The sequence below is a fragment of the Paenibacillus dendritiformis genome, from assembly GCF_945605565.1.
GTDB lineage: Bacteria > Bacillota > Bacilli > Paenibacillales > Paenibacillaceae > Paenibacillus_B > Paenibacillus_B dendritiformis_A.
On record NZ_OX216966.1, the window covers coordinates 1,720,515 to 1,835,857 of the forward strand.

102 protein-coding genes and 2 pseudogenes (2 of these 104 cut by a window edge) are annotated in these 115,343 nt (G+C 55.6%); 87 read left to right on the forward strand and 17 right to left on the reverse strand.

Annotated features, from left to right (window positions below; all coding sequences use genetic code 11):
* From NNL35_RS07415 to NNL35_RS07470, 12 genes are all read left to right on the forward strand, one after another.
* Positions 1 to 4,771: the end of a non-ribosomal peptide synthetase gene (locus NNL35_RS07415; RefSeq protein WP_276540125.1), read on the forward strand. Its footprint begins 5,813 nt before the window's first position; the window shows 4,771 of its 10,584 coding nt (coding positions 5,814-10,584); the start codon falls outside the window, past its left edge; the stop codon is at positions 4,769 to 4,771.
* Between the two features lie 86 nt (positions 4,772 to 4,857).
* Positions 4,858 to 6,693, forward strand: a complete 1,836-nt coding sequence (gene abc-f / locus NNL35_RS07420; RefSeq protein ID WP_006679503.1) for a ribosomal protection-like ABC-F family protein — start codon at positions 4,858 to 4,860, stop codon at positions 6,691 to 6,693.
* Between the two features lie 242 nt (positions 6,694 to 6,935).
* Positions 6,936 to 7,601: a deoxyribose-phosphate aldolase gene (gene deoC / locus NNL35_RS07425; RefSeq protein WP_006679502.1), complete on the forward strand. Its 666-nt coding sequence runs from the start codon at positions 6,936 to 6,938 to the stop codon at positions 7,599 to 7,601.
* A gap of 58 nt (positions 7,602 to 7,659) precedes the next feature.
* Complete coding sequence (locus tag NNL35_RS07430; RefSeq protein ID WP_040734179.1) at positions 7,660 to 8,061, forward strand: cytidine deaminase; 402 nt, start codon at positions 7,660 to 7,662, stop codon at positions 8,059 to 8,061.
* 80 nt (positions 8,062 to 8,141) lie between these two features.
* A complete protein-coding gene (locus NNL35_RS07435; protein WP_006679500.1) occupies positions 8,142 to 9,332 on the forward strand; it encodes a NupC/NupG family nucleoside CNT transporter in 1,191 nt (396 codons plus the stop codon).
* Positions 9,333 to 9,410: 78 nt separating this feature from the next.
* Positions 9,411 to 10,118, forward strand: a complete 708-nt coding sequence (gene deoD / locus NNL35_RS07440) for a purine-nucleoside phosphorylase (protein ID WP_006679499.1) — start codon at positions 9,411 to 9,413, stop codon at positions 10,116 to 10,118.
* A gap of 81 nt (positions 10,119 to 10,199) precedes the next feature.
* A complete protein-coding gene (locus tag NNL35_RS07445; protein WP_006679498.1) occupies positions 10,200 to 11,501 on the forward strand; it encodes a pyrimidine-nucleoside phosphorylase in 1,302 nt (433 codons plus the stop codon).
* Positions 11,502 to 11,644: 143 nt separating this feature from the next.
* Complete coding sequence (locus NNL35_RS07450; protein WP_006679497.1) at positions 11,645 to 12,358, forward strand: response regulator transcription factor; 714 nt, start codon at positions 11,645 to 11,647, stop codon at positions 12,356 to 12,358.
* A gap of 20 nt (positions 12,359 to 12,378) precedes the next feature.
* Positions 12,379 to 13,227: a sensor histidine kinase gene (locus NNL35_RS07455; RefSeq protein WP_254553112.1), complete on the forward strand. Its 849-nt coding sequence runs from the start codon at positions 12,379 to 12,381 to the stop codon at positions 13,225 to 13,227.
* 242 nt (positions 13,228 to 13,469) lie between these two features.
* On the forward strand, positions 13,470 to 14,411 hold the full coding sequence (locus NNL35_RS07460; protein ID WP_006679496.1) for an ABC transporter ATP-binding protein: 942 nt from the start codon (positions 13,470 to 13,472) through the stop codon (positions 14,409 to 14,411).
* A gap of 13 nt (positions 14,412 to 14,424) precedes the next feature.
* Positions 14,425 to 15,549 (forward strand): ABC transporter permease, encoded by a 1,125-nt coding sequence (locus tag NNL35_RS07465; protein ID WP_006679495.1) that lies wholly within the window; start codon positions 14,425 to 14,427, stop codon positions 15,547 to 15,549.
* A gap of 1 nt (position 15,550) precedes the next feature.
* Positions 15,551 to 16,699 (forward strand): ABC transporter permease, encoded by a 1,149-nt coding sequence (locus NNL35_RS07470; protein ID WP_006679494.1) that lies wholly within the window; start codon positions 15,551 to 15,553, stop codon positions 16,697 to 16,699.
* A gap of 34 nt (positions 16,700 to 16,733) precedes the next feature.
* Here the strand turns inward: NNL35_RS07470 and NNL35_RS30625 are convergent.
* Positions 16,734 to 17,091, reverse strand: a pseudogene (locus NNL35_RS30625) (DUF3885 domain-containing protein).
* A gap of 100 nt (positions 17,092 to 17,191) precedes the next feature.
* Here NNL35_RS30625 and NNL35_RS07480 point away from each other — a divergent pair.
* Entirely contained in the window at positions 17,192 to 17,695 is a 504-nt protein-coding gene (locus NNL35_RS07480; protein ID WP_006679492.1) for a hypothetical protein, read from the forward strand.
* On the opposite strand, the gene NNL35_RS07485 is transcribed toward NNL35_RS07480, so the two are convergent.
* Entirely contained in the window at positions 17,692 to 18,093 is a 402-nt protein-coding gene (locus tag NNL35_RS07485; protein ID WP_083835633.1) for a CHRD domain-containing protein, read from the reverse strand. The two genes, NNL35_RS07480 and NNL35_RS07485, sit on opposite strands and share 4 nt — an antisense overlap.
* A gap of 148 nt (positions 18,094 to 18,241) precedes the next feature.
* Here NNL35_RS07485 and NNL35_RS07490 point away from each other — a divergent pair, with 148 nt between their 5' ends.
* Positions 18,242 to 18,922: a YdeI/OmpD-associated family protein gene (locus tag NNL35_RS07490; RefSeq protein ID WP_006679491.1), complete on the forward strand. Its 681-nt coding sequence runs from the start codon at positions 18,242 to 18,244 to the stop codon at positions 18,920 to 18,922.
* A 169-nt stretch (positions 18,923 to 19,091) separates the two neighbouring features.
* Entirely contained in the window at positions 19,092 to 20,111 is a 1,020-nt protein-coding gene (locus tag NNL35_RS07495; RefSeq protein ID WP_006679490.1) for an AraC family transcriptional regulator, read from the forward strand.
* A gap of 76 nt (positions 20,112 to 20,187) precedes the next feature.
* Here the strand turns inward: NNL35_RS07495 and NNL35_RS07500 are convergent, their stop codons facing one another.
* Entirely contained in the window at positions 20,188 to 21,117 is a 930-nt protein-coding gene (locus tag NNL35_RS07500; RefSeq protein WP_006679489.1) for an Rpn family recombination-promoting nuclease/putative transposase, read from the reverse strand.
* 464 nt (positions 21,118 to 21,581) lie between these two features.
* On the opposite strand from NNL35_RS07500, the gene NNL35_RS07505 reads away from it, so the two are divergent.
* The 4 genes from NNL35_RS07505 to NNL35_RS07520 all read left to right on the forward strand — a co-directional run bounded on the left by NNL35_RS07505 (position 21,582) and on the right by NNL35_RS07520 (position 25,260).
* Positions 21,582 to 22,190 carry a hypothetical protein gene (locus NNL35_RS07505; RefSeq protein ID WP_006679488.1) on the forward strand — a complete coding sequence of 203 codons (609 nt, stop codon included), beginning with the start codon at positions 21,582 to 21,584 and terminating at the stop codon, positions 22,188 to 22,190.
* Positions 22,191 to 22,213: 23 nt separating this feature from the next.
* Entirely contained in the window at positions 22,214 to 22,870 is a 657-nt protein-coding gene (locus NNL35_RS07510; RefSeq protein WP_006679487.1) for a hypothetical protein, read from the forward strand.
* Positions 22,867 to 23,427: a hypothetical protein gene (locus NNL35_RS07515; protein WP_006679486.1), complete on the forward strand. Its 561-nt coding sequence runs from the start codon at positions 22,867 to 22,869 to the stop codon at positions 23,425 to 23,427. The genes NNL35_RS07510 and NNL35_RS07515 overlap by 4 nt, the downstream gene beginning before the upstream one ends.
* 363 nt (positions 23,428 to 23,790) lie before the next feature.
* Positions 23,791 to 25,260 carry an MFS transporter gene (locus tag NNL35_RS07520; RefSeq protein WP_006679485.1) on the forward strand — a complete coding sequence of 490 codons (1,470 nt, stop codon included), beginning with the start codon at positions 23,791 to 23,793 and terminating at the stop codon, positions 25,258 to 25,260.
* A 119-nt stretch (positions 25,261 to 25,379) separates the two neighbouring features.
* Here the strand turns inward: NNL35_RS07520 and NNL35_RS07525 are convergent, their stop codons facing one another.
* On the reverse strand, positions 25,380 to 26,465 hold the full coding sequence (locus NNL35_RS07525; protein ID WP_006679484.1) for a suppressor of fused domain protein: 1,086 nt from the start codon (positions 26,463 to 26,465) through the stop codon (positions 25,380 to 25,382).
* A 307-nt stretch (positions 26,466 to 26,772) separates the two neighbouring features.
* Here NNL35_RS07525 and NNL35_RS07530 point away from each other — a divergent pair, with 307 nt between their 5' ends.
* From NNL35_RS07530 to NNL35_RS07590, 13 genes are all read left to right on the forward strand, one after another.
* Positions 26,773 to 27,990, forward strand: coding sequence for an ABC transporter substrate-binding protein (locus NNL35_RS07530; protein WP_006679483.1), 1,218 nt, complete (start codon positions 26,773 to 26,775; stop codon positions 27,988 to 27,990).
* A 50-nt stretch (positions 27,991 to 28,040) separates the two neighbouring features.
* Complete coding sequence (locus NNL35_RS07535) at positions 28,041 to 29,069, forward strand: ABC transporter substrate-binding protein (protein ID WP_006679482.1); 1,029 nt, start codon at positions 28,041 to 28,043, stop codon at positions 29,067 to 29,069.
* Between the two features lie 16 nt (positions 29,070 to 29,085).
* Positions 29,086 to 29,934 carry an alpha/beta hydrolase gene (locus NNL35_RS07540; protein WP_006679481.1) on the forward strand — a complete coding sequence of 283 codons (849 nt, stop codon included), beginning with the start codon at positions 29,086 to 29,088 and terminating at the stop codon, positions 29,932 to 29,934.
* A 13-nt stretch (positions 29,935 to 29,947) separates the two neighbouring features.
* Entirely contained in the window at positions 29,948 to 30,736 is a 789-nt protein-coding gene (locus NNL35_RS07545) for a 2,3-dihydro-2,3-dihydroxybenzoate dehydrogenase (protein ID WP_006679480.1), read from the forward strand.
* Positions 30,737 to 30,761: 25 nt separating this feature from the next.
* Positions 30,762 to 32,015, forward strand: a complete 1,254-nt coding sequence (gene dhbC, locus NNL35_RS07550; RefSeq protein ID WP_006679479.1) for an isochorismate synthase DhbC — start codon at positions 30,762 to 30,764, stop codon at positions 32,013 to 32,015.
* Positions 32,012 to 33,646: a (2,3-dihydroxybenzoyl)adenylate synthase gene (locus NNL35_RS07555; protein WP_006679478.1), complete on the forward strand. Its 1,635-nt coding sequence runs from the start codon at positions 32,012 to 32,014 to the stop codon at positions 33,644 to 33,646. The genes dhbC and NNL35_RS07555 overlap by 4 nt, the downstream gene beginning before the upstream one ends.
* A 26-nt stretch (positions 33,647 to 33,672) precedes the next feature.
* Entirely contained in the window at positions 33,673 to 34,653 is a 981-nt protein-coding gene (locus NNL35_RS07560; RefSeq protein ID WP_006679477.1) for an isochorismatase, read from the forward strand.
* Positions 34,654 to 34,668: 15 nt separating this feature from the next.
* Positions 34,669 to 41,877, forward strand: a complete 7,209-nt coding sequence (locus tag NNL35_RS07565) for an amino acid adenylation domain-containing protein (protein ID WP_006679476.1) — start codon at positions 34,669 to 34,671, stop codon at positions 41,875 to 41,877.
* Positions 41,870 to 42,097, forward strand: a complete 228-nt coding sequence (locus tag NNL35_RS07570; protein WP_006679475.1) for an MbtH family protein — start codon at positions 41,870 to 41,872, stop codon at positions 42,095 to 42,097. Before NNL35_RS07565 ends, NNL35_RS07570 begins: the two co-directional genes overlap by 8 nt.
* Positions 42,094 to 43,539, forward strand: coding sequence for a DHA2 family efflux MFS transporter permease subunit (locus NNL35_RS07575; RefSeq protein WP_006679474.1), 1,446 nt, complete (start codon positions 42,094 to 42,096; stop codon positions 43,537 to 43,539). The genes NNL35_RS07570 and NNL35_RS07575 overlap by 4 nt, the downstream gene beginning before the upstream one ends.
* Positions 43,540 to 43,578: 39 nt before the next feature.
* Positions 43,579 to 43,890: a hypothetical protein gene (locus NNL35_RS07580; RefSeq protein ID WP_006679473.1), complete on the forward strand. Its 312-nt coding sequence runs from the start codon at positions 43,579 to 43,581 to the stop codon at positions 43,888 to 43,890.
* Positions 43,891 to 43,902: 12 nt separating this feature from the next.
* Positions 43,903 to 44,991 carry a hypothetical protein gene (locus NNL35_RS07585; protein WP_006679472.1) on the forward strand — a complete coding sequence of 363 codons (1,089 nt, stop codon included), beginning with the start codon at positions 43,903 to 43,905 and terminating at the stop codon, positions 44,989 to 44,991.
* Between the two features lie 105 nt (positions 44,992 to 45,096).
* Positions 45,097 to 45,522, forward strand: a complete 426-nt coding sequence (locus NNL35_RS07590) for a hypothetical protein (protein WP_006679471.1) — start codon at positions 45,097 to 45,099, stop codon at positions 45,520 to 45,522.
* A 30-nt stretch (positions 45,523 to 45,552) separates the two neighbouring features.
* Here NNL35_RS07590 and NNL35_RS07595 read toward each other — a convergent pair whose 3' ends face one another.
* Positions 45,553 to 45,993, reverse strand: coding sequence for an NUDIX domain-containing protein (locus NNL35_RS07595; RefSeq protein WP_006679470.1), 441 nt, complete (start codon positions 45,991 to 45,993; stop codon positions 45,553 to 45,555).
* Positions 45,994 to 46,260: 267 nt separating this feature from the next.
* On the opposite strand from NNL35_RS07595, the gene htpG reads away from it, so the two are divergent.
* Positions 46,261 to 48,141, forward strand: a complete 1,881-nt coding sequence (htpG, locus tag NNL35_RS07600) for a molecular chaperone HtpG (protein WP_254553115.1) — start codon at positions 46,261 to 46,263, stop codon at positions 48,139 to 48,141.
* Positions 48,142 to 48,328: 187 nt separating this feature from the next.
* On the opposite strand, the gene putP is transcribed toward htpG, so the two are convergent.
* A complete protein-coding gene (putP, locus tag NNL35_RS07605; protein WP_006679695.1) occupies positions 48,329 to 49,825 on the reverse strand; it encodes a sodium/proline symporter PutP in 1,497 nt (498 codons plus the stop codon).
* A 72-nt stretch (positions 49,826 to 49,897) separates the two neighbouring features.
* On the opposite strand from putP, the pseudogene NNL35_RS07610 reads away from it, so the two are divergent.
* Positions 49,898 to 50,104: pseudogene (locus tag NNL35_RS07610) on the forward strand (molecular chaperone HtpG); the annotation flags it as partial.
* A gap of 85 nt (positions 50,105 to 50,189) precedes the next feature.
* Here the strand turns inward: NNL35_RS07610 and NNL35_RS07615 are convergent.
* Positions 50,190 to 50,597, reverse strand: a complete 408-nt coding sequence (locus NNL35_RS07615) for a phage holin family protein (RefSeq protein ID WP_006679686.1) — start codon at positions 50,595 to 50,597, stop codon at positions 50,190 to 50,192.
* Between the two features lie 163 nt (positions 50,598 to 50,760).
* On the opposite strand from NNL35_RS07615, the gene NNL35_RS07620 reads away from it, so the two are divergent.
* The 3 genes from NNL35_RS07620 (at position 50,761) to NNL35_RS07630 (ending at position 52,126) form a co-directional block, all read left to right on the forward strand.
* Complete coding sequence (locus NNL35_RS07620) at positions 50,761 to 51,096, forward strand: sigma factor-like helix-turn-helix DNA-binding protein (protein ID WP_006679687.1); 336 nt, start codon at positions 50,761 to 50,763, stop codon at positions 51,094 to 51,096.
* On the forward strand, positions 51,042 to 51,266 hold the full coding sequence (locus NNL35_RS07625) for a helix-turn-helix domain-containing protein (protein ID WP_006679688.1): 225 nt from the start codon (positions 51,042 to 51,044) through the stop codon (positions 51,264 to 51,266). Before NNL35_RS07620 ends, NNL35_RS07625 begins: the two co-directional genes overlap by 55 nt.
* A gap of 386 nt (positions 51,267 to 51,652) precedes the next feature.
* Complete coding sequence (locus NNL35_RS07630) at positions 51,653 to 52,126, forward strand: hypothetical protein (RefSeq protein ID WP_006679689.1); 474 nt, start codon at positions 51,653 to 51,655, stop codon at positions 52,124 to 52,126.
* A gap of 31 nt (positions 52,127 to 52,157) precedes the next feature.
* On the opposite strand, the gene NNL35_RS07635 is transcribed toward NNL35_RS07630, so the two are convergent.
* Positions 52,158 to 52,643: a hypothetical protein gene (locus NNL35_RS07635; protein WP_254553117.1), complete on the reverse strand. Its 486-nt coding sequence runs from the start codon at positions 52,641 to 52,643 to the stop codon at positions 52,158 to 52,160.
* A gap of 85 nt (positions 52,644 to 52,728) precedes the next feature.
* Between NNL35_RS07635 and NNL35_RS07640 the strand changes: the two genes are divergently transcribed.
* Positions 52,729 to 52,908, forward strand: a complete 180-nt coding sequence (locus tag NNL35_RS07640) for a hypothetical protein (protein WP_254553120.1) — start codon at positions 52,729 to 52,731, stop codon at positions 52,906 to 52,908.
* 170 nt (positions 52,909 to 53,078) lie between these two features.
* Here the strand turns inward: NNL35_RS07640 and NNL35_RS07645 are convergent, their stop codons facing one another.
* Positions 53,079 to 53,603 (reverse strand): hypothetical protein, encoded by a 525-nt coding sequence (locus tag NNL35_RS07645; RefSeq protein WP_254553122.1) that lies wholly within the window; start codon positions 53,601 to 53,603, stop codon positions 53,079 to 53,081.
* An 87-nt stretch (positions 53,604 to 53,690) separates the two neighbouring features.
* On the opposite strand from NNL35_RS07645, the gene NNL35_RS07650 reads away from it, so the two are divergent.
* On the forward strand, positions 53,691 to 54,479 hold the full coding sequence (locus NNL35_RS07650; protein ID WP_050979479.1) for a transposase: 789 nt from the start codon (positions 53,691 to 53,693) through the stop codon (positions 54,477 to 54,479).
* A 360-nt stretch (positions 54,480 to 54,839) separates the two neighbouring features.
* On the forward strand, positions 54,840 to 55,310 hold the full coding sequence (locus NNL35_RS07655; protein ID WP_006678808.1) for a hypothetical protein: 471 nt from the start codon (positions 54,840 to 54,842) through the stop codon (positions 55,308 to 55,310).
* A 62-nt stretch (positions 55,311 to 55,372) separates the two neighbouring features.
* On the opposite strand, the gene NNL35_RS07660 is transcribed toward NNL35_RS07655, so the two are convergent.
* A complete protein-coding gene (locus tag NNL35_RS07660; RefSeq protein ID WP_006678807.1) occupies positions 55,373 to 55,831 on the reverse strand; it encodes a hypothetical protein in 459 nt (152 codons plus the stop codon).
* 135 nt (positions 55,832 to 55,966) lie between these two features.
* On the opposite strand from NNL35_RS07660, the gene NNL35_RS07665 reads away from it, so the two are divergent.
* From NNL35_RS07665 to mntR, 5 genes are all read left to right on the forward strand, one after another.
* Complete coding sequence (locus NNL35_RS07665) at positions 55,967 to 56,143, forward strand: hypothetical protein (RefSeq protein ID WP_254553125.1); 177 nt, start codon at positions 55,967 to 55,969, stop codon at positions 56,141 to 56,143.
* Between the two features lie 68 nt (positions 56,144 to 56,211).
* The gene (locus NNL35_RS07670) at positions 56,212 to 56,955 is read left to right on the forward strand and encodes a metal ABC transporter ATP-binding protein (protein ID WP_006678806.1); all 744 of its coding nucleotides are present in this window, start codon (positions 56,212 to 56,214) and stop codon (positions 56,953 to 56,955) included.
* A complete protein-coding gene (locus NNL35_RS07675; RefSeq protein WP_006678805.1) occupies positions 56,955 to 57,815 on the forward strand; it encodes a metal ABC transporter permease in 861 nt (286 codons plus the stop codon). The genes NNL35_RS07670 and NNL35_RS07675 overlap by 1 nt, the downstream gene beginning before the upstream one ends.
* A gap of 45 nt (positions 57,816 to 57,860) precedes the next feature.
* Positions 57,861 to 58,844, forward strand: a complete 984-nt coding sequence (locus NNL35_RS07680) for a metal ABC transporter solute-binding protein, Zn/Mn family (protein ID WP_006678804.1) — start codon at positions 57,861 to 57,863, stop codon at positions 58,842 to 58,844.
* Positions 58,845 to 58,954: 110 nt separating this feature from the next.
* Positions 58,955 to 59,365 (forward strand): transcriptional regulator MntR, encoded by a 411-nt coding sequence (gene mntR / locus NNL35_RS07685; protein WP_040733461.1) that lies wholly within the window; start codon positions 58,955 to 58,957, stop codon positions 59,363 to 59,365.
* 70 nt (positions 59,366 to 59,435) lie between these two features.
* Here the strand turns inward: mntR and NNL35_RS07690 are convergent, their stop codons facing one another.
* On the reverse strand, positions 59,436 to 59,999 hold the full coding sequence (locus tag NNL35_RS07690; RefSeq protein ID WP_006678802.1) for an SLOG family protein: 564 nt from the start codon (positions 59,997 to 59,999) through the stop codon (positions 59,436 to 59,438).
* Positions 60,000 to 60,305: 306 nt separating this feature from the next.
* Here NNL35_RS07690 and NNL35_RS07695 point away from each other — a divergent pair, with 306 nt between their 5' ends.
* The 9 genes from NNL35_RS07695 (at position 60,306) to NNL35_RS07735 (ending at position 75,034) form a co-directional block, all read left to right on the forward strand.
* On the forward strand, positions 60,306 to 60,956 hold the full coding sequence (locus tag NNL35_RS07695; RefSeq protein WP_006678801.1) for a hypothetical protein: 651 nt from the start codon (positions 60,306 to 60,308) through the stop codon (positions 60,954 to 60,956).
* Positions 60,953 to 62,449, forward strand: a complete 1,497-nt coding sequence (locus NNL35_RS07700) for a contractile injection system protein, VgrG/Pvc8 family (protein ID WP_006678800.1) — start codon at positions 60,953 to 60,955, stop codon at positions 62,447 to 62,449. Before NNL35_RS07695 ends, NNL35_RS07700 begins: the two co-directional genes overlap by 4 nt.
* A gap of 40 nt (positions 62,450 to 62,489) precedes the next feature.
* Positions 62,490 to 63,635 carry a pentapeptide repeat-containing protein gene (locus tag NNL35_RS07705; protein WP_006678799.1) on the forward strand — a complete coding sequence of 382 codons (1,146 nt, stop codon included), beginning with the start codon at positions 62,490 to 62,492 and terminating at the stop codon, positions 63,633 to 63,635.
* Between the two features lie 68 nt (positions 63,636 to 63,703).
* The gene (locus tag NNL35_RS07710) at positions 63,704 to 64,273 is read left to right on the forward strand and encodes a hypothetical protein (protein WP_006678798.1); all 570 of its coding nucleotides are present in this window, start codon (positions 63,704 to 63,706) and stop codon (positions 64,271 to 64,273) included.
* A 47-nt stretch (positions 64,274 to 64,320) separates the two neighbouring features.
* Positions 64,321 to 64,830, forward strand: a complete 510-nt coding sequence (locus NNL35_RS07715; protein WP_006678797.1) for a DUF4280 domain-containing protein — start codon at positions 64,321 to 64,323, stop codon at positions 64,828 to 64,830.
* Between the two features lie 22 nt (positions 64,831 to 64,852).
* Positions 64,853 to 72,448 (forward strand): RHS repeat-associated core domain-containing protein, encoded by a 7,596-nt coding sequence (locus tag NNL35_RS07720; RefSeq protein WP_254553127.1) that lies wholly within the window; start codon positions 64,853 to 64,855, stop codon positions 72,446 to 72,448.
* A gap of 6 nt (positions 72,449 to 72,454) precedes the next feature.
* Positions 72,455 to 73,000, forward strand: a complete 546-nt coding sequence (locus NNL35_RS07725) for an SUKH-4 family immunity protein (protein WP_006679693.1) — start codon at positions 72,455 to 72,457, stop codon at positions 72,998 to 73,000.
* Between the two features lie 734 nt (positions 73,001 to 73,734).
* On the forward strand, positions 73,735 to 74,478 hold the full coding sequence (locus tag NNL35_RS07730; protein WP_254553128.1) for an RHS repeat-associated core domain-containing protein: 744 nt from the start codon (positions 73,735 to 73,737) through the stop codon (positions 74,476 to 74,478).
* Between the two features lie 25 nt (positions 74,479 to 74,503).
* Positions 74,504 to 75,034: a hypothetical protein gene (locus tag NNL35_RS07735; RefSeq protein ID WP_254553130.1), complete on the forward strand. Its 531-nt coding sequence runs from the start codon at positions 74,504 to 74,506 to the stop codon at positions 75,032 to 75,034.
* A gap of 434 nt (positions 75,035 to 75,468) precedes the next feature.
* Here the strand turns inward: NNL35_RS07735 and NNL35_RS07740 are convergent, their stop codons facing one another.
* Both NNL35_RS07740 and nfi read right to left on the reverse strand, forming a co-directional pair.
* The gene (locus NNL35_RS07740) at positions 75,469 to 75,669 is read right to left on the reverse strand and encodes a hypothetical protein (RefSeq protein ID WP_254553132.1); all 201 of its coding nucleotides are present in this window, start codon (positions 75,667 to 75,669) and stop codon (positions 75,469 to 75,471) included.
* 170 nt (positions 75,670 to 75,839) lie between these two features.
* The gene (nfi, locus tag NNL35_RS07745) at positions 75,840 to 76,547 is read right to left on the reverse strand and encodes a deoxyribonuclease V (protein ID WP_254553134.1); all 708 of its coding nucleotides are present in this window, start codon (positions 76,545 to 76,547) and stop codon (positions 75,840 to 75,842) included.
* Between the two features lie 159 nt (positions 76,548 to 76,706).
* Between nfi and NNL35_RS07750 the strand changes: the two genes are divergently transcribed.
* The gene (locus NNL35_RS07750) at positions 76,707 to 77,114 is read left to right on the forward strand and encodes a hypothetical protein (RefSeq protein WP_254553136.1); all 408 of its coding nucleotides are present in this window, start codon (positions 76,707 to 76,709) and stop codon (positions 77,112 to 77,114) included.
* Between the two features lie 308 nt (positions 77,115 to 77,422).
* Here the strand turns inward: NNL35_RS07750 and NNL35_RS07755 are convergent, their stop codons facing one another.
* On the reverse strand, positions 77,423 to 78,313 hold the full coding sequence (locus NNL35_RS07755; protein WP_254553138.1) for a helix-turn-helix domain-containing protein: 891 nt from the start codon (positions 78,311 to 78,313) through the stop codon (positions 77,423 to 77,425).
* 297 nt (positions 78,314 to 78,610) lie between these two features.
* Here NNL35_RS07755 and NNL35_RS07760 point away from each other — a divergent pair, with 297 nt between their 5' ends.
* The 27 genes from NNL35_RS07760 (at position 78,611) to paaX (ending at position 104,442) form a co-directional block, all read left to right on the forward strand.
* Positions 78,611 to 78,751, forward strand: a complete 141-nt coding sequence (locus tag NNL35_RS07760) for a hypothetical protein (RefSeq protein ID WP_181454570.1) — start codon at positions 78,611 to 78,613, stop codon at positions 78,749 to 78,751.
* Between the two features lie 355 nt (positions 78,752 to 79,106).
* Entirely contained in the window at positions 79,107 to 79,910 is an 804-nt protein-coding gene (locus NNL35_RS07765) for a CPBP family intramembrane glutamic endopeptidase (RefSeq protein WP_181454571.1), read from the forward strand.
* A 35-nt stretch (positions 79,911 to 79,945) separates the two neighbouring features.
* Positions 79,946 to 82,264: an ATP-binding protein gene (locus tag NNL35_RS07770; RefSeq protein ID WP_254553140.1), complete on the forward strand. Its 2,319-nt coding sequence runs from the start codon at positions 79,946 to 79,948 to the stop codon at positions 82,262 to 82,264.
* On the forward strand, positions 82,264 to 82,899 hold the full coding sequence (locus NNL35_RS07775) for a response regulator transcription factor (protein ID WP_254553142.1): 636 nt from the start codon (positions 82,264 to 82,266) through the stop codon (positions 82,897 to 82,899). Before NNL35_RS07770 ends, NNL35_RS07775 begins: the two co-directional genes overlap by 1 nt.
* 585 nt (positions 82,900 to 83,484) lie before the next feature.
* Positions 83,485 to 84,489, forward strand: coding sequence for an ABC transporter substrate-binding protein (locus NNL35_RS07780; protein ID WP_254553144.1), 1,005 nt, complete (start codon positions 83,485 to 83,487; stop codon positions 84,487 to 84,489).
* A gap of 27 nt (positions 84,490 to 84,516) precedes the next feature.
* Entirely contained in the window at positions 84,517 to 85,473 is a 957-nt protein-coding gene (locus tag NNL35_RS07785) for an ABC transporter permease (RefSeq protein ID WP_254553146.1), read from the forward strand.
* Entirely contained in the window at positions 85,460 to 86,248 is a 789-nt protein-coding gene (locus NNL35_RS07790) for an ABC transporter ATP-binding protein (protein ID WP_111153974.1), read from the forward strand. The genes NNL35_RS07785 and NNL35_RS07790 overlap by 14 nt, the downstream gene beginning before the upstream one ends.
* 105 nt (positions 86,249 to 86,353) lie before the next feature.
* Positions 86,354 to 87,427: a pyruvate dehydrogenase (acetyl-transferring) E1 component subunit alpha gene (gene pdhA / locus NNL35_RS07795; RefSeq protein ID WP_254553977.1), complete on the forward strand. Its 1,074-nt coding sequence runs from the start codon at positions 86,354 to 86,356 to the stop codon at positions 87,425 to 87,427.
* On the forward strand, positions 87,424 to 88,407 hold the full coding sequence (locus tag NNL35_RS07800; RefSeq protein ID WP_254553148.1) for an alpha-ketoacid dehydrogenase subunit beta: 984 nt from the start codon (positions 87,424 to 87,426) through the stop codon (positions 88,405 to 88,407). The genes pdhA and NNL35_RS07800 overlap by 4 nt, the downstream gene beginning before the upstream one ends.
* A gap of 22 nt (positions 88,408 to 88,429) precedes the next feature.
* On the forward strand, positions 88,430 to 89,728 hold the full coding sequence (locus NNL35_RS07805) for a dihydrolipoamide acetyltransferase family protein (RefSeq protein WP_254553150.1): 1,299 nt from the start codon (positions 88,430 to 88,432) through the stop codon (positions 89,726 to 89,728).
* Positions 89,729 to 91,171: a dihydrolipoyl dehydrogenase gene (lpdA, locus tag NNL35_RS07810; protein WP_254553152.1), complete on the forward strand. Its 1,443-nt coding sequence runs from the start codon at positions 89,729 to 89,731 to the stop codon at positions 91,169 to 91,171.
* A complete protein-coding gene (gene paaA, locus NNL35_RS07815; protein ID WP_254553154.1) occupies positions 91,164 to 92,147 on the forward strand; it encodes a 1,2-phenylacetyl-CoA epoxidase subunit PaaA in 984 nt (327 codons plus the stop codon). Before lpdA ends, paaA begins: the two co-directional genes overlap by 8 nt.
* Positions 92,144 to 92,485 (forward strand): 1,2-phenylacetyl-CoA epoxidase subunit PaaB, encoded by a 342-nt coding sequence (gene paaB / locus NNL35_RS07820; protein ID WP_254553156.1) that lies wholly within the window; start codon positions 92,144 to 92,146, stop codon positions 92,483 to 92,485. Before paaA ends, paaB begins: the two co-directional genes overlap by 4 nt.
* 1 nt (position 92,486) lies before the next feature.
* On the forward strand, positions 92,487 to 93,320 hold the full coding sequence (paaC, locus tag NNL35_RS07825; RefSeq protein ID WP_254553158.1) for a 1,2-phenylacetyl-CoA epoxidase subunit PaaC: 834 nt from the start codon (positions 92,487 to 92,489) through the stop codon (positions 93,318 to 93,320).
* Positions 93,321 to 93,335: 15 nt separating this feature from the next.
* A complete protein-coding gene (gene paaD / locus NNL35_RS07830) occupies positions 93,336 to 93,836 on the forward strand; it encodes a 1,2-phenylacetyl-CoA epoxidase subunit PaaD (RefSeq protein WP_254553160.1) in 501 nt (166 codons plus the stop codon).
* Between the two features lie 121 nt (positions 93,837 to 93,957).
* Positions 93,958 to 95,418: an NAD-dependent succinate-semialdehyde dehydrogenase gene (locus NNL35_RS07835; protein WP_254553162.1), complete on the forward strand. Its 1,461-nt coding sequence runs from the start codon at positions 93,958 to 93,960 to the stop codon at positions 95,416 to 95,418.
* A gap of 65 nt (positions 95,419 to 95,483) precedes the next feature.
* The gene (locus NNL35_RS07840) at positions 95,484 to 95,786 is read left to right on the forward strand and encodes an EthD family reductase (RefSeq protein WP_087443198.1); all 303 of its coding nucleotides are present in this window, start codon (positions 95,484 to 95,486) and stop codon (positions 95,784 to 95,786) included.
* Entirely contained in the window at positions 95,783 to 96,244 is a 462-nt protein-coding gene (locus NNL35_RS07845) for a PaaI family thioesterase (protein WP_254553164.1), read from the forward strand. Before NNL35_RS07840 ends, NNL35_RS07845 begins: the two co-directional genes overlap by 4 nt.
* A 174-nt stretch (positions 96,245 to 96,418) precedes the next feature.
* On the forward strand, positions 96,419 to 97,186 hold the full coding sequence (locus NNL35_RS07850; RefSeq protein ID WP_254553978.1) for an enoyl-CoA hydratase-related protein: 768 nt from the start codon (positions 96,419 to 96,421) through the stop codon (positions 97,184 to 97,186).
* An 11-nt stretch (positions 97,187 to 97,197) separates the two neighbouring features.
* Positions 97,198 to 98,553, forward strand: coding sequence for a phenylacetate--CoA ligase family protein (locus tag NNL35_RS07855; protein WP_254553166.1), 1,356 nt, complete (start codon positions 97,198 to 97,200; stop codon positions 98,551 to 98,553).
* Complete coding sequence (locus NNL35_RS07860; protein ID WP_254553168.1) at positions 98,550 to 99,329, forward strand: enoyl-CoA hydratase-related protein; 780 nt, start codon at positions 98,550 to 98,552, stop codon at positions 99,327 to 99,329. The genes NNL35_RS07855 and NNL35_RS07860 overlap by 4 nt, the downstream gene beginning before the upstream one ends.
* 14 nt (positions 99,330 to 99,343) lie before the next feature.
* Complete coding sequence (locus NNL35_RS07865) at positions 99,344 to 100,150, forward strand: enoyl-CoA hydratase-related protein (protein ID WP_111153996.1); 807 nt, start codon at positions 99,344 to 99,346, stop codon at positions 100,148 to 100,150.
* A gap of 3 nt (positions 100,151 to 100,153) precedes the next feature.
* Positions 100,154 to 101,032 carry a 3-hydroxyacyl-CoA dehydrogenase family protein gene (locus NNL35_RS07870; protein ID WP_254553170.1) on the forward strand — a complete coding sequence of 293 codons (879 nt, stop codon included), beginning with the start codon at positions 100,154 to 100,156 and terminating at the stop codon, positions 101,030 to 101,032.
* The gene (locus tag NNL35_RS07875) at positions 101,022 to 101,792 is read left to right on the forward strand and encodes a 3-hydroxyacyl-CoA dehydrogenase family protein (protein WP_254553172.1); all 771 of its coding nucleotides are present in this window, start codon (positions 101,022 to 101,024) and stop codon (positions 101,790 to 101,792) included. The genes NNL35_RS07870 and NNL35_RS07875 overlap by 11 nt, the downstream gene beginning before the upstream one ends.
* Positions 101,770 to 102,969: a thiolase family protein gene (locus NNL35_RS07880; protein WP_254553174.1), complete on the forward strand. Its 1,200-nt coding sequence runs from the start codon at positions 101,770 to 101,772 to the stop codon at positions 102,967 to 102,969. Before NNL35_RS07875 ends, NNL35_RS07880 begins: the two co-directional genes overlap by 23 nt.
* 67 nt (positions 102,970 to 103,036) lie before the next feature.
* Positions 103,037 to 103,459: a thioesterase family protein gene (locus tag NNL35_RS07885; RefSeq protein ID WP_111153990.1), complete on the forward strand. Its 423-nt coding sequence runs from the start codon at positions 103,037 to 103,039 to the stop codon at positions 103,457 to 103,459.
* A gap of 128 nt (positions 103,460 to 103,587) precedes the next feature.
* Positions 103,588 to 104,442: a phenylacetic acid degradation operon negative regulatory protein PaaX gene (paaX, locus tag NNL35_RS07890; protein ID WP_254553175.1), complete on the forward strand. Its 855-nt coding sequence runs from the start codon at positions 103,588 to 103,590 to the stop codon at positions 104,440 to 104,442.
* Between the two features lie 207 nt (positions 104,443 to 104,649).
* On the opposite strand, the gene NNL35_RS07895 is transcribed toward paaX, so the two are convergent.
* Together NNL35_RS07895 and NNL35_RS07900 are read right to left on the reverse strand one after the other, a co-directional pair.
* Positions 104,650 to 105,630, reverse strand: a complete 981-nt coding sequence (locus NNL35_RS07895; RefSeq protein ID WP_254553177.1) for an electron transfer flavoprotein subunit alpha/FixB family protein — start codon at positions 105,628 to 105,630, stop codon at positions 104,650 to 104,652.
* Positions 105,631 to 105,719: 89 nt separating this feature from the next.
* Positions 105,720 to 106,478, reverse strand: a complete 759-nt coding sequence (locus tag NNL35_RS07900; protein ID WP_254553179.1) for an electron transfer flavoprotein subunit beta/FixA family protein — start codon at positions 106,476 to 106,478, stop codon at positions 105,720 to 105,722.
* A gap of 57 nt (positions 106,479 to 106,535) precedes the next feature.
* Here NNL35_RS07900 and NNL35_RS07905 point away from each other — a divergent pair, with 57 nt between their 5' ends.
* Positions 106,536 to 106,676 (forward strand): hypothetical protein, encoded by a 141-nt coding sequence (locus NNL35_RS07905; RefSeq protein ID WP_254553181.1) that lies wholly within the window; start codon positions 106,536 to 106,538, stop codon positions 106,674 to 106,676.
* Here the strand turns inward: NNL35_RS07905 and NNL35_RS07910 are convergent.
* Positions 106,673 to 107,257, reverse strand: coding sequence for a fatty acid metabolism transcriptional regulator FadR (locus NNL35_RS07910; protein ID WP_111153158.1), 585 nt, complete (start codon positions 107,255 to 107,257; stop codon positions 106,673 to 106,675). The genes NNL35_RS07905 and NNL35_RS07910 overlap by 4 nt on opposite strands.
* Positions 107,258 to 107,465: 208 nt before the next feature.
* On the opposite strand from NNL35_RS07910, the gene NNL35_RS07915 reads away from it, so the two are divergent.
* From NNL35_RS07915 to NNL35_RS07930, 4 genes are all read left to right on the forward strand, one after another.
* Complete coding sequence (locus tag NNL35_RS07915) at positions 107,466 to 109,640, forward strand: (Fe-S)-binding protein (protein WP_254553979.1); 2,175 nt, start codon at positions 107,466 to 107,468, stop codon at positions 109,638 to 109,640.
* A gap of 294 nt (positions 109,641 to 109,934) precedes the next feature.
* On the forward strand, positions 109,935 to 112,331 hold the full coding sequence (locus NNL35_RS07920; protein WP_254553183.1) for a 3-hydroxyacyl-CoA dehydrogenase/enoyl-CoA hydratase family protein: 2,397 nt from the start codon (positions 109,935 to 109,937) through the stop codon (positions 112,329 to 112,331).
* 35 nt (positions 112,332 to 112,366) lie between these two features.
* On the forward strand, positions 112,367 to 113,548 hold the full coding sequence (locus tag NNL35_RS07925) for an acetyl-CoA C-acyltransferase (protein WP_254553185.1): 1,182 nt from the start codon (positions 112,367 to 112,369) through the stop codon (positions 113,546 to 113,548).
* A gap of 107 nt (positions 113,549 to 113,655) precedes the next feature.
* Positions 113,656 to 115,343: the 5' portion of an acyl-CoA dehydrogenase family protein gene (locus NNL35_RS07930; protein ID WP_254553187.1), read on the forward strand. Its footprint extends 97 nt past the window's final position; the window shows 1,688 of its 1,785 coding nt (coding positions 1-1,688); it begins with the start codon at positions 113,656 to 113,658; its stop codon lies off the right edge, out of view.

Here is a 115,343-nt window from a genome sequence, read left to right on the forward strand (position 1 = left end):
AGAGGCGCTGGTGACGGCGGATCGCGAGGAGGGAGGGCATGCCTATTTATGCGCCTACCTTGTGACGGAGCGGGAGTGCGCCGTGTCCGACCTAAGGGCCCATTTATCCCGCAGCATGCCGGAATATATGATCCCGTCGTATTTCGTGAAGGTGGAGCAGTTCCCGCTCCTGCCGAACGGGAAGATCGACGTCAAGGCGCTGCCGGCCCCGGATCTCGCGGACGCGGGAGCCGAATATGTGGCGCCCCGCAGCTTCATCGAGGAGACCTTGGCGGCAATATGGCAGGAGGTGCTCGGAGCGGAAAGAGTCGGTGTATACGACCATTTCTTTGAGCTGGGAGGGCACTCGCTGAAGGTAAGGCTGCTTACCGCCCGCATCGAAAAGGAACTGCAGGTCGACATCCCGCTCAAAGAAGTATTCGCCCGCCCGGTTCTGGAGCATTTGGCGGCATACGTTCAAGAAGCGCAGCGGCACAAGCGCCTCGAGATTACGCCGGCCGGACCGCGGGAGCATTACCCGGCTTCCTCGGCCCAACAACGCATGTACGCCGTCAGTCATCTCCGGGAAGCGCGTCTCAGCTACAACATGCCGATGGCCTTTCGGATGAAGGAGCGGCTGGAGCTTTCCAAGGTGGAAAGCGCGGTGCAGCTGCTGGCTGACCGGCATGAGAGCCTCCGGACGTCTTTCCATATGATCGGCGAGGAACTGGTCCAGCGTATTGCGCCGCATGTCCGGATTCCGGTGCATTACTGGGAATGCCAGGACGAGTCGGAGGCGGAGCAGCTGCTTGCGAGTTGGATCCAGCCTTTTGATTTAGGGCAGGCCCCTCTGTTCCGGGCTGGATTGATCCATATGCGAAGCGGCGGCGATCTTCTGCTGCTGGATATGCATCATATGATTTCGGACGGGAGGTCGATCGACACTCTGCTTGAAGAATTCGCCTTGATTTGCGCCGATCAGCAGGAGCAGCTCCTTCCGCTGCCGGTGCAGTACAAAGATTTTGCCGTATGGCAGCATGAGCGGATGAATCCGGAGCAGATGGCGGAGCATGAGCGGTTCTGGCTGGACTCGTTCGCGGGGGATATTCCGGTCCTGCAGCTTCCGGCCGATCGGCCAAGACCGCCCCTGCAGCAATTCGAAGGGGAGGTCGTCACGGCGGAGCTGCCTCCCGAGCTGACGGCAAGCATCAAGCGGCTCTCCGCGGCATGCGGAGCGACGGTCTTTATGACGCTGCTTGCCGCCTACAACGTCCTGCTGTCCAAATATAGCGGGCAGGAGGATATCGTCATTGGAACGCCGGTATCGGGAAGGCCGCAAGCGGAGCTGGAGCAGGTGGTCGGAATGTTCGTGGATATGCTGCCGATCCGCAGCCGCCCGCAAGCCGATCTGACCTTCCGAAGCTATGTGGAAGACGTGAAAGACCGCGTTCTTCTCGCCCTCGAGCATCAAGAGTATCCTTTGCACGAGTGGTTCGACAAGCTGGCCTTGCGGCGGGACGGAAGCCGCAATCCGCTGTTCGATACGGTCTTTTCCTTTGCGGCCGGGGGCGGAGCTTCTTCCTTCGCGGGAACTCCCGCAGCCTTGGAGTGGAAGGTGTCCAAGTTCGATTTGACACTGGAAGCCGTGGAAGAGAAGGATGGGATTCACCTGCATTTTGAATACAGCGCGAGCCTGTTCGATCACGGGACGATCGAGCGCATGGCCCGGCACTTTATCCAGCTGGTCTCCGTCATGACTGAGTTCCCTGACCGGAAGCTGGCGGACGCGGAGATGATAAGCGAGGAAGAACGGGCGGAGCTGGATTCGTTCAATCGGACCTGGACCGAATACCCTGCCGGGCGGACGGTCCAGGAGCTGTTCGAGGAACAGGCGGAAAGAGCGCCTGAGCAGACGGCGGCGGTATTTGGGGACCGCTTCCTGACTTACCGCGAATTGAACAACAAAGCCAACCGCCTCGCCCGGGTGCTGCGCTCCAAAGGCGTCGTTCCCGATCAGCCCGTCGGCCTGAAGGCCGGACCTTCTCTGGAAATGCTGATCGGCATTCTCGGCATTATGAAGGCGGGCGGAGCCTATGTTCCGATCGATCCAGGTTACCCGGCGGAGCGGATCCGGCACATGCTGAACGACAGCGGCGCCCGCATTCTTTTGACCGAAGCGGGGGAAGACGGCGGAGGCTCATGCGAGACGATCGGCTTGACGCCTTTCCTGCAGCATGAAGGGGAGAGCTCCAACCCCGAAGCCGCGAGCGGCCCGGAGCATCTGGCCTATATCGTGTACACCTCCGGATCGACCGGCGTTCCGAAGGGCGTCATGATCGAGCAGCGATCGCTCGTCAATCTCGTATATTGGCATAACCGGACTTTCCGGATTACTAGCGGCGATAGAAGCGCCAAATTTGCCGGCGTCGGGTTTGACGCTTCGGTATGGGAGATATTCCCTTACCTGATCGCGGGCTCCGCGATCCATCTGATCGATGAAGCGACTCGGAAAAATATTTACCTGCTCAATGAGCACCTGGAGACCCATAGCATCAGCGTGTGCTTTTTGCCGACCGCCCTATGCGAGCAGTTCATCCGGATCGAGAACCGGTCTTTGCGCCTGCTTCTCACCGGGGGAGAAAAGATGCATAGCGCTCCCGAGCATACGGCGTATACATTGGTCAACAATTACGGGCCTACCGAGAACACCGTCGTCACGACGAGCGTCGAGATTCGGGACAAGTCGGAGCGGATACCGATCGGCAGACCGATTCATAACTGCCAGATCTACATTATGGATCGGCATATGCGCCCGCAGCCGATCGGAATTCCCGGCGAAATCTGCATTGCCGGAGCCGGATTGGCCAGAGGCTATATGAACCTGCCGGAGCTTAACGCGGAGAGGTTTGTCGCTCATCCTTCCGTACCTGGAGCAAAGATGTACAGAAGCGGAGACATCGGGCGCTGGCTGCCGGATGGTACGGTGGAATTCCTGGGAAGGCAGGACAATCAGGTCAAAGTCAGGGGGCACCGCATCGAGCCAGGGGAGATCACGCGCCAACTGATGCGGATACCTGCCATCCGGGAGGCGACCGTCGTTGCCCGAGAAGACGGGCAGCGGCAAACCTACTTGTGCGCTTATTTTAGCGCCGTGCAGCCAATGGATATCCCTAAGCTGCGCTCCACGTTGGCGGATGTACTGCCGGAATATTGCATTCCCGCTTTCCTCGTGCAGGTGAAGGAGATTCCGGTTACCGCGAATGGCAAGATCGATCATCAGGCCTTGCCGGAGCCATACGAGTTTCTGTCCGGATCGGCACCGTTCGCCGCCCCGCACAATGCAGTCGAGCGGGAGCTCCGGGACATCTGGTCCGCGGTATTGGACATTCCGGCGGATTCGATCAGCGTGAGAGACAGCTTTTTAGAGCTGGGCGGGAACTCAATTAATATATTGAAGCTGTTGTCGATGTCGGTCTCCAAGCAATGGAACGTGTCCATCCAGGATTATTTTGAGCTGAAAACGATTGAAAATATTGCCCGGAAAATAATGGAGCCATCGCGATCGATAAGCCTCGACGCACCGGAGTTCCGGATCGACTTGAAGCAAATGGCGAAGAAGAGACGGCCTCTTCCGCTGACTGAAGGAAGCCGCGTCTTGTTGACGGGCGCTACCGGGTTCCTCGGCATTCATCTGTTGGACGACATGCTGGAGCAGACGGAGAGCGTCATCTGCTGCCTTGTCCGCGGCAGCGATCAAGCGGCGGCGGAGGCGAGGCTGCTGGAAGCCGTCGGCTATTACCATCCCGATAAATTCTCCCGCTATGCAGCGGCATTGGGAGAGCGAATCCTCGTCATCAACGGGGATATTACGCTCGAACGGATGGGACTGACTCCTTCGGAATACGCCGATTTGGAGCGCGGCATTGACCAGATCGTCCATGCGGCCGCCATGACCAAGCATTTCGGAGACTACCGGGAATTCGAACAATTTAATATCGGCGGCACCGAAGCGGTTCTTCGACTGGCGGCTGCCGGGAAGCGGCTGCACTATATTTCAACGATGAGTGTGAGCGGCCATGTGGCGCAAGGGGAAGGGGAAGTCAGTTTCCGCGAGGATGATTACTTTATCGGGCAAGAGTTTACGGACAATGTGTATGTGAAAAGCAAGTTCCTGGCGGAAGGGCTTGTCTTGAATGCGATTCGGGAGGAACGGGTCGATGCGAGTGTCTACCGCGTGGGGCTGATTACGGGAAGACAAGCTGATGGGCTGGTCCAAAGCAATATTGCCGACAATGCCTTCACGAATACGCTGGAAACGATCTTTAGGCTGGGAGCGGTGTCGGAAGACATCCATAAGGAGCAGATCGATTTTTCGCCGGTCGATAGGTGCAGTGCCGCTATTCTGGCTCTGATTCAATCGGCTTCGGAACAGCCGGGCATTCCGGTATACCATATCTATAACCCTCACAAAATGACGATTCCGCAGTTTTTCCGATTGGCCGGAATCGAGATTGGGGTCATGGCCAACGAGCGGTATGACGAATGGATCGCTTCCGTATCCGATGACCGGGAACGCTTTGAGGATTTGATGGGCTTTATGTACTATAACGTGGAGATTCGGGAGGAGTACCAGGCTCTGGTGCGCACGGACTCCGCTTATACCCAGGCTTGCCTGGAAGAAGGCGGCTTTACGTGGGCGCCTCCTGCCGAGGCGTATGCCCGCAAGCTGATGCAGCAGTTGAGGAATAAAGGTTATTTTATGCCCCGGCAGAAGGAGGGGGCCATTTCCTAAAGGTTCTTCAAAAAGAACCGAATTTTTTGAACACATACTTCTAATGCAGGCCGAAGACAGAACCAGTCAAAGGGTGGAAGGCATAGATGATTGCGTTACATGTAGAGAATGCGGCCAAGTCGTGGGACGGCCGGACGCTGTTTGAAGATGTCCAGCTGGAAATCGCCGAAGGCGAGCATGTCGCTTTGCTTGGAAATAACGGTGTCGGCAAAACGACGCTGCTGCAAGCGATCATGGGAAAAATCAGGCTGACCCGGGGAACGATTTATAGGAAGTATCCGGCAGATCAGTGGGGATGGATCGAACAGCATGTGAGCGCAGGCGAACAGATGACGCTGCTTGAATTTGTTCAATCCGGTGCGGCCCGGGTGTTCGAGTTGAAGCACGAGCTGGAGCGGCTGCAGGCTCTGCTTGAAGAGGCGGATGCCGGCGAGCAGCAGCTTCTGGACAAATACGCCGCGGTGTTTGACGAGTATTTGGGACGGGGAGGGTACGAATGGGACACGAAGGTGGAAAAGAGCTTGCACGCGATGCAGCTTCCTCCCGAAATGTGGAGCATGCCGTACTCGAAGCTGAGCGGAGGCCAAAAGACGAGGGCCCAGCTGGCCAAGGTGCTGCTGCAGGATCCGCCGTTCCTGGTGCTGGACGAGCCAACCAACCATTTGGATAAAGCCTCCATCGATTGGCTCAAGGCGTGGCTTCACCAATGCCCGCTGACCGTCCTGTTTGTATCCCATGACCGTGATTTCATCGATCATGTCGCCGATGTGACCTACGAGCTGACCGCCTCGGGAACGATGAAGTTCAGAGGCGGCTACTCCGAATTCAAGCGGCAGCGTTCGCTTCAGATCGTTACGCAGCAAAATTTGCATGAGAAGCAGGAGCGGGAGCGCCAGGAATTGCTGGAAGCCATTAACCGGTATAAGCAGTGGTTCGCGCAATCGCATGCTTCCGCTAAGCGGGTGGAGGCGAAATCCCAGAAGGGCTATTTCTCCTCCCGCTCTACCAAAAGCGCCTCCCGCTTCAAGGCGCTGGAAAAGAAGCTGGAACGGCTCGACAACAATCGAGTCGATGCGTACAAAGAGGATCCGCAGGTGAAGCTGGAATTCAGCGAATCCAGGTTCGAGGCCCGTTATGTATTGCGAATGGATCGCGTTTCTTTTGCATACGGGCAGCGCAGCGTGCTCCGGAATGTTACCTTCCATGTGGAGCGGGGGGATCGTCTGGCGATTATCGGCCCGAACGGATCGGGCAAGACAACGCTCGTCCAATTACTTATCGGCCAGCTCGCTGCCGTGGAAGGAACCGTCTGGCGCCATCCTGCCTGCCGCATCGGGTATTTCTCCCAGGAGCTGCAAGGATTGAATACCGACAAGACGATTCTGGACAGTATTCTCAGTTTGCCGGATATGACGGAAACATATGCCCGCACGATTCTAGGCTGTTTTTTGTTCCGGCGGGACGCCGTGCACCGTAACATATCGGCTTTGAGCATGGGAGAAAAATGCAGGGTCGCTTTCGTGAAGCTCTATTTTTCAAAAGCCGATCTTCTCGTGCTGGATGAGCCTAACAACTACCTCGATATTCAGACGAGAGAGCGGATAGAGGAAGCGCTCTGCGCCTTTCCGGGCTCGATCATTGTCGTCTCCCATGACGAATATTTTTTAAAGCGGATCGCCAACCGCATCCTCGATGTAAGCGGAAATGAAGCGGCCCTGTTCAATGGAACCTACAGCGAATACATCGATCATGCGAGCGAGGCAAAGCAAGCGAAAGATACGGGCACGATCAACCGGATTCAACAGTTGGAACATCAATTGGCGCAATTCATGGGCCAGTCGGCGCCGGATGATCCGGAGCAGCAAGCGGCCATGCTGGCCAAAATCAAAGAAATCAAGCAAAAGATCGAACAATTAAGCTGATCTGTAACCCCTTGGAACAAGCAAGCGGAGACTCGTCTTCCCGCTGTTCCAGGGGGCTTTTTTTGTCAGAACGATGTCCGAAAATGGGCAGTCCTCTTCTTCAAGCGGCAAGTTCACGAATTTGCTATGAACATAATTTCTGTGAAGTGTTTACATCGGTTCAGACGCGTGTTATGATACCTGTGAAATCAATATGGTTAATCTATAAGTATGATGAATAAATTATTCAAGGGGTGTTCAGCATGAGCATTGCGCAAATGATTGACCACACGCTGCTGCGGGCAGACGCAGTGAAAGACGAGCTTAAGAAGCTGACAGAAGAAGCGACACGATATCAATTTGCCTCGGTATGCGTTAATCCCGCATGGGTGGCGTACTGCGCCGAGCAGCTTGCCGGCACCCCGGTCAAGGTGTGCACGGTCATCGGGTTCCCGCTTGGCGCTTCGACAACGGCTGTCAAAGTCTACGAGACGTCGGACGCGATTGCGAACGGGGCCGATGAGATCGATATGGTCATCAATGTCGGGCAATTGAAGGCAAGGAACGATGACTTTGTGGAGCGGGACATCGCGGCCGTCGTGGCAACCGCTTCCGGGAAAGCGCTTGTCAAGGTCATTATTGAGACATGCCTGCTTACGGAGGAAGAGAAGATTCGCGCATGCGAGCTGGCGGTGAAGGCCGGCGCGGACTTCGTGAAGACATCGACTGGCTTCTCTACGGGCGGAGCTACGCGGGAAGACGTGGCGCTCATGCGCAGAACGGTTGGAGAGCGAGCAGGCGTGAAAGCATCCGGTGGAGTACGCAGCCTGGAAGATGTCAACACTATGATTGAAGCGGGAGCTACGCGAATCGGAGCGAGTTCCGGAGTAAGCATTATGAATGGCATGGAGTCGTCATCTTCATACTAGAGTGCTGTGGAAGAAAGCAAACGTTGGCGGAGAAGCGCCGATGAAGGAGGAGCAGATCATGAAGGAGCAATTGATTCAAGAGGCACTGGAAGCGCGCAAGCAGGCTTATGCGCCGTATTCCCGGTTTCAGGTGGGGGCCGCCGTGCTCGCGGGGGGGAAAATATTTCGCGGGTGCAACGTGGAAAATGCGTCCTATGGTTTAACGAACTGCGCGGAGCGAACCGCCGTGTTCAAAGCGGTGTCCGAGGGCGAGAAGAAGATCGAAGCCATTGCCGTCGTCGCGGATACCGAAGGTCCGGTCGCTCCATGCGGCGCGTGCCGTCAGGTGCTGGCTGAATTTTGCGACAGCGGCACGAGAATCTATTTGTCGAATCTTCATGGCAATACCGAGGAGTGGACGATTTCCCGTTTGCTGCCGGGCGCTTTTTCCGCCGAAGACATGGAACAGGACAGCGAATAGCTTTCCTGTCCTGGGCCTTTTGTAAGCGGTAACAGGAATCCGGACTTGTTTTGCATGCTTGAGCTTGGGAGGAACTTGAGATGAAATATGTGATTGCTATTGCCGGATTGCTGGCCGTATTCGGACTGACCTATATGGCGAGCAAGGACCGGGGCCGCATTCGCTATCGGCCGCTGGCGCAAATGATTGTGCTGCAGATTGTCCTGGCGTTCGTATTGTTGAACACGACGGTGGGCGAGAAGCTGATTCGGGGGTTTGCCTCCGTTTTCGAAGCGCTGCTGGCTTATGCGGCGGAAGGCGTTAATTTCGTGTTCGGCGGAATCATGAACGAAGGGCAGGGCACGCAATTTTTCCTGATGGTTCTGCTGCCGATTGTGTTCATTTCCGCACTGATTGGCATTTTGCAATATACGAAGATTTTACCGTTCATTATCAAATATATCGGCCTTGCGCTCAGCAAGGTGAACGGCATGGGCAAGCTGGAATCGTATAATGCGGTTGCGTCCGCCATACTGGGGCAATCAGAAGTGTTTATTTCGGTCAAGAAGCAAATCGGCATGCTGCCGGAGCGCCGCCTGTATACGCTGTGCGCTTCCGCCATGTCGACGGTCTCCATGTCCATCGTCGGGGCATACATGACGATGATCGAGCCGAAATATGTCGTCACGGCGCTCGTGCTGAACCTGTTCGGCGGCTTCATTATCGCATCGATTCTGAATCCGTATACGGTGTCGAAGGAAGAGGACATTCTGGAAGTTCAGGACGAGCATAAGCAATCCTTTTTCGAAATGCTGGGCGAATATATTATGGACGGGTTCAAGGTGGCCATTACCGTAGCAGCGATGCTGATCGGCTTCGTCGCCCTGATTGCGTTGATTAATGGCCTGTTCGGAACATTGTTCGGCATTACGTTCCAGCAAATTTTGGGTTATATTTTTGCGCCGATCGCGTTCCTTATGGGCGTGCCTTGGGCGGAAACGGTCGATGCGGGCAGCATCATGGCCACGAAAATGGTGGCTAATGAATTCGTCGCGATGCTCGATCTGTCCGCCATGACGAAGGATAGCGTTATGTCTCCACGGACGATTGGCATCGTATCCGTCTTCCTGGTCTCGTTCGCGAACTTTTCGTCCATCGGCATTATTTCCGGGGCCGTGAAGGGGCTGCATGAGAAGCAGGGCAACACGGTCGCCCGCTTCGGCCTGCGCTTGCTGTACGGCGCCACGATGGTCAGTGTGCTGTCGGCGACGGTTGCCGGTCTGTTCCTGTAAAGAAGCGAAGAAAAAATAGAATCGCGATGCCAAGTTCCCCTGCGGAACGGGCTCGCTGGCTAACGGAGGAGGAACGGGATGAGCGTTCACATTGGAGCAAAGCAAGGCGAGATTGCAGAGACGATATTGCTTCCGGGCGATCCGCTGCGAGCGAAGCATATTGCGGAGACGTATATGGAGGACATCGTGTGCTATAACGAGGTGCGGGGCATGCTCGGCTTCACCGGCACCTATCGCGGGAAGCGGGTGTCGGTTCAAGGCACGGGCATGGGCATACCGACGACGAGCATCTACGTCAATGAGTTAATTGCGGATTACGGCGTCAAAAATTTAATCCGGGTCGGCACCTGCGGCGCGATGCAGGAGCATGTGCATGTGCGCGACGTTGTTCTTGCCCAGGCATCGTGCACCGATTCCAGCATGAACCGCCACGAATTCAGCGGGTATGATTATTCGCCGATCGCCAGCTTCCCCTTGCTGCAAGCAGCCTATGAACGGGGCATGGCCAAGGGATTGAAGCTGCATGTCGGCAACGTATTCAGCTCGGATATGTTCTATCGCGGCGACAAATCCGTCGTGAAGAAGCTGATGGATTACGGCGTGCTTGGCGTCGAAATGGAAACGACGGCGCTGTACACGCTTGCGGCAAAATACGGCGCCAAGGCCTTGACGATTTTGACGGTAAGCGATCATTTGCTGACCGGGGAGGAAACGACGGCCGCCGATCGCCAGACGACCTTCCATGACATGATGGAGGTCGCGCTGGAGACGGCGATCTCGATCTAGCGGTCCGAGTTGTTAGGCAAGCAAGCCCGCCTCAGACGGGGCAGCGCATCAATCAACGGGAGACAGGGAGGAGCATCAACGATGAGAATGGTGGATTTGATTGCGAAGAAGCGGGATGGCAAGGAATTGACGACGGAGGAGATCAACTTCGTCATTGAAGGATATACGAAGGGGGACATCCCCGATTATCAGGTGAGCGCCTGGGCGATGGCCATTTATTTTCAGGATATGTCGGAGCGGGAACGGGCCGATCTGACGATGGCGATGGTGAACTCCGGGGACACGATCGATCTGTCGGCTATCGAAGGCATCAAGGTGGATAAGCATTCGACCGGGGGCGTCGGGGATACGACGACGCTCGTGCTGGCGCCGCTGGTCGCGGCACTGGATATTCCGGTGGCGAAGATGTCGGGGCGCGGACTCGGCCATACGGGCGGTACGATTGACAAGCTGGAATCGATCGAAGGCTTCCATGTCGAGATTAGCAAGGACGAGTTCGTGAATCTCGTTAATACGCATAAGATTGCCGTCATCGGACAGACGGGCAACCTGACGCCGGCGGACAAGAAGCTATATGCGCTGCGCGATGTCACCGGCACGGTGAACTCGATTCCGCTCATCGCCAGCTCGATTATGAGCAAGAAGATCGCGGCAGGCTCCGATGCGATTGTGCTTGATGTAAAGACAGGAGCCGGCGCCTTCATGAAGACGGCAGAGGATGCGAAGGAGCTCGCACACGCGATGGTCAGCATCGGCAACAACGTCGGCCGCAAGACGATGGCCGTCATTTCGGACATGAGCCAGCCGCTTGGGCGCGCGATCGGCAACTCCCTGGAGGTGCAGGAAGCGATCGATACGCTGCGCGGGCACGGGCCGGCCGATCTGGAGGAGCTGTGCCTGGCGCTGGGCCGGCAGATGGTCTACCTTGCGGGCAAGGCCGCATCCTTGGAAGAAGCGGAGGAGCAGTTGAAGGAAGTCATCCGCAACGGCAAGGCCTTGGAGAAGTTCAAGGAATTCATCGCGAATCAGGGCGGCAATCCAGCCGTGGCGGATGATCCGAGTCTGCTTCCGCAAGCGTCGTACCAGATCGAAGTCCCGGCACGTCAGGACGGCATCGTCGCCGAGATCGTCGCGGACGAGATTGGAACGGCGGCCATGCTGCTCGGCGCGGGACGCGCGACGAAGGATTCCGAGATTGATCTTGCGGTCGGCCTGATGCTGAACAAGAAGATCGGGGACCGGGTTCAGGCAGGCGAGTCCCTCGTTACGATTTATGCGAATCGCGAGAACGTCGACGATGTCATCGAGAAGATTTACGCGAACATCCGCATCGGCGACCATGCGGAAGCGCCGGTGCTCGTGCATGATATTGTAATGGAATAAGCCAACCATTCGTGCAGCCCTCGTCTTGCTCTAAGACGGGGGCTGTTTGACGTCTGCAAGGGGCTTGAAAAAAACTTGCGCAACGGCGGGATTATCGGTCATACTACAGAAATGAAGATCGCGCGACAGGAGGCAGACCGCAGTTGACTATCAAAGTGCTGATCGCAGACGACAATTCGTTTATTCGGGAAGGCATGAAAATTATATTATCCAGCTTCGAGGAATTCGAAGTGGCCGGCACGGTCGAGGATGGGGCCGAGGCGGTCGCATTCTGCAAGAGCCACGACGTGGATGTCGCGCTGCTGGATGTGCGGATGCCGAATATGAACGGCGTCGAGGCGGCCCGCCTGTTGACGGAGCAGACCAAGGTCAAGCCGCTCATTCTGACGACGTTCGACGACGACGAGTTCGTGCTGGAAGCCATCCGGGCGGGAGCGCGCGGATATCTGCTCAAGAACAATGACCCTGAACGGATTCGCGACGCCATCAAGAGCGTCTGCAACGACCATCACGTGCTGCAGGATGTCGTGCTGGACAAGATCAAAGCGAACCTTCCCGCAGGCCATCCTCCTTCCCCGCCCGCGGCCATGTCCGAGTCCGGAGGAACCCCGGCGCCGCCTGCGGCCGATTCGAACGGATGCAAAATCGACCGCAGCCCGTTCACCGAACGGGAGCTGGGCGTGATGGACCATATCGCCCGCGGCTTATCCAACAAGGAAATCGCCAAGAAGCTGTTCATTTCCGAAGGAACCGTCGCCAATTACATTACCTCGATATTGAATAAAACGGGACTCGAGCATCGCACGCAGATTGCGATCTATTATTTGACGGGCGAAGCGAGAACGTCGGATGAATAGGAGTTAGGAGATTATCGCCTATGGAATTATGGACGATCGGCAATAAAGCGGTGGTGCTCGGCTATATTGTGATGGCCTCATTTCTGATGAATTTCGCTTCCGCGGCAAGCCCGTGGCATATTCTCTCCTACTTGCTGTATCTCGCCGTGAACATCGCGGTTCCCATTTTCAAAAAAATCCGGCTCAAGCAGCTCCTGATCGCCTGCTCCGCCGTATTCGTCATCGTATGCGCGCTCCGGCTGGACCCGCTGTTCCTGCTGCTGCTTCCGATCAATGTGTACGAATTTATTTCTTCCTGCTCGGATCGGAGGCTGCTCGCCTTCGTATGCATGCTGCCGCCGCTGCTCTTCATTCCTCCCGATCTGATTCCGCTATACTTGCTTAGCGCCCTGCTCAGCTACTTGCTGTACGCCTGCGGCAGCGGGCTAAGCGGCAAGCTGGCCAGGCTGGAGAGCGAGCGGGAAAAGATGCGGGCAGATCTGCAGCGCCTGGCCCGCACCTTGAGCGAGAACAACGAATATATCCGCCAGTCCGAATATACGATCAAGCTGGAGGAGCGGAACCGGCTCTCCCAGCAGATTCATGACGACGTCGGCCATGCTATGGCGGGCGCGCTGATTCAAATGGAGGCGGCCCGGCGCCTGCTGGCCGCCGACCGGGACAAGGCGTCCGAGCTGCTGGGCAATGCCATCGCGATCTCCAAGGACGGGCTGGAGCGCATCCGCTTGACGCTCAAGGACATGAAGCCGCGGCCCCAGGAGATGGGGATCAATCGGCTCCGCCTGTTCGTCGACGAGTTGGCATCCCGGGAAGGCGTGGCCGCGACGCTGGCCTATCGGACAATGGCGTCGGGGCAGCGAAGGTCGTGAAAGGGCTTGGGATGGTAGGCATGGAGGAGCGGGCCGCTTCCGCAGGAGGCACGGTTATCGTCGACGGGATGAATGGCTTTACCGTAACGACCCTTCTGCCTTGCGGAGGCCGATGAGGCCGGTGAACATTCTCATGCCGAACAACGTGAATATTCTCATGGACAGAGGATGAACTTATGCACTGACATAAGCGCATCCTTTTTTATTACAATACGGACAGAACCATGGAGGGAGTGAGCCGGATGAGCAACGTACTGGAAATCCGCAATTTGACCAAAAAATTCGGTGATTTTATCGCCGTCGACAATATATCGCTGAACGTGCGCGAAGGGGAGATCTTCGGCTTCCTGGGCGCCAACGGCGCGGGCAAGAGCACGACGATCAATATGATCGCGTCCCTGCTGCGGAGCACCAAGGGGGAGATCAGCCTGCTCGGCAAAAATATCGCGAAGGACAGCCGCTTCGCCAAAATGAACACCGGCATCGTGCCGCAGGACCTCGCAATTTACGAGGATATGACGGCCTATGAGAATGTGCATTTTTTTGCCGGCCTGTACGGCCTGAGGGGGGAACTGCTGAAGAAGCGCACCGAAGAAGCGCTGGACTTCGTAGGCTTGGGCGACAAGCATGCCAGCTTCCCCAAAAACTTCTCGGGCGGCATGAAGCGCCGGCTGAACATCGCCTGCGCCATCGCTCATCGGCCGAAGCTAATCATTATGGATGAACCGACGGTCGGGATCGACCCGCATTCCCGCAATTATATATTGGGCTCGGTGCGCAAGCTGAACGAGATGGGCTGCACCATCATCTACACAACCCATTACATGGAAGAAGTCGAAGAAATCTGCACCCGCATCGCGATCGTCGATCACGGCAAAATTATCGCGGAAGGCACGAAGGAGCAGCTGACCGCGACGATTACCGAATCGAAGGAAATCTGGATCGGCATCAAGTCATCGGACCCGGCGCTCGAAGTGGATGCGATCCGGCAGATACCGGGCATCACCTCAGTGCGGCTGGAGGAGCAGATGCTCAAAGTTATATCCAAAGCGGAAATCAATAATCTGAACCTGATTATCCAACAACTGATCAAGGATCAGGTGGAAATCCGATCGGTCGAAGAGCAAGCGCCGAATCTGGAGACGGTGTTCCTGACCTTAACCGGCCGGAACTTGCGGGATTAAGGAGGAAGCCGCTATGAACATTTGGAATATCGCGCTCAAAGAAATCAAATCCAATCTTCGCAATACCCGAACCTTTGTGTTTATGCTCGCCCTGCCGATCGTATTGATGCTGATTCTTGGGGCCGCGCTCACGAACGCGTTCACGGACGGCGTAGAGATCGACGGTCTGCGGCTGCTCGTCCGCAATGAATGGACCGATTCGCAAGGAACGGCAGCCTGGAACCAGTTCGTGCAGGCGATTGAGCAGGAAGGCGTCGAGGTCGTGCAGGCCACCGCCGGCATGAACGGCCAGGAGGAGGTCCGCACGAACCGCTTTACCGCTTATGCGGAGGTTGATGGCGACGGCATCCAGTTCTATGGAAGCAGTAAAAACACGATCGAAAGCAACATTATACAGGGCATGCTGACCGCGTTCGCCGATCGCTACTCGCTGATGGCCGCGGCTTTCCATACCGATCCGGCGGCAGCCCGGGCGATCGTCGGCGGGGCCGGGGAGAGCGGCGATTTCATCCGTGACACTGCGCTGAATCCGGACAAGCGCCCGGACTCCTTCGGTTATTACGCGATCGCGATGACGACGATGATCGCGCTCTACTCGGTCTTCTCGGCCGGTTATCTGTTCCGCGGCGAGCGCAGCCGCCATACGTCGATCCGCTTAATGGCGGCTCCTATCGGCAAAGGCGAGATATTCATCGGAAAAGTGATCGGGAGCACGTTCATCAATCTGCTGTGCGTCCTGCTGGTCGTCTTGTTCAGCAAATTCGCCTTCCATGCCGATTGGGGCACGCATTACGGCATGATCTTTCTTGTACTGCTGACGGAGGTGCTGCTCGCAGTGAGCTTGGGACTCGCGATAAGCTTCCTGTTTCAGGGCGAGGGCTCTCAAGGCCTGATCATGATGTTTACGCAGGTGGCTTCGTTTCTCGGCGGGGCGTATTTTCCGATTAGCGAGATGGAGGGCTACATGGATTGGCTCAGCAATCTGTCGCCGCTGCGTTGGGCCAATACCGCTTTGACAGAGATCATCTACGCCGGCGATGCGGCCGCAGGGTGGCCGGTAATCGGCTTGAATACCGGCATTGCGGCTCTCTTTCTTTTCATTGCGATCATCTTTATGCACAGACGGGAGGCGTTCTAATATGAGCGAAGTGATATGGCTTATCCGCAAAACAATGACCGAGACATTCCGCAATAAAAAGAACTGGCTTATCTACTTCGGCCTGCCCGTCGCCGGTGTGCTGTTGTCCATGATGATATATGCGAACCATAGCAGCGGGACGCTCCGCGTCGGCATGCTGAACCTGGACGGCGATCAGGCGATTACACAGGATGCGATCCGCTTCCTGGAAGGCTTGAATCAGATCAAAATCACGGTCCTGGATGAAGCGGCGATGAAGCGCGATCTCGCGGCAGGCAACCTGGACAGCGGCATCGTGTTCGGCGAAGGGTTCGCCGCAAGCGTGCGTGCCGGCAAGCCGGAACATCTGGATATCATCTCCGTGAAAGGGACGCAGGTCACCGCCTACGTCAAGGCGATGCTTCAGAACTTTGTCGGCAACGTGGCCGCGATTGGCCGCAGTGCTGAAGGCGATGATGCCCGGTTCGACACCATCTATGCCGCATACAGCCAGCAGCGGTTCAAGGTGACGGCCGAGACGCTGGAGGATACGTCGAACATGAAGTCCATGACCTATCAATCGATTGGCTTCCTCGTCGCGTTCATGATGTACTCCGCGGTGAGCATGTCGGAGATGATTCTGAAGGAGAAAGAGAACCGCACGTTCCTGCGGCTGCTGTCCGCACCCGTCTCCGCAAGGTCGTATGTGCTCTCGAACGTGGCCGTCAATGTCGTGGTTATGCTGCTGCAGATTACGGTCACGCTGATCGTGATGAAGAACATCCTCCATATTGACTCGGGCATCCCGTATGGCAATATAATCGCGGCGCTGATCCTGTTCGCCTTTACGGCCATCAGCCTCTCGCTCTTGATCGTCGCCTTCTCGAAGAGCAGCGCGGGCGCAGGCGCCCTGCAAAATCTGATCATTACGCCGTCCTGTCTGCTCGCCGGCTGCTTCTTCCCGATGGACATCATGCCAGACACGATGCGCAAAATCTCGCACTTCATGCCGCAGCATTGGCTGTTGGACATGATCAGTAAGCTGCAGCAAGGCGTTACGTTCGGCAGCCTGGCTCTGAATATGGCGATTCTGATCGCCTTCGCCGCGGTCTTCGCGCTCATCGCGATCTTCCGCTTCGGCCGCAACAACGACATCCGGCAGTTCGTGTAAGCCGGAAGCCAGGGGGGACAGACCATCGCTGCGTTCACGTCATAACATCGCAAGAGTGGCGGAAAAGCCCCTCTATTTTTTCCCGGTCATATTCCAATATCCAATCGTTGAACTCTTCATAGAGCGGCCGCAGCGGATCCAAGGCAGCGCAGATGACATCGCACCCCCGATCATCATAGAGATGGTAAATCATTTGCTTCGTCTTATTGATCAGATAGATGTCGATGCCGCAACGTTCGAATCCGCTTTTTGCTCTTTACATATTTGGGATAGATTCTGGCCGGTCTGCGCTGCAGCCGAGTGTCGCTCGCATCGCAATGAATGTCGGTGACGAGGAATATATCGTCGGATTCATCAAATACGCGCTCAAAAATTCGAATGCTTCTATATATAAAAGATAAAGGTGAAAGCCGCGAAGCGGTAGCAAGTCAGGATAACCGGCATACGATATAACAGGATATCCGCCTATCAATTGCCGGGAAGGTGTTATGATTGAGACAAAATGAGATGTGGCAGTCTGTATTAACTGAATTATACAACAGTCTGTATGGCGAACAGATGGTCTGTTCCATGAGCACGGAGTTGTTTCATATACCTGAAACGCAAAATTTACAAGGAAATTCAGAAATGCATGCCAGTCTTGTCCCTGCGTCTTATCATCGGGTGACTGCGGCCGGTTCAGCCCAAAGATTGGTGAACGGAGAGAGCGCCCCGACCATTATTGCGACACTGGTTGCCTGCATACAGAACGCCGAGCGGCTGGATCGCGACGTACATTCCGGTTTATTGGTCATGAGAGATGCCGCACCAGCTGCCTACAAGCCCGTAATCGAAAACATCATACGCTGGCAGGAACACGCTGAAGTGCATCTGCAGAACGCAAAACAATTGACGAATCAAAACATTGGCGCATCCCCTCGGCTTGGGTATTATACCGCCCTTAGACATGAAAATAGCCCATGTCAGCGACATAGGCTTGCCAACTGCATTTATTAACAGGTGATTTGACCGCGAATTTCTCCGTCTGGAAATTGTATGGTATGGACGTTGACATAGGCGTTCCCTCTTTCGATCTCACGAATGAGGTCGCGGATCGTTTTGCCTTTCAGAGGTCCGATTAGATCTCGGCTCGTCAGGACACCGCGGATGACTCCTCGTCTAACGGAGATGCCAAATTTGGACGGACCGAACAGGAAGGCTACGATGGGACCATTCTGCCCTCTTCTGCCAAGATGAATATGGGCCTGGGTCACCCGGTTAATATTTCGGATCACCAGCCGGAATCGTAACTGAGTGCGATTGCTGCTCAGCTGAAAAATAGCATCTCCTGAAGCTATCGTTCTTACAGGAGGCACTTCATTTCGCCCCGATAGGATTGCCCTGAATGTTCTAATAAGTCCTCGCTCCTTTCATATCGCTCTTATAACGTATTCTTTAAAACATGAATGGTTTGTACGTTTGCCCAGAAAATATGATTTCGGAGTCAGCAGTGGTACAATAGTCGACAGACATGCTTCCGGCATATTAAAGGGGGATACAGCCATGAACAACTCCGCGAAAACCATTATTGAAAAATTGAATCTCCGCAAATATTCGACGAAGCTGATTTTGGGCAAGCCGGACGATATCGCCGATTTCGATGAGCTGGAGTACGACACATCGGCGGTCGAAGAGAAATACAGTCTCATTTTTACGTTCATCTTCAACTTGGAGGAGTTCGTGAGCCAGCTGAATCAGGTGATTGAACAGCAGCTGCTCGAAGAGGGCGGGTATCTGTTCTTCGCCTATCCGAAGAAAAATAATCCGAAGTACGCGGAATATATTGAGCGGGACAGCTTCTTCGCCGAAGTCCCTATGGACGAGGATGGATATGTGAAGGGCAGCCCGATTAAGTTCGCCCGCATGGTGAGCCTGAACGACGTGTTTACCGTCATCGGGCTGAAATCCCAGGCGAAGAAGGCGGCGAGCTCAGCCACAACGAAAGCGAGCCAATGCGTGGATGATTATGTCGACCGTGTGGAAGACATCAAGTCCTATTTGCAGAACGACGAGGAAATAGCACAGCGGTACAATCAATTGACTCCCGGCTACCAGAAAGACTGGGCGCGGTATGTATACAGCGCGAAGAAAAAGGAAACGCAGGACAAGAGACTGGCCGAAATGAAAACCGTGCTGGCCGAGGGCTATAAATCGATTGATCTATATAGAAGAAACAAGAAATAAGAGCGCGGTCACAGCATCGCAGGCATAGGCAACGGTGGAGCTCGAACGGTGGTCCAAGCCGTAACGTATGGAAGGCGAACTCGAGGCAGGTTGAAAAACATCGCCAAACCCCGTACAATGACATCGAATGAGTGATAATCATTCTCATCCCGTGGAGAGGAGGTCCATGATGGCTCAGGATGTATTGATTACGGAGGTTCATGATTATTTCGACCGGCTTGCCGAAGTGGTCGACGGCCGGGTTCAGCATACAGGCGGCGAGCAGCAGCTTGTTCTCCCTTCTCATATTGGCATCGGCTCGATTACGCGGCTGCGGATTCGTCCGGGCATGGAGATCATAATGACGGACGTGACGTACGAGCAAAATATGATGCTTCGCATTCAGGAGGCTTGCCGGCTGTTCGAGCTAAGCTATTGCGTAAGCGGGGAGATCTACTGCGAGTGGGGCGGCAAGGACAGCCTCACGGAGAAGCAGACGGGCAACGTCCTGTACCTGGAGGACATTGAAGTATACGAGGAGAAGAAGGCCGGTCATCGCCATCAATTGCTGGAGATCCGCCTTTCTCCAGATGAGTTGTTCCGGTATGCAGGGGATACGGCGGAGAAGCAGAAAATGGAGACCTGGCTCCGGCGCCATCGGGGAAGAATCGACCGCTATCCGGATTCCCCGGCCATCCGCAAATGCGTGCTGGATCTGCTTCAGTGCACATATCAAGGCACGATGAAGCGCCTATATATGGAGAGCAAGGCAATGGAGTTCATCGCCTTGTTCGGCGAGGCGGACGGGCTCGATGTGACGGGCGGACCGCGGCAGCGCTCGTTGAGCCGCGACGATATCATCAAGCTGCGCGAAGCGAGGCAGCTTGTCCTCGACCATTGCGAGCAGCCTCTCTCCATCCGGCAGCTGGCGAGACAGTCCGGGCTGAATGAATTCAAGCTGAAGACCGGCTTCCGCGAGCTGTTCGGCATGACGGTATTCGAGCTGGTGCGCAAGGAGCGGATGGAGAAGGCCTTGCGGTATATGGAAGCCGATCGGATGAATGTGAGCGAGGCCGCGGTCGCTGTCGGCTACAGCAATGCGAGCAATTTTACAGCCGCGTTCCGCAAGCATTACGGCTGCAATCCGAGCGAATACAGGAAGCGGCTGGAGCAGTTGGGCGCAGAGCGAGAGCAGCGCGATGCAGAATAACGGGTGAGGCTTCAAGCAAGCCGATGTAACCTTCCCACGAAAAAGAAGCAGGCTGCCGCGGCAACCTGCTTAACGCTTATGTGATCTCCGCCTGTCCGTTCGTTTCCGGCTTGCACATCCTATTTTCCTTCAACCGTTCAATCTGGGCAGCATCAAGCCCTGTTATGCGGCAGATAAGGGCGGCATCCAGTCCTTCTTTCAACATATTTATTGCCGTGTTGTTAATCCCTTCTTTAATTCCTTCTTTAATTCCTTCTTTAAGTCCGGCTGTACGCGCATCGTTCAGCAGGCTGGCGCGATCATGCAACGCCTTTTCCCGCAGGGCATAACGCCGCCTTGTCTCCTCATCGCTCGCCAAATACGAGAGACGGGCCTCGGCTTCCTTAAATAGCTCATCCACCGTCATCAACTCCTCCAATTGTTCGGTTGTTGTCTGTTGATCCAAAAACCTCAGCCAGCGATGCAACGGATCGCGGATATCAAAGGGCAGGCGCCGGAATTTCGGGCATTCGATAAAATGGAGCTCCAATATGTCGGTCAGCATATAGCTGCGCTCTTCATCCTCATATAAATGAAAGGTACTATGAAACTTCTCCAGCGGAAGATAATGATGGTCGAGAATATTTACCCCTATGGACCGCTGCAAACGGTCATAAGGATCCCCATGATGAAGCGATTCGGTCAGCAGCTTGCCTACATAGAATAAACTTCGATAGTCCATTCGAACAAAGCGGCGCACTTGCATTTCGACATTTACTTTTTCACGGCCATCGACTTCACATAAAATATCCAGCACCGCTTCCTTATCTTCCACTAACTCACGGGCGAGCTTTGTATCTTCTATAATAGACACATCGGTGATCATCTGTGCGCCCTCGCGCCGGAGTATGGCATTTAACAAGCCAATCAGCAAGCGCTTGCCTTCCTTTTCGCCAAACAAGCGCTTGAACAGAAAATCGTTTTTCGGGTTAAGTCTGTGTAATTGCTGCACATCAGCTGTTTTCACCTTATCTCCTCCTCATTGTAACATATTTGGCTGCCATTCAATTCCGAAAGTATCCTGAAAAAAGCACGCGCCATCCGCTTCTCCTAATTACCAAGGAGACTCGGACAGCGCGTGCTTCGCGGCTGGCGATTTTGTTTCTGCGTATTCCATACGTTGGCAGCTAAATTAGTTCGCTTCCATAATATCACATATTAGGCATTAGGGCGATGTAATACGGTTCAGGAGCTTTATCAAATCGATCTATTAGTTATAAACAAACAAAGCTAAACCAACATCAAGCGGAAGATAAGCTTTTGTAAAACAACAGGCGCCTAATGCAAACATTTCGCGGGAAAGGCCGCTTTCCATCGTAAAAAAGCCGATTGTATTCTGGTACGGCAGGTCTATTGTGTTAGGGACGGCGGGTGTCATATACTTTTGCTGTATATACGGTCGGCTACCGTTCGCAAGGAGGGAGGCCAGCAATGGAACGTTTCCGGGATGAACCGGGATACAAATACGCTTTCGGCGCCGTGCTTCATCGCGGTGAGCAAGTGGCGGTGAAATGTCCGCAATGCGGAGGTCTCGCCTTCATCTATCAGGGAGAGGAGCGGAGAGAGGTAAGGTGCACGGCATGCTTCCATCATGAGAAAGAGCCTGAAGCATACCGGTATGCGGCCAGCGGAGTATGCGAATCGTGCGAGAGATGGTTCAACGAGGAAGTGAAGGACAGGAAGCAGCTTGCGCAGCGCATGATTCATATCCGATGTCCTCACTGCTCTGCCATGAATCAGGTGCCGCTGCGCAGGACGCTGACGTGCAGAGGGTATGATTTCGATATCCGGCAGGGGCGCGATCCGGTATTCCATTTGGACCTGTATTACCTCGACATGTTCCGCGGCAAGCCGGTATGGGCGCTGAACCGGGACCACCTACACTATCTCATCGACTACATATCGGCCGATCTGCGGGAGAAGCCGGGCACCGGCATGATGCGGACGGCTTCGCATACGCTGCCTGCCTATATGAAAGAGGCGAAAAATAGAGCGGCCATGGTCAAGACGCTGCGCGGACTGCTGCATAAGGATACTTGAAAGACAGCAATGGAGGAATCGAGATGAAAAAAGGCGCCAAACTTGGGATTGTGCTGGGCATCATCGCAGTGCTGCTTATTCCCGCTTATTTCATTGGACGCACCTTCGGCTTGTTCCAGGGGGAGGTTGTGTTGACACGGTACGCGCTTGCGATAGAGGTCGATGGGCGGAAATACGATGTCTGGCCTCTTATCAGCAGCTTCGCCGCCATGGATAAGCGGGGGGAGGATCGGCAGTTCTATTATCAAGCGGAGAGAAGCGACATCAACTATTTGTTCCAGCTTGCCTATAAAGAGTTCGAGCCGGAGCCATCCGATGACAATCCGTATCTTGCCGGAAAGATTCAATATGGAGGGGAACGGGACAAGTATGTAACGGAGGTCCGCCAGTACGAGAATGCGCGGGATTCGAAGCAGATCTATCAATTCCATGACGGCAAGGGCCGTCTTATCTATACCTATGATCCGGAAGCGCCCATCGATCGCGATTATATGAAGGAGATTATTGCCGCAGGCATGACCCGGCATACCGGAGGCGGTCAAAGCGAGGTCATAGATCCGTATATCAATATTACGAAGCTGTTCAAGGATAAGCTGGGCATCCTCGTGAAGCTGGATGTGGATGCGGAAGCCAAGCTGGTCACCCTATCCATGGAACAAGGAAAGGATGTGAACCCATGACGGTTCAGCATCAATACAGACCGGGACCGGCCTATCTCGAAGGAATTACCGTGCCAGTGAATCCGGGAGCTTGGAGAGAGGAGGAATGGACGAGCAAGCTCCAGACTCCGGAGGGCCATACCCAATTTTATTTATTCTACTATGGGGAACTGATGGAGGAGTTGATTACGGCAACCGAGTTCGCGCCTCAACTGATCGTCGCCGAGGATGTCGTTACCGGCCAACGGTACGTCCTGTTTGACGGCTGCAGACACGGGTATGATGCGATGCTGTGCGACACGTATTCGGACGAGCAGCGGAACGGCCGGACGCAGCTCCTTCCGTATATCGATCCCGATGGGGAGGATACGTTCGAGATTCGCATCACCGTTTTTTATAATGTCGATTGGGATGAGGAATTTGCGGAAGATGTGGATGAGGAAGGGCAACTGGGGCTGATTAGCGGGGAACGCTGCAGCTTCGCGGAAGCGAAGCGCAATGGATTCGATGCGCTGAGCATCACTGTCGTGAACACCTCGGGACTGGAGACGGAGGTCGCCCAGGAAGAGCTGGCTTGACGGAGATGCGGCATATGATTCTCGCAGGGATCGAGCTGGGCTTTGCCTTCGTTGGGTCAGAACCGTAACTAGGGATAAGCTGAAATCAACCCCTTCAAGCCGTGACGGTTTGAAGGGGTTTTTGGTCTGTCCGGCTCCTTCCGCAGGGGAAAAAACTACCGCTGCAGGTAGCGCCAATACTGATTGTGAATGATAATCATTATTAGTTCTGCTGTCGCAAGGTATTCCGCCAGATCCATGTTGTCAAGGAGGGGCACGATCGGGGAAAACGGAGTATGCCGATTGCCTGTAACCCACAGGAAATGGCAGTGCGGCGGCGTTCGCCCATGCATGATTACGGATGCGGTAAAAGGAGGAATTGCGATGCCCACACCACTAACGGCCACATTATCAACGGAGGATAAGCCGGAGCAGCAGGCGAATCCGCGCCGCTGGTATGCGCTAGCGGTCATTTTGCTGCCGACGCTGCTGATTTCGTTGAATACGTATATGATACAGGTCGCCCTGCCGTCTATGCAGCGCAGCCTTCATGCCAGCTTCGCGGAGGCCCAGCTGATCGTGACCGGGTTCTCGCTCGGGCTGGCGGTGGCGCTGATGGCCAGCGGGAAGCTAGGGGATAGGTACGGGAGAAAGCGGATGCTATTTATCGGCGTGAGCGGGTTCACGCTCATGGCTGCGCTGGGCGGCTTGACTTTGGAGCCGGCGCTTCTTATTGCCATACGGATCGTGCAGGGGCTGGCTGCGGCTTTTATTCAGCCCCAGGTGCTGTCCATCATGCAGGTCAGCTTCACCCAGCGGGAGAAGCCGCTCGCGTTCGGCGTGTACGGCGCCATGATCGGCTTCGGCTTCGCCAGCGGCCTAATTCTGGGCGGAGTTCTCGTTAATTGGAATCTGTTCGACCTCGGCTGGCGGACCGTGTTCTTTTTCAATGTGCCGTTCGGGCTTCTCGTTCTGCTGCTTCTGCCGATGGTTCCCGAGTCGCGGGGGGAGCAGGCGCACGGCCTTGATTGGGCCGGGACTGTCCTGCTTATGGGCGGATTGTTCTTGGTTGTCTATCCGTTGTCTGAGGGGCAGAAGCAAGGGTGGACGGCATGGACCTGGCTCTGTCTCCTGGCCGCGCTGCCGCTGCTCGCGGCATTTGTCATGGTAGAATTGCGGAAGCGGAAGCGCGGGGCGGTCCCGCTCGTCGATTTGTCTATCTTCAAGCATCGCTCCTTCCGCGCGGGGATGGCGGCTGTCGTTGTCATCTACCTCAGCCTATTTTCCTTTTTCTTTATCGTAAGCTATTACGTGCAGTACGGGCTGCATCGGGGTGTGCAATATGCCAGTCTCGTATTCCTGCCTCTGGGCGCCGGGCTCTTCCTGACTTCGCTGCTGTCGGCCCGCATCGTCCGGCGCTGGGGGCTGCCCGTGTTGAAAATAGGCGCGCTGACGGTCGGGGCCAGTTGTCTCCTGTTCATCGGCTCGCTGACGATCGACGCGGCGGATCTGCTGCATGTCCGCAATGTTTTGATTCTGCTCGCCTATGGACTGGGACTCGGCCTGGTTACAACGCCTCTCGTCAATGTCGTTCTCGGTACGGTGCCGGCACAAGAGGCCGGAACCGGTTCGGGTCTGTTCACGACCTTGATGTATTTGGCCAATTCGCTTGGAGTGGCGCTCATCGGCATCGTGTTCTCCGCCTCGCTGGGTCCCGGCGAAGCGGACTTGCCCGATTATGTCCGCGCCTTCGCCGTGTCGGTGGCGGCAAGCGGAGGAATGGCGCTGACCGCCTTCCTCTGTCTTTGCTTCCTGCCCAATCCCGGCGGGGCGCAATCGGAGACGGCCGCTTGACGCATGCGCCCATGAGCCATGAGCGGCGGCAAAAGGCGCGCGCCGCTTGATGCTGCCGGCATAACAAAGCGACGCCCCATCGAGCACAGAATATCCTGCGTTCGAGGGAGCGTCTTCGATTATAGCGAGAATTTGGCTTCCCCGTTGAATATCCATTCCTCCGGGGCGGACGCGCGCTCGAACAAGCGCTCCGTACCCTGCTCCTCGGCATAGTGCCGCTCTTCCTCCGTAATCGGAATCATCCAGAGCAGATTGAGCGGATCGCCGCCGATCTCCGGAAGGGCTACAGCCGGCGCATGCGGCGGCTGGGCAAGCGCCACCGCAGTGAAGCGCTCGTGACTGAGGCCGATCTCGCCGCATGGAATCGTATGTCCATTGGCGACGAACGTAAGATAGGTCCAGGGCAGGTTGGTCTGCCCGCTAATGTACTGCAGCATCGGCTTCCCATGCTCGGCCAGCCAGCGCGAATCGCAGGCGAAGGCGAACTCGAACCTCCGCAGCAGCTCCGGCGTCTCCGTATATTGCTCCACCTTCGGCTGCGGCAGAATCGATGTCCCCAATGTCACGACATAGGTGACGTCCCCCTGCTCGACGGTAACCATAGCTCGCGGGGGCCAGTTGCCGCCGTCGATGGCATAGTAGTTCGTGACGGGACCGAGTCCGGATTCGATAGCCTCCAGATACTGCTGCTGCAAGCCTGTCCAGGTATGCTCGTCCCAGCTCTGCCAGAACTGCTTGGCGAGCTCGATGCGCCGGAACAACGCGTTCGAATCGGGCGTCCCCAGCGGGAAGCACAGGTTCGACTCCCCGATGCAGTCCCTCGCATAGCCGGGATAACTGTGTTCGTCTCCGGACGAACCGGCCCATCCGGGGATGACGCTTACGATCTCATCCCGATAGAGCAGGGCGGCGGCATCGCCTTCCTCGAACCAGACGACAGCGAGCTGTTCGGGATCAAGCCGCTCGGCCCCATCGGGATGGGCGCAGCAGTCTCTCGGCAGCATCGGAGCCCGGCCATGGCCCATCGCTTCCACGTCGAGGGACTCCGGCGCCGGCCCGTAATTCCTGACCCAGCAGGCGCGAACGCTCGCATATTCCTCGCCCGGGTAGTTCCATAAATAAAAATAAACGCAGTCCTCATATTCCTCCACAAACGCTTGAATGGGGCAGACGGGCGAGAACTCTTCCAAAATGATATTTTTCATGACTTCACCTCACAACGGGTATGCAATCCATTTGTTGCCATCAAGTGGATATGGAGATAGGATAGCATCCGGCCGGCGAAGATACAATCATGTCCGCTATGAATTGAAAATTCCTTTTTGCCAACTCCATTTCTTCGATCTCATTCGATTTTCATGGCCACGATTCTTCCATAATTTGATTGACTAGGGTGGATACTTATGGTAATTTAATTGATGATAATGATTATCATTATCATCAATGTCATAGGAAATGCAACTACCATCCTATGCTTCATGCTCATCTTATATTAGCAAAAGGAGGTTCCCCGTGGTTTCAAAAAAAGAGCTGCCGACAGACAGAAGCCTGCGAACGCCTGACCGGAGCCGGAAAACCGAGTTGAATGCGATCAAAGAATTTATGGATCAGCATTATGACGAATCGCTGTCGATCGGGCAACTGGCGCGGATGGCCAATATCAGCCCCAAATATTTTGTCGATCTCTTCAAGAAAACCTACGGCCTAAGCGCCATGGATTACTTGACGGCCGTGCGCATGAACCACGCGAAGCGTTATTTGGCGGAATCCGGAGAGCGTCTGCGCGATATTGCCCTGAAGGTTGGGTATAAGGACGAATTCTACTTTAGCCGCAAATTCAAGAAAGAAGTCGGTGTGTCTCCGTCCGACTTCGCGAAGAATGCGAGGCGGCATATCGCCGCCTGCTCCTCTGCGTTGATCGGGCAATTGCTTGCGCTGGATGTCATGCCGGTGGCGGCGCCGCTCGACCCGAAGTGGACGCCTCATTACTACCACGCCTTGCGAACGGAAATTCGATCCCATCTGATGCTTACCGCTCCTTATGCCTATCGCCCGTTCGAAGTGAATCTGAACAAGCTGGTGCAGGCTCGTCCCGATGCGATTATTGGCACCGATCATCTCACTTCTCTGGAGAAGGCGAAAGTGAATGAGATTGCTCCCTCTCTCATGGTGTCGGCACAAGACGGCTGGCGAGATCAACTGCAGAAGATTGGCCATTTTTTAAATAGAGAAGACAAGGCGGCGCAATGGATAGATCGATATGAGCAGAGGGTTCAGTCCGCCCGGACACAGATTGGCGAAGTGTTGGGACAGGACAGGATACTCGCTCTGCGCATCTATGGGCACCGCATCCATATCTACGGGAATCGCGGACTGGAGGAGGTGCTCTATCACGACCTCAAGCTGGAATCCGCGTGCCGGCGCGGCGCGTCCAGCGGTCCGCCGTTGACATTGGAGCAAGTGGCGGAGCTTGCCCCCGACCGAATTCTGGTCCTGATATGTCCCGAAGCGGCGTCCCGCGCCTTCTGGCTGGCGCTGCAGCATTCACCCGAATGGCGGAAGCTGACAGCGGTGAAGAACCGGTATGTCTATCCCATTGCCTCCGACCCGTGGTGCGAATATTCGGCAGTCGCCATCACGCGGATGCTTGATGAAGCCTTGCTGCTGTTTACAGGAAATTGTCCAAATGGTTTTCTGGATAACGGCTATGGTGAATCCTTCGCCACCTGATCTATACTCAGGTCGAATGAGAATCATTATCACTTAGGGGGAGATATACCGTGTCAACATCTTTAGTTCATGCCAAGTCCCGCTTCATGGCCCGCATGTCGGGATTGCTGTGCTGCGTGCTTCTGGGAAGCGTGCTGGCGGCCTGCTCTACGTCGGAGAGCAAAGCCGCGCCGACCGGCCAGCCAAGTTCCACAACCGTCACGGAAGTGTCTGCGGCAGCGGGGGACAGCGGCGCGAAGCCTTCCGGCGGCGAGCGGACGGTAACGGACGAGCTTGGCCATGAAATCAACATTCCCGCCGAGCCCAAGAACATTTTCGCTCCCAACATGGAAGACTCCTTGCTTAAGCTGGGCGTCAAGCCGGTAGCACAATGGTCCAACGGCAGCATGGGACACGATTACCTGCAAGACGAATTGAAGGACGTGCCGAAGCTTGATTTCTCGGCAGGGCTGCCATCGCCGGAAACGTTAATGGCTTACAATCCCGAGCTGATTATTTTGCATACGGAGACCTATGCCCAGAACGGGAACTATGAAGCCTACTCCAAGATTGCGCCAACCTATGTATTCAAAAATGCTTCCGGAAATATTGAGAAATCCCTCACTGCCATTGGAGAACTGCTCGGCAAAACCGAGGAAGCCAATAAGGCGCTGGAGGCTTATCAGCAAAAAGTGAAGGAAGCTCGGGAAAAGCTGAAGGAAGCGGTCGGAGACAAAAAGGTGGCGATTATCCGCTTTGCCCACAAAGGCGTCAGCCTGATGGGCGGCCAATACTTGTGCGGTTATGTCGTGCACCGCGATCTGGAGCTCGGGATATCCAATCTCGTAGGGAATGAGAATAGCGCCAGCATATCTATGGAGATTCTTCCGGACTTGGACGCAGACTATATTTTTGTCCTCAATGCCTATAACCAAGGGACAGAGCGCATGACAGAAATGATGGACAGTCCAATCTGGAAGAGCATCCCTGCCGTCAAGGAGGGCCATGTGTACGAAGTTAGCAATAAATATTGGCTTGGCAGCGGGCTTATCGCTTACGAGAAAATTGTAGACGACACAGTTCGGCTGCTGACGCAATGAGCGGGGGGATGACAATATGACACGGAACATGATTTCGCTTGATCATCTTGCGCGCCGCCAGGTCGGCATTCCCCACGCGGAGCAATGGACGCTGCGTTCGCGGGCCGAGAACCGAACCTACCGGATTATCGTGGCGCAGCCGGAGGGGGAACCCCCTCCTTCGGGCTACCCGGTTATCTATTTGCTGGACGGCAACTCGGTATTCGGAACGATGGTCGAGGCGGTGCGCCTGCAGAGCCGCCGTCCTGACAAGACGGGGGTGGCTCCGGCGATCATTGTAGGAATTGGCTATGAGACGGAGGCTTCTTATGCGCCGAATCGCTTTTACGATTACACGCCGGTTCCCAATACGGAGTACAGGCGCAGATCCGATGGAGCAGAGCTGCCTGAACAAGGCGGAGCAGCGGCGTTCCTCCAGTTCATCGAGGAGGAGCTGAAGCCGCAGATCGCAAGCGAGTTCCGGATTGACCGGAACCGGCAGACGATTTTCGGACACTCCCTCGGCGGTCTGTTCGTGCTCTATGCGTTGTTTACGAAGCCGGACGCGTTCCGGCACTATATTGCAGGCAGTCCGTCCATCCATTGGAGCAAGGAATATTTGCTTGAACAGGAGCGGATATTCAAGGCCCGTGTGCGGGAGGAATCCGTCAACGTCCGGCTGCTGCTCGGAGTCGGGGAACAGGAGAAAAGCCATGTCGCCCGCAATTGCGACAGCGCCAGGGAGCTTGCGGAACGACTGTCTTCTCTCTCCGATTTGGGAGTGAGCGCCGTATATAAGGAATTTGAAGATGAAGGGCATGTCTCGGTGCTGCCGATTCTGATCAGCCGGGCATTGCGGTTCGCCTTGCATCCGGAGCAACAATGAGGGGTTGACTAAGATGGAGTATGCAGGCATCAAGGGAAAAGTCGCATTGGTTACCGGCGCTGCCCAAGGCATCGGGGAAGCGGTGGCGCGGGCGCTTGCCGGACTCGGGGCGATCGTCGCGGCCGTCGATCGGAATGCCGCGGGCGTCGAGAAGCTCGCCGCCGAGCTGAGCGGCTCCGGCAATCTCCGTGCCGCGGCATACCCGGCAGACGTGGGGGACCGGTCGGCCGTAGAAAAAGCGGTGGAGCGAATCGAACAGGAGCTGGGTCCGATTGAGATCGTCGTCAATGTGGCAGGACTGCTGCGGGCAGGGCCCATCGACTCGCTTAGCGATGAGGATTGGCAGGAGACCTTCAGGGTCAACGTCAACGGCGTATTTTATGTGTCCCGCACCGTCGTCAGACGGATGGCGCTCCGCGGTTCCGGCTCCATTGTGACCGTGGGGTCGAACGCGGCCGGGGTGCCGCGGATGCATATGTCAGCCTATGCGGCTTCGAAGGCGGCCGCAGCTATGTTCACCAAATGTCTCGGGCTGGAGTACGCCCGGAACAATATCCGCTGCAACATCGTAGCGCCCGGTTCCACGGACACGGCTATGCAGCGGGCGCTTTGGAGCGGCGAGGACAGCGCGGCGGGAGTCATTGCCGGCTCGCCGGAGGCGTTCCGCTTGGGAATCCCGCTTCACAAGCTGGCCATGCCCTCAGATATTGCCGATGCGGTAATCTTCCTCGTATCCGACCGGGCGCGGCATATTACGATGCATGAATTGTGCGTCGATGGCGGTGCGACCTTGGGGTGCTGAGATAGATGGAAGGGAGACGGTTGAAATGCTGAAATATGACGATGCGGCTCTTGCGGCGTCTGCCGCGCAGCTGCTGGAACAATACCGGACGGGAACGTCCTTCTTTTTTTCTTCGCCGGAACGGACCTTGCTGGCGCGGGGAGAATGGGCGCGGGTGCCCGTTCAGGAGGGGCTGGACGGCTGCCATCGCCTGCCCGAGCGCGCGGCGGCGCTTCTGGCCGTGGCGAGACAGGCAGGCCATGCGATGCCGCTTGTCGCTGGCGCGATTCCATTCGCTCCTGCGAAGCCCGCGCAGCTTATCGTGCCGAGCGATGTGCAGTGGGCAGGACCTTTGCGCTTCGATGCCGGCCTGCCGCGGGAACGGCCCGTGGCATCGGCATGGGAGGTCCAGCCGATTCCGGAGCCGGAGAGATTTATGGATGGCGTGAACGAAGCCTTGGCCCGCCTTGGCGAAGGCGCGCTTCAGAAGGTGGTCCTGTCGAGAACGCTGCGCATGACGGCGCCGGAAGCGGTCGATGTCCATCAACTCCTGCGCAATTTGGCTCGCCATAATGCCCATGGTTATACGTTTGCGGTCAATTTGGCGGCGGAAGATGACGGAGCGGCGGAAGCGCGCACGGGTCGCACAGGTCCCCGCACGCTAATCGGGGCCAGCCCGGAGCTGCTCGTCACGAAGACAGGGGGGCGGGTGACGGCTAATCCGTTGGCAGGCTCCGCGGCCCGCAGCGATGATCCGAACGAGGACAAGCGCAGGGCGGCCGCGCTGCTGGCCTCCGGCAAGGACCGGCATGAGCATGAAGTCGTGATCGATGCGGTCGTCGCCGCGTTGCGTCCCTATTGCCGAGCATTGCATGTTCCCGCCGGGCCGTCGCTCGTGCAGACGAAGACCATGTGGCATCTCTCGACCAACATAACCGGGGAGCTTGCCGATCCTGCGGTCTCGTCGCTGGAGTTGGCCATGGCGCTTCATCCAACGCCCGCTATTTGCGGAACGCCCACGGATCTGGCCCGTGCCGCAATTGAGGAGATCGAGCCCTTCGATCGGGCGTACTATACGGGCGCGGTCGGTTGGTGCGATGCGAATGGAGACGGGGAGTGGGCCGTTACGATCCGGTGCGCGGAGGCGGAAGGACGGACGCTGCGCCTGTTCGCCGGAGCGGGAATCGTCGCCGGCTCGAACGCGGCTTCGGAGCTTGCGGAGACATCGGCCAAGTTCCGCACGCTGCTGCTTGCCATGGGACTGGATCAAGAACAACTGTCGACGGTGAAGGAGGGATGAGCATGCTGCTGCCGGGATGTCCTGCATGGCCGGAAGAATGGGCCGAACGGTACCGCCAGCTGGGATGCTGGCGCGGAGAGACGTTCGGCGGAATGCTGAGGCAGCGCGCCGCGGCTCACGGGGAACGCGTTGCGATCGTCAGCGGCGATCGGCGGATAAGCTATGCGGAGCTTGACGCCAGCGCGGACCGGCTCGCTGCCGGATTCCGCAGCTTGGGGATACGGCCGCGGGATCGGGTTATCGTTCAGCTGCCGAATATTCCGCAATTTTTTGAAGTTATTTTTGCGCTGTTCCGGTTGGGTGCGCTGCCCGTCTTCTCCTTGCCGGCGCACCGCAAGAGCGAGATCGTCTATTTATGCGAATTCACGGAAGCGGCGGCTTATATTATCCCTGATATCGACACGGGATTTGATTACCGGGAGCTTGCCGAACAGGTGCGGGAGGCGGCTCCAGGATTACGCCACGTGATTGTGGCGGGGAATCCGGAGAAGTACGCGGCGCTGGACGATCTATATGCCGAGCCTGCGGACGACATCGAGGGGCCCCGGCCTGAGGATGCCGCCTTTTTCCAGCTTTCCGGCGGGACGACCGGGCTTCCTAAGCTGATTCCCCGCTCGCATGATGATTACATCTACAGTCTGCGGGTGAGCGCCGAGATCTGCGCTCTGGATGAGAACAGCGTCTATTTGGCGGTGCTTCCCGTCGCCCATAACTACCCGCTCAGCTCGCCGGGAACGCTGGGAACGCTCTATGCGGGCGGCAAGGTTGTGCTGGCGTCTGGAGCCAGCCCTGACATCGCCTTCCCTCTTATCGCGAAGGAGGGCGTCACGATCACGGCCGTCGTGCCGCCGCTGGCCTTGATCTGGCTTGATGCGGCGGGATCCCGCCGTGATGACCTGTCTTCTCTTCAGGTGCTGCAGGTAGGCGGAGCCAAGTTCAGCGCGGAGGCGGCCAAGCGGGTGCGCGACGCGATGGGCTGCACGCTGCAGCAGGTCTATGGAATGGCCGAAGGGCTGGTGAATTACACGAGGCTGGATGATCCGGAAGACATTGTCGTGAATACGCAAGGTCGGCCGATGTCGCCATATGATGAAATCCGGCTGGTCGATGACGATGACTGCGATGTCGGGCCGGGGGATACGGGGCATCTGCTGACGCGCGGGCCTTACACCATCCGCGGCTATTACAAGGCCGAGAAGCATAACGCCAGGGCGTTCACGACCGACGGATTTTACCGTACGGGCGACATGGCCCGATTGACCCCATCCGGATATCTGGTCATTGAAGGCCGGGCGAAAGACCAAATTAATCGCGGCGGAGACAAGGTGGCGGCCGAAGAGGTAGAGAATCACCTTCTGGCCCATCCCGGCGTGCATGATGCGGCGATGGTGGCGATGCCGGACGAGTTCCTCGGGGAGCGCACCTGCGCATTCGTTATTCCTTATCCGTCCTCGCCGCTGACGGCTGCTGAACTGAAAGCCTTCCTGAGGGAGCGAGGGGTAGCGGCTTACAAAATCCCCGATCGGGTGGAGTTCACGGATTCGTTCCCCAAGACGGGGGTTGGCAAGGTAAGTAAAAAGGCGCTGCGCGAGTTCATTGCCAATAAGCAGAACGCGCTCGCCAATCTGTAAAAATAACAATGAAAAGAGGAGATGTCATGGCTCTTCCTTCTATATTGTCTTATCAGATGCCTGCGGAGTCGGACCTGCCGGCGAACAAGGCGGCCTGGACGCCCGATCCGAAGCGGGCCGTTCTTCTGATTCACGATATGCAGCAATACTTCGTCGACGCTTTCAACGCGTATGAATCGCCTGTCCCGGAATTATTAGAGAACATCCGGAAGCTTCGCGCGCAATGCGCCGCTCTCGGCGTCCCTGTCGTGTACTCGGCCCAGCCCGGCGGACAGAGCCCCGAACGCCGCGGATTGCTATGCGATTTCTGGGGACCGGGCATGAACGACGGGCCAGATCAGAAAAAAATCGTGGAAGCGCTGGCTCCCGGCGAGCAGGATATCGTGGTGACGAAATGGCGGTACAGCGCGTTTCAAAAGACAGAGCTGCTCGATATCCTGCGCCAGCAGGGCCGGGATCAATTGATTGTGTGCGGCATTTATGCGCATATTGGATGTCTCATGACCGCATGCGAAGCCTTCATGCAGGATGTGCAGCCCTTCTTCGTCGCCGACGCTGTCGCGGATTTCTCGGCAGACAAGCATCGGATGGCTCTCGCTTACGCCGCCGAACGCTGCGCGGTCACGATCACGACCCGGCGTCTCGTCGAGGACCTGGCCCGGCTGGGGGATTCGGCGTCTATTTCTGAATCCGCTCCGGCGTCTGAGCCGAGCCTTCAGGCCCCGTGCGAAGGAGAGCCCTTGCCATTGACGCGGCAAGCGGTGCGCGCAGAAGTGGCCGGACTGCTGCAGGAGCATCCGTCCCGAATTGCGGATGATGACAACCTGATTCATATCTGGGGACTGGACTCGATCCGGATTATGAGCCTGATCGAACGCTGGCGCCGGGGCGGAGCCGAGGTAAGCTTCGCGGAGCTGGCGGAACGCCCCACATTGGCCGACTGGTGGCAGCTTATATCTTCCCGGATGAGCCGCTCTTTGCCGAACGGCGATTATTTTACTGTATAGAAGGAGGCGATGCTCATGCATGATCTTGATGATGGCCGCTGGCCTTTGTCGGGTGCGCAGTCGGGTATTTGGTTCGCGCAGCAGCTTGATCCGGACAACCCGATATTCAATACCGGCGAATACATCGACATCCGCGGACCTGTCGACCCGGATCGCTTCGAGACGTCGGTACGCCAGGCCGTAATGGAGGCGGAGGCGCTGCACGCGCGCTTTGGCGAGGATCAGGACGGTCCTTGGCAGACGATCGTCCCGTCATCCGATTGGACGATGCACAGGATCGATGTCAGCAGCGAGGAGGATCCGCATGCAGCGGCAGAAGCCTTGATGAAGCACGATCTGGCTCAGCCTGTCGACTTGCGACGCGGTCCGCTGTTTACCGAAGCGTTATTCAAGCTCGCGCCCGATCGGTTCTATTGGTACCAACGCATTCATCATATTGTCATCGATGGCTACGGCTTCTCGCTGTTGACGCGAAGAGCGGCGCAAATTTATACGGCGCTCGCTCATGATTGGCCGATCAGCGAAGGGGCATTCGGTTCGTGGCGTTCGGTCCTGGAGGAAGATGCGGCTTACCGCGCATCGGAACGGCTGGAGCGGGATCGGGAATATTGGCTGGCCCGCTTCGCCGATCATCCGGAAGCGGTCAGTCTGGGCGAACGGGCTCAGCGCACGTCGAGAAGCTTCTTGCGCGAGTCCGCGGAGCTGCCGCCAAGCGTCATGGACACTTGGCAGGCGGCCGCGAGCGGAATGGGCGCAAGCTGGCCCGACGCCGTGATGGCCGCCGCCGCGGTCTACGTGCATCGGCTCACCGGCACGGACGACGTCATACTCGGCGTGCCGATGATGTGCCGTCTCGGCTCCGCGGCGCTGCGCGTTCCCGGCATGGTAATGAATCTGCTGCCGCTGCGCGTCGCCGTCCGGCCGGATATGAGCGTGAGCGGGCTTGTGGCGCAGATATCCGAGAATATGCGCGAGATCAGAAGGCATCAGGACTACCGGCATCAGGATCTGCGTCGCGATCTGAAAGTAGTGGGGGACAACCGGAGGCTGTTCGGACCTCTCATCAATATCATGCCGTTTATCGAGGAGCTGAACTTTGCCGGATGCCAGGGCAGCATACGCAATCTGGCGGCCGGGCCTGTCGATGATCTGACGATTCATGTCTCCTGTGGCTCCGGCGGGAGCGGGCCGCGCATCGACTTCGATGCCAACCCCGCAATTTACGATGCCGGTGAGCTGAGCGCGCATCGGCGCCGCTTCCTGCATGTGCTGGACAAGCTGACAGCGTCCGAGCCCGGCCAACCGATCGGCCGCCTGGAGCTGCTGCTGCCTGAAGAACGCATTCAGGTGGTGGACGAATGGAATGACACCGCCCGCGCACTGGCGCAATGGAGCGTGCCGGCATTATTCGAGGAGCAGGCGGCGAGTACGCCCGATGCCGTGGCAGCGATCTTCGAAGATACAGCGCTGCGTTATGCGGACTTGAACGCGCGCGCCAACCGGCTGGCGCATCTGCTGATTGCGCACGGTGCCGGCCCGGAGTGGATCGTGGCTCTGGCGCTCCCGCGTTCGGTCGAGATGGTCATCGCCATCCTGGCGGTGCATAAGGCAGGAGCGGCTTATTTGCCGATCGATCCGGAGTATCCGTCCGCCCGGATTGCCTATATGCTGAATGATGCCGCTCCGATGTGCCTTATTACGGTACAGGAGGTGAACTCCAGGCTGCCCGGTTCCGGCGCGATTCCGAAGATCTTGCTGGATGAGCCTGCGACCATGGACCGCCTGGAACGGCAAGCCGAGCGCAATCCGAATGACGCCGACCGGTTATGCCGTTTGTCGCCGCTTCATCCGTCTTATGTCATTTACACCTCCGGATCGACGGGCAGACCGAAGGGCGTCTTGCTTACCTTTGAAGGGCTGGCCAACCTGCTGTTATGCATGCGTGAGCGGTTCGCCCTGGATGGCCAGGATCGGCTGCTGTCCGTGACGACGATCTCCTTCGATATTTCCGTCATGGAGGTGTTGCTGCCGCTCACGACGGGGGCCGGCATCGATATCGCTCCGAAGGAGACGATTCTGGATCCGCAAGCTCTGGCCCGGAAAATCAAGGATACCGGGGCCACGATTATGCAGGCGACCCCGACGCTATGGCAGGCGCTTGCCGCCACCCATCCCGGCAGCTTCGGCGGGCTGACGGTGATAACCGGGGGCGAGGCCTTGCCGATCGGGTTGAAGCTTGCTCTGCAGGAGCTGGAGTGCGAGGTGAATAACCAATACGGCCCGACGGAGACGACCATTTATTCGACCGCTGCCTTGATGGGACCAGAGCGCACAGGGAAGCCGTCTATCGGGGGGCCGATTTGGAATACGAGGCTCTACGTGCTCGATGCGGCGCTGCAGCCGGTTCCGCCAGGGGTGGCAGGGGAACTGTACATTGCGGGCGCCGGGCTGGGGCGCGGCTATCTGGGGCGGCCGGATCTGACGGCGGAGCGGTTCGTGGCGGATCCGTTCGGGCCTCCGGGCACCCGGATGTATCGCACAGGCGATCTCGCAAGATGGCTGGCTGACGGCTCCATCGATTACTTGGGACGTGCCGATCATCAGATCAAGCTGCGCGGCTTCCGCATCGAGACAGGCGAGATTGAGGATCTGCTCGCCCGGCATGCCGACGTCGCACAAGCCGCGGTGATCGTCCGCGAGGATCGTCCGGGAGAGCGGCGTCTGGTCGCTTATGTCGTTCCGGCCTCGCCTTCCGGAATCGATCCGGACGCGCTGCGCCGCCATGCTGCCGGCCAGCTGCCTGACTATATGGTTCCCGCGGCGATCGTTACGCTGGATGCCATGCCTTTGACGCCGAACAAGAAGATTGACCGCAAGGCGCTGCCTGTGCCCGATTCCGGACAAGCGGCCGCAGGGCGCGGACCCCGCACCCCACAGGAGGAGATGCTCTGCGCACTGTTCGCCGAGGCGCTCGGACTGCCCCGCGTCGGCATCGATGATGATTTTTTCGCGCTAGGAGGCCATTCCTTGCTTGCCGGACGAGTCATTCTCCGCATACGCGAGTCGTTGGGCGCCGAATTGAGTATTGGCAGCCTCTTCGAAGAGCCTACGGTGGCGGGACTTGTCCGGCGCATTGACGATTCGCGGGAAGCCCGACCAGCTATACGGCCGGCCGAGCGGCCGGGCGATATTCCGCTGTCCTTCGCCCAACGGCGGTTATGGTTCCTGTATCGTCTGGAAGGCCCGGCCCCGACTTATAATATCCCGCTTGTCGCCCGCCTGTCCGGCGAACTGGACATCCAAGCGCTGGAGGAGGCCCTGGGCGATGTGGCGGCCCGGCACGAGACGCTGCGCACCGTGTTCCCCGATGAGGCGTCCGGGGCCTCGTGCCAGTTGATTCTGGACGCCGGCGAGGCGTGCCCTGCGCTGATCTTGACCAAGACCAGCGAGGCGGAGCTGCCTGAACGGCTGAAGGAAGCCGTCAGCTACCGCTTCCGGCTCTCGGACGAGCCTTCGCTTCGGGCCGAATTGTTCGAGCTTGGGCCGAATGAATACGTGCTGCTGCTGCTCCTGCACCATATCGCCGGGGACGGATGGTCGCTGTCTCCGTTGACGCGCGATCTGTCTGCCGCCTATGCGGCACGCAGCCGGGGCGAGCATCCGGCATGGCCGCCGCTGCCGGTTCAATATGCGGACTATGCGATCTGGCAGGAGCGCCTGCTGGGAAGCGGCGGCGATTCCGACAGCCTGATGGCCCGCCAGCTTGAGTTCTGGACGCGGACGCTCACAGGCTTGCCGGAGGAGTTGGACTTGCCGTCCGATTTTCCGCGTCCGGCAGCGGCCAGCCATCAAGGCGGCACCGTCCATTTCCATATTAACAAGGAGCTCCATGGCCAGCTCTTGGATCTGGCCCGCGCTGGCAAGGCGAGTCTGTTCATGGTGCTGCAGGCCGCGCTTGCCATGCTTCTGACGCGGCTGGGCGCGGGCACCGATATTCCGATCGGCAGCCCGATAACCGGTCGGAACGACGATGCGCTTGACGGTCTAGTCGGCTTGTTCATCAATACGCTGGTGCTTCGGACCGATACGTCAGGGGACCCCAGTTTCCGCGAATTGCTTGCCAGGGTCCGCCAGGTGAATCTGGATGCATATGCGCATCAGGATGTGCCGTTCGAGCGTCTCGTCGAAGCGGTGAACCCTGCTCGATCCCGTTCCCGGCATCCGCTCTTTCAGATTATGCTGGTACTGCAAAATACGCCGGCTCCCGCGCTTGAGTTGCCGGGTGTAGAAGCAAGCCTGCAATTGGAAAGCGCGGGCACGGCGAAGTTCGACCTGACCGTCGAGCTTCAGGAACGCCGCGATGCGAACGGCGGACCGGACGGATTGGACGGAATCGTCGAATACAGCGCGGATTTGTTCAAGCGCGGCACGGCCGATGCGCTGGCGGCCCGCTATGTGCGCGTGCTGGAGTCGGCTGCTGCCGCGCCGGACAAGTCGATGGCCCAGCTTGATATTTTGATGCCGGAAGAGCGGCGCCGCATTCTTACGGAATGGAGCGCTTCGGAAGCCGCCGCGCCGCCCCCGGCCACCATTCCGGAGCTGTTCGAGGCGCAGGCCAGCCGTTCGCCGGAGGCGGCAGCTGTCGTTCATGAAGGCAGCGCATGGAGCTATGAGGAGTTGAACCTGCGGGCGAACCGGCTCGCGCATCTGCTCATGGCGGAGGGGGTGGGTCCCGAGCAACTCGTGGCATTGGCCTTGCCTCGTTCTCTCGAGATGGTTGTCGGCGTATTGGCCGTGCTCAAGGCGGGTGCCGCCTACCTGCCGCTCGACCCGGATTATCCCGCGGAGCGGATCGCTTATATGCTGGAGGACGGTGCTCCTGTCTGCATGGTGACGAACGCTCAAGTGTCCTCTAGGCTGCCTGAGACCGGAGGCCCGCCCCGGATCGTGCTGGATGAGGCCGCTGTCCAGGAGCGGCTGCGGCAGCAATCCGCTGCCAATCCAAGCGCTCTGGAACGCAGCGGGCTCCTGTCTCCGCTCAGTCCGGCCTATATCATCTATACGTCAGGGTCTACGGGCAAGCCCAAAGGGGTCGTTATCCCGCACCAAAATGTCGTGCGCTTGTTCGCATCCACCCGGCACTGGTTCCGCTTTGGAGCGGAGGATGTATGGACCTTGTTTCATTCGTACGCGTTCGATTTTTCGGTGTGGGAGATCTGGGGTGCGCTCCTGCATGGAGGGCGTCTCGTCGTGGTGCCTCATGCGGTAAGCCGAGCGCCGGACGAGTTCCTGCGCTTGCTCGCGCAAGAGGGCGTGACCGTCCTGAATCAGACGCCGTCCGCCTTCTATCAATTGATGCAGGCCGATCGGGAACAACCTGAGTTAGGGCAGATGCTTTCCCTGCGGTATGTTATTTTCGGAGGCGAAGCGTTGGAGCTGAGCCGGCTGGAGGACTGGTATCGCCGCCATCCGGATCATGCTCCGAGATTGATTAACATGTACGGCATTACGGAGACGACTGTGCACGTCAGCTACAATGAGCTGGATCGGGATAGTGCTGCCCCGGGAGCCAACAGCTTAATCGGCGGGCCGATACCGGATCTGCGAGTGTATGTGCTCGACGGGGCGCTGCAGCCTGCTCCGCCCGGAACGGCGGGGGAAATGTATGTGGCCGGCGCCGGTCTGGCCCGGGGTTACTGGGGCCGTCCGGGCTTGACGGCAGAGCGGTTCGTCGCTGATCCGTTCGGCCCGCCGGGCAGCAGAATGTACCGTACCGGGGACGTGGCCAAATGGCTCGCTGACGGCACGCTGGATTATGTGGGACGCGCCGATCATCAGGTGAAGATTCGGGGCTTCCGCATCGAACCGGGCGAGATCGAAGCCGTGCTTGCCCGTCATCCCGAGGTCGCCCAGGCGGCCGTCGTAGTGCGCGAGGACCGGCCGGGGGACAAGCGGATGGCCGCGTATGTGGTATTCGCTGCGGGCGCAAGCCTCGGGCCGTCCGAATTGCGCCGGCATGCCGCCTGCCTCCTGCCCGATTACATGGTTCCGTCCGCGATTATCGGCATCGACGCGCTGCCGCTCACCCCGAACGGCAAGCTGGATCGCCAGGCGCTGCCGGCGCCTGAGCTCTCCCAGGAACTGGACGGCCGCAATCCGAGAACGCCGCAGGAGGAGGTGCTGTGCGATCTGTTCGCCGAAGTGCTCGGGGTGCGGCGCGTCGGGATCGACGACAGCTTCTTCGAACTGGGAGGCCATTCGCTGCTGGCGGTTCGCCTCATCAGCCGCATTCGCGAGGCGCTGGGCCGGGAGCTTGGCATTGGCAGCCTCTTCGAGGCGCCGGCAGTGGCCGGGATCGCGGAGAGGCTCGATATGGACGGAGGTCACAGCGCCCTGCAGGTTCTGCTGCCGCTCCGAACCTATGGCGCACAGCTGCCGCTGTTCTGCGTGCATCCTGCGGGCGGTCTGAGCTGGTGCTATGCCGGCCTGATGAAGCATCTCGGCATGGACTATCCCATCTACGGTCTCCAGGCCCGCGGCATCGCGCAAGCGGAAGAGCTGCCGAAGACGCTGGAGGAGATGACGGCAGATTATATGGAAGCTGTTCGCTCGATTCAGCCTCACGGTCCTTATCGCCTTCTGGGCTGGTCGCTTGGCGGAAATGTGGCGCATGCGATGGCGGTGCAGCTTCAACAAGAAGGGGAAGAGGTCTCGTTTCTGGCTATGCTTGACGCCTATCCGAGCCATTACCTCCCGATTCGGGGAGAGCCGGATGAGGAGGAGGCGTTGACCGCGCTGCTTGCCCTGGGCGGCTACGACAAGGACAGCATTGGCGGCGTCCCGCTTACGGTCGCGAACGCGATCGAGATTCTTCGCAGCGACAGCAGCGCTTTGGCTACGCTTGACGAAGCAACCATTCTGAATTTGAAAAAAACGTATGAGAACTCGGTCCGCCTCCTGGGAGCCTATACTCCGCGGCGATTCGAGGGGGATCTTCTGTTCTTCCGCTCGACGATTATACCGGATTGGTTCGATCCGATTGAACCGGAGATGTGGATTCCCTATATCGGCGGACAGATCGACCGGCATGATATCGACTGCCGGCATAAGGACCTGTGTCAGCCGGGACCGCTTGCCGAGATCGGCGCGACTCTTTTGGCCAAGCTGAATTCGGCGAACGGCGCGGCCGCCAGACAAGATGGGAGGGAGCTAATCCATGAGTAATCCTTTTGAGCAAGCGGACGGCGCTTATCTGGTGCTGATTAATGAGGAGGGGCAGTATTCGCTGTGGCCTGCCTTTGCCGCGGTGCCTGATGGATGGAGTACGGTCCTGGGCCCGGAGACGCGCCAGGGTTGCCTGGACTATATTAACGTGCATTGGACCGACTTGCGGCCCCGCAGCCTGTACGATTCTTCGGGCCCTGTCCATGGAGCCGTGCAATGAAGAAAGGATTGAACCCAAAAACGGCCGTATGTATCGTATACGTCGCGGCCATGTTCACGGTGGCCATGGACGCCACGGTCCTGAACGTTGCGCTGCAGACGATCAGCCAAGAGCTGCAAGTGCCTCCGGCCGCATCTGGAGTGCTCAATGTAGGCTATCTGGTAAGCCTCGCTGTCGTCCTTCCGGCGGCAGGCTGGCTAGGCGACAAGTGGGGGACCAAACGCGCCTTTTTGCTCGCGCTCGCCTTGTTCACGGTAGCTTCGGCACTGTGCGGCTTCGCCAGCAGTTTGACGGCGTTGACGATTTTTCGGGTCGTGCAAGGCATCGGCGGCGGCCTGCTTACTCCGATAGGAATGGCGATGCTGTTCCGCATGTTCCCCCCGCAGGAGCGGGCCAAAGTATCCCGGGCGCTCATTCTCCCGATCGCGGTTGCTCCTGCGGTCGGGCCGATCCTTAGCGGGCTGCTGATTGAGCATCTTTCGTGGCGCTGGATATTTTATGTCCATTTGCCGATCGGGATTCCCGCCTTGCTGTTCGGAATCGTCTTTTTGAAGGAGCATCGGGAGCATGAGGCGGGACGCCTCGATGTTCGGGGTCTCCTCTTGTCAGCTCCTGGCCTGGCTCTGCTGATGTATGCGCTTAGCCAAGGTCCTGTGCAGGGCTGGGATTCTCCCGCGATCTGGGCAACGGGGGGAATGGGCCTCATCCTGATAGCGGCCCTTGTCGCCGTCGAGCTGCGGGTGAAGCAGCCGCTGCTTGATCTGCGGCTGTTGAGCGACCGCTTGTTCCGCACCGCAGGTCTCGTCGCCATGTGCTCCGCGGCGGGCTTGCTGGGCATGCTGTACGTGTTCCCGTTAATGTATCAGAATGCGCTGCATGCTTCGGCGCTCGATACCGGCTTAACGACCTTCCCCGAGGCGCTTGGCCTTATGCTTGCCTCCCAGCTTGTGCCCTGGACCTATCCGAGGCTTGGTCCGAAGCGCGTCATGATTATGGGGCTGTTGTGCACGGCGATTCTCTTCGTGATGCTGAGCACGGTCGGTCCCCATACGAATCCATGGCTGATTCGGAGCCTGCTGTTCGGTGTCGGCGTCTTTTTGGGCCATACGGTCGGCGCCGTTCAGATTGCGGCTTTTGCCAACATTCCGCCCGCATCGATGGGCCGCGCCTCGACCTGGTTCACGGTACAGAACCGGCTGGGGCCGGCCATAGGCTTGGCGGTTCTGTCCGGCATTCTTGCCGTGGCAGGAACCCACACGATAAATGCCTCTGGAGGCATTGAACCGAACATTATGGCGTACCGTGCCGCTTTGCTCGGGGCCGCAAGCTTTCTGCTCATGGGCCTTGGCTGTGCGCTTCGGATTCGCGACAGCGATGCCGCTTCCACTATTCGCAAGCAAGCTCCGGTAAAGCCGGACGGGGAAAATTCGGTTCAAGCGTGAAGTGAAGCGATCGATTAGGCGGCAGCGGGAGGCCCTTTAATGGAAGGCATCTGCGGCAAACCGATCTACAAACTCAAACAGACCTTGGTTCAGTACGCTGAACTGAGGTCTTATTTTCGTTGTCTGGATGGCTCGTCCCCCTTATGCATATGGAATTACCGCATCTCAAAGCGGACTGAAAATTTTTTTACGCCACCCGGTTGTACTTATCCCTTCCAGAACTCCTCTATATATGAAAGAACACATATCGTGCAGAGCAGCGCAGTCATCATAGCCGGGGAGCCGCCGCGGGGGATACGCGCCGATTTTCCTTATCCCATTGATGATTCCGGCCTGCGCGGCCAAATTTGAGGAGGTGTAATGATGATTCGATGTTCGCAATCCGACAAACCGATCAAGACCGTGCCCAATGTCGCCCCCCAGGTTCACGTGTACGGGAGAAAAAGCGGAACGACCCGCTTCTTCCTCTCGGACAATCCGGAGACGATCAGCAGCGCCACGACGTCATTCACGAACGGCTTCGCCACGCTGTGGCATGATACCGTCCGGGGAAGGAAGCGCGTGCAATACCGGCTGTTCGTCTGGCATCTGAACCAGACGGGAGCTCCGATTACATTCGGCGTCACGGTCGAGAACGCATCCTGCGGCAGCCCGATACGCGTTCGCCAAGTCAAGCATTCCATCGGTGTGATTGCGGATTTCCCCGCACTCGGCAGATGCTCTGCCAAGGCGCTGCTTGGGCGTACGCTCGCCCCGCTCATTCCCGACGATCGCTCGATCCGCGGCGGACAGACAGGGCTGGTGAAGGAGTGGCTCGTCCCCGACGGGGAACTGGTAGGCGGCGTGATGGAATTTACACTGTCCAGCCCGAAGGAGCTTGATTACCGGGTGCGCACTGTGGCCGCCACTCGCCCGGGGGCCGACTTGAGGCTCAACCATACCCCGGTCGTGCCCGCCTATCGGACGGCCGAGGGCAAGTCGCATCCGCGCGGCTCCTGGGACTTCGCCGATATCGAAGGCTTCGCGGATCCGGCGTGTTCGCAGCCTGTCACGTATGTCGCCGGAAGCGGCAACATGAGCTTCGCCATCCATAACGGCGGCAACGATAATCTGATGACGGCCGCTTCCAGCTATGATCCGGCGAATGCGGAAGCGTCGAACAAGGGGCATTACGGCGTCATCTACAAGCTGAACCTGGCGCTGAGCAATCCGCATCCTCGCCGCAAGACGGTGACCGTCTACTTGACGGGGCGCGGAGGGCCATATGCAGGAGCTGTCCGCTGGAATCGGGGGCGGACCTATGGAGTGCCCCGGCTGTCGCCGGCCGTCCAAGCGGTCGAGGCCGCGACGGTCACCATTCCGGCCCGGCGCACGGTAACCTGCGCTGTCTATGCGTCGACGGCAGGCGCATACAGCACGCCGGCCGCGGTATTATGCGTCACGCACGAATAGGAATCCAACACTGCGCCCTGATCGCCGATCAGGGCGTTCTTTTGCGGGAAGAATCAGGTTATAATTTTCGTAAATAATGGAAGATAAAGGAGGTATGGAAACGAAATGAGCGGCAGCATCATCAGGTTGATGGCCTTCCTTCTTATCGCAATCGCGTTACAGGGGTGCCCCTCCGGCGTTCCACAACAAGAGGCTCTCTCTGCGGAACATGCGTTACCGGGTGTACGAATTGAAGAAAAGCAATCGAAGAACGCGGACGATTGGAAGCTTGGATTAGAGGCTTTTTGGGACGGGATTGAGTGGTTCTATGATCTATCCGTGGATTATATGGGGGAGAAGCCTGTGAGCCGCCTCCGGGTGGAGGTCCCGGGATATGAATCCGAGCGGGAGGCGGGCTTGAACGAGGGCATAACCATCCAAGGGATAAAGCTTGATCCGTCTAGCGCAGAGCTAAAGGCGGATTTGACCTGGTGGATAGACGGTGAAGCTCATCATGGCTATCGGATGTACCGCGTCACCTGGAAGCGATAAAACAGGCGGAGACGCTCTCCAGCCGGGACATCATTCGTTCCGGCCGGAATATGCGGCAGCGCCGGGGCTGCGTAGAGCTTGAATCGCGGGCCAGGTGAAGGAGGCCAGATTGTCCGGCAGCTTCGGCAACGGGAACCAGCGAACATCCTGCAGCGCTCCGCCTTCTTCCCGGTTGCTGGCTTCGCCCGAGACGACGCGGGTCTCGAAGATGACCGAGATCCAATGCTCGCCCCGGCCGGGATCGATCGTCTCGGCGGTGCAGAGCAGCCGCTTCACCTGGATGTGAAGCCCGACCTCTTCCATTACCTCGCGGACGGTCGTATCCTCCAGCGTCTCGTATAAGTCCACCTTGCCTCCGGGAATGCTCCATTTGTCCTTCTCCGGCTGACGTCCCCGCAGCACAAGCAGAATCTCATTCGCTTCATTCAAAATAACGGCGCCGACGCCGATTCTTGGTAAGGATGTCTCCATATTTGTTCTCCTATGAATCTTTATTTTGAGGGATTACCGAGGGCTTCGGAAGTGGCCTGCCTCGTGTTTACTATACCTCTATGCGTCCCAGCAGGCAAATGAGAGGCAGGTGCAGAGAACAACTGCAAGCACCGTAGGAAAGGAGAAGTTGCTTCTCCAATGCTTGAACATATTGACACCCAAATTTAGTATATGATATATAAAAGGAAGGTGTTAGCACTCGTTCGTCTAGAGTGCTAAAAATGTGTTGTCGAAAGGAGACCCATCATGGAGAAAAAACAATTCAAAGCAGAGTCGAAACGACTGCTCGAGATGATGATCAACTCCATTTACACCCAGAAGGAAATCTTTTTAAGAGAATTGATCTCCAACGCCAGCGACGCGATCGATAAAATCTACTATAAAGCGTTGACCGACGATCAGCTCGTCTTCGACAAGGACAGCTATTACATCCGAATCACCCCGGACAAGGAGAACCGGACGCTGACCATCTCGGACACCGGGATCGGCATGACGAAGGAAGAACTGGAGAACAATCTGGGCGTCATCGCCAAGAGCGGATCTTTGGCCTTCAAGAACGAGAACGAGCTTAAAGACGGCCATAACATTATCGGGCAGTTCGGGGTCGGCTTCTATTCCGCATTCATGGTGGCGGATGTCGTCACCGTCATCAGCAAGCCGCTGGGCAGCGAGGAAGCGTACAAGTGGGAGTCGCAGGGGGCCGACGGGTATACGATCGAGCCATGCGAGAAGGATTCGGTAGGAACGGACATTATTTTGAAAATCAAAGAAAATACCGAGGATGATCGCTACGACGAGTATCTGGACGATTACCGGTTGAAATCGATCATCAAAAAATATTCCGACTTCATCCGCTATCCGATTAAGATGGATGTGACGGGCCAGCGGCCGAAGGAAGGCGCCGAGAATGAATTCGAGGAATATACGGAAGAGCAGACGGTGAACAGCATGGTTCCGATCTGGCGCAAAAATAAAAATGAGCTGACCGCGGAAGATTACGAAAACTTCTATGCCGAGAAGCGGTACGGCTTCGACAAGCCGATCACCCATGTCCATATCAAGGCGGACGGCGCCGTCGTCTACAATGCGATTCTCTTCATTCCGGAGAAGACGCCGTTCGACTACTATACGAAGGAATACGAGAAAGGGCTGGAGCTATACTCCAACGGCGTCCTCATCATGGATAAATGCGCCGATCTCCTGCCGGATTATTTCAGCTTCGTCAAAGGGATGGTCGACTCCGAGGATCTGTCGCTTAATATTTCCCGCGAGATGCTGCAGCATGACCGTCAGCTCAGCCTGATCGCCAAAAATATCAAGAGCAAGATCAAGAGCGAGCTGCAGCGCCTGATGAAGGATGATCGGGAGAAATACGAGCAATTCTATGAATCGTTCGGCCGTCAACTGAAATACGGCGTGTACAGCGATTACGGCATGAACAAGGAAGTGCTCCAGGACCTGCTCCTGTTCCACTCCTCGAAGGAGAAAAAGCTCGTCAGCCTGGACGAGTATATCTCCCGCATGCCGGAAGATCAGAAGTATATCTACTATGCCTCCGGCGAATCGATCGACCGGATCGAGAAGCTGCCGCAGACGGAGCTGGTGGCTGACAAGGGATATGAGATTCTGTACTTCACCGATGATATCGACGAGTTCGCGATCAAGATGATCATGAGCTATAAGGAGAAGGAGTTCAAATCGGTCTCCAGCGGCGATCTCGGCATCGACGCGGACGACAGCGAGAAGGATTCCGACACGGAGGATAAGGACAATCAAGAGCTGTTCGATGCGATGAAAGAAATTTTGAAGGACAAAGTGAAAAACGTGAAGGCATCGAAGCGGCTGAAGTCCCATCCGGTCTGCCTCTCCAGCGAAGGCGAATTGTCCATCGAGATGGAGAAAATTTTGAAGGCGATGCCGAACGGCCAGGATGTCCAGGCGGACAAGGTGCTGGAAATCAACGTCAACCATGACGTATTCGAATCGCTGAAGGACGCCCTCGCGAACGACCGCGAGAAGCTGAGCCTGTACACGAACCTGCTGTACAATCAGGCGCTGCTGATCGAAGGGCTGCCGATAGGCGATCCGGTACAATTCACGAATGATATTTGCAAAGTGATGGTATAGTTTGGGGAAAGAAAGAACCCGATGCTGGCGCAGGCCGGTGTCGGGTTTTGTACGTACGCCAGGCATGGGCGTCATCTTTCGGGTGAACGTCCCGAACGGGGACTGGCTTGCTCCATCTGAGGATCGTTTTCACATACGGTGATGTGTATGCAGAGGCGGGGGGAATCTCCCCCTTACCCGCAATTGATCATGCTTCTTCTACATTTGTATGCAACAGTTTCAAGCTGGTATCAAACTCTTTTTCGATAGCTTCGTCCCGTTGATAGGTAAACAGGCTTATGACAATACTGACGATAAGGTTGACGATAAATCCGGGAATGATTTCGTATATATCCTTAGTAATTTGCAAGTCAATGTTTTTCCAGATAATCACGGTTGCTGCACCTGCCAACATTCCGGCAATGGCACCCCAATTGGTCATTTTTCTCCAGTACAGGCTTAACACGATAACGGGGCCAAAGGAAGCGCCAAATCCGGCCCAGGCATAAGCGACAAGACTTAAAATGGTTTTATTCTCACCGCCCAACGCGAGCAGGCAGGCGATGGCTGAAATCGTTAGAACGGCCATTCTTCCAAAGAACACAAGTTCTTTATCAGAGGCATTTTTACGCAGAAGCAGCTTATATAAATCTTCTGTTAATGCACTAGAGGTTACAATGAGCTGAGAAGACACCGTGCTCATGATTGCAGCCAATACAGCAGCAAGGACTATTCCGGCAATAAACGGATGGAATAAAATTTGTCCAAGTTGAATGAAGACAGCTTCTGGATTAGACAATGTATAATTTGTTTGGGTAAAAAAAGCAAGACCAACCAATGCTGTTAATGAAGCGCCAAGTAATGAGGCAACCATCCAGCCCATACCAATACGTCGCGCAGTTTTGGTCTCCTGTACAGAGCGGATGGCCATAAAGCGGACGATAATATGTGGTTGTCCAACATAGCCAAGTCCCCAGGCAACTGCGGAGATGATGCCGAGCGCAGTAGTGCTGGCAAATAAATCCAGGAGGGACGGATCTATGGAGCTGATTGTATCAACTGTGTTAGCCAACCCACCTGTCTCGCTCATCGCTAACAACGGTACAAGGATAAGGGCAAGCAGCATGATAAGCCCTTGGACAAAGTCCGTCCAACTGACAGCAAGAAAGCCCCCAAACAATGTATAGGCAACAACCACTCCGGAAACGAGGAGCAGCCCCGCTAGGTAAGGAAGGGAGAAGGAGTTTTCAAAAAAGACCGCTCCTGCCACCATACCTGAGGAAACATAGAATGTAAAGAAAATAAGGATAACCATGGAGGAAACGATCCGCAGAAGCTTGGTGCTATCCCTAAATCGATTTTCCAAAAACGATGGAATCGTAATGGAATTCCCGGAAACTTCCGTGTATGTGCGCAAACGTGGGGCAACAAACAGCCAGTTAAGATAGGCGCCAACGGATAAGCCAATGGCAATCCAGGCATTTGACAGTCCCGTCAGGAAAATCCCTCCCGGAAGCCCCATTAACAGCCATCCGCTCATATCGGCAGCGCCAGCACTTAAAGCGGTTACAGCAGGCCCTAAGGAGCGTCCTCCTAACATATAGTCCGTCAAGTTTGTCGTTTTGCGGAAAGCATACCACCCTATACCCAGCATAGTTGCCATATATATCACGATGGCAATCATTTTTAGGGTATTTTCTGACATTTTCCCACCTCGCTTAAAATGGTTATCATTCAATATATAACCATTACATTAACATGTTGACCTGAATTTCGAAACAGCCAGGATATCCAGGCGGATAAGGTGCTGGAAATCAACGTCAACCATGACGTATTCGGTCGCTGAAGGACGCTCTCGCGAACGACCGCGAGAAGCTGAGCCTGTAACACGAACCTGCTGTACAATCAGGCGCTGCTGATCGAAGGGCTGCCGATTGGCGATCCAGTGCAATTCACGAATGATATTTGCCAAGTGGTGGTATAGTTTGGGGACAGAAAGAACCCGATGCTGGCGCAGGCCGGTGTCGGGTTTTTTGCTGCGTTCGCGGATGTACGCCGTTAGAGTAAAGCTATTTTTTATTACTTTTATCATTACTTAATTCTTTTAGTTTTTTAATCATTTCATGAAAAATAGCGGGTATCGGAACACCTATTTTAATTCCATTTTCAATAATGCTAATAAGCTCGTTCGCAATATAAAAATACGTGACGGTATTCTGAAAATAGTGATCCTGACCAAAAATTAAGTCTATATGATGAGCTACTGCGATCATGAAAAACATAAAGATTTTTTTGGATATTCCAATGAGGCCTCTGTTACTACGAAGCTCCCCTTTTAGTCCCGATGCCAATAATCCTGAAGCATAATCCACAAGCACAAAGAAGATGAGTATTTTCAGTAAAAAATAATAATTACCAAATAAAGAAATTAAACCGCCGCTTAAAAGTGGAATGAAGAATTTAACGAATATCTCCATGCTCTCCCTCCTTTACATATCTACTTTTATAGGTGGAAAGCGATAGACAAATACAACCCTTGTTGATAAAAAACGTAATTTGTCATTATGGTTGTAAAATCATGTAATATATTACCTTTATTTTAGAGAAAACTTTATTTAGGGGGTGCTGTAATTGCATGGATTGTCTCTGTATGATTTCTACAAAAAAGAATTAAGGAGAATTGCATGGAGATTACAATATCGCTCTAAGGTTACTCTAACTAGGGAAGGACAACTCAAATTAGACATTATTAAAGGGTCGAGCTTTTTAGACGAGGCGGATTCGAAATTATTTGTTACTGAATTAATTAACTCCTTAGAATCACCCAAGGCGAGACAGATACTTATAAAAATATATGTCGAAAATAAAAGCGAAAAAGAAATTGCTTCCGAAATGAATATCACGCAGCAGGGGGTGAATAAATGGAAACGAAAATCTCTCAAACTTCTATCTCAAAACTCGAGTTTATGGAGCTGATTAATAAAGCGAGGGAAGGCGACCAGAATGCCATGATGGAAATCATTAAGCTGTACGAAAGTGAGATGATTTACCTTAGTCGATATATAAAAATGCCAAAGGAAGATGCCCTTCAAGCTATGATACTAGGACTTATAGAGCTAATTAAAAGGGGAGAAATTAATGATTAAAAAATATAAAGCTGTCCCAAAAAAATTATCAAGGATGACAGAGGGATAGTCCACTTTAGGTCAACCCAAGACCCGGGTTGGCCCATTTTTGTTATACAAGAACTTCCGAATCTAGAATACGCATGGATTTAAAAAAATTAGTAGTTGTTATAAATCAATTTAAAACTCCTCAATTAGTAAGAGGATAGTTTGGCAGTGCTCGATAAATTCTGAGGATGAATTTTGACCACTGATCCTCCCGATTACCTCTAAAATACATTTAAAGGAGAGAGTGACATGCCAGAAAGACATGGATCAATGCGGTTGTAGAAGCAGGGTGAAGGGAAAAATTCATCGATGAAGCAAATTTTCTTGACACAATAATATCAAATTGGAGGGATTTCACTATGTATTCACCTATGTATTCTGGAGGTAGAGAATATCCGGAAGAAGTCGAACTGAAGTATAATGATATTGTACAACTCTTGAAAGCACAAGAAACCATTTACAGTGAAGGATTTAAAAATGATGTAGATACTAATGACCTGTCTTGGCGACTGGGTGGTTATGCTACAGCTATGGGATTTCTGGCTATGGCGAGAAATTACACTGCTTTGGGGTGGGCAACAACTATTGTCGCTGTACTCACTGAAATGACGTTCAATGGAAGATCCGTACTTAGGAAGTATCTTGATAACGGAAACACGTACTTGATCAACCTTCTCAATTTCATGGATAATAATAAAGAATATGATATCATCAGAGTAAAGCTTCCATTTCTTCAGTACTACCATGTTGATGGTGATATTCGATTCGTTATTGGCGAGGGCCAAATCACTGGGGTTCATTATCGCCGTGGTGGCTGGTCTACTGATCAATAATCTAGGTAGAAAAGTAAGAGATAACTGTATGTTATCTCTTACTTTCTTCTATTTCCTTTAAAAATTGGTCTAGGAATTTTAATTTATCAAACACGAATTCATTTGTAATTTTGTATTCTTGAGTTTTATCTTTGGATTTTTCATAATCATAAAGTAAAATTTCCCCCTTCTCAGAAATAAAAAATCCCAATAACACTCCGTTTTCCCCCTTAATCGTAAGGTGATATCTTGGAAACTCAGGGAAAACAAGACCAGAACTGCCCTTTTGTACTTTCATTTCAGGAAGTGATTTCATTACTAATTCAATTTCTTTTTTTTCCTTTACACTTCCAATACTATAGTGTTGTATCTCTTTCGATTTTAGTATATAGATAGAGTCAATTTCTGTTCCATCAATGTGCTCCATAATCAAATCATTAAATGAGAAAGTTCTAGTCTGATCGTAAAATCTGGTTCCATACACACAAAACCATAATATAATTGCAATATAGATGATAGGCCTCTTATATTTTGACATTCTGTTCCCTCCTTAATTATTGCAAATATACACTCCCTACATGTTACCAGGAAATATCAATTACAGAACCACCCTGGATCATTCTGTGGAGATGCTGACCGCCCATTCCGGTCTCGCCCTCATTGGCTTGCTCATTTCTCATACCCGGATTGCCAAACGCCTGATTCGTTCCTCGCTTCCCGGCATGCATCAACCCACGGTCACTCACCCGGATGTGGTCTATGCGTATCTGGAGGCTACTTTGCCAGGGGAAAAGCGACTTTGATCAGATCGAACCTTTCCGCAGAGTAAAGCTTCCATTTCTTCAGTACTACCATGTTGATGGTGATATTCGATTCGTTATTGGCCAGGGCCAAGTCACCGGGGTTCATTATCGTGGTGGTGACTGGGCTACTGATCAATAATCTAGGTAGAAAAGTAAGAGATAACTGTCTGTTATCTCTTACTTTCTTCTATTTCCTTTAAAAATTGATCTAGGAATTTTAACTTATCAAACACGAATTCATTTGTAATTTTGTATTCTTTAGTTTTGGATTTTTCATGATCATGTAGTGAAATTTCACCATTCTCAGAAATAGTAAAGTCCAATAACTCCCCGTCTTCCCCCTTAATCCTAAGTTGATATTTTGGAGGCCTAGGGAAAGCATGAGCAAAAGTGGCCTTCTTTACTTTTAGTTCAGGAAGTGATTTCATTACTAATTCAATTTCTTTTTTATCTTCTACACTTCCAATACTAATTACTAGCTCAATTTCTTTTTTTTCTTTTACACTTCCAATACTATAGTGTTGTATCTCTTTCGATTTTAGTATATAGATTGAGTCAATTTCTGTTCCATCAATGTGCTCCATAATCAAATCATTAAATGAGAAAGTTCTAGTCTGATCGTAAAATCTGGTTCCATACACACATAACCATAATATAATTGCAATATAGAGGATAGGCCTCTTATATTTTGACATTCTGTTCCCTCCTTAATTATTTGCAAATAATACACTCCCTACATTTTACCAGGAAATATCAATTGCAGAACCACCCTGAATCAGTCTGTGGAGATGCTGACCGCCCATACCGGTGGCACTCATGTGCAAAAAGAAGCCGCCGCGTTTCTGTCGCACAGCCTGGAGTATGCCCGCCGTATCACCGACCTGCCACTGCTCGTGCGCATGGATGCCGGCAACGATGCGCTGGAGAATTTGAATGTCTTCTGCCTGAGCGAAGAGGTGGATTTCATCATCAAACGCAACCTGCGCCGGGAGTCGCCGGAAGAATGGCTGAAGATCGCCAGAAAAGACGGGATGTGTTATGAAGAACGAGAAGGCAAGCGTGTTTACCTGGGCTCCATGGAATGGACCGACAAAAAGTTGGAGCGCCCCATTCGCGTAGTCTACCAGGTAATTGAACGAATCGTGGAAGCCGATGGACAAATCCTGCTGGTGCCCAAGATTGAGGTGCAGGTGTTTTTCACCACCCTACGGTGTCCGCCTTGGCAAGTGATTAAGCTTTTCCGTGACCACGCTATCAGCGAGCAGTTTCACAGCGAACCCAAGACGGATTTAAATTTGGAGCGATTGCTTTCCGGCAAGTTTGCCACGAACGATCTGGTTTTGTGTACAGGCCTCGTTGCTTATAATCTGCTGGGGGCCATTGGACAAATTTCCATCCAAGAACCGGACGCTCCGCTTCGGAAGACAGAGTCCATGGTTTCGGACATTCCAGCGTATTTACGGGATGTTGTCGGGATAAAATGTTGCGAACCTATGTTTCCGTTCAAGCTCTGCACATGGGAAGCTTTGTTTGAATTACATGTTATTACAAGAAAATGGAACCGTCTATAGGTTCTAAGAAACAATCATTAGATTATATCTGTAATAATTGGAGAAAAAATGCTCGAATTAACGGCTCGGTAAGTCGATGCTGGCGCAGGCCGGTGTCGGGTTTTTTGCTTATCTTAGAGTATTTTGGCACTGTAGCGACAACACCTCTATCTTATAAAGCAAAAGCAACTACTAATCACTAGCATCTTATTCCAAACGTATGGTAATGTGGGAAATGGTGGAATGAAACGGCGAATAAATATTTCAAAAGAGGGAGGTGAAATACAATGGAGGATGTGCAGAAAGTGGATTTTTCGGAATTGACATCATATTTTATATCTGAATAAACCAATGAAAGGGAGGGTGTTTTTGAGTAGCTTCATGAAAAAATACGGGAAAGCCACACTTCTTCTTGTCGTTGTGTTCATCATTGGTGCACTGTATATTCCCAAGCTAAATCATACGGCCGAAGTGATTTCATTTAATCAATTAGTTAAAGAGCATGTCAAAGAAGAAGAGATCGAGTATCTCTTCCTTAGTAAGGCGATTCAGGGCGAGTCTTCTAGAGATTCAAGCTTTAGAATATATGATAAAGAAGAGAGGGAACAAGTACTCCAGATTTACTCCAAAATTGAAATGAAAAGGGAGGATAGCCCCGAACGCCTGTCACAGAGGGAAAGGGTTTACTTGAACTTTGGGAATGTGTATGGACTGCAATACGTGATAATGGTTACCGACCTTGGAATCGTGGATACGTTCCATTATAAGACAAATAAAGGGAGAACTTATAGGATTACAAACGATTTTGATTTTGGAACCATTAGTCACTTGTTTGAAACAGAGAGTAAATAAGTGCATCTTGCAGGTAAAAAAGCGTCCTCTATTTGGAGAGGCCGCCTCTTTTATTTCAGTTGTTACATATCAGAAATCCAGCCACCATTTTTGTAACGAGCACCCGTAATGAGTCCTTCACCAATGACGAATCGAATCTTGCCATCTACCGTATTATATTCAATGAAAGGCAGTTTAACTTTAATTCGATCAAATTCTTTATAATCCCGTAGAAAGTTTTCAAGTTTTTGCATGTGATAGTGTCCATCCCGAACAAGCGTCTTCAATCGGCTTTTTTCAGTACTAGCTATTCCGGCTATTACATTGATGATCCCTGTTGCTATCCCAACTGCGGTGTATCTAAGAAAAATGAACCCTACAGCTGTTGCTTTGTCACCAATTTGATCCGCAATATATTTTACGGAATTTGGATTATTTTCTTTCCCGAAGCCTCCTTCAAAAATGGCGTACTGTGTAGCTCGCATGTCTTGAATTTCTGACATGTTTAGATCTAACTCAGTGACGTATTCTCTAACTTCCATAGTAAATAACCTCCCGATTTTATTTATGAATTGTGAGAGGAAGACTCAGCGCTGAACTTTTTCCTTCTCACTTATTAAAGTGACTTGTAATCCTTTTTTAACAACCGTAACAAGATGGAATCCTTATGAAATTGCATGTCGCAAGTGGAAGTTTTTTTGGAAGTGAACCCGAACCCGGTGCTGGAAATGCCAGTGCCGGGTTTTTTTGCTATGCCTTCTGCACCGCAGACGAAAGGACCCTGCATTTTTTACGAAACTCTTTCCCTCCAAAAAACAATAACCAGCCTTTACTTTTCCTACGAGATGGTCTAAGATAATAAATAAGTTTCACTAGGCAAACATTTTTGTATAAAAACATGTTTTATGGAGGAGGGAAAAACATGCCCCAAACTATAGATGTGAAAAATTTGCACATATCGTATTACGGAAAAGAAGTCATCAAAGATGTAAGCTTCTCGCTGCAGACCGGCAAGCTTATCGGCATCCTCGGGCCGAATGGGGCGGGCAAGTCGACATTGATGAAGGCCATGCTCAATCTCATTCCCCGCGACGGCGGCGAGATTACGCTGGGTGGAGAGCCGCTTACCTCGATGCGCAAAAAAATCGCCTATGTGCCGCAGCGCTCCAAGATCGATTGGGACTTCCCCATTATCGTGAAGGATACGGTGCTGCTGGGGACGTTCCCGACCCTCGGCCTATTCCGGCGGCCCGCCAAGCAAGATAAAGAATGGGCTCTCGAATGTCTCCGTAAGGTCGGCATGGAGAAATTCAAAAACAATCAGATCGGCGAGCTGTCCGGCGGCCAGCAGCAGCGGGTGTTCCTGGCGCGTGCGCTTGCCCAGAAGGCGGAGTACTTCTTCCTTGACGAGCCGTTTGTCGGGATTGATGTCGCCAGCGAGAACGTCATCATTGATATTTTGAAGACGCTGCGGGATGAAGGGAAGACGGTGTTCGTCGTCCACCACGATTTGAGCAAAGTGGAAAGCTACTTCGACAATCTGATATTGATGAATAAGGAATTGATCGGCTGCGGGCCTGTCGATCACGTCTTCCGCCCGGAATTGATGCAGGAAGCCTATCAGACGCCGTTTGCGATGATAGGGAAATTGGGGGTTGGAATGTGATGGAATTTATCCAAGATTTAATGGCCTATGAGTTTTTGCAGCGAGCCTTTGTCACCTCGATTATTGTTGGCATTATTTGCGGCGTTATCGGCTGCTTTATCGTATTGCGGGGGATGGCGCTCATGGGAGACGCAATCTCTCACGCCGTTCTTCCGGGTGTCGCAATCTCCTATATGCTGGGGATCAATTACTTCTATGGGGCGGTTGTATCGGGGATTTTGACGGCGGTCGGGATCGGAGTCATTAATCAGAACAGCCGCGTCAAGAGCGATTCTTCCATCGGGCTGGTGTTCTCCGCCGCCTTTGCTCTCGGCATCATTCTGATTACGAGCGCCAAGAGCGCCACCGACTTGACACAAATTTTGTTCGGGAATGTCCTGTCGGTGCGGGCATCGGATATGTGGCTGACCGTTGCCGTCGGAGGCATCGTGCTGCTGGCGGTCCTGCTCTTCTACAAAGAACTGCTGGTCTCGAGCTTCGATGAGACGATGGCTGCGGCCTATGGGCTGAAAACGCGCCTTATCCACTATTCAATTATGATTCTGCTGACACTCGTCACGGTAGCGTCCCTGCAGACAGTAGGCGTCATTCTGGTTGTCTCGATGCTGATTACGCCGGCGTCCACCGCGTACTTGCTCACGAATAGACTATCCACGATGATTGGGCTCGCAATGTTCTTTGGCGCCTTGTCTTCGATGATTGGCTTGTATGTCAGCTTTCTCTACAATCTGCCGTCCGGCCCGGTTATTGCGTTGGCGACGACGTCCATCTTTTTGCTGGCGTTTCTGTTCTCTCCGAAGCAAGGCGTGATTCGGCGCATGCTGAAGATGAACAAGCGGAGAATGGCCGTCGGGAAGTAATAACGGGATAAGGATAAATCATGATAATAAAAGGAGTTCAGGAAAATGAAAATGATAAGAAAATTCATGTTACTGTCAGCGATGGCGGCACTGCTGGTGCTGGCCGCATGCGGGCAAGCGAATTCGGGCAAATCCGGGGACGTTCCGGCTTCTTCGGATGCAGCTTCCGAGTCAGCGAAGGAAGGGCCATTGAAGGTAGTCACTTCGTTCACGATTATTGAGGACTTCGCCCGGGAAATTGGCGGCGAAGATGTAGAGGTTCACAATCTGGTGCCAACGGGCACGGATCCGCATGAGTATGAGCCACTGCCGGAGGATATTAAAAAAGCGACGGATGCGGATGTCCTTTTCTATAATGGCTTGAATCTGGAGGGCGGCAAAAGCGGCTGGTTCTTCAAAATGGTCGAATCCGTCGGCCAAAAAGAGGAGAACGTGTTCAACCTGACGGAACGCGTAGAACCGATGTACATCGGCGGCAAAGACGGTCATGAAGAAGAGATTAATCCTCACGCGTTCATCGACCCTGCCGTCGGCATCAAGATGGCGGAGGATATGCGGGATGCTCTGATGAAGAAGGATCCTGCACGCAAAGAGAATTACCAGAAGCGGGCAGATGAATATATCAGCAAGCTCAAAGAGATTGATAAGGAATATGAGGAAAAAATCAATTCCATCCCGGAAGAGAACCGCATTCTGGTTACGAGCGAACGCGCATTCCAATATATGACGACGCACTATGGACTGAAGGAAGCGTATATTTGGGAGATTGACACGGAAGAGAACGGTTCGCCAACCCAGATTAAATCGCTGGTTGAGTTTATTAAGGAGCATAAAGTGCCGGTTCTCTTTATCGAATCCAATGTGGACACTCGCCCAATGGAGACCGTCTCGAACGAGACAGGCGTCCGCATCGCCGAGAAGCGGATTTACTCCGATGAAATCGGGCAGCGGGGAGAAGAAGTCGATACGTATATCAAATATTTGGAGTATAACCTTGAACTTATGCATAGCGAATTAAGCAAATCATAAAAGGACTAGGCCAAGTGCGTTTCCGTTTCTCGCAAGAGGGGGAGCGCGCTTGAAGCATGAACTGCCGGTAGGCAACGAGCCTGATCGCGATTCAGAAAAGGGGGGAGGGCATGCGAACCCCGGGTATGGAGGATCATCTCGAACAGATCTACCTGTTGACCAGAGCCAAAGGGTTCACAAGAGTCTCGGATATCGCGCAAGCTCTGTCCATTCATGATTCCTCCGCGTCCAAAATGGCGCAGAAGCTGGGGAAATCGGGATATGTGCAATATGAGAAATACGGGAGAATCTGCTTGACGGATAAAGGGTTCCAGGTAGGACAACAACTGTTCAACCGGCATCAATTGCTGGAGAAGTTTTTGCGGCAGATCGGCGTTCAGGAAGAACAGATCCACCAGGAAGTCGAGCAGATTGAGCATCATTTCAGTTGGAGCACGATTGCCCGGATTCAAGAGCTTGTCCGTTTTTTTGAAGAGGAGCCGATCGTGTTGAGGGAGTTCCACAAAAGGCAGACGCTCTAGCTTCGAGCGGTTGGCAGCCCCGACAGCTTTCAAGCCAGCGCGCCACTCTGCAGCACGATGCAGCCGGACTTCAGCACCCGCCGAAGGCGTCGAGCTGCTCTTCCTCTGCGATTGCCTGGATCTCTTCGGCTCCGATGCGGAGGTACATATAGCCGTCCTGGGCCTGCTTCTGAAGCGCGCGCTCCTGGACGAAGCGGGGGCTCGCTTCCCCGGCGTCTTCATCGTAGACGAGAAGAATGCCGTCGGTCTTGCGGAACAACAGATCGTCTCTGGCGACGAACTGCCATTTTCCGATGTATGGGCCGTTACTGACTGCGCCGTAATAATCGACCTGCTGAACAAGCTGATCGAAGAATGCTTTTTTCTCTTCATTCCATTGCTCCGCCTGCTGGCTATAGGCTGTAATGATCGAGCATTTCAGATGCGGATATTGCGCCTTCAGCGCGAGCGCGGCTTCGCAAGCCCACAGATCGACCCCGTATTGGCCCGGGGTGATGACCCATTCGAGTCCTTCCTCCAGCAGGGGGATCAGCCGGGCTGCGATCGCTTTGCGAATGTAATGGATGCCTTGATGCTTGTTATTGTAAATGCCGAGCTCATGTGCGCGGTAGCCGGTAACAAGTAAGTTTTTCAAGTGAACTGCCTCCAAGTATGGAATCATAGTCAATCGTTCTCATCCACCATTATACATGAGCCGGCATGAATGTGCCGAAGGCGGGGCGGCATGCGCCCGTGCCAGCAGATGGTTTCCGAGTAAATCGGGGACCATCTTTTTTTGTCTCTGTCCATCGATTTAATGGCTACAAGAAACTGAAAAATTTACCCAAATATGCCGATATCATAAGTAACCTTCAATGGATATTTATTCAAATTTATCGAAGAATGGGAAGTCTGCAGCACAAGCATCCCATCAGGCGACGATTCGAGGAGGAGTCAGGCGATGACGCATCTGGACAAGAAGATAATTGAGCTGGAGCAGGCGAAGAAAAGGCTGGAGCAGCAGAACAGCCGCAGGCGGGAGGCACGCGAGGATACGGATCGCGAGGCGCAGGCCGAACGGACCCGCGAGGAGAGGGAAGTGCAGTGGCTGCAGGAGATTCGGGAAGGAGTGCGGAGCGGGCGCATCGATATAGCCGGCGCTTCCGTTGAATTCCAACCGGCAAGCTTTTTTCAACCGGGTATCCGTTTCTTGTTCCCTGGGGAGTTCCTCGTCTGCGCGCTCGACACCGAGCAGCAGAAGGTGTACCGGAACGAAGCCCATGCCGTCAATATCATCCTGCAGTACACGGATCATCCCGGGCAGCCCATCGATATGAAGGCGATGAAGAGCGAGATGATTCGCAATATGAAGAGCATGGAGCTGAACACCGAATGGGTGGAGGATGGCGTGAAGGAGGTGAACGGACGGCACATTCACTACTGCGCGTTTTTGAACCCGGTGGCGCACGGGAAGGTGTTTAACTTTTTGTTTTTCGCGGATGCGGGGCGCAAGCGGCTTATCGGGAACATCAATTGCAGCGGGAAGGACAGCAAGCTGTGGTCTTGCATTGCCCAGGAAATGATCGATTCGATGGAGGTGGCGCGCGGATGAGCGTATCCCAATTATCTTATCAAAATGTGAGAATTGCCCCTTTTCCCCATATGCAGCTGTTGGACATGTCTATCGTGCAAGAGGTGAACGAGCATGGGAAGCTCACGTTCACGGGCCGAATGCCGGAGGATCATAAGGACAATGATTTGTTCGCCATGAATGAGCAGACGCCGGTTCAAGTCGTGCAGATCACGGAGCAGGGCGAGGAGAGGGTCTTGTTCTCCGGCATTTTGTCGGAGATGCGGATCGAGAAGTCGCGGGACGTCTATTCCGTCTATGCGGAAGCGCTGACAAGCACGGTCATGCTCGATATCCGCGTGAAGAACCGGTCGTTCCAGGACGCCACGATGACCTACAACCAGCTCGTCCGCCATCTGGGCGGCGATTACTCGAATTACGACGTGAACTATACGTCGGAACAAAATCCTCCCCTCGGCGCCTTGGTCGTGCAGTACAAGGAAACGGACTGGGCCTTGCTGAAAAGATTGGCCTCCCGTCTCGATACGGTGGTCGTGCCGGCCGAGAACTTCAAGGATATCAAATTCAGCTTCGGCCTGCCGGATACCGGGGCGGTCAAGAAGCTGTCTCCTTCCAACTATGTCATTACGAAAAAGCTGGCCGACTATATGAGCTACCATAAAAATGTCCGCCGAAATGCGATGGAGAGCGATTTTATTTTCTATGAGATTACGACGGATCAATGGCTGCATCTGGGCGATGCCGTTGATTTCCAAGGGGCGCGGCTCTATGTCGGCAAGGCCGTGTCCACGATGGACCGGGGAAGCGTCAAGCACACCTACACCATTACGACCCGCAAAGGCTTGAACCGGCAATCGCCGTACAATGACGCGATCCGCGGCGCATCAATAGGCGGCACGGTGCTGGCCATTAACCGCGACAAGGTGAAGGTGCGGCTTGATATCGACAAGGAGCAGGATGCCGGCAAGGCCTGCTGGTTCCCGTATTCCACCGTCTATGCCTCCGCGGACGGCAGCGGCTGGTATTGCATGCCCGAGGCGGGCGACAGCGTCCGGGTGACGTTCCCGAGCGAGCGGGAGGAAGAGGCGTTCGCCATCAGCTCGGTCAACTCGTATGCGGGCGAACCGGGAGGAGCCGGATTGCAGGCTGGTCAAGGCGGCATGTCCGGCGGCGGAGCTGCGGGCGGGGGCTCGCAGGATCGGATGGGCGATCCGAATGTCCGGTATTTCCGTAACTCTTCGGGTATGGAGGTCACGCTGGCCCCCGGTCATGTGCTGATTTCCGCGAACAACGGCCAGGCGATGATTCGGCTTGCCCAGGACGGCTCGATTACGATCGCCGGGCAGAACGAGGTCTCGCTGACCTCCAAGGAGAACGTGACCATCCGGGCGGACAAGACGCTGATGATGACCGCAAGCGAGGAGATCGCGATCGAGAGCCAGAAAGGCGGCAAAATCGTGCTCAATAGCGGGGGAGACGCAGAGTTGAAAGGGAACAAAGTACTTACGAACTAGTGTGGCACTAAGGCGCTCCGCGCAGAAAGGGAGATTCGCCGTGACAAGAGATGAGGCGCTGCGGCATTGGATGGATACGGCCGTTGCCGCGAAGCGGTGGGAGTACATGCATGCGCTGCACCAGATCGTGATGAGGGACAGAGAGAGGCTGGCGGCGGAATTCACCGCGTCGTTCAAGCAACTATGCCGTCACATTCGGCGCATGCAGGACGAGAAGCGCAAAGGAAAAATCAAATACATTCATTACTCCGCGCTGCGGAGCCGCCTCTTGAGCGGCGATCACCGCTGCCGGATTGATGCGTATGACAGGCAGTGGTATGCGGATGCCGAGGACTGTTCCGCCGAATATGATGCAGGTTGGGCGTTTGGCCGCCTGGACGAGTTCACGCGCGCTATTGCGGATCAGGGGAAAAGGTACGTTGGCAAGGTGATGCCGGCCGATGTGGAGGCGGTCATGCGGAGCGAGGCCGTCTGGTATACGGCATACCTCGTCAAGCTGGCCCGCCATGCGGTAAGAGAGGCGGTTCGCAGCGACGAGTTCGCCGCCATCGACAAGGAAGACGAGCTGTATATTATGGTCGGCGAATACAAGGACCGGAGCGAACTGGTCTATCGCTATGAGGTCCGGGAGAAGGACGGCCGCGAGCTGCGGGAGATGCTCTCCGCGGGCCAGCGGAGCGAATATGTCTATGAAGTATTCAGCGGGACGGATCTGAGCGGGATGTATTTCTCTTTGCTTAACTTCAGCTACGCGAATCTGTCCGCAAGTACGCTGGCCGGCAATGCCATCTGGGGCTGCGCGTTCATCGGCGCGGACTTCCGCGGGGCCAATCTGGAAGGAGTAGATATGAACCGCAGCATCGTGCATGGGGCGAGCTTCAAGGAGGCGAACCTGCGGAACGCGAGTCTGGAGCATATTCAGGGAGGACTGTCCTTCCCGGTGCCGGAGGAGCTTCATATTCCGCCCTTCATGGAGACGAGCTTCCAGGATGCCAATCTGGAACATGCGAGCTTCCGCGGGGCCGATCTGCGGGGGGCGGATTTCCGGGGCGCGGCTTTAAGGGAGGCATGCTTCACCGATGCGGAGCTGGAAGGCGCGATATTTGCGGCCGAGGACGTGAGGCAACTCGGCTTGAGCGAGCGGCAGCTCGGGGGCATTGTGATTGCCGAAGCGTGCCGAGCCTGATTCGGCGTGATGCAGCGGGGGAATACGAGTGATCATGAGTGATCAATGGATAGGAAGCGGGAGGTCATATGGACTATTTCATCATTGCGCAGGATGAGAGCGCGGATCAGCAGTTTCGCTTCGCCGGCTTGAAGTCGACGAATAAGATCATCGAGGTGACGCCGGATCAGGCGGATGACATTCAGGACATTACCATCGTGTTCGTCCAGGGCCAGGCCGACAGCGTCTACCCCGATTATATCGGCAAGCCGGTCGTGCTGGTGGCGGATGAGGTGAAAAAAGTGCTGGAACTGCATGATCCGAAGCTGGTGTTCAAGTGCGCCATCCTGTCGGACCCGAAGCACAGCATGCAGAAGGTATATTGGCTCCTGCTGCTGCCGAGGGTCGACTGCTTGTCGGAGCGGACGGAGTTCCAGAAGACGAGCGCGGTCAAGCGCATCGTCATCGATCAGGCGAAGGCTGCCGGACATGCTATTTTCCGGGTTCAAGGCTTGCTGGAGAAGCATGTCTTTATCCCTCTCGATGTGGCCGAAAGTCTGCTGCGAAGGGAGCTGCTGGGGATTCGGCTGGAGAAGGTGGAGCATGATCGTGGAGATTCGGACATATCCCAATCGGAGGCATTCAGTTCGCAAGTGTGATTGCTAACCGGAGCGTTCAATAGACCGGACAATAAGGAGGAATAGACATGCATGAAATGATGGCGGACGGCGGAGGCGGCGAGGGTCAGGCCGAGCCGAAATATGTGGTGCACGGCGCCTTCTGCGCCTGCAGCCAGGGAACGCGTCCCGCTCGGCTCATTGTCCCGGCGAGCCACGGGGATTACATCCATGATCAGCCGCAATTGAATGTGGAGGATCAGGTGCCGATGGTCAATATCCGGCCGTTCGGACTATGTCAGAGCACGCAGAACCCTGCGGTGCAGGCCGTCATCGACGCGCTGCCGCCGATGCCGAAGCAGGAGGAGGCCGGGTGGTTCGCCAGCCTGTTCATCAAGAAGGAGGCTCCGCCGCCGGAAGAGGTTCCGGCGCCCGTATGCGTAGCGATGTGCGTGCCCAATGTGACGCCGGGGATGCTCTGGCAATCGGGCAAGGAGAACGTATTGGTCGAGGGTGCGCCCGCGCTGCTGAGCGACGGATGGATTACTTGCGCATACGGGGGCCTCATCACGATCGTGCACGACGGGCAAAGGGAATAGAACCTCGAGGAGGGGGAAGAGGATGAGGATTCGTTACGGGGGAGTAATCCTCGAACTCCCGGTTGAGCTTCAACGCCTGACCGGGCTTGTCTTAACGAGAGAGGTCAATGAACATATCCAGCTTCAGTTCAGCGCCATCATCCCGGAAGAGAAGAAGGACAGTTATATTCATGAACTCGGGTACGGCTCGCCGATTATCGCCTACCGGGAGCTGGAGGAAGTGGAGGATAGCGGCGAACCGGACGGCGGGAGCCGGCAAGGGGAAGTGTTGTTCCAAGGCCTGATCCGTCAGCTGGATATCCAGTGCGTACGCGGCGTGTACACGCTCCAGGCTGAAGCCTGTTCCTATACGTGGGCGATGGACATCGAGCGCAAGCGGCGCTCGTTCCAGCGGGTCGATATGACCTATGCCGATGTGATTGAGCAGGTGCTGCAGGACTATCCGCATGCCAATATGCAGGATCATGCGTCGAATCACGCCCGGATTGGCGGGCTTATTATGCAGTATGACGAGACCGATTGGCAGTTCATCAAGCGGCTGGCTTCGCATTTCGGCGCTGTCGTGGTGCCGGATGCGGCTTCGGGAAGCGCACGCTTCTCGCTTGGCGTATCCGCAGATCGGGAACCAATTGAAGTTAGCGATGCGCAATATGTCATCCGGAACGACTTCCGCCGCAGCCTGCTGGCCCGGACGAACGAGAATCCGGAGCTGCAGGAGACCGACTTCATCAGCTTCGAGATGGACACGCCGCTCTGGCTTCCGCTGGGGGGACGCGTCAGCTTCGCCCGGAGGCCGTTCGTTATCCGCGCCGCCACATCAGCCGTGCGGGACGGCCTTCTACGCCACACGTATACGTTCTGCACCGCCGATGGCGTCAGACAAGGCTATCAGTCCAATTCGCGGATCCAAGGCTTGTCGCTGGACGGGACGATCACGGACATCTCGCGCAACCGCATCCGGGTCCAGCTTGCCATCGATTCCGCCCAGGCGAAGGGCGATACATGCTGGTTCCCTTATTCGACGGGGATCGATAACCAGATCTCGTATCTGATGCCGAAGCCGGGCTCGGGTGTCAAGCTGCATTTCCCGACGGTGAATGAGAGAGAAGCGATTGCGATCGGCTCGGTCAGGAAGGGGGGCGAGGCGAGCAAGTACGGGCATAAGCAGTCCGACCCGAAGGTGCGATCTTTAACGACTGATACGGGCAAGGAAATGAAGCTGACCGGACAGGATATCGTCTTCAGCGCTAATGACGAGGGCAGCATCAAGGTGCGCCTGTCCGGGGACGGCACCGTAGAGATCGCTGCGGACACCGATCTGTACCTCAGCGCCGCAACCGCTGTGGCGATCGGGGCCAGCGAGAGCGCTGCGGCGGAAGCGGGAGCGGCCGTGCCGAAGCGAATCTCGATCTCGGCGGGGGAAGATGTGTTCATCAGCCGGAGTCCGGGGGAATATGTCGATCCGGCGCATGCGATCGCTATCCAGGATTCGACCTATGTGCAAGGAGCGAAGATTATCTATCTGGGCGAGCCCGGCGAACCGCCTGCCGAGACCTTCGACGACAGCGCGCAGCTGGCCGAGGACGCCAAGCTGATGGAGGAGGTCAACGCTCAGGCGCTGGCCTATCGCGAGGCGTGCATTGCCAAGGCAGAGGCGGCGAAGAGCAAGTTCGGGTTCGGCGCCATCGCCTTGGTGGTCGGCGTCGTCGCGGTAGCGGTCGCCACGGTTGCGACCGGAGGCGCCGCACTGCCGCTTATCGTCGGCGCCGCCGGTGCCGTCTCGGCCGTCGTGGGCGCGAGCGAGATCGCGGAGGGCCGGGAGGATTTCGCCAAGGCTCAGGTCGGCGATCTGAGCAAATCGTACAATTTCATGCGGGATACGGTGCTCGGCGGCGACGAGGAACTGTACAATATCGTCAAATACGGTTCGGTCACCATCTCCGTGCTGGGCGGGGGCTTCATGCTCGGGGGCACGACCTTGTTGGCAGGCGGTGTGACCGGGGGAACGATGAGTGCGGGGATAACGGCGATATTTGATCCGTACCAGCCATTGGACGGCACCTTCAGTTGGAAAGCCATGGCCGGGCATTATTTGCAGAGCTTCTATAACGGGGCCTTGGCCGGAACGCTCTCGGCCGGCGTGTTGAAGGGCGTTCCGTGCGGGGCCGGTCCGCTCACCCAGTTCGGCGGCAGATATAGTGCAAGCTTCGTGGCTTCAAGCGTGCTCGATATCAGCAATTCCGGCGATGTGAATTTCCGGAACAATGCGGTAAGCAGCGTATTCGGCGCGGCGTTCTCCTTTCTGGGGGGGAAAAGCCGTATCGGCCGCTACGGTGCGTCCGTCACCGGGGATATGGCCGGGGGTTCGGCGATTCAGCTTCTGCAGAACGGGACCATCGACAAGGATACTTTCTTCGACCAGTTGAAAAAATCCCTCGTGAGCAATATCGGAAATCTGGTGACGAAGGGAGACCCGATTGATGTCGCCAAAGGCCGGTTCTATCTGCAGGCGACCGATCTGGTCGTGCACGATATCGGCGGTACGTTGGAGCTGACGCGCAGCTTCAATGCGCATAACCCGTTCGTGGGCATGCTGGGCAAAGGCTGGCTCAGTTCGCTGGAGAGCTCGGTGACCCGGGTGGAGGATCGCGCCTTCCTTATCTGCATGGACGGCCATTATGAGAGCTTCATCCTCCAGGATGGCGAATGGCGCAATGAACGGTCGGGCGCTCTTGAATACCGATTAGTCGAGGAGCCGCGCAGAGGGAGATATGTCGTCAAGCATCAACGATACACGTATGTCTATGACGGGTCGACCGGACGGCTGGTCTCGTACAGCGACGGCAACGGCAACCGGACGACGCTGGAATATGACGATCAAGGCCTGCGCTCGTTGACGACGCCAGGCGGCAAGGAGCTTGCTTTTACTTGCAGGAATGGCAAGCTCGCGGCGATCACGGACAATATCGGGCGCACGGTCCACTACCGGTATGCGGGCGATTTGCTGGCCGGGGTAACCTACCCGAACAAGGGCGAGGTCACCTACGCCTATGATAGCGAAGGGCGTCTCACTTCGATTACAGATCAGAACGGCCATACCTATGTGCGCAATGAGTATGACAGCGCCGATCGGGTCATTCGCCAGTATGATGGTGAGGGCCATGTCGCGGATATCGTCTACGACGAGCGGGCCCGGATGACGACCTTTACGTTTCATGCCACCGGCGTCGTGGAGACGTACAAATACAACCGCGATTATTTGGTTACGGAAGTGCACTACGATGACGGCACGCAGGAAGCCTACACCTACGATGCCTGGCAGAACAAGGACAGCCACACGGCCGCCAACGGCACCGTCACGCGCTGGGTGTACGATGCCTATGGCCATTTGCTGGAGGAGATTCGGCCTGACGGCACGAAGGTGGAGCACCAGTACGACGAAGACGGGAACCGGATTCGCACGGCGACGACCGGTGGCAGCGAGACTCGCTACGCCTACGATGCCCGGGGCAATCTGCTGGAGGAACGGGTGCGGATCGACGACACGAATGAATCCGTCACCGCTTATGAGTATGATGAATTCGGACGGCTGATCCGCCGGATCGATCCGATGGGCCAAGTGACAACGTTCCAGCATGAGGTAAAGCATACGGATGCGCCGACCTTCGTACAGGATGCGGAAGGCCAGCAGTTCAAGTATGGCTATGACGCCGCGGCCCGGATGACGAGCATTACGACCTCCTACGGCACGGTGGAGATCGCCTACAATGTGCTGAACCAGCGGACGCGCATCATCGATGCGGCCGGCAACACGACGGCGCTGTTCTATGATCCGATGGGCAATTTGATCAAAAAAGTGCTGCCGAACGACTATGTGGAGCGCTTGGGCAACGGCAACGGAACAGAATATCGCTACGACTTCATGGACCGCCTCATTCGGACGACGGATCCGATGCAGAACGAGCAGCGGGTCATGTACGATATCCATGACAATCTGGTGAAGGCCGTCCATCCGAACGAATATAGCCGGGCGGAGGATGACGGGGCCGGGGTCGAATATGAATACGATCACCGGAACCGCCGCATTCGGACCTTGTTCCCGGACGGCGGCATCGCCCGCACGAAGTATGATGCCGTCGGCAATATCATCAAGACGATCGATCCGGAACGGTATGATCCCGAGACTGATGACGGTCCGGGCACCGAGTATTTCTATGATGCGATGAACCGCCTCGTTCAGATTTCCGATCCGGAGGGCCATGTCATCAAGCGCTTCTTGTATGACGAGGAAGGCAGAGTCGTCAAAATGATCGATGCCCGCGGGTGGCTAAGCGGCGAGACGGACGAAGAGCGCTTCGGCACGCTATATGCCTACAACCGGGCCGGCTGGCCAATCGAGAAGCGGGAGCCGGTCGAAGCCGAGGGCGGGGAGATCCTGTACAAGCTTACCTTGAACCGATACGACCAGGCCGGCCGTCTCGTGGAAGAGAGGCGGACGGCGGAGCATGTCGGGGCGACCGGATATGCGAGCCGATACCATCGCATTCGCTATCGGCATGACAAGTTGGGCCGGGTCGTCCTCGTCGAGGATGATACGGGAGCCGAGATCCGCTACACCTATGATTGCCTCAATCAGCTTACGTCCGAGCGGCGCAAGCTGAGCGAACAGAAGGAACAGACCACCCGCTATGAGTACAACGCGGTCGGGCTGCTAGAACGCAAGATCGATCTGATCGATGCGGAAGATCTGGCAGAGGGCCGTTCCTTCAACGGAAGCGAGGATAAGATCGCCGCTGTGACCTCCTATCGCTATGACCGGAACGGCAATATGATCAAGCTGGTCACGCCGGAAGGCTATGAGACCGAGATCAGCTACGATCGGGCCGATCGCATCATTCAGATTAGCCGCCGGGAACGTCAGGACAGCAAGGCGCGGAGCGTCTACTTCAAGTATGACCGTGCGGGCAACGTGCTGGAGGAGACGGATACGAACGGCAACCGCGTGGCCTACAGCTATGATCTGATGAACCGACTCATCCGCACGACAGGCAAGCGGGGCGAGACGACGCGCCTGTTCTATGACAAAACGGGACAGCTCATCAAGCAAGTATCGCCAAATCAGTATAATCCGCTTAAGGATGACGGCGACGGTACTACATACCGTTATGATGCGTTGAACCGGCTGATCGAGGTTCGCGATGCCTACGGTCAGATCGTGGAGCAGAACCGTTATAATCAGGCGGGCGAGTTGATCCGAAAGCTGAGCGAAGGCATTGGCGTGGAATATACGTATACCATCGGCGGACGGGTGAAGCAGATTCGCACCGCGGAGGCTGCAGCGCGCGGCAAGGTAAGCCAGGAGTACACGTACGACGCGCTCGGCAATATTACCGGCATCGTGGACGGCGAAGGGAACAGGACGCGCCACAGCCTGGACGCATGGGGCAATATCCGGGTGCTTACCCGAGCGGATGGAAGCGAAGAGCGGTATAGCTACGACCGTGCAGGAAATATCATTAGCTCCACGGACGCCAACGGCCATACGACCTTGTACCGCTACAACAGTCTGGGCAAGCTGGCGGCGGTGGAGGATCCGTCGCAGCAGCATATTGAGTACCAATATGACCGCCAGGGCCGCCTGACGCGGCAGATCGATCGCAACGAGCGGGTTATCGAGTATGCGTACAATTTCGACGACCAACTGGTGAAGCGAAGAGAAGCCGCAGGAGGCGCGGAAGAGATCTGCGTCTACAACGAGGATGGCACGCTGCGAACGGCCGGCAATGATCGGATGCGGTATGACTATACGTACACGCCGGACGGCAGACTGGCGACGAAGTATATAAGCGAACCGCCGCTTGGCATCCGCCGCAAGGGCGATTGGGCCGGATCGCCTCCGTTCGCGGACCCGTTGACAAGTGTCGGAGCGAATGGAGCGGCCGCACCTCAATCTTGGCATCCGATGGATGCGCTTGATCCGGAGGCCGCGGGTGTGCGTAAACTGCTCGAGTTCCGCTATGACCCGGACGGACAGGTTACCGGGTTGACCGACGCCGCAGGCAGACATACGGAATATCGCTATGATAAAATAGGCCGTATCCAGGAAGTGCTGCAGGGTCAAGAACGACTCGCGCAGTACCGCTATGGCGAAGGCAACCGCATCGCCTCCATTCTGTACGGAAGCGGGATCAGCGTCGAATACGGCTATGACCGGGACGGTCAGATGACGAGTCTGCGGGCGGCCGGCCAAGACGGCCGGGAACTGATGCGCCATACGTACAGCTACGACAATAACGGCAATCAGATTGCCAAGATGGAGCATCATCAGCTTACCCTATACAGCTATGATCCCTTGAACCGCTTGCGGGAAGTGGATTATGGCAGCGGCGCCCAGGAGTCGTACAGCTACGACCCGGCCGGGAACCGCATCCGCCGCGTGCTGGACGGACAGGCCACAAGCTATGCCTACGACAGCCGCAACCGTCTGCTGTCGCTGCTTGAGGACGACGGCGGCCGTACCGAGTTCGAGTACGACCGTCAGGGCAATTTGCTCTCCGAACGCTCTGCCAGCGGCACCACGACCTATGCCTATGACGCGTTCAACCGGACCGCCAAGGTCGAGAAGCCGGACGGCAGCTATGTCCGCCATGACTACGACCCGGAAGGGCTGCGCAGTGGCATATGCGAGAACGGCGTAACCAGCCGCTTCGTGTTCGACGGCTGGAATATGGTGAACGAGCTGGACGAGGAGTGGAACGCCAAGGCCTCCTATGTGCGCGGTCATGAATTGCTGGCGCAAGTGGACGCTCAAGGAGATGCCTACTACTACCTGAACAACCAGCACGGCGACGTCGTGCATATCACGAACCGGCTAGGCGGCATCGTCAACAGCTACGAGTACGACGCCTTCGGCCATACCTTGTCCGCCACCGAAGGCATCCCGAACCGCTTCCGCTACGCGGGCGAGCAGTTCGACCCTGTCACGCAGCAATATTACCTGCGCGCGCGGTTCTACAACCCGGTCATTGCCCGGTTCACCCAAGAGGACGAGTACCGCGGCGACGGCCTGAACCTGTACGCGTATGTGGGGAACAACCCGATAAAATATGTGGACCCGAGCGGGTATTCGTGTGAGGAAAAAGGGAATGTTTATGGTAAGGGTGAAAATTTTGATGCTATAAGAGGTTATAGGGGAAGAGATTTAACTAATTATCCAAAAGAATATCTAATTGATCCTAGATTAATGGTTGAAATGAATTATAAAGGTAAAGGCGCTTCGGGAACGAATTCAGCTGGTTGGGAAAGAAACTCAAAAAAATTCTTTAAAGAATTGCTTAAGAGAAACCCAGAGTTTTGGAGCGAAAAAAATACATCGGAAATTAGGAGAGGTAGGGCTCCAGAAGTTGATGAGCACTTTGTAAAATATTTTCCTCAATATATGGATTATTTAGAAGATCCATTGAGACACCATCATATTGGAGAAGGTGGCCAAGCCGCAGCTTTGCCAGTCACATTGCACCCTGGCTATGGTGGGGTTCATAATATTGAAAAAGAATGGGGAATAACAGGCGTGGATGATATAATTGCAAACAGATTAGAAACCTTATTAAGGAGATGATTCGGTATGATTTCACCACGCGAGTTTAGGAAGAAATGGGATTCCGAAAAAAATGGAAAACTAATTAATTATTCTGCTGAGCACCTTGAGAAATTACCACTCTCAAAAGAAGATAGATTATTTTTGAGCGAAGCTGGATTACCCGCGTCTGCTCCTCCATATCTAGAATTTAAAACAGTAAAAAATTTATATGATCAAAAAAATAACAATTGTAAAGTGAAAGAGGAATATCTCCCAATAGGTACTACAGGGGGAGGCGATTATGTCTATATAAACACATATAATAGGAACATAATATATCTCGACAATGGAAATCAAAATAAAGAAGTTTTCATTAACTCCACTATTAATCAACTTGCTGAATGTATACTTTTATTTTCAAATATGATAGATAAAGCTATTGATACAAATGGTGAAGACGCTTATCTTGATAATGATATTCCTCTTGAGTTAATAACTTGGATTACGAATGAGATAAAGCGTGCAGATCCAAAATCTCTAGAAGAAGGAGCATTTTGGCACACAGAACTCAAAGAATTAATAAATGAATAGGTTTTTTGAAAAAAAGGATTAGTATTAGGTTGAAGGGCCCCAAAAGTGAGAAATTAAAAGAAACTTTTGGGGCTATGGACTAAAAAGCGATACGTTCTAGAAGGATTTTGTATTACTGGTTTCTGTATTTGATTCATTTTGGATTCCAAGCAGTTATTATATTGAAAAAATAAATTTGATGGAAGTTATTTTGGAGACCTCCCGAGCGTGAATCCAGACTTTCGTCAGTAGCTTAACAAAATGAAATTGAGGTTGTTATTTATGAGTACTGATGAAGTGGTTCCTCCACGTGAAGTCATAGACGCTGTTATAAATAACACATTTCTACCGATTCTTAAGCAATTGGAAGAGATAATGAGGAGAGGAGTTTTCAGTTAATAGATTTATATGGAGAGCAAAAGTCAAGCGCCTTAACTCAACCAATAAGAATTAGATTTACGCCTACCTTCAATTCCGAACAATTAAAGTTTCAGGTTGAAGCTGTGTTTTCCAAGGATATTTCACCAGAAGGAACAAGATTCTCAGGTTTCTGGACAAAAGGTAAAGTTAATACTGATATTCTCAATGTACCAAAAACTCCTTGGGTAGCCCAGTATAATGTGTGGCAATGGAGAGGGTGGAAGTAGGATTACCCTTGAAAAATATGATTTCGGCTTTCAACGAAAAATGATTTCAAACTTAAAATACCATTAATTGAGGTTTATTCACGTTTTTTTAAGACGGAATAAGCCTTTTTGTATAATAAGCATAGCCAGCACGGCGACGTCGTGCATATCACGAACCGGCTGGGCGGCATCGTCAACAGCTACGAGTACGACGCTTTCGGCCATACCTTGTCCGCCACCGAAGGCATCCCGAACCGCTTCCGCTACGCGGGCGAGCAATTCGACCCTGTCACGCAGCAATATTACCTGCGCGCGCGGTTCTACAACCCGGTCATTGCCCGGTTCACCCAAGAGGACGAGTACCGCGGCGACGGCCTGAACCTGTACGCGTACGTGGGCAACAACCCGATAAGGTATGTGGACCCAAGCGGGTATAGCAGCCAGAATGTTGGTTGCGGTGGTGGCGGTAAGAAGGAAGGGCCTTATGCGGGGACGGGTGAAGCGGATTGGTTAGTTGGGAAAAATGGCAAGGTTAATTGGAAGAGCAGACCTAACTTTGGCCATACTTTTGAAACACATGGTGCTGGCAACAAGAATTTAGAGTCATTGAAAGGACGGGCTAGAACTGTTAATGAACTAGGAAAAATGACAGAACAAGGTCAATGGCTTGATAATCAAAAAGCAGCAGAATTTCTAAATTCGTACGGTAAAGTTGATAAACCAACCATTGTTGATATACCAGAAGGATTAGGACAAGTAATAACACCATCCTGGGATATAATACCATCCACAAAAGCAGTTATTATCCCTAGTTCAAAAACGGGTAAACTAATAACTTCATATCCTGTAAGTGAAGCATTTAAATTGAAGTAGTAATTGGAAAAAGGAGGGGATTTCAATGTTTAGAATGTACTTACGGCACAAAAACAAATTTGATAAAATGACTATTGAAGAAAAAGAATACGATGATGAGCTTGATGATGAAACTAGTATAATATCTGACATTTGTAAATATTTACATCAAACTAAAAATATTGAGTTTATTGTTTCAGGATTTGGAAGTGAGCTTTGGCCAGTAGATTGTACTTTCGACCTTCCATTGATTATTGAAGAATTGCCAGAGATAATTCAAAATCTTAATAAGAATGAATACAACTTCCGCCTAGGTTTTTATGAGCAGGGTTTAATGAGGGAGATAGTCTTTAGAGAGGAAGGTGGAAAGATCCAGTTAGAATGCAAAAGTTTAATACCTGGATGGTTACCATCACCCTCGCACATAGTAATGGAAAAGTTAGACGTGAAAAAAATGATAGAAGAATTGTTTGAAAATTTTATTACTTATAGTAAAAAGGTATGTCCAGAACTACTCAATGAAAAGATTTTTAGAGATTGGGTTCGACTATACAATCTGTCTCATATGTTAAAATAAAGTGATAAATACTTGTGAAACCTCAGAGCGCAAAATTACAATTCACTTAGAATAACAGATTATTGGGTTCACAGGTAAAGTTTAACCTTGCAAAATTTATTAAAGCAGGTCTTAATGGAGATAAATTCTCTGTTGGGACCTGTTATTTTTTTGCCCCCAGGACAAGTGGATAAGTGTTTAAATTCTTATGCTCTATTATATTTTTCAAAGAAAGAAAATGAATTGTGTGTAGAAAAATAAAATTAGATACGTAGGAGTTAGACCTAATATTTGGAGAAAAATTATCGATATAACCTTGATTGGCCTGTTGCCTCTCAAGGTTTCTTTTTTAGTATTCCCCTACTATGGTAAATTTAACTACACAGCTGGAATATGGTGAACGAGTTGGCTGAAGAGTGGAACGCAAAGCCACTTATTTATGAGGTCATGGATTATTAGCCCAAGTGAACGGCCAAGGAGATGCATATTACTACCTGAACAACCAGCACGGCGACGTCGTGCACATCACGAACCGTCTGGGCGGCATCGTCAACAGCTACGAGTACGACGCCTTCGGCCACACCTTGTCTGCCACCGAAGGCATCCCGAACCGCTTCCTCCTCGTGGGCGAGCAATTCGACCCTGTCACGCAGCAATATTACCTGCGCGGTTTGAAATACGGTAGACCTTCTTTTCATAGAACTTGATCAACGTACTAACTTACATGGATCTGTTAATGAGCTATTAACTTCTGGTGATCAGTAAGAAGAAGATGGGTCCTGCCTTTGAGTTTTACAAGAATAAGGGCGGCGCTTACTCCTCTTACTCAAGTCCCGATCTCCTCGGTTATAATATTCTGTTGAATTTGGGACAACACTCGATTAACAAGTTGATCAGCTTGCCGAGTTGTTTCTGGTAAACGATATTTGGGGGAGAGCTTTAATATCCATTCACAGGCTGTTGCTAGGGAAATGCGATGACCGATAGATACGAAAATAGGTTTAATATTTTCCTGAGTCCTTAAAACATTACCAATTATGTCACCGTTATCAATTAATGGTGCTATAGCTCCTCTGTTTTGTTCAAGGGAGTGGAACTCGCCTACTAACCTAGTTTTCCCGCATCCAATTGTAGGAATGTCAAATAGAACTCCCAAATGGCTCGCTAATCCAAATCGTCTGGGATGTGCAATTCCCTGTCCATCACAAACAATCAGTTGGGGAGGAGTTTTTAATTGGTTGAATGCTTTAAGTATCGGGGGCAGTTCTCTAAATGAAAACAATCCAGGAATGTAAGGGAAGTGAGCAGTGTCTACAACCACTACTGACTCAACTATATTTAGTGAAGCGGCATTCAAAATAACAATTGCTGCAATTAATTTGTCATCCTTTTTGCTGTACGCTACGTCCACTCCGGCAACATAATTGATTTCAGCAAAGTGATCTTCCTTTATGACTTTTAAGGATAACTCTTGTTGTAATTTGATTGCGTCCGCTTCCGACAGTTCCCATGTATGTTTTAATATTGGTTCCATTATAGAGTCCCTTCTCCAAAAACATTTGGATTTTTAACGGTTTGTTATTAGATTAAATATCTAACAATTATATAACAAAGTTAGTCTAGGGCCTACCTAAACAACTAAGATGCGGTTGAACTATTAAAATCCTTACCGTTGGAAAATGGAGGCAGAAAAATGATGAATAGCAAATTTGTTGATCCATTCGAGTTGCGAATACGGAAAGCTCTTGACCAAGTACTGCCTGATTCTTATGACAGTATTGAAAATTTCGAAAAATTTCCTCATAAAATTGGACTAAGTGTACTGCAAATTCTTATTGAATATGCTTGCAAAAGCCAGAACATTAATTCCATTTTATTAGCAAGAGATCGAATAAAGAAAATACCTTCGAAATGGTTACTTGAATACTTACCTGAAGCTGCTAAAGATAGTATTTGTAGTGAGGATGAATGGGAGTACCGTAGACTCTTAGAACTAGTAGACGAAGCAGTACCGCAATTATTACAAGTATATATTGAGCAAGGATTATTATCAGATAACGATGAGGTTCAGGAAGCGGCAATGGATTTTAGGAATAAGTAGATAAACCACTTACAAAACGCATGCTAAACTTTTTAAAGTCTGTTCCCATTAGAATGCTGAAGAGGAATGCCTAAATTTGTAGACCGAGTCTCAAACGCTGTGCAATGGAACCGCTAAATTCTGAAAATATCTTGGTCTTCGAGCCGGAAGTGAAAAAAGATAAATGGATGATAATCCTAGAAAAGTGATTAAGCAGGAGTGCCCCCGGCATAAGGAGAATCATGACCGGAAAAAGGACAGAGCCTGCGAGAAGCCAGGCCAAGAAAGGATTCGTGCTATTTTTACCACGCCCGTCCAAGGACTTTAATTTAATATTCAGCAAGCCCAAATTCCTTTATCTTATTTTCAACAAAATCTTTGAAGTTGTATTGTTTTTTGAGCTTGAACAGCATAATGGCTTGTTCGAAATCCGCTAATGCCGAAGTATGCTGATTTAAAAAATAGTGATTTAACCCTCTTTCATAATACAACTCTCCAAAAAGATAGAGAGAATTGTATTTCAAGCATTGTTCGATTCCTTTGCTGCAATAGTGTATACAGTTGTGATAGTCCTGATTTCTTGATAACGAACGTGCGAGCGCGTAGATGTTTTTGATGGGCAATGTCCTGTCTTCGATATAATAATGCCGATGGATATGGCGGTACGTCCAATGTAAAACGCGCAGAGCTTTGCGGTTTTGGCTGGATTCAGACAGCAAGATGCCAATGCTATTAATAATCGTCAATTCCTGTTCTGAACAAAACTTTAAACATTTGCAGGTTTTTCTTAATGCTGTTTTCAGCATCGTTAAGCAGGAACTAAAGTCCTTAGAGGAATAATAATGAGATATAGCTTTCGCCCAGAGGAGGAATTGCTGATCTTCGGGTGCTTCAAAAAGATGGCTTTCTTCTTCCAGTATCTTTAACACTTGTCCGAAATCATTTTCTTGAATAAAGGAGTCGACAATAAATTTAATATTATTTTTGTAGTTGATATTGGAATCGTTATGGATATCAAATAAATATTTGACATTCACTCTTAATTTTTTGGACAGTAAGTATAATATAAAGCCAGATGGAATCTCTCGCCCATTTTCTATGTTGCTGATATGAGGTTGCGTACAAATCCCCTTCGCCAGAGCCTGTTGGCTCAATCCTTGTTTCAAACGCAAGTCCTTAATAATTTTCCCAATTTCAATGGCATTTAACGTATAAACCATATAGTTCCCCCTTTACACAATTTTACACTTGTTTATCTGATGCTGGAGGAAATATGCTTGTCCTGGTCGGGAATTTCAATTCCTCCTTTTTGTATTTTTCGGAATAATCGAGTTGTATTTTAATGGTTTTTCGGTAAGGTTTTTTTACGTTCTTGCCGATTTGGCATGGATTCAGAACGGTTTCACATTATTGGAACAGAATATAACTATCCTTATTTATCGATCGAATTCGAACCATGTTATCGTTAAATTACAGTTAGGATTAACAAATCGCTATGGAAGAAAGGGGAAAAAGAAATGAAGAAGATCGCGAGTGCATTTTTGATTTTCGCCTTATTTTTTGGTTATCAGCAAGCAGCTTCGCCCAACACCGATTCATCACCAACGGCCGTAAAATTGGAATTGCGGAATGACCATCATCTGATTGGAGGGCACTAGGCATGAGGTGCTGAACCTCACGAATTTTACTTCCGCAAACAGACAGCTTCCAAAAGGATTAAACAAAATTCCAAGCTATTTCCGTAACGAACGGTTTTGCAGTTAGGATTTAAAGTGGCTGCCAAAGGCGTAGTTGCTTTAGCAGTGATGAATGACCTGAATACAGGAAAAAGTACACCTCTCTCACGAATAAAGTGGGAGGGGATTTTCATGTTATCGTTACAAACAATTTTGCGGGATCGCGCAAAATATATGCGTGCTAGGCCTCCCGATCCGGTAACGGATACGGATACCTGAATCAAATCGCTGTGTTACGCTCCTTCTGTAATTAACCGACCAAAGGAGCGTAATGGTTATGACGAATCAATGGACCCGAAAGCTTGCCGCTTTTTTTGTACAATCTGATCCCGAATATGATAGCTTTGTTCGCAAGCATGAAGCGAAGAGCGGCAAGCAAATTTTATTCTACCTGTCCTTTGCGGTCTTTCCGGGAGTGTTGGCATATTTACTGATTTATCCGCTGCGCCCCCTGCTTATGGCTGTGACGGGATTATCCAGTCATTATGTGCAGTTTCTTGTCCTGGCGGTTATGGCCAGCGGCTGGCATTTCCTTTTTCCGTTGTTCATGCTACGATTTGCAGATAAGCTGACCTGGAAGGAAGCTCTTTGTTATCTGGGGTTCAGAAGGGAGTCTTTCAAAGGACTGCTGCTGGTCCTGCCGCTAATAACCCTGCTGTTCACCGCCTTATCCCTGCCTTACATGAAGTGGGTATTCCCGTCTTTATCCTCATTCCTGAACTCGATTCCGGCGCTTCATATGGGAGAGTGGCATATTTTTAACCAAGGATACTATGATTTTCCCTGGCCTTTGCTGCTGATTGGAATCATCGGGAATTTCATCGGAGAAGAAGTCTATTTCCGCGGTTATTTACTGAAGAAGATAGGCAGGCTGCGCTTTGATTGGCTGATCCTCAGCATTCTGTTCCAGGTCTATCATATGTGGCAAGCGCCGATGAACTGGGCTTTTATTCCGCTGGCGGTTATCATTCCTTGTGAAATCCTGGTCAAGCTGCGCAAAAACATATATGGAGCAATTCTGTTTCACATATTTATAAATACGATATGGGGGGCTATTACCCTTTATCTGGTCGGGGTGTAATTTGCCCTTATTGACATCATAGGGGAGGATAACTGATGGGCATGCCCCACACGAAGCTTTCGCCGCTCATTGCGGCATTACTTGCCATTTTTCTTGGGTTAGCCGTATTTATTCATCTGGAGACGATTCGTCATCCCTATATCGGTGCCGTGCTTCAGAGGGCAGAAGAAGGATGGAAGGTAACCGAAATAGACCCTTCCGGCAAGGCGGCGACAGGGGATGTGCGCCAGGGAGACCGGGTGCTGACGGTGGACGGCTTACCTGTGGACAAGCAATTTGCCGATAAGTCGAAGGTGTCTCTGGTTAGAGCCGACACGGCAGAGTTCATGCGCGGCGATGGCTCTGTCTATGAAATACAGATCAAAACAGAAAGCAGAGATGTGCTGCAAAGTGTATTCTCCATTGTAGCGGCAGCACTGCTGCAGATCATCGGCTTGCTGGCTTACTATAAAAATTCTGCTTCATCCACGGTTCGCCGATTTTGCTTGCTGAACTACATAATGGCTCTGGTCATTCTGACTGTATATTCTACCGAATTGCTTGTATCGGATTTGATTTTGTCGATCTGCTCGGTCTGGCTCCCTTATTTGCTGCTCTCTTTTTGCGTTTCGTTTGTGCTGCGTGCGGTGCCTGCTCTATGGTCAAAGACCCTCTATTTCTTCCGTCTGGCCTGCATTCTATTTTCTTGTTATACCATTTGGGCAGTAAGCCAGCATGAGATTCCCGGCTGGATTCGAGAAACGGTACATCTCGTTTTTATGATGACGCTGCTGTTTATCTTGCTTATGATCCGGCTATATTGGAATTCGATGGATCGGGTGGAGAAAAACCATGCCCTGGGGCTGGGCGCCGGCCTATGCTTCAGCTTTCTGCCCTATCTGTTCCTGTACGCGATCCCGGATTTACTGTGGAATGGGTACATCCTGGCTCCCGAATACGCGCTGATTGGTCTTGTGCCGCTGTCTGGCGTTTTTCTATATATTCTGGACAAGCGCAGCATGGTGGATATGAACATCTATCTTCCCCGGCTGATGGTTCATATCCTTTATTATGGAGGCGTCTTTCTCCTCATCGCCTTTGCCAATCGAATGGAGCGTCCAGTCTGGACCGGAGTCTTATTCGGAGGCTTTGCTGCGGGGACCATGGTGTACCGGAGAGGGCTTCGCCGGTCAAGACAACAGGCGGAAGGGCGCAGGGAGTGGTTGGAGCAGCAGAAGCTGAAGTTATCCATCCAGATGGCGGAGACCCGCAATATCCAGGATATTCTCAGCCTGATCAGCGACATGCTTCACCGTGTCGTAGATGTGGAAGGAGTCTGTATGGTCTGGCATGACGGGACTCGACTGGTTGTACACGGCACAGGCCGATACAAAGACATGATTGGCAAAGAACAAGACGCCCGCTGGATCGATCGCAGCTTCTGGGAAAGAGGCTTCGATTTCGAATATGTTGCCTCCATTTCCGACTTCGCCGGATTTTCCTGTACAGGATATTTGTGCATAGGTCCCAAGGGCAATTTGTCGCTGTTCTCCGTGGAAGAGAAGAGGCTGATTGACGAGATTGGCAGGGAAGCAGCCCGGCTATTGACCAATGCCAGACTGCTGACCGGATTGCAGAAAGAGCTTCAACATACAAGAGAGCAGCACGCGTGTGATGCTCATCCTGTTCATGATGACATTCGGCAGATGAACCATCTGTTAATGGAGGCCCAGCAAGCTGAGCGGGTTCGCCTCTCCTATTATCTGCATGATCGGCTGTTGCAGAATCTGATTTTCCTATCGAGAGATCTGGAGGAGATGGCGAATCAGGGACGAGCTGATAACCGGCAGATCGCGTCCTGGCTAAAGTGCCTCTATGAATCGCAGCAGGATATCCGGGCGCTGTGTGATGAGTTGTATCCGCATATTGTAGATAAAGCCGGGCTGGAGGAGTCCTTGCGCTGGTTGCTGCGGACGGCCGGAGAGAAGGGGGGATTGCGTGTATCGCTTCATTACGATTGGCCGGGAGAAGCGCCGGACCCCTTGCTCAAGTCCAATCTTTTCCGAATGATCCGTGAGCTTGTCCATAATGTGCTGAAGCATGCCGAAGCCACGGAGCTTGATGTTCGCGTCAAGCGGGTAGAGGATGAGGGAATATATTGCACGGTAAGCGATGACGGCAAGGGGTTCGATGCAGGTGCTTTTCTGGAACACATCGGATCCCGGGAAGGCGCGCATCTTGGACTTATCTCGGTCAACAGCCAGATCGGTTATCTTGGCGGAGAGATGGAGCTTCATTCCACACCGGGAGAGGGGACAAGGATTACACTGCGGCTGCGGTCTCCAGCCTCATGTGAAATAGGAGGGAACGCATAATGGCATCCGAAATCAAGGTTGTATTGCTTGATGATCATCCCCTTGTGATAGATGCATTAAAACATCGCCTGGAGCAGGAAGCAGATATTCGCGTAACGGGGACGTTTGCCGATCCGCGGCTCTTGGTGGAGCAAATCCGCCGGAATAAGCCGGATGTGCTGGTGATGGATATTTCCATGCCGCATATGGACGGCTTTCAGCTGGCAGTTCTGTTGAAGAAGGAATATGGTTCTGCTCTTAAAATCATCATGCTGTCTGGCTATACCTATGAAGAATTCTATCTGAAGGCCTATGAGATTGGCGTGAACGCCTATTTGTCCAAGCAGGCTTCTTACGTCCAAATTATTAATGCGATTAGGCAGAGCCTGGCAGGTCATATGCTGGTTCCTGAACGTCTGTTCATGGCTTATGGGCAGGATAAGCTGACGCCCACGGAGCGTGAGGTACTGATCAGAATTTCACGGGAGATGAGCAATAAGGAGATTGCCAGAGAACTCGGCATCAGCCAGCGGACAGTGGAATACCATCTAACCTCCATTCTTCAGAAAATGGGGGTCAAATCGCGAGTGGGGGCGGTTGCCAAAGGATATGAGCTGGGGATTATTGGAGCTGCCGGTTCAAATCATCAACCATAGAACGAAAATAGTTGTCAAGTTAGCGAAAGGCGGATTCTGGGCTACCGTGCTAAGGTGAATCGAATGGATGACTCCAACTTGATTGGCTCTGTGCCTTTCAAGTTTTTTGTATTATGACGTATGCTATAACATAAATCACACTTTATATTTTTAAATGTGTCTAAATATTGACACTCATTATGACGGCATGATATTATAACGTTAAAATAACGCACCATCGAAAAAACGTATTATAATTTGCGATGAACCCCATGAAGAACCTCGATATCCGGTTGCAGCTCCAGCACGAGACTGCGCATCTATGTCATTCATACACGTACACGTTGACGTAACACTCCGCATCTAAGCTACCAGGCAGCAGCGCTTAGCTTCTAGGGCAAGCGCACTCACATTATCCTTCCATGCGAACGCAGCACACAGACCTGCACGAACGAACTTTCCATGAAGCATCAGAGGAACACATTTCATGTCTCGATGACCGCAAGAGAGCTTTACACTCAGACAACTCGCCAATACGCTTTTTATCTATTTCTTATATTGAAAGCGCAAACAATTACAATCCTTATTGTAAAGGAGCGAGATTGGATGAAACAGTTTTTTTCGATTGTTATGGTTTGTTCGCTGCTGCTGCTGGCGGCATGCGGGAACTCGAGCGAACCGAAGGACACGGGCAAGAATGACGACGGCAAAAAGATGGTCAAGATCGGCATTGCGCAGTACGCGAATCATCCTTCGCTGGATGGGGCGAGAGAAGGCTTTTTGCAGGCGTTGAAGGATGCCGGGTACGAGGAAAATGTCAATTTGCAAGTGGATTTCCACAATGCGCAGGGTGACATGAACAACAACCTCACGATAGCCCAAAAGCTGGTCGGCGACAAAAACGACCTGATCCTGGCGATCGCCACGCCGACCGCGCAGGCGGTTGCGAAGGCGACGAAAGACATCCCCGTTCTATTCACGGCCGTAACGGATCCGGTCACATCGAAGCTGGTCGACAGTCTTGAGAAGCCGGGAGGCAATGTGACAGGCACGCGCGACACGAATCCGGACGCGATCAAGAAGACGATGGAGACGATCAAGAAATTTTTCCCCGAGGCCCGCAAGATAGGCGTCATTTACAATTCCGGCGAGCAGAACTCCGTCGTCAACATCGCTAACGTCAAGCAGGTGCTGCAAGACGGCGGACTGGAGACGGTCGAGGCCACCGTCACGAACAGCTCCGAGGTGAAGCAGGCCGCCGACTCGCTGGTAGGGCGCGCGGATATTATCTATCTTACGTCGGATAATACGGTCATCTCGGCGCTCAGCTCGGTCGTGTCGGTCGCGAATGACAAGGACATTCCACTGTTCTGCGAGAGCAGTGAATCGGTCGGAGAAGGCGCATTCGCATCGATCGGATTCCAGTACTACGATTTGGGCTACACGACAGGCAAGATGGCGGTGGAGGTGCTGAAGGGCGCATCGCCGGCAGACATCCCCGTCCAGTTCTCCGAGAAGCTCGATCTGATGATTAATCCGAAGGCGGCGGAGGCGCAAGGAATCACATTGACGGAAGAGATGACACAAGGCGCAATCCTGATTGAGAAATAAGTCGTTCCAAATTAGGAGGATGCTATCGTGCTATATGCGCTGACGGGCTCGTTGGAAGCAGGGGTCATTTACGCGTTGATGGCCCTGGGCGTTTACTTAACGTTTCGGATTCTCGACTTTCCCGATTTGACCGTCGATGGCAGCTTTGCCACCGGCGGAGCCGTGGCGGCGGTCATGATTACGTCCGGCTATTCCCCGCTGCTCGCCACATTGGGCGCGCTGCTGGCGGGATGCGTGGCAGGAACCGTAACCGGCCTGCTGCATACGAAAGGGAAAATCAATACGCTGCTATCCGGCATTATTTCGATGATTGCATTGTATTCGATCAATTTGCGGATTATGGGCAAGGCGAATACGCCGCTGTTGGGGGAGAACACCTTGTTCACGCAGCTTGTCTCCTTCTTGTCCAGCCTGCAGCCGCTTGCGATTTTGGCGGCCGTAGGAATATTCGTCCTCCTCATCAAATGGGCTATGGACTGGTTCCTGGATACGGAGATCGGATTGGCGATTCGCGCCACCGGCGACAATTCGAAAATGATCCGCAGCCTCTCCGCGAACACCGACAATATGAAAATTATCGGGCTGAGCCTGTCCAACGGATTGGTAGCGCTATCCGGCGCGCTTATCGCCCAATATCAAGAATTTGCGGATGTCTCGATGGGGATCGGAATTATCATCATCGGCTTGGCCTCCGTCATTATGGGGGAAGCCGTCTTCGGCCATGCTTCCATCCGGCGGGCGACCTTCGCCGTAATCGGAGGAGCTATCGTCTATCGCCTCATTATTATGCTCGCTATCCGCATCGGGTTGGATCCGAATGACCTGAAGCTGCTGACCGCCGCGATGGTGGTCGCCGCCCTCGTCATGTCGCGGGTTCTCGCTACATGGAAAGACAGGCGGGTGAAGTCCTCCCAGGAAGATGTTCCGCATGTGTCCATCGACATCGACCAGGGAGCAAGGGGGGAGAGCCATGCTGAAACTTGAGGGGATTCGGAAAGTGTTCAACCGCAGGACGGCGAGCGAGAAGATCGCTTTGCGAAATACGAATCTGACGCTTCGCGAGGGCGATTTCGTAACGATTATCGGTTCCAATGGAGCGGGCAAGTCCACGCTGATGAATATTATCTCGGGCGGGATGGCGCCGGATAGCGGTACCATCGAGATCGACGGAGAGAACGTGACCGGCCTCTCCGAGTTCGAGCGCTCGCGCAAGATTGGACGCGTATTCCAGGACCCGATGGCCGGAACGGCGCCGACGATGACGATCGAGGAGAATCTCGCAGTCGCCTTCTCGCGCGACAAAAGACGCACCCTGCACCGGGGCGTGAACAAGAAGCGGAAGGAGCTGTTCCGGGAGAGCCTGGCGTCGCTGCATCTCGGGCTCGAGAACCGGCTGTCGGCCAAGGCCGGACTGCTGTCAGGCGGCGAGCGGCAGGCGCTCAGCCTGCTGATGGCGACCTTCACGCAGCCGAAGGTGCTGCTTCTGGATGAGCATACGGCCGCACTTGATCCGGCGCGGGCGCAGTTGATTACGGCGCTGACGAAGGAAGTCGTCGAGCGTTCCAACTTCACGACGCTGATGGTGACGCACAATATGCAGCAAGCCATCGAGCTCGGCAACCGCCTGATTATGATGGACGCCGGGGAGATTATTTTGGATGTGCGGGAAGAGGAGAAGAAGCATCTGACGATCGAGGTGTTGTTGAAAAAATTTGCCCAGCTGAAAGGAGTGGCGGATGACCGCTTGCTGTTGGGATAGATGAACGAGAAGGGGAAGGGAGCGGTAATGATGATTCAAAGTCAGGGGCATCCGTCTGCCCCGCCAATTGCAGAGCAGGCAGGAGCGGGGACGCGGCATGAAGACATGCGCGGGCTGTTTGAGCCTTATCAGGTGCTGGCGCCGGACGGGGAGCTTCGCCACCCTGTCGAGGGGGCCATTGACGAGGATCTGATGATACAAATGTACGAGAACATGGTGCTGGCACGAATGTTCGATCGGAAGGCGGTCAACCTGCAAAGGCAGGGCCGAATGGGCACGTACGCCCCTTATGAAGGCCAGGAAGCTTCGCAGGTCGGGAGTGCGCTGGCGCTGTCCCCCAATGATTGGTTGTTCCCCAGCTATCGCGATCACGCTGCCGCGATCACGCATGGGCAGGCGCTTAGCCGCGTCCTTCTCTATTGGATGGGGCATATGGAAGGCTCCATCAGTCCGGAAGGCCGCCATATTCTGCCGCCGTGCGTGCCGATAGCCACGCATTTGACGCATGCCGTAGGCACGGCTTGGGCCGCCAAGCTGAAGGGGGAGAAGCAGGCGAGCATCGTGTACTTCGGCGAAGGGGCAACCTCGGAAGGAGATTTCCACGAGGCTCTGAATTTTGCCGGGGTGTACCAGACGGCCACCGTCTTCTTCTGTCAAAATAACGGCTACGCGATTAGCGTCCCGTTCCATGCGCAGTCCGCTTCCCGGACGATCGCCCAGCGCGCGGCCGCCTACGACATGCCGGGGGTCCGGGTAGACGGCAACGATGTGCTCGCCGTATGGCTGACCGTGCGCGAGGCGATTGAGCGCGGCTTGAACGGCGGCGGACCGACGCTTATCGAGGCGGTTACGTTCCGTTACGGGCCGCATACGACCAGCGACGATCCGCGCAAATACCGCGACCAGGCCCGGCTCTCCGCCGAATGGAGGGAGCAGCGCGATCCGATAGAGCGCATGAAGCGGCATCTCGTGAAGCGGGGAGCGTGGAGCGAGGAGCATGAGACGCGTCTGGCGGAGAGGTTCAGCGGCCTGATCGAAGCCGCGGTCGCGGAGGCGGAGAGCTATCCGAAGTCCCGGCCGGAAGATATGTTCATGCACGTAAGCGCTGACATGCCGTGGTCTGTAGCCGAGCAGCGGGAACAGAGCGGTCTGTGTGCGGAAAGGCAGGGTGAAGCATGAGCCGGAGCTTAACGATATTGCAAGCGATTCATGAAGCGCTCGATCAGAAGCTGGCGGACGATCGGCGTGTCATGCTGACGGGCGAAGACATCGGCGTCAACGGCGGCGTGTTCCGGGCGACCGAGGGGCTGTTCGACAAGTACGGCAGGGAGCGGGTCGTCGATACGCCGCTGGCCGAAGCCGGCCTTATTGGCTCGGCTATCGGGCTGGCGCTGAACGGCTTCGTTCCGGTCGTCGAAATTCAATTTCTGGCCTTCATTTATCCCGGCTTCGAGCAGCTCATCACCCATGCGGCCCGCATGCGGTATCGGACGCGGGGACAGTACAACGTCCCTCTCGTTATCCGCACGCCATACGGAGCGGGAATCCGCGGGCCGGAGCTTCATTCGGAGAGCGTGGAAGCATTCTTCGTCCATACGCCCGGCCTCAAGGTGGTCGTGCCGAGCAATCCTTATGATGCCAAAGGCCTCCTCATTAGCGCCATCGAAGATCCCGATCCGGTTGTTTTTCTGGAACCGGCCCGGATCTACCGTGCCTTCAAGGCGGAAGTGCCGGAGGAGATGTACCGCATTCCGTTAGGGAAGGCGAATATCGTCCGGGAAGGTACAGACGTGACGCTGATATCGTGGGGGGCGATGATGCGGGTGGCGCTTGAAGCGGCCCGGCAGCTGGAGCAGGAGAAGGGCTGGTCCTGCGAAGTCATCGATCTCCGCTCACTGTATCCGCTCGATCGGGACGCGATTGCGGCATCCGTGAAGAAGACGGGCCGGGCGCTGATTGTTCATGAGGCGCAAAAGACGGCCGGCGTCGGCGCGGAAATTGTCTCGCTGATCAATGACGAAGCGCTGATGTATTTGCGGGCTCCGATTCAGCGGATTACCGGCTTCGATGTGCCGGTTCCGCAGTTCTCGCTCGAGGACCTCTATGTTCCGACGGTCGAGCGGGTGAGAGCGGGAATCGCCACTGCAATTCAGTTCTGACCGTTCAGGAGGGGGAACGCAAATGATAGAGTTCAAGCTTCCCGACGTGGGAGAAGGCATTCACGAAGGGGAGATCGGGAAATGGCTGATTAAGGAGGGAGAGCGGGTTGCCTGCGATCAGCCGATCGTCGAGGTGCTGACGGACAAAGTGAACGCCGAGCTGACCGCTCCGGCCGGCGGCGTGGTGCGCAAGCTGATGTTCGCCGAGGGGGACGCTGTCCGGGTAGGCGAGGTGTTGTTCCTTCTTGAAGCGGAGGGGCGTGTCCCTATGGAGGCAGTGGGGAAAGCGGAGCAGGCAGCCTCTGCAGTTGCTGCCGCTCCTGCGCCTCCGCTCGCAGTGTCCGTGCCTCCTGACGCTCCGGCGTCCCCGTCAGGCCGAGTGCGCGCGGCCCCCTATGTTCGCCAGCTTGCGCGGCAATTGAATGTCGACATCGAACAGGTGAAGGGGGGCGGAGCCGACGGCCGCATTACCGAAGAGGATGTGCGGCGCTATGCGGCGGCAGGCACGGCGAAGGAAGCGGAAGGGGCTGACATGCCGCGGACGGATGCGGTTCAGCCTGCGCGGGAGCGGACGGAGACCGCTGCCCGGCTGGAGGTTGCCGTACCGTCTTCCGCTTGCGCCGAGGAACGGATTCCGCTGCGGGGCGTGCGCCTGAAGATCGCCGAACGGCTAGTCAAGGCGGCGACCATCATCCCGCATGTCACGCAGGTGGATGAACTGGAGGCCGATGCGCTGCAGGCGCTGCGGGAACGTCTCCAGCCGTTGGCGGCCGAACGGCAGGTGAAGTTGACGTACTTGCCGTTTTTTATCAAGGCGATCGTCATCGCGCTCAAGGAATTTCCGGCCTTCAACGCGTCGCTCGACGACGAGAGCAAGGAGATCGTCTTGAAGCGCTATTATCATATCGGGATTGCGACCGATACGCCGGACGGCCTGATCGTTCCGGTCATCCGGCACGCTGACCGGAAGACGGTCTTCGAGCTGGCGGAAGAGATCGGACGGCTGTCGGAGCGGGCCCGCGCAGGGAAGCTGGCACTGGAGCAGATTACCGGCGGCACCTTCACGATCAGCAACGTCGGGCCGATCGGCAGTCTGCTCGCGACGCCGATTATCAACCATCCGGAGGCGGCCATTATGGCGCTGCACAAGATGGAGCCGCGCATGGTCGTCCGCAACGGGGAAGGCGTCATCCGTCTCATGATGAATATGGCGCTCTCCTTCGATCACCGGATTATCGACGGAGCGGAAGCGATTCGGTTCACGAACCGGATCAAGCGGCTGCTGGAGCAGCCTGACTTACTATGGGCGGAGATGGTATAGATGGTTGTCGGCGAGATTGCAGTAGAAACGGAAGTTGTTGTCATTGGCGGCGGTCCGGGCGGGTATTCGGCTGCCATCCGCCTGGGCCAGTTGGGGAAATCGGTTGTTCTGGTGGAAAAAGAAGAGCTGGGCGGCGTCTGTCTTCATTCGGGCTGTATTCCGTCCAAAGCGTTGATTCATGCGGCCGGCCTATATGACGATGCCAAGTCGGCCTCCAAGCTGGGGCTGCGGCTGGACCCGGGGGCGCTTGCCTTCGATATGTCCGTATGGCAGCTGTGGAAATCCGGCATCGTCGGCAAGCTGCGAAGCGGCGTGGCGCAGCTCTGCGCCGCCAACGGGGTTACGGTCGTCAAGGGGAGCGCCGTCTTCCTGTCCGCCGACCGCGTCGGGGTGGAGACGGAATCCGGCTTCGAGACCTACAAGTTCCGGCAGGCGATCATCGCGTCGGGATCGCGGCCGCATCTCCCGGCATTCGCAGCAGTTGGCGGTCCACGCATCCTCACTTCGGCGGAGGCGCTGGAGTCGGAGACTCTGCCGGAGCGTCTAGCCATTATCGGGAGCGGCTATATCGGCATCGAATTGGGCATGGCCTTCGCCAAGCTCGGATGCCGCGTGACGCTTATCGAGCGGGAGGAGCGCATCATCCCGCTTGTAGACGGCAGCCTCGCTGCGGAAGTGAAGCGGCGCGCCAGCAAGCTGGGGATGGTCATCAAGACGGGTACGGAAGTGCGTGCGGTGGCTGAGCATGACGACCATGTCGAGCTGCGCCTCGAATCGCAGCGTCATGGGGAGGAGAACGTCCTCTGCGACAAGGTGCTGGTGACGACCGGGCGTGTGCCGAACACGGAGGGGCTCGGCCTAAGCCAGGCGGGGGTGCAGGTGGATGAGCGGGGCTATGTTCCGGTCGATGCGGAGTGCCGGACGAATGTGCGCCACATCTTCGCCATTGGGGATATTACGCCGGGGCCCGCTCTTGCCCACCGCGCCGCGAAGCAGGGCACGGTCGCCGCAGAGGTTATCGGCGGACTGTCTAGCGCCTTCGATTCGCCCTATGTGCCGTATGTCATTTTCTCCGATCCGCAGATTGCGGGCGTGGGGCTGACGCGGGCGGAAGCCGAGCGGCAGGGCATGAAGGTGAGGACCGGCCGCTTCCCGTTCCGGGCCAACGGATACGCGCTGGCGGCCGGGAAGACAGACGGCTTCGCGGAAGTGGTCGTTGAAGCGGATTCCCACCTGCTGCTGGGCATGCACGCGGCAGGCGCGGATGCCGGCAGCTTGATCGGCCAAGGCGCGCTCGCCCTCGAATTGGCGGCGAGAGCGGAAGACGTGGCCATGACGGTGCACCCGCACCCGACGCTCAGCGAAGGCTGGCTGGAGGCGGCAGCTGCCGCCTTGGGGCATGCCATACACATTGTGAACGAGAGGAGGCTGGAAGATGAGTAATCGGACGGACCCGGATAGAGCGCTGGACGACGAGCGTCTGGCGCAATTCCTGAACCGGATTGACCGGGGCGACAAGATTGAAGCGGACGATTGGATGCCAGACGATTACCGCAACCAGTTAATCAAGCTGATATCGATGCACGGCGTGAGTGAAATTATGGGGGCGCTGCCCGAGAAGGAATGGGTGCCGAAGGCGCCGACGCTGCGCCGGAAGCTGGCGATCATGGCCAAGGTGCAGGATGAGATGGGGCACGGACAGCTGCTGCTGCGCGTTGCCGAGGATCTGATGGCGCCGCTCGGCCAGACCCGTGAGGATCTGCTGCGCAATCTGTTCTCGGGGAAGCTGAAGTTCCACAACGTCTTCCATATGGAGGCGCCCACATGGGCGGATGCCGGCGTCATCGCCTGGCTCGTCGACGGCGCGGCGATCATTACCCAGACGATGTCGCTGGAGACATCCTACGCGCCGTATGCCCGCGCGCTCCAACGGATCTGCGCGGAAGAGAAATTCCATGCCCAGCATGGGGAGAGCATCGTGCTGGAGCTGGCCGAAGGGACGCCGGCGCAGCGCCGGATGCTGCAGGAGGCCGTGAACCGCTGGTGGCCTTCCTTGCTGATGTTCTTCGGTCCGCCGGAAGGCGGCACCGTGTCCAGCAATCAGCAGTTGAACATGCGCTACAAGATTCGCACGCAGACGAACGAGGAGCTGCGGCAGGCCTTTTTTCATAAATATGTGAACCGGATTTTTCATCTTGGCTTGACGCTTCCGGACGACACGATCCGTTATGACGAAGCGGAGGGCGTCTGGCATTACCGGCAGCCCGACTGGGACCGCTTCGTGCAGATTGTGCGCGGGAACGGGCCTTGCTCAGCACAGCGGCTCCGGCTGCGGAAGACATCCTACGAAGAGGCGAAATGGGTGCGCGACGCGATGCTGGCGCCCCGCATATCCTATGCGGCAGGAGGAGCGATATGAGCAGCGAACGGAATGAGCAGTTTGCCGTCTACGAGGTGTTCAGCCAGAAGAGCCCGTCTGCCGGCTTCGTGCACCAGTTCAGCTTGCTGGCGCCCAACCCGGAAGCTGCGCTCCTGATGGCGCGGGAGAACTTCATGCGTCGCGAGCCCTGCATCAATATCTGGGTCGTGAACCGCGACGATATCCATGGATTGCCGCCGGAGGAACGGGCGAGCCTCGAACGGCTGGACAACAAAAGCTACCGCGAGACGAAGGGTTACGGCGATGTGCAATCGAGGTGGCGCCGCCACAAGGAAGCGTACGAGAGCAAGGCGGATATCGTACAGAAGGAGGGCTGACATGGCAGAGCTTATTGGCGCAGAGACGGCGGAAGAGGCCAAGCGCAGCCCGGAGTATGCGCGGGCCTTGAAGGAATTGCTGCTGCAGGTTGCAGACGATGACTATATTTTGGCTTACCGGGGATCGGAATGGCTGGGGCTGGCCCCTCACATCGAGGAAGATGTCGCCTTCTCGTCGATGGCGCAGGACATGATGGGGCATGCGGCGATGCTTTACGGGATGCTGGAGGAGCTGGGGGCCGGCAAGGCGGATGATCTGGCGCATTTGCGCAGTCCGGAGGCGTTCCGCAATGCCATTCTGGTCGAGCGTCCGAACGGACCCGGCGAGTATGCGGATGAGCCGCATTATGACTGGTCCTATGCGATTGCCCGCTGCTGCCTGTATGGCCTGTTCAAGGACATCCGGCTGGAAGCGTTGCGCCGGTCTTCGTATGTGCCGCTGGCGCAGACAGCAAGCAAAATGCAGCGCGAGCATCACTATCATATACGGTATTGGCGCTCATGGTTCACGCGGCTGGCAGACAGCACGGACGAAGCGCGCTTGCGCTTGAACGCGGCCGTGGCTCAGGTGTGGAGCGATGTCGGCAGCCTGTTCCCGCTTGGCAGCGAGGAGGAGGCGATCGTCCGCTTCGGGCTGAGCATAGGCGGGGACGAATTGGCCTGGCGCTGGAAGACGGCGGCGCAGAGCTTGTTCGAAGCAAGCGGGCTCGCATGGCCGGGGGACTGGGCCATTCCGGTCAGGAATGGGCGCGATGGGCAGCATACCGACGATCTGGCGCAAGCCGTCGCCACCTTGTCGGAGGTGTACCGGATTGACCCGGCGGCTGGCTGGTAAAGGGGGAGGTTCATCATGACGCAGCATACCCGGCAAGTGCTGAGGGGGCTGGAGGAGCGAATCTGGACATTGCTGCGGGAGGTCAAAGATCCGGAAATTCCCGTCATCAGCATGATCGAGATGGGCATGATTCACAGGGTGGTTATCGGCGAGGGCGCCGTGGACGTTGAGGTGCTGCCGACCTTCATTGGCTGTCCCGCTCTGGACATGATGAAGAGCGAAATTCAGGAGAAGCTGCTCTCCATCGAGGGAGTGCGCGAGGTGAGCGTCCGCTTCCTGCGGGAGCCGGCCTGGACCTCGGATCGGATTAGCGACGATGGCAGGGAGAAGCTGCGTTCGTTCGGCATCGTTGCCCCGCCGCGCGGCTGCCCGCCGGGCGAGGATTGGGAGGTGCGGTGCCCCTACTGCGATTCGCCGCATACCCGCATGGACAATATGTTCGGTCCGGCAGCTTGCCGCAGCATTTTGTATTGCAAGCACTGCAAAAATCCGTTCGAAGCCTTGAAAGCGTTGTGAGGAAATAGGAGCAATCATAGGCAAGTGAGAAGCAAGGCCACGCAAGGAAAATATCGCGCACGATTGCGCGGCCTCTGAAGCGGAGCAAGCTGCAGAGGAAGAGGGAGGGTATCCAGTTACGATGGAAAAAAGCATGCAGACTGTCGAAGTGAAGTCGATGTTCGTTAACGGAGAATGGATGCAGGCGCAGGGCGGCGGCACGCTCCGCGTCGTCAATCCGGCAACTGGAGAGGAAGTCGGGACGGTAAGCTATGGCGACGGCAAGGATGCGAGAGCCGCCATCGAGGCGGCCCATCAAGCTTTCCCGGGCTGGTCCCGCCTGACTGCCCGCGAGCGTTCGAAATATTTATATCAATTGTACGAACTGGTGCGCAGCCACCGCGATGAGCTGGCAGGCATCATCTCGGCCGAGATGGGCAAGCCGCTCCGGGAGGCCAAGGGCGAAGTGCTGGGGGCAGCCGACAACTTCATGTGGTATGCAGAGGAAGCGAAGCGGGTGTACGGCGAGACGGTTCCGTCCTCCGTGCCGAACAAGCGGATTATGGTCAGCCGCCAGCCGGTCGGCGTCGTCGGAGCGATTACGCCGTGGAACTTCCCGGTCAATATGGTCGCACGGAAGATTGCGCCCGCGCTGGCCGCAGGGTGCACCGTCGTCTTGAAGCCGGCGGAGAGCACGCCGCTGAGCGCGATTCGGCTGTTCGAGCTGATTGCGCAAGCCGGGTTCCCGGCCGGGGTCGCCAATCTGGTCATCGGCCAGCCGGAGGCGGTCGGCCAGGAATTGCTCGACAATCCGAAGGTGCGCAAAATCGCCTTCACCGGCTCGACGCGCGTCGGCAAGCTGTTGATGGAAGGAGCGGCAAAGCATGTCAAGCGGGTCAGCCTGGAATTAGGCGGGCATGCGCCATTTATCGTGTTCGAGGATGCGGATCTGGACGCGGCGGTCGCGGGGCTGTTCGAGAGCAAATTCCGCAATTCGGGGCAGATGTGCATCTGCACGAATCGCCTGTACGTGCATGAATCTGTGGCGGAGGCCTTCAGCGCCAAGCTGGTGGAACGGCTGAGCAAGGCGAAGGTCGGCGACGGCCGTAGCAAGGAAACGGAAATCGGCCCGCTCGTCAATCAACGGGCGCTCGATAAAGTATTGCGCCATATCCAGGATGCCCGGGATAAAGGCGGGCAGGTCGTGTTCGGCGGCAAGCGCTTGACGGAGGGCGAGTACGGCAAAGGCTTCTATTGCGAGCCGACCTTGATTACGGACGTCACCAAGGAGATGGAGATCGCCTGCGAGGAAACGTTCGGACCGGTGGTGCCGATGATGACGTTCACGGACGAAGCCGCGGTCATCAAGATGGCGAACGATACGCCATACGGTTTGGCCGCTTATGCATATACGCGTGATAACAGCCGCTGCTTCCGCCTGGCGGAGGCGCTGGAGTATGGCATCGTGGGCATTAACGACGGTTCGCCGACGCAGACGCAGGCGCCGTTCGGCGGCTGGAAGGAGAGCGGGCTCGGCCTGGAGGGCGGACGGTACGGGATGGACGCCTTTTTGGAGACGAAGTTCGTCTCGTTCGGGATGTAAGGAGATTGATGGATTTATTGATGGATTTGATGAATTGATTTCGATAGATAAGGGAGGACAAATTTATGGTCAAATTAATTGCTATTTATCGCAAGCCCGAGGATGTCGAAGCGTTTAACGAGCATTATTTCCAGACTCATGCCCCGCTGGCGGCGAAGATGCCCGGCCTCGTGAAGATGGAGGTGGGAACGATTTATGGAACGCCTATGGGCGAGAGCGATCTGCACCTGATTTGCGAGATGTATTTCGAATCGAAGGAGGCCTTGAAGGCAGCCTTGTCGTCCCCGGAGGGCAAGGCGTCGGGCAAGGATCTGATGGGATTCGCCGGCAAAGTGGTGTCGATGCATATGGCGGAGGTTCACGAGTGAGCCAGCCGACGCATCGCAACCGGTTCAACGATCTCCTCGGAATCGAGGTCGTTCAGCTTCAGCGCGACGGCTGCGTCATGCAATTGCATATCCGCCCCGATCTCCATAATAGTCTCGAAGGCGTCGTGCATGGCGGCGTGACGAATACGCTGGCCGACGTCGCCATGGGCCATGCGGCTGTGCCCCCGGTTGATGGGGTGCAGCAGTGCGTGACCGTGGAGAGCAAAATCAATTATTTGTCCCCGGCCATCGGCGAACTGCTCGTGGTGGAGGCCCGAGTGCTGAAGCGAGGGCGCAATCTGATCGTGACGGACGCGCACATCACCTGCGACGGGAAGCTTGTCGCCGTCGCTTCGGGAACCTACGCGCGGGTCAACCCGGAGCGGTGGGGACGGGGGGCGGAGATGCCGGCCCCGAAGGAGATGCCGGCCGCGGAAATGAAGGAAGAGCGGCCATAAGGCGAAGGGGCAGAGGAGTAACCCGTCCGCAAGGAGCTGCGTAAAGAGAGGGGGCTGAACGAATCGATGGAACAGCAGGAGCTGAGGCAGAGGCAGGTGCCAGTGCAGGATCAGGTGCAGGAGCCAGTGCAGGATCAGGGGCAGGTGCCGGTGCAGGAGGCGGGACAGTCAGTGATGCTGGAGCATCACGGTCAAGTCGCCATCATTACGCTGGATCGGCCTGGCGAATTGAATGCCTTCAATTATGAGGCCTTGGTGCGGCTCGGCGGGATCGTCGAGGAGATCCGGCAGAATCCGCAGCGGATTCGGGCCGTCATCGTGACGGGAAGGGGCCGCGCCTTCAGCGCGGGCGCCGATCTGAAGGAGCGGCGCACGCTGAATGAGCAGCAGGTGCGCCGCAATGTGCGCGCGATCCGCGAGGTGTTCACCGCCGTGGAGGAGCTTCCGCAGCCGACGATCGCGGCGGTGAACGGATATGCGTTCGGCGGCGGCTTCGAATTGACGCTCGCCTGCGATTTCCGCTTTGCGGTCCGGGATGCCCGCATGGGCCTCACCGAGGTGAGCCTGGGCATCATTCCCGGGGCGGGCGGAACGCAGCGGCTGCCGCGGCTCATCGGACCGGCGCGGGCGAAGGAGCTCATCCTGACCGCGCGGAAGATTACCGCCGAAGAGGCGCTGCAATACGGGCTGCTGAGCGGAATGGCCGATGACGCGGAGCAGCTCCGCCGGATGGCGCTAGAATTGGCGAATGAGATTGCCGCCAATGCGCCGCTCGCGGTCTATCAGGCCAAATATGCGATCAACCGGGGCAGCAGCGTCGATCTGCACTCCGGCCTGGAGGTTGAGGCACAAGCTTACGAGATGATTATCCCGACGAAGGATCGGGCAGAGGCATTGGCAGCCTTTGCGGACAAACGAAAGCCTGTCTTCCGTGGGGAGTAGGAGGGTAGCGCGTGATATTCAATGTCGAAATGGAAACGATGCCGCGCGAGCGGATCCGGGCGCTCCAGTTGGAGAGACTCCGGCACACCGTCAAGCGGGCATATGACCGGGTGCCTTTTCATCGGGCCGCGCTGGATCGGGCCGGCCTGGCGCCAGAGGACATTCGCAGTCTGGAGGACCTCCGCCGTCTGCCGTTCATGCAGAAATCCGATCTGCGCGATCATTATCCATTCGGATTGTTCGCCGCCGAGATGAGCGACATCGTGCGCATCCATGGTTCATCCGGCACGAGGGGCAAGCCGATTGTTGTCGGTTACACGAAGCGGGACATTGAAGCCTGGGCGGACATTGTCGCGCGCGCCATCTGCTGCGCGGGCGGCCGGCCCGGGGATATTTTTCACAATGCGTATGGTTATGGCTTGTTCACGGGCGGACTGGGCCTGCATTACGGCATCGAGCGTCTGGGCGCGGTCGCCGTGCCCGTGTCGGGAGGGAATACGCCCCGGCAGATTACGCTCATTCAGGATTTCAAGCCGCGCGGCCTGTCGGGCACGCCGTCCTATATTTTGAATCTGGTGGAGGAAATGCGCAAGCAGGGCATCGACACCCGGGAGACGAGCGTCGAGTACGGCATTTTCGGTGCGGAGCCGTGGTCGGAGGAGATGCGCCGCCATCTGGAGGAGGCGCTTGGCATCAAGGCGATCGACATTTATGGCTTGAGCGAGGTGCTCGGACCCGGCGTCGCGATTGAATGCCAGGAAGCACAGGATGGTCTGCATATTGCCGAGGATCATTTTTTGGCTGAGGTGGTCGATCGCGAGACGGGCGAACCGCTGCCGTACGGGCAGGAAGGCGAGCTGGTGTTCACCTCGCTGACCAAGGAAGCGTTCCCTGTCATCCGGTACCGGACGGGCGATATTGCGTCGCTTCATCCCGGCACATGCCAGTGCGGCCGCACGACGATGCGGATGTCGCGGATTAAGGGAAGAGTGGACGACATGCTGATTATCCGCGGCGTCAACGTCTACCCGACCGAGCTGGAGGCCGTGCTGCTCAATTTCTCCCAGCTTGCTCCCCATTATCAAGTCGTCATCGAGCGGGACAATGCCCTCGACCGCTTCGAGGTTCATTGCGAGATGACGCCGGAATTCAGGAACCGGGTAGGCGGAGTGCAGGAGAGCCGGGAAGTGGCCGAACTGGTGAAGGAGATCGGCAAGGCGATCAAATGCTCGCTCGGCGTCTCGGTCCTGCTGCATGTGAACGAGCCGAATTCGCTCGCGCGCAGCGAAGGCAAAGCCGTCCGCATCGTCGATAACCGCAAGCGGGCGGCAGCCGTGCAAGAAAACGAAGGAGTGGAGGCGGGATGACGAAGCTTGGCAACTATGTGACCGTGTCGTCGGACGGAGCGGTGGGCGTGCTCGCCCTGAACCGGCCTGACGTGCTGAATGCCTTGAATCGCGAGCTGATGCAGGAGCTCGTGGCGGAGATGGAACGGATGGACCGGGACGATGCCGTGAAGGCGATTGTCATTACGGGAAATGATCAGGCCTTCGCGGCCGGCGCGGATATTAAGGAAATGGCGGATGAATCCGCCGTATCGCTGCTGCTGAAGCGGCAGTTCGATGTGTGGGATCGCATCGGCGGCATTGCGAAGCCGATCATCGCCGCCGTGAGCGGGCATGTGCTCGGCGGAGGCTGCGAGCTGATGATGAGCTGCGATCTCGTCGTCGCCTCGGATACGGCGCGCTTCGGGCAGCCGGAGATTCGGCTTGGCGTCATGCCCGGCGCCGGCGGGACACAGCGGATGACGAGGGCGGTAGGGCTGCGCAAGGCCATGGAGCTGCTGCTGACCGGGGACACGATGCCGGCGGAAGAGGCTCTGCGCTGCGGGTTGATTAACAAGGTGGCGCCGGTCGAGCTCTATCTGGAAGAGGCGCTGAAGCTGGCGCGCCGCATTGCCGCCCAGCCGCCGCTGGCCGTCCGCCTCATCAAGCAGGCGGTCCGCAAGGCTCAGGATCTTCCGTTGGCCGAAGGGCTTGATTATGAGCGCCAGTGCTTCCATCTGCTATTCGCGAGCGAGGATCAGAAGGAAGGCATGCGCGCTTTTCAAGAGAAGCGAAATCCCCAATTCAAGGGCAGATAGGAGGAGACATGGCCGTGTACGAGACGATTCTGTACGAAGTATCGGAGGGCGTGGCCCGGATCACGATGAACCGGCCGGATAAGTACAATGCCTTCACCGGGCGGATGATTGCCGAACTGATCGCTGCGTTCCGCCAAGCAGGCAAAGACGCGGCAGTGCGCTGCATCATCCTGACCGGGGCGGGCAAAGCGTTCAACGCGGGGCAGGATCTGGGCGATGTGCCGGGAACGGGCGGGCAAGCGGCAGACGGGCAAGCTGCGGCCGGAAACCATGGCGATATGCTGCGTTCACGCTACAATCCGCTGATTACGCAGATCCGCAACACGGAGCTGCCGGTTATCGCGGCCGTGAACGGCGTGGCGGCGGGAGCGGGCATGAGCCTCGCTCTCGCTTGCGACCTCCGCGTGATGTCCGAGCGGGCTTATTTCGTCAGCGCGTTCGTCAATATCGGGCTCGTCCCCGACTCGGGGGGCTGCTACTTCCTGCCCCGTCTCGTCGGCCTGGCCAAGGCGATGGAGATCGCCACGATCCGGGATCGCGTCACGGCGGAAGAGGCGCATCGAATAGGTCTGGTCAACCGCATTTGCTCCGCCGAACGGCTGGAGGAGGAAGCGGACGCGCTTGCGGCCAGGCTGGCTCAGCTTCCGACGCGGGCTGTCGGGCTGATGAAGCGGACGATGAACCGCGGGCTGGAGATGGATCTGGCACAGACGCTGGAGCAAGAGGCGTATGCCCAGGAGATCGCCGGGCGCACGGAGGATCACCGGGAAGGCATGCAAGCTTTTCTGGAAAAGCGGCCGCCCGTGTTCAAGGGGGTGTAGCCGATGGAAGGCCATGTTCCGGGGGGCAGCCCCGGCGCGGTCGGCATTGTCGGCGCAGGCACGATGGGAGCGGGAATCGCTCTCGTCTGTGCCCGGCGGGGCCGCCGCGTTTATTTGCAGGACATTAAGCCGGAGGTGCTGGATGCTGCGCAAGCCTATATCGACTCCATCCTGGCGAAGGACGTCGCGAAGGGGAGGATCTCGGAGGAGGAGAAGCGGAAGACGTATGATCTCGTCAAGCCGGTGCAGGACATGGCAGCGTTAAGCTCCTGCCCGATCATCATCGAGGCGGTTCCCGAAAAGCTGGAGCTGAAGCGCTCCTTGTTCGGCCGCTTAACGGAGCTGTGCGGCAGCGATGCGCTGCTGCTGAGCAATACGTCATCCCTTTCCATTACGGAGCTTGCGGCGGGCTTGCCCCATGCGGAGCGCATCATAGGCTTTCACTTTTTCAACCCTGCGCCGGTTATGCCGCTGGTTGAAGTCATTCGCGGGCACAAGTCGGGTGAAGCTTGCGTCGCTGTCGCGCGCCGGTTCGCGGAGGAACTGGGCAAGGTGCCCGTGCTGGCGGAGGATTCGCCCGGCTTCATCGTGAATCGCGTCGCGCGTCCCTACTATAATGAAGCGCTGCGCATCATGGGCGATCGGGTGGCCCGCCCGGAGCAGATCGACCGCATTATGAAGCAGGCCGGCGGCTTCAAGATGGGGCCGTTCGAGCTGCAGGACCTGATCGGCCTCGACGTGAATCTGGCGACGACGGAATCGGTCTACACCCGCTTCTATCACGAGAGCCGCTTCAAGCCGAGCCGCATCCAGCAGCGCATGGTGCAGGCGGGAAGCTTGGGCAGAAAGACAGGGGAGGGATTTTATCCATATGACCAATAATGCGGTCTTGTTGGCTGGAGCCAGTCCCCTGCGCGACGGCCTGCATGCGCTGCTGGAACGAAGCGGTTACCGGGTCGTGTCCTTGGCAGAGGCCGAGGAGAGCGGGGCTTCCCTGCCGATTCGGTACGGCGTGGAAGTAACCAATGATGATGTGGCGGAGAAGCAGGCGAACATCGTGAGGATGGAGCGGCTGCTCAGCCCGGAGGTGCCGATCGCGGCCACCTCGCTCGCTCTCTCGGCCACCGAGATTGCGTCATGGGCATCGCGGCCGGAGCGGATATGCGGCTTCGGCACGTTCGCACCGCTGGAAGAGCGCGAGCTGGTCGAAGTGGCTCCTGCCCTGCAGACGTCGAAGGAAGCGCTCCGTGGTCTGGAGGAGTTATTCCTTACTCTGGGGAAGCAGGTGGAGATCGTGGATGATGAGGCGGGGCTTGTCTTCCCGCGCATTCTCGCCTTGATCATCAATGAAGCCGCCTTCGCTCTGATGGAAGGGACGGCTTCCGCCGCGGATATCGATACGGCCATGAAGCTGGGAACCGGTTATCCGCACGGCCCGCTCGAATGGGCCGATCGCATCGGGCTGGATGACGTGCTGGCGGTCCTGCGCGGGCTTCACCGCGATCTGGGCGAAGAGCGGTATCGTCCGGCGCCGCTGCTGCGCAAGCTGGTGCTGGCAGGCCGGCTCGACCGGCGCAGCGGCCAAGGCTTCTATTCCTATGATATTGGGGGGGAACGAGATGGGAACACCCGTAATCATTGATGCGGTACGGACGCCGATCGGCCGCTACGGCGGAGCGCTCAAGGATGTGCGTGCCGATGATCTGGGCGCGCTCGTCATTCGCAGCCTGCTGGAGCGGAATCCGGTCGGCCCGGAGCGGATGGACGGGGTCATCCTCGGCTGCGCGAATCAGGCGGGGGAGGATTGCCGCAATGTGGCGCGGATGTCGCTGCTGCTGGCCGGGATGCCGGTAGAGGTGCCGGGCGTGACGGTGAACCGCCTGTGCGGTTCGGGCATGGAGGCCGTCCATCAGAGCGCCTACGCGATTATGGCGGGGGCGGGACACGCCTATATCGCCGGGGGAACGGAGAGCATGACGCGGGCTCCGTATGTGATGTTGAAGCCGGAAGCCGCTTACCAGCGGGGGCATCAACAGATCTATGACACCACGCTGGGCTGGAGGATGACGAATGACAAGCTGGCCGCCCTCTACCCGCCGATCAGCCTAGGGGAGACAGCGGAGAATGTCGCGGAGCAGTACAGTATCAGCCGGGAGGCGCAGGATGAGTTCGCGATCTCCAGCCAGCGGAAGTATGCCGAAGCCCAGGCGGCCGGGAGATTTGCCGCCGAGCTCGTGCCGGTGGAGGTGACCGGCCGCAAGGGCGAGATCACGCGGTTCGAGCAGGATGAACACCCGCGCCCCGAGACGACGCTGGAGCAGCTGCGGAAGCTGAAGCCGGCGTTCAAGCAAGGGGGAACCGTGACGGCCGGGAACTCGTCGGGCCTGAACGACGGGGCGGCAGCGCTGCTCATAATGGAGCAGGAGACGGCTCATTCGCTCGGACTGCGGCCGCGCGCCCGGGTGGTTGCTTCAGCGTCTGCCGGCGTCGATCCGTCCGTGATGGGAATCGGCCCCGTGCCGGCCGCGCGCAAGGCGCTTCAGCAGGCGGGGCTGTCGATCCAGGATATCGATCTGTTCGAGCTGAATGAAGCGTTTGCCGCACAGGCGGTTGCCAGCATGCGTGAGTTGAACATCGCTCCGGAGCGGGTGAACGTCAACGGCGGCGCGATTGCCATCGGCCATCCGCTCGGGTGCAGCGGGGCCCGGATTTTAACGACCCTGCTCTATGAGATGGAGCGCCGGGAAGCCCGTTACGGCTTGGCCGCGATGTGCATCGGCGTCGGGCAAGGCATCGCTACGATTATCGAGCGAGTATGACCGGGCAAGGAACTCGAAAACGCGAATGGACACGGTTGATTTGTTAGCCAGGCGAGGAGGAATCGACATGAAGCCAGGATTGATTCCGGGCGCCGAAATTTCTTTTGTCGTGACCGTCACCCCGGATATGCACCCTGCCTTTGACGGCATCGTCATTCACGAAGTGATGTCCACCGTCTCAATGATCTACTATATGGAGAAGGCAGGCCGCGAGATCATTGTTCCTTTTTTGGAAGAAGAGGAGGAAGGATCGGGGTTCGCCCTCGATATTAAGCATGTCGGGCCGGCCGTCGCCGGGCAGGAGGTGACGTTCCGCGCCGTCTGCACCGAGGCGGGCCCGAAGCGCATCATCTGCGATGTGACAGCAGAGACGAAGTTCAATCTGGTCGGGACGGGATCGTTCACGCAGGCGATCTTCGACAAAAGAACGATGGCGGACCGGTTCGCGGCCCTGCGCCGCAAGGTGGAAGAAGAGCAGAAGGTGACCTGACGGCATAAGCGGCGGTTCCTCCACTCCGGCGGTGTCCCCCATTTTGCTTGAGCTATGGAGGGGCAAGTGATACAATTTGACAAAGATGCAACATTTGGCAATCATACGAACGACTAGGAGTGGTGAACATGAGGCCGCAATCCATGCTGTTTACCATATACGGCGAGTATGTACGTCATTATGGCAGTGAAATCTGGGTCGGGAGCCTGACCGGCCTGATGGGAGAATTCGGCTTGACCGAACAGGCCGTACGGGCCGCCATCTCGCGAATGCTGCGCCAAGGCTGGCTGGAGTCGCGCAAAGTGGGGAACCGCAGCTATTATTCCATGTCCCCGCGCGGCAAGCGGCGCTTGAACGAGGCGGCGGCCCGCATCTATAAGCAGGAGACGGATACGTGGGACGGCAAGTGGTGCATTGCCAGCTACAACATTCCCGAGAAGGAGCGGAGCATACGGGATCAGCTTCGCAAGGAGCTGGCATGGCTCGGCTTCGGCATGCTGACGACAAGCACCTGGATTAGTCCGAATGATCTGACCGACAAGGTGAGGGACATCGTGGAATCTCGCGGGATTTCCGGATATGTGGAAATTTTCAGGGCGGATCATGTCGCTTGGAGCGAGCCTGGACAACTGGTGCAGAAGTGCTGGAACATCGATGAGATCAATGGGGCTTACGCCGAGTTCATTGAGGCGTACCGTCCGAGCTATGAGAGATTGCTGACGATGACGGAGCAGGGGGAAGCCGTCCCCGACGGCTATTGCTTCGTGGAGAAGACTAAGCTGGTCCACCGGTACCGGAAGTTCCTGTTCATCGATCCCGACTTCCCCGAAGAGCTGCTGCCGGATGTATGGCTGGGCAAGGAAGCGGATCAATTGTTCCAGAACTACTACGATTTGCTGCATCCGGGCGCCAGCCGTTTTTTTGAGCAAGTCTATGAACCTTCGCCCGATGTCCTTCCGGTTCGCGATAGGGAGCATGCATGAATGAGGTCCATAAGGGGACATGACCGAAATTACGGCCAGGCGGCCCTCCCGGATTTACGTTTTATCCGGCCCTTTGCAACATTTTTGCTTCCATGCTTTAACGTAGGGTCGCATTGCCGCTGCTATTTTCTTATATAGCTCTCATACCCATAACAAGGGGCATTCCAGCCGCATCGTGCCGGCTCGAATGCCCCTTTACTATTATAGCTATGCCTGCAGCGCCTGCTTGAACTGCTCGGTCAGAAGCGGCACGATTTCGAACAGATCGCCGACGATGCCATAGTCGGCAATCTGGAAGATCGGCGCTTCCGGATCCTTGTTAATCGCGATGATGACGCGCGATTGGCTCATGCCGGCCACATGCTGGATCGCGCCGCTGATGCCACAGGCGATGTACAGCTCCGGCGTGACGACCTTGCCGGTCTGGCCGATTTGGAGCGCGTAGTCGCAATAGCCCGCATCGCATGCTCCGCGGGAAGCGCCGACGGCGCCGCCCAGCACGTCGGCCAGTTCCTCCAGCGGCTTGAAGCCGTCCGCGCTGCGGACGCCCCGGCCGCCGGAGATAATAATTTTCGCTTCGCTCAGATCCATCTTGCCGGCCGTGTTCTGCACCACCTCGCGAATGACGGCGGCCAGCGGCGGCTCGGGGTACGCGATGGCCGATACCGGGGCGGTCCGGCCCGCTTCGGCTGCCGGCGGCTGAATATTGTTCGGACGGATGGTGACAATCCATGGGCCAGCCAGGAACTTTTTCTTCTCCATCGCTTTGCCTGCATACAGAGGGCGAGTGAATAACAGCTCGCCGCTGCCGTCCGCCCCAATGGCGATGACATCGGAGATCTGTCCCGCGCCTAATGCGGCGGCCAATTGCGGAGCCAAATCTTTGCCCTGCGCGGTATGGCCGAAGAATACGCCATCCGGCTTCGCTTCCTGCACGACAGCCTGCAGCGCCGCAAAATAAGCTTCTGGATGATAATGAATAAGAGCGGAATGCTCTACGGTATAAATATGTTCTGCGCCATATTGGGCAAGATCGGCTGCATAGCGCGCTGCCTCCGCCCCTATCACGGCTGCGGCCACGGTGCCGCCATCGCCTGCGGCCATGCGGGCCGCGCTGATCGCTTCATAGGATACCTGCCGGAGAACGCCGCCTTTCGTCTCGGCTACGACAAGAATCGTTTTGGACATAGTATATCCGCCTCCTCGGGAATATGGACTGTTCAAAAACACTCTTTTGAACACGTACTGCTAACGGCTATCTGGAAGAAGATACCGGACTATACGACCTTGGCTTCCGTGCGCAATAGCCGGAACAGCTCCTGCGCCTGCGCCGCCGGCTCGCCGGAGAGCAGCTTGCCCGCTTGCCGCTGCGGAGGCAGGAACAGCTCCGTCTGTGCCGTGCGCGCCTCGGCGGTGACGCCGAAATCATCCAGCGTCAGCTCCCGGAGCGGCTTCTTCTTCGCCTTCATAATGCCCTGCAGCGAAGGATAGCGCGGCTCGTTCAGCCCTTGCTGGGCCGTGAACAGCGCCGGAAGCGGCAGCTCCACGACCTCGGTGTCTCCTTCGGCATCCCGGGAGCCGACGGCGCGCCCGTCGGCGATTTCCAGCTTCGTGATAGCTGACACATGCGGAATGCCGAGCAGCTTCGCCATCCGGACAGCCACTTGGCCCGCGCCGTTGTCGACCGAGAAGTTGCCTCCGAGCACGAGGTCGGCGGATTCCGTCCCGACGAAGGCGGCCAATGCTTGTGCGACGGCATGTTCGTCCGTGCCGATGCGCTCGTCGTTGATCAAGACCGCTTCGTCAGCGCCCATGGCGAGCGCCGTGCGCAGGGCCTCGATTGTCCGCTCCGTCCCCACGGAGACGACAGTGACTTTGCCCCCTTGGTCATCGCGGATGCGAATGGCTTCTTCTACCGCATACTCGTCATAGGGGTTGAGCACGAATTTGACATCGTCGTCCACGACTTTGCCGTCCTTGATGACGATTTTTTCCTCCGTATCGAATGTCTGCTTGACTAATACGATGATATTCATCGTTCATTGCCCCTTTCGCTTGATTACCATGCAGGAAAGTGGAAAGTGCAATTCTGGATGAAGGATGCAGCGCGCGTGGTGTTTTCCCCATGGCGGATAATTATAAGTATTAATTTGATGGTTCAAAAAGTTCAAAAAGTGCGGCTTTCAGCACCGAAAAGGTTGCAAACCGGACTTTTCGAACAACCTAAAGCTTAAGCCTCCAGTCCTTTAAGGAAGAAGCCTACCATACCATCCAACTGGCCGATGAGCGAATATTTCTGCCCGGAAATTAGCCAGGACGTCACGACTTCGTCCATGGAGCCGAAGATAAGCAGGCGGGTAAGCTTGACGTCGAGATCGGCACGGAACACTTTCTCTTCGATGCCTTGCACGATAATTTTTTCAATGAGCACAATGTATGGCTTAATGATCTTTCCGATTTCTTTGCGGAGCTCGAGCGAGCTTTGTCTCAGCTCGATTTGGGTGACGAAGGCAAGGTCCGGGTTATTTCCCAGCTCGGTAAAATGAATTTCGCACACCTTGCGCAGCGCTTCCTTCGCTCCGGTCGTTTCTTCGAGACTCGCGTGGAACTTGCCGATCAGCTCGCCAAGCTTCTCGCGGAACAAAGAAATAAGGATATCCTCCTTTCGCTTGAAATAAAGATAGATCGTACCGTCAGCGACCCCGGCCGTTTTCGCAATCCTGGAAACTTGCGAACGGTGAAATCCGTGTTCGGCGAATACTTTGACCGCTGCTTCGAGGATTTGGGAATATTTTTCTTTTTTCTGACTTGCCATGGAATCACCTCGGTGCTAAAATGTGAATCACGAATGAATGAACGCTCATTCATTTTCTGCTGATATCATAAAATAGAACCGGATCCTTGTCAATGATTGGATCGGGAACCGGGTAATCGCCCAGCGGAAGAGCGGCGGTATGAGCGTACTGAAAGCGCTTGCCGCAATGTGTTCATTCATTTGCAAAAGGGGAAAGGAGATGGTTCCGATGCCGGGAGCGATCGTGCAGCTCATCCTATTTTTGGCCGTCACGGGACTCGGCGTCTACGCGTTCGCCAGAGCGGTCATTAACCGGTATATGTATGTCAAGCTGGGGCAGCCGGTGGAATGGGACGGGCGCGCGAAGCGCAATTTGCGCGACTTTGCGGTTCAAGTGTTCGGTCAGACGAAGCTGCTCAAGGACAGGAAGAGCGGTCTGATGCACATTGTCATTTTTTATGGGTTCATTATTTTGCAAGTCGGTGCGCTGGATATTATCTATAAAGGATTGTCCGGCCGCCCGCTTCCGATTCCCGGCTATGAGGCATTCGTGCTGCTGCAGGAAGTGACGGTGACGCTGGTGCTTATCGCCATGGGGTATGCCGCTTACCGCCGGTACGGCGAGAAGCTGGATCGGTTGAAGCGCGGATGGAAGCCGTCCATCGTCGTCTTCTTCATTTTCTCGCTCATGCTGTCGGTCTTGCTGACGATGTCGTTCGAGCGTCTTCTGGAAGGGAAGGACTTCTCGCCCTACGCGCCGATTGCGTCTCTCATCGCGATGCCGCTGGCCGGCATGACCCAGACCGCTGCAGAGGTGCTGTACATGGTATGCTGGTGGGCGCATCTGCTTATCTTGCTGGCATTTCTCGTTTATGTGCCGCAGAGCAAGCATTTTCATCTGTTATCGGCGCCGGTCAACCTGCTGCTGCGCCGCACGGATCCCGTCGGCCGCTTGCGGAAGCTCGATCTGGAGGATGAAGAAGCGGAATCATTCGGCACCGGCAAAGTGGAGGATTTCACCCAAAAGCAGCTGCTCGATCTATACGCTTGCGTCGAATGCGGACGCTGCACCAACGTCTGTCCGGCCGCGGGAACGGGCAAATGGCTGTCGCCCATGCACATGATCGTCAAGCTGCGCGATCATTTGACAGAGAAGGGAGCGGCCGTCACCTCGCGTTCGCCCTGGATTCCGTCCTTCGTCTTCTCATCGAACGGCACGCACGGCATGCGGGCCGACGGATTGGATCTCGGCGAGTGGCAGGGGGAGGGCGTGACCGACATCGGTCCGACGATGCGGGCGCAAGCCGCGGCGTGGCAGACGGCGGCAGACCGAGCTCCGGGCGAGCTGGAGCTGATCGGCGACGTCATGTCGGAAGCCGAGCTCTGGGCGTGCACGACGTGCCGCAATTGCGAAGACCAATGCCCTGTCGGCAATGAGCACGTCGACAAGATCGTCGACATGCGCCGTTATCTCGTACTGACGCAGGGAAGCATGCCGCATGATGGACAGCGGGCGCTGCAAAATATCGAGCGCCAGGGCAATCCGTGGGGAATCAGCCGCAGCGACCGGGTGAAATGGGTGCGTGAGGTCGATCCCGAAGGCATGCTGCATGTTCCGACCGTGAAGGAGAACCCGGAATTCGACATCCTGCTGTTCGTCGGCTCGATGGGCTCGTACGACAACCGCAGCCGCAAGGTGACGCGCTCGCTCGTGCGGCTGATGAACGAGGCCGGCGTGAACTTCGCCATCCTCGGCAACGAGGAGAAGAACTCGGGCGATACCCCGCGGCGCATGGGCAATGAATTTTTGTTCCAGCAGCTGTGCGAGGAGAATATCGCCACATTCCGGAAATACAACGTGCGCAAGATCGTTACGGCCTGTCCGCATACTTACAACACGTTGAAAAATGAATATCCCGAATTCGGCCTGGAAGCCGAAGTTCTGCATCATAGCGAGCTGCTTGACGAGCTGGTTCGCACCGGGAAGCTGGTTCCGCGCCATGAGGTGGAGGAACGCATTACGTATCACGATTCCTGTTATCTGGGGCGTTACAACGGCGTCTACGAACAGCCGCGCAACGTATTGCGGGCCATCCGGGGAGTCACGCTGCTGGAGATGGAGCGCAGCCGCGAGAACGGCATGTGCTGCGGGGCCGGGGGCGGCATGATGTGGATGGAGGAGACGGCAGGCAAGCGCGTCAACCTGGCCCGCACGGAGCAGGCGCTCGCCACGAAGCCGACCGTCATTTCCTCGGCTTGCCCGTACTGCCTGACGATGATGGAAGACGGCACGAAGCTGCTGGAGGCGGAGGAAACCGTGCAGACGCGCGACATCGCTGAAATTTTGGAGCTGGCCGTATTCGGTTCCGTGAAATCGGACGACAGGCAGCCGGTTTCCGTGTAAAGGGATGACACAAAGCATCTTTTTATCATTGAAATTCATGGAAACTAGCGGAAGTGATCGAAAGCTAACAAACAACCTCTTCTAATGTAATCGCACAAAACAACCTCTAAGATGCAACACCGCCAATACTATCGCCAACCAAGACCTACCCAATATAACCATTCATCTATGCGTCAACATCATGCATACCCAAGTACCTGCTTCAGCAGGGGCATCCAGAGCAAGCCAACCGCATATCAACGTTGTTCTCATCATGTGAAAACAGACCATTTCAATTTGGGAGGGATCTCGCATATGGTTCAACCGATTCAACGCGCCGCCGTCATCGGCTCCGGCGTTATGGGAGCGGCCATCGCCGCCCACTTGGCAGGCGCGGGCATTCACTGTCTCTTGCTTGACCTCGTGCCAGCCCAGCTCACCGAAGCAGAGGCGAAGAAGGGGCTCACGCTCGAGCATCCCGCTGTACGCAACCGTCTGGCCGTTGACGCCATCGCACGCTTGAAGAAGACGAAGCCGGCGCCGCTGTACAGCGAGGCATTCACGGCACGGATTACGCCGGGCAATCTGGAGGACGATCTGCCGAAGCTGGCCGGCGTCGATTGGATTATCGAGGTCGTCGTCGAACGGCTCGATGTCAAGCGCGAACTGCTCGGACGCATCGAAAAAGTATGGAAGCCGGGCACCATCGTGTCGTCGAACACCTCGGGCATATCCATCAATGACATGGCCGCTTCCTGCGGCGCGGAATTCAAGCGGCATTTTTTAGGCACTCATTTCTTCAATCCGCCGCGTTATATGAAGCTGCTGGAGATTATTCCGGGAGAGACGACCGATCCGGAGATCGTGTCATACATGCACGAGTTCTGCGAGCGCCGGCTGGGCAAAGGCGTCGTCGTGGCCAAAGACACGCCCAACTTCATTGCGAACCGCATCGGCACCTACGGTTTGCTCGTGACGCTGCGCAACATGCTGGAAGTTGGATACACCGTGGAGGAAGTCGACGCCGTCACCGGGCCAGCCTTGGGGCGGCCGAAGAGCGCTACCTTCCGCACGCTCGATCTGGTCGGGCTCGACACGTTCGTGCATGTGGCGGCCAATGTGCACGGGCAGACGGCGGCGACGGCGGAGAAGGATGTGTTCAGCGCTCCTGATGTGCTGGGCAGCATGGTGGAACGGGGCTGGATTGGCGAGAAGCAGGGCCAGGGCTTCTATAAGAAAGTGAAGACGGATTCCGGCACGCAGATCCAGGCGCTCCGCTTCGACACGATGGAATACGAGCCGGTGCGGAAAGTATCTTCCGCTTCGCTCGAAGCGGCCAAGTCCGTCAAGGGAGCCGGCAACAAAATCAAGGCCCTGCTCGGCACGAAGGATCGGTATTCCGACCTTGGCTGGAATACGCTGAAGCCGGTGCTGCTCTATGCGGCGCACAAGCTGAGCGAAATCGCCGATTCGATCGCCGACATCGACAACGCGATGAAGTGGGGCTTCAACTGGGAGCTCGGCCCGTTCGAGGTATGGGACGCGATCGGCTTGAAGACGGCTGCCGAACGGATGGAGGCCGAGGGCGACGTGCTGCCGGACTGGGTCCGCAGCTGGATTGACGCGGGGCACACCAGCTTCTATGAGCAGCGGAACGACCAACGATTCTACGCTCATGGCGGGGCGTGGAGCGAGCTGGAAACGCCGGCGGAGCATATTTCGCTGCAGCGGCTCAAGCAGCAGAACAAGGTCGTGCTGTCCAACCCGGGCGCGAGCTTGATCGATATCGGCGACGGGGTCGCGTGTCTGGAATTCCATTCGCCGAATAACGCCATCGGGGCGGACATCCTGACGATGATTCAGCAGAGCGTGGAGGAAGTGCGCCGCAACTACCGCGGGCTCGTCGTCGCGAATGAAGGCCGCCACTTCTGCGTCGGCGCGAATGTGATGCTGCTTCTGATGGAGGCCCAGGAAGAGGAATGGGATGAGATTGATCTCATCATCCGCCAGTTCCAGAATACGATGCTGACGCTGAAAAGACTGGAAAAACCGGTCGTGGCGGCGCCGCATCAGATGACGCTCGGCGGAGGCGTGGAGGCGTGCCTGCCGGCCGACAAGATCATTTTCTCGGCGGAGACGTACTTCGGTCTGGTCGAGACGGGGGTCGGCCTCATTCCGGCGGGCGGAGGCTGCAAGGAGATGGCGCTGCGCTCCAGCCGGATGGCGGGCAGCACGGATGCGGATTTGCAGGCGTTCGTGAACAGCTATTTCGAGACGATCGCGATGGCGAAGGTCTCGACAAGCGGCCATGACACGAAGCGGCTCGGGTATATGGGTCCGCAAGATTCAGTCATTATCAATCAAGACCGCCGCGTCTACGAGGCGAAGATGGCCGTGCTGGAAATGGATCGCGCTGGATACGAGCCGCCGGAAGAGGAGCGCATCCGCGTCGTCGGCGAACCGGGGAAGGCAGTGATGCAGCTTGGCGCCTATACGATGCAGCTTGGCAACTACATCTCGGATCATGATCGGCTGATCGCCAACAAGCTGGCACATGTGCTGGCGGGGGGCAACGTGCCGGCGAACAGCCTGGTCAGCGAGCAGTATATGCTCGATCTGGAGCGCGAAGCCTTCCTGAGCCTGTGCGGCGAGCCCAAGACGCAGGCGCGGATGCAGCATATGCTCGCCAAGGGCAAGCCGCTGCGCAATTAATGTCCTTCCACACTATGAAATGAGGGGAGATCGCAATGAAAGAGGCAGTCATTGTATCGATGGCGCGCACGCCAGTCGGCAGAGCCAAGAAGGGGAGCCTCGCGCAGACGCGCGCCGAGGACCTGGGACGCATCGTATTGGAAGAGGCTGTCCGGCGCGCGCCGGGCTTGAACAAGTCGGACGTCGAGGACGTCATCCTCGGCTGCGCCATGCCGGAAGGCGAGCAAGGCTTGAATATGGCGCGCATCATCTCGCTGTATGCCGGTTATCCGGATACGGTGCCGGCCGCGACGATTAACCGGTTCTGCGCTTCGGGGCTGCAATCGATCGCGTTCGCGGCGGAACGAATTATGGCAGGGGGCGCGGATACGATCGTCGCTGGCGGCGTAGAAAGCATGAGCGCGGTGCCGATGACCGGGTTCAAGCTGGCCCCGCACCCGAAGATGGTGTCTGATATGCCGGAGGTCTACATGGGCATGGGATATACGGCGGAAAATGTGGCGAAGCGGTTCGGCATCAGCCGCGAAGAGCAGGATCGCTTCGCGGCGGACAGCCATCGCAAGGCGGCAGCCGCTATCGCCGCAGGGAAATTCCGCGACGAGATCGTGCCTGTCGCCACGGTGCAGAAAGGGGTCGGCAGCGACGGGCGGCCGTGGGAGAAGGAGATCTCGTTCGACATGGACGAATGCGTCCGCCCGGATACGACGGAGGAGGTGCTCGCCAAGCTGAGGCCGGCATTCGCTCTCGGAGGCAGCGTCACGGCGGGCAACAGCTCGCCGATGAACGACGGGGCGGCGGCCTGCGTGCTGATGAGCGCCGAGCGGGCCCAGGAGCTCGGGCTGAAGCCGCTCGCGGCGTTCCGCAGCTTCGCCCTTGCCGGCGTGGCGCCCGACATTATGGGCGTCGGACCTGTCGAAGCGATTCCGAAGGCGCTGCGCAAGGCCGGCATTACGCTGGATCAGGTCGAGCTGATCGAGCTGAATGAAGCGTTCGCCTCGCAATGCTTGCAGATTATCCGTCAACTGGAGCTGGATGAGAGCAAGGTCAACGTCAACGGCGGTGCGATTGCGCTCGGCCATCCGCTCGGCTGCACGGGCTCGAAGCTGACGGCGACGCTGGTCCATGAGCTGCGCCGCCGGGGCGGCGGCTATGGCGTCGTCTCGATGTGCATCGGCGGCGGGATGGGGGCCGCAGGCGTGTTTGAAGTATTTGCCTAAATCACGGAGGAGGTTGTTCAAAAAGGCCGCTTCGAGTTCCTGCAACCTTCTCGGTGCCGAAAACCGGCCTTTTTGAACTCACATTAAAATGAGAAAGGAAGATAACGATGACTGTATTGGATCAGAAAATCAAAGGCGGCAGCTTTGTCATTGATGATATCGCGCCGGATGCGATCGTGACGCCGGAAGATTTCACCGAAGAGCAGCGCATGATGATGGATACGACTCGCGATTATGTGGAAGGAGAGGTGCTGCCGAACGACGAAGCGATCGAGAAGCTGAACTATGATCTGACGGTGAAGCTGATGCGCAAGGCCGGCGAGCTCGGCTTGCTCGGCGCCGACATTCCGGAAGAATACGGCGGCCTGGGGCTCGACAAGGTCAGCTCCACGCTGATCGGCGAGACGCTGACGAAGGCGTCGGCCTTCGCGCTCTCCATCGGCGCGCATGTCGGCATCGGCACGCTGCCGATCGTGTTCTTCGGCACGCCGGCGCAGAAGAGCAAATATTTGCCTGACCTCGCGACAGGGGCCAAAATTGCCGCTTACTGCCTCACCGAACCGTCATCCGGCTCGGATGCGCTGAGCGCCAAGACGACGGCGAAGCTGTCGGAGGACGGCAGCCACTATGTACTCAATGGTTCCAAAATCTTCATCACAAATGCAGGCTTCGCCGATATCTTCATCGTGTATGCGAAGGTGGATGGCAAGGACTTCACCGCCTTCATCGTCGAAAAAGGCATGGAGGGCTTTACGATCGGACCGGAAGAGAAGAAGATGGGGATTAAAGGCTCTTCCACCTGCCCGCTCTTTTTCGAGGATGTCAAGGTTCCGGTGGAGAATGTGCTCGGCGAGATCGGCCGCGGCCACGTCATCGCGTTCAATATTTTGAACATCGGCCGCTTCAAGCTCGGCGCGGGTTGTCTCGGCGCGTCGAAGGAGGCAATCGAGCTGAGCGTGAAATACGCGAACGAGCGCAAGCAGTTCGGCAAGGCGCTCACTTCCTTCCCGCTTATCGGCAATAAGCTGGCGGATATGAACATTGCGACCTATGTGACGGAATCGATGGTATACCGGACGTCCGGCCTGGTGGATTCTGCGCTCAAGGATATCGATCATATGCAGCCGGATTCGGGCCAACTGATGGCCAAGGCGATTGCCGAGTACGCGCTGGAATGCTCGATTAATAAAGTATTCGCGTCCGAGGCGCTTGATTTCGTCGCGGATGAAGGCGTACAAATTCACGGTGGCTACGGCTTCACGCAAGAATACAAAATCGAGCGCATTTACCGCGACTCGCGTATCAACCGCATTTTTGAAGGCACGAACGAGATCAATCGCCTGCTTATTCCGGGCATGCTGCTCAAAAAGGCGGCCAAAGGCGAGCTTCCGCTTATGCAAAAGGCACAGGCGCTGCAAGCCGAGCTGATGTCGATCGTCACGATGCCGGATTCGGGCGAAGCGATGGCCCTGGAAGGACATCTGGTCTCGATGTCGAAAAAGGTATTTCTCATGGTCGGCGGTCTGGCGGCACAAAAATACGGCACGTCGCTTGAGCAGCAGCAGGAAATCTTGAGCAACCTCGCCGATCTGATGATCCTCGTCTATGCGATGGAGAGCGCCCTGCTGCGCACGCGCAAGCTGAGCGCGAAGAGCGGCGAGGAGAAGGCGAAGCTCGCCATGCAGATGACGTCCGTCTATGTGCATGAGACGCTCGCCGATATCGAGCGCATCGCCAAGAGCACGCTGGCGGCGATGGAATCCGGCGACATGCTGCGCACGCAGCTCTCGATTCT

Excerpts from the sequence above, each read along its gene's own strand:
- NNL35_RS07580 (WP_006679473.1), top strand. The coding sequence starts at position 43,579 with ATGGAAGGCATCTGCGGCAAACCGATCTACAAACTCAAACAGACCTTG.
- dhbC (WP_006679479.1), top strand. The coding sequence starts at position 30,762 with ATGCTGAAATATGACGATGCGGCTCTTGCGGCGTCTGCCGCGCAGCTG.
- lpdA (WP_254553152.1), top strand. The coding sequence starts at position 89,729 with ATGGTTGTCGGCGAGATTGCAGTAGAAACGGAAGTTGTTGTCATTGGC.
- NNL35_RS07670 (WP_006678806.1), top strand. The coding sequence starts at position 56,212 with ATGCCCCAAACTATAGATGTGAAAAATTTGCACATATCGTATTACGGA.
- NNL35_RS07765 (WP_181454571.1), top strand. The coding sequence starts at position 79,107 with ATGACGAATCAATGGACCCGAAAGCTTGCCGCTTTTTTTGTACAATCT.
- NNL35_RS07490 (WP_006679491.1), top strand. The coding sequence starts at position 18,242 with ATGAACAACTCCGCGAAAACCATTATTGAAAAATTGAATCTCCGCAAA.
- NNL35_RS07565 (WP_006679476.1), top strand. The coding sequence starts at position 34,669 with ATGCATGATCTTGATGATGGCCGCTGGCCTTTGTCGGGTGCGCAGTCG.
- NNL35_RS07895 (WP_254553177.1), bottom strand. The coding sequence starts at position 105,630 with ATGTCCAAAACGATTCTTGTCGTAGCCGAGACGAAAGGCGGCGTTCTC.
- NNL35_RS07735 (WP_254553130.1), top strand. The coding sequence starts at position 74,504 with ATGTTTAGAATGTACTTACGGCACAAAAACAAATTTGATAAAATGACT.
- NNL35_RS07445 (WP_006679498.1), top strand. The coding sequence starts at position 10,200 with ATGAGAATGGTGGATTTGATTGCGAAGAAGCGGGATGGCAAGGAATTG.
- NNL35_RS07545 (WP_006679480.1), top strand. The coding sequence starts at position 29,948 with ATGGAGTATGCAGGCATCAAGGGAAAAGTCGCATTGGTTACCGGCGCT.
- NNL35_RS07525 (WP_006679484.1), bottom strand. The coding sequence starts at position 26,465 with ATGAAAAATATCATTTTGGAAGAGTTCTCGCCCGTCTGCCCCATTCAA.
- NNL35_RS07435 (WP_006679500.1), top strand. The coding sequence starts at position 8,142 with ATGAAATATGTGATTGCTATTGCCGGATTGCTGGCCGTATTCGGACTG.
- NNL35_RS07495 (WP_006679490.1), top strand. The coding sequence starts at position 19,092 with ATGGCTCAGGATGTATTGATTACGGAGGTTCATGATTATTTCGACCGG.
- NNL35_RS07520 (WP_006679485.1), top strand. The coding sequence starts at position 23,791 with ATGCCCACACCACTAACGGCCACATTATCAACGGAGGATAAGCCGGAG.
- NNL35_RS07585 (WP_006679472.1), top strand. The coding sequence starts at position 43,903 with ATGATTCGATGTTCGCAATCCGACAAACCGATCAAGACCGTGCCCAAT.
- NNL35_RS07715 (WP_006678797.1), top strand. The coding sequence starts at position 64,321 with ATGCATGAAATGATGGCGGACGGCGGAGGCGGCGAGGGTCAGGCCGAG.
- NNL35_RS07790 (WP_111153974.1), top strand. The coding sequence starts at position 85,460 with ATGCTGAAACTTGAGGGGATTCGGAAAGTGTTCAACCGCAGGACGGCG.
- NNL35_RS07560 (WP_006679477.1), top strand. The coding sequence starts at position 33,673 with ATGGCTCTTCCTTCTATATTGTCTTATCAGATGCCTGCGGAGTCGGAC.
- NNL35_RS07515 (WP_006679486.1), top strand. The coding sequence starts at position 22,867 with ATGACGGTTCAGCATCAATACAGACCGGGACCGGCCTATCTCGAAGGA.
- NNL35_RS07675 (WP_006678805.1), top strand. The coding sequence starts at position 56,955 with ATGGAATTTATCCAAGATTTAATGGCCTATGAGTTTTTGCAGCGAGCC.
- NNL35_RS07905 (WP_254553181.1), top strand. The coding sequence starts at position 106,536 with ATGAAGGATGCAGCGCGCGTGGTGTTTTCCCCATGGCGGATAATTATA.
- paaB (WP_254553156.1), top strand. The coding sequence starts at position 92,144 with ATGAGCAGCGAACGGAATGAGCAGTTTGCCGTCTACGAGGTGTTCAGC.
- putP (WP_006679695.1), bottom strand. The coding sequence starts at position 49,825 with ATGTCAGAAAATACCCTAAAAATGATTGCCATCGTGATATATATGGCA.
- paaA (WP_254553154.1), top strand. The coding sequence starts at position 91,164 with ATGAGTAATCGGACGGACCCGGATAGAGCGCTGGACGACGAGCGTCTG.
- NNL35_RS07625 (WP_006679688.1), top strand. The coding sequence starts at position 51,042 with ATGGAAACGAAAATCTCTCAAACTTCTATCTCAAAACTCGAGTTTATG.
- NNL35_RS07455 (WP_254553112.1), top strand. The coding sequence starts at position 12,379 with ATGGAATTATGGACGATCGGCAATAAAGCGGTGGTGCTCGGCTATATT.
- NNL35_RS07800 (WP_254553148.1), top strand. The coding sequence starts at position 87,424 with ATGAGCCGGAGCTTAACGATATTGCAAGCGATTCATGAAGCGCTCGAT.
- NNL35_RS07700 (WP_006678800.1), top strand. The coding sequence starts at position 60,953 with ATGAGCGTATCCCAATTATCTTATCAAAATGTGAGAATTGCCCCTTTT.
- NNL35_RS07910 (WP_111153158.1), bottom strand. The coding sequence starts at position 107,257 with ATGGCAAGTCAGAAAAAAGAAAAATATTCCCAAATCCTCGAAGCAGCG.
- NNL35_RS07460 (WP_006679496.1), top strand. The coding sequence starts at position 13,470 with ATGAGCAACGTACTGGAAATCCGCAATTTGACCAAAAAATTCGGTGAT.
- nfi (WP_254553134.1), bottom strand. The coding sequence starts at position 76,547 with ATGGAACCAATATTAAAACATACATGGGAACTGTCGGAAGCGGACGCA.
- NNL35_RS07590 (WP_006679471.1), top strand. The coding sequence starts at position 45,097 with ATGAGCGGCAGCATCATCAGGTTGATGGCCTTCCTTCTTATCGCAATC.
- NNL35_RS07570 (WP_006679475.1), top strand. The coding sequence starts at position 41,870 with ATGAGTAATCCTTTTGAGCAAGCGGACGGCGCTTATCTGGTGCTGATT.
- NNL35_RS07725 (WP_006679693.1), top strand. The coding sequence starts at position 72,455 with ATGATTTCACCACGCGAGTTTAGGAAGAAATGGGATTCCGAAAAAAAT.
- paaC (WP_254553158.1), top strand. The coding sequence starts at position 92,487 with ATGGCAGAGCTTATTGGCGCAGAGACGGCGGAAGAGGCCAAGCGCAGC.
- deoD (WP_006679499.1), top strand. The coding sequence starts at position 9,411 with ATGAGCGTTCACATTGGAGCAAAGCAAGGCGAGATTGCAGAGACGATA.
- NNL35_RS07805 (WP_254553150.1), top strand. The coding sequence starts at position 88,430 with ATGATAGAGTTCAAGCTTCCCGACGTGGGAGAAGGCATTCACGAAGGG.
- NNL35_RS07780 (WP_254553144.1), top strand. The coding sequence starts at position 83,485 with ATGAAACAGTTTTTTTCGATTGTTATGGTTTGTTCGCTGCTGCTGCTG.
- NNL35_RS07665 (WP_254553125.1), top strand. The coding sequence starts at position 55,967 with ATGTCGCAAGTGGAAGTTTTTTTGGAAGTGAACCCGAACCCGGTGCTG.
- NNL35_RS07900 (WP_254553179.1), bottom strand. The coding sequence starts at position 106,478 with ATGAATATCATCGTATTAGTCAAGCAGACATTCGATACGGAGGAAAAA.
- NNL35_RS07925 (WP_254553185.1), top strand. The coding sequence starts at position 112,367 with ATGAAAGAGGCAGTCATTGTATCGATGGCGCGCACGCCAGTCGGCAGA.
- NNL35_RS07775 (WP_254553142.1), top strand. The coding sequence starts at position 82,264 with ATGGCATCCGAAATCAAGGTTGTATTGCTTGATGATCATCCCCTTGTG.
- NNL35_RS07760 (WP_181454570.1), top strand. The coding sequence starts at position 78,611 with ATGAAGAAGATCGCGAGTGCATTTTTGATTTTCGCCTTATTTTTTGGT.
- NNL35_RS07615 (WP_006679686.1), bottom strand. The coding sequence starts at position 50,597 with ATGGAGATATTCGTTAAATTCTTCATTCCACTTTTAAGCGGCGGTTTA.
- NNL35_RS07860 (WP_254553168.1), top strand. The coding sequence starts at position 98,550 with ATGACGAAGCTTGGCAACTATGTGACCGTGTCGTCGGACGGAGCGGTG.
- mntR (WP_040733461.1), top strand. The coding sequence starts at position 58,955 with ATGCGAACCCCGGGTATGGAGGATCATCTCGAACAGATCTACCTGTTG.
- pdhA (WP_254553977.1), top strand. The coding sequence starts at position 86,354 with ATGCGCGGGCTGTTTGAGCCTTATCAGGTGCTGGCGCCGGACGGGGAG.
- NNL35_RS07850 (WP_254553978.1), top strand. The coding sequence starts at position 96,419 with ATGCTGGAGCATCACGGTCAAGTCGCCATCATTACGCTGGATCGGCCT.
- NNL35_RS07770 (WP_254553140.1), top strand. The coding sequence starts at position 79,946 with ATGGGCATGCCCCACACGAAGCTTTCGCCGCTCATTGCGGCATTACTT.
- NNL35_RS07470 (WP_006679494.1), top strand. The coding sequence starts at position 15,551 with ATGAGCGAAGTGATATGGCTTATCCGCAAAACAATGACCGAGACATTC.
- abc-f (WP_006679503.1), top strand. The coding sequence starts at position 4,858 with ATGATTGCGTTACATGTAGAGAATGCGGCCAAGTCGTGGGACGGCCGG.
- NNL35_RS07835 (WP_254553162.1), top strand. The coding sequence starts at position 93,958 with ATGGAAAAAAGCATGCAGACTGTCGAAGTGAAGTCGATGTTCGTTAAC.
- NNL35_RS07840 (WP_087443198.1), top strand. The coding sequence starts at position 95,484 with ATGGTCAAATTAATTGCTATTTATCGCAAGCCCGAGGATGTCGAAGCG.
- NNL35_RS07875 (WP_254553172.1), top strand. The coding sequence starts at position 101,022 with ATGACCAATAATGCGGTCTTGTTGGCTGGAGCCAGTCCCCTGCGCGAC.
- NNL35_RS07750 (WP_254553136.1), top strand. The coding sequence starts at position 76,707 with ATGATGAATAGCAAATTTGTTGATCCATTCGAGTTGCGAATACGGAAA.
- NNL35_RS07575 (WP_006679474.1), top strand. The coding sequence starts at position 42,094 with ATGAAGAAAGGATTGAACCCAAAAACGGCCGTATGTATCGTATACGTC.
- paaD (WP_254553160.1), top strand. The coding sequence starts at position 93,336 with ATGACGCAGCATACCCGGCAAGTGCTGAGGGGGCTGGAGGAGCGAATC.
- NNL35_RS07555 (WP_006679478.1), top strand. The coding sequence starts at position 32,012 with ATGAGCATGCTGCTGCCGGGATGTCCTGCATGGCCGGAAGAATGGGCC.
- NNL35_RS07755 (WP_254553138.1), bottom strand. The coding sequence starts at position 78,313 with ATGGTTTATACGTTAAATGCCATTGAAATTGGGAAAATTATTAAGGAC.
- NNL35_RS07645 (WP_254553122.1), bottom strand. The coding sequence starts at position 53,603 with ATGTCAAAATATAAGAGGCCTATCCTCTATATTGCAATTATATTATGG.
- NNL35_RS07695 (WP_006678801.1), top strand. The coding sequence starts at position 60,306 with ATGACGCATCTGGACAAGAAGATAATTGAGCTGGAGCAGGCGAAGAAA.
- NNL35_RS07710 (WP_006678798.1), top strand. The coding sequence starts at position 63,704 with ATGGACTATTTCATCATTGCGCAGGATGAGAGCGCGGATCAGCAGTTT.
- NNL35_RS07505 (WP_006679488.1), top strand. The coding sequence starts at position 21,582 with ATGGAACGTTTCCGGGATGAACCGGGATACAAATACGCTTTCGGCGCC.
- NNL35_RS07870 (WP_254553170.1), top strand. The coding sequence starts at position 100,154 with ATGGAAGGCCATGTTCCGGGGGGCAGCCCCGGCGCGGTCGGCATTGTC.
- NNL35_RS07635 (WP_254553117.1), bottom strand. The coding sequence starts at position 52,643 with ATGTCAAAATATAAGAGGCCTATCATCTATATTGCAATTATATTATGG.
- NNL35_RS07920 (WP_254553183.1), top strand. The coding sequence starts at position 109,935 with ATGGTTCAACCGATTCAACGCGCCGCCGTCATCGGCTCCGGCGTTATG.
- deoC (WP_006679502.1), top strand. The coding sequence starts at position 6,936 with ATGAGCATTGCGCAAATGATTGACCACACGCTGCTGCGGGCAGACGCA.
- NNL35_RS07680 (WP_006678804.1), top strand. The coding sequence starts at position 57,861 with ATGAAAATGATAAGAAAATTCATGTTACTGTCAGCGATGGCGGCACTG.
- NNL35_RS07660 (WP_006678807.1), bottom strand. The coding sequence starts at position 55,831 with ATGGAAGTTAGAGAATACGTCACTGAGTTAGATCTAAACATGTCAGAA.
- NNL35_RS07465 (WP_006679495.1), top strand. The coding sequence starts at position 14,425 with ATGAACATTTGGAATATCGCGCTCAAAGAAATCAAATCCAATCTTCGC.
- htpG (WP_254553115.1), top strand. The coding sequence starts at position 46,261 with ATGGAGAAAAAACAATTCAAAGCAGAGTCGAAACGACTGCTCGAGATG.
- NNL35_RS07720 (WP_254553127.1), top strand. The coding sequence starts at position 64,853 with ATGAGGATTCGTTACGGGGGAGTAATCCTCGAACTCCCGGTTGAGCTT.
- NNL35_RS07540 (WP_006679481.1), top strand. The coding sequence starts at position 29,086 with ATGACACGGAACATGATTTCGCTTGATCATCTTGCGCGCCGCCAGGTC.
- NNL35_RS07885 (WP_111153990.1), top strand. The coding sequence starts at position 103,037 with ATGAAGCCAGGATTGATTCCGGGCGCCGAAATTTCTTTTGTCGTGACC.
- NNL35_RS07915 (WP_254553979.1), top strand. The coding sequence starts at position 107,466 with ATGCCGGGAGCGATCGTGCAGCTCATCCTATTTTTGGCCGTCACGGGA.
- NNL35_RS07630 (WP_006679689.1), top strand. The coding sequence starts at position 51,653 with ATGTATTCACCTATGTATTCTGGAGGTAGAGAATATCCGGAAGAAGTC.
- NNL35_RS07880 (WP_254553174.1), top strand. The coding sequence starts at position 101,770 with ATGGGAACACCCGTAATCATTGATGCGGTACGGACGCCGATCGGCCGC.
- NNL35_RS07655 (WP_006678808.1), top strand. The coding sequence starts at position 54,840 with ATGAAAAAATACGGGAAAGCCACACTTCTTCTTGTCGTTGTGTTCATC.
- NNL35_RS07510 (WP_006679487.1), top strand. The coding sequence starts at position 22,214 with ATGAAAAAAGGCGCCAAACTTGGGATTGTGCTGGGCATCATCGCAGTG.
- paaX (WP_254553175.1), top strand. The coding sequence starts at position 103,588 with ATGAGGCCGCAATCCATGCTGTTTACCATATACGGCGAGTATGTACGT.
- NNL35_RS07430 (WP_040734179.1), top strand. The coding sequence starts at position 7,660 with ATGAAGGAGCAATTGATTCAAGAGGCACTGGAAGCGCGCAAGCAGGCT.
- NNL35_RS07595 (WP_006679470.1), bottom strand. The coding sequence starts at position 45,993 with ATGGAGACATCCTTACCAAGAATCGGCGTCGGCGCCGTTATTTTGAAT.